General features: G+C 69.5%; 53 protein-coding genes. 21 read left to right on the top strand and 32 right to left on the bottom strand.

Annotation, left to right across the window (positions count from 1 at the left end; genetic code table 11):
• Positions 1-690 precede the first annotated feature (690 nt).
• Both ABB22_RS08955 and ABB22_RS08950 read right to left on the bottom strand, forming a co-directional pair.
• Entirely contained in the window at positions 691-4,116 is a 3,426-nt protein-coding gene (locus ABB22_RS08955; protein WP_055765522.1) for a hybrid sensor histidine kinase/response regulator, read from the bottom strand.
• A 66-nt stretch (positions 4,117-4,182) separates the two neighbouring features.
• Positions 4,183-5,598: a sensor histidine kinase gene (locus ABB22_RS08950; RefSeq protein ID WP_156357984.1), complete on the bottom strand. Its 1,416-nt coding sequence runs from the start codon at positions 5,596-5,598 to the stop codon at positions 4,183-4,185.
• 127 nt (positions 5,599-5,725) lie between these two features.
• Here ABB22_RS08950 and ABB22_RS08945 point away from each other — a divergent pair, with 127 nt between their 5' ends.
• Both ABB22_RS08945 and ABB22_RS08940 read left to right on the top strand, forming a co-directional pair.
• Positions 5,726-7,012: a tetratricopeptide repeat protein gene (locus tag ABB22_RS08945; RefSeq protein ID WP_055765528.1), complete on the top strand. Its 1,287-nt coding sequence runs from the start codon at positions 5,726-5,728 to the stop codon at positions 7,010-7,012.
• A 136-nt stretch (positions 7,013-7,148) separates the two neighbouring features.
• Positions 7,149-9,101: a GGDEF domain-containing protein gene (locus ABB22_RS08940; RefSeq protein WP_055765533.1), complete on the top strand. Its 1,953-nt coding sequence runs from the start codon at positions 7,149-7,151 to the stop codon at positions 9,099-9,101.
• Between the two features lie 70 nt (positions 9,102-9,171).
• Here ABB22_RS08940 and ABB22_RS08935 read toward each other — a convergent pair whose 3' ends face one another.
• The 6 genes from ABB22_RS08935 to ABB22_RS08910 form a co-directional block, all read right to left on the bottom strand.
• Positions 9,172-10,200: an OmpA family protein gene (locus ABB22_RS08935; protein WP_161809359.1), complete on the bottom strand. Its 1,029-nt coding sequence runs from the start codon at positions 10,198-10,200 to the stop codon at positions 9,172-9,174.
• A 10-nt stretch (positions 10,201-10,210) separates the two neighbouring features.
• Positions 10,211-13,627: a hypothetical protein gene (locus tag ABB22_RS18410; protein WP_161809358.1), complete on the bottom strand. Its 3,417-nt coding sequence runs from the start codon at positions 13,625-13,627 to the stop codon at positions 10,211-10,213.
• Entirely contained in the window at positions 13,624-24,987 is an 11,364-nt protein-coding gene (locus ABB22_RS08925; protein ID WP_161809357.1) for an SdrD B-like domain-containing protein, read from the bottom strand. Before ABB22_RS08925 ends, ABB22_RS18410 begins: the two co-directional genes overlap by 4 nt.
• Positions 24,988-25,316: 329 nt before the next feature.
• A complete protein-coding gene (locus ABB22_RS08920; protein ID WP_055765552.1) occupies positions 25,317-26,066 on the bottom strand; it encodes a response regulator transcription factor in 750 nt (249 codons plus the stop codon).
• Between the two features lie 231 nt (positions 26,067-26,297).
• On the bottom strand, positions 26,298-27,050 hold the full coding sequence (locus ABB22_RS08915) for a response regulator transcription factor (protein ID WP_161809356.1): 753 nt from the start codon (positions 27,048-27,050) through the stop codon (positions 26,298-26,300).
• A 192-nt stretch (positions 27,051-27,242) separates the two neighbouring features.
• Positions 27,243-29,387, bottom strand: a complete 2,145-nt coding sequence (locus ABB22_RS08910) for a S46 family peptidase (protein ID WP_055765559.1) — start codon at positions 29,385-29,387, stop codon at positions 27,243-27,245.
• A 258-nt stretch (positions 29,388-29,645) separates the two neighbouring features.
• On the opposite strand from ABB22_RS08910, the gene ABB22_RS08905 reads away from it, so the two are divergent.
• Positions 29,646-30,749 carry a hypothetical protein gene (locus ABB22_RS08905; RefSeq protein WP_152984095.1) on the top strand — a complete coding sequence of 368 codons (1,104 nt, stop codon included), beginning with the start codon at positions 29,646-29,648 and terminating at the stop codon, positions 30,747-30,749.
• Positions 30,750-30,950: 201 nt separating this feature from the next.
• On the opposite strand, the gene ABB22_RS08900 is transcribed toward ABB22_RS08905, so the two are convergent.
• The 4 genes from ABB22_RS08900 to glyQ all read right to left on the bottom strand — a co-directional run bounded on the left by ABB22_RS08900 (position 30,951) and on the right by glyQ (position 39,879).
• Positions 30,951-34,730, bottom strand: a complete 3,780-nt coding sequence (locus ABB22_RS08900; protein WP_082443498.1) for a translocation/assembly module TamB domain-containing protein — start codon at positions 34,728-34,730, stop codon at positions 30,951-30,953.
• Positions 34,731-34,822: 92 nt separating this feature from the next.
• The gene (locus tag ABB22_RS08895) at positions 34,823-36,607 is read right to left on the bottom strand and encodes an autotransporter assembly complex protein TamA (RefSeq protein WP_055765565.1); all 1,785 of its coding nucleotides are present in this window, start codon (positions 36,605-36,607) and stop codon (positions 34,823-34,825) included.
• 141 nt (positions 36,608-36,748) lie between these two features.
• Positions 36,749-38,971 carry a glycine--tRNA ligase subunit beta gene (glyS, locus tag ABB22_RS08890; RefSeq protein ID WP_055765568.1) on the bottom strand — a complete coding sequence of 741 codons (2,223 nt, stop codon included), beginning with the start codon at positions 38,969-38,971 and terminating at the stop codon, positions 36,749-36,751.
• Positions 38,968-39,879 (bottom strand): glycine--tRNA ligase subunit alpha, encoded by a 912-nt coding sequence (glyQ, locus tag ABB22_RS08885; protein ID WP_055765572.1) that lies wholly within the window; start codon positions 39,877-39,879, stop codon positions 38,968-38,970. The genes glyS and glyQ overlap by 4 nt, the downstream gene beginning before the upstream one ends.
• 121 nt (positions 39,880-40,000) lie before the next feature.
• Here glyQ and ABB22_RS08880 point away from each other — a divergent pair, with 121 nt between their 5' ends.
• From ABB22_RS08880 to ABB22_RS08870, 3 genes are all read left to right on the top strand, one after another.
• Positions 40,001-41,773: a GspE/PulE family protein gene (locus tag ABB22_RS08880; RefSeq protein ID WP_152984096.1), complete on the top strand. Its 1,773-nt coding sequence runs from the start codon at positions 40,001-40,003 to the stop codon at positions 41,771-41,773.
• Complete coding sequence (locus tag ABB22_RS08875; protein ID WP_055765578.1) at positions 41,770-42,489, top strand: glutamine amidotransferase; 720 nt, start codon at positions 41,770-41,772, stop codon at positions 42,487-42,489. Before ABB22_RS08880 ends, ABB22_RS08875 begins: the two co-directional genes overlap by 4 nt.
• A gap of 160 nt (positions 42,490-42,649) precedes the next feature.
• Positions 42,650-43,543 carry a BPSS1780 family membrane protein gene (locus ABB22_RS08870; protein WP_055765581.1) on the top strand — a complete coding sequence of 298 codons (894 nt, stop codon included), beginning with the start codon at positions 42,650-42,652 and terminating at the stop codon, positions 43,541-43,543.
• Between the two features lie 21 nt (positions 43,544-43,564).
• Here ABB22_RS08870 and ABB22_RS08865 read toward each other — a convergent pair whose 3' ends face one another.
• The 8 genes from ABB22_RS08865 to ABB22_RS08830 form a co-directional block, all read right to left on the bottom strand.
• The gene (locus tag ABB22_RS08865; protein WP_055765584.1) at positions 43,565-44,554 is read right to left on the bottom strand and encodes a diguanylate cyclase domain-containing protein; all 990 of its coding nucleotides are present in this window, start codon (positions 44,552-44,554) and stop codon (positions 43,565-43,567) included.
• The gene (locus ABB22_RS08860; protein ID WP_055765588.1) at positions 44,551-45,126 is read right to left on the bottom strand and encodes a chemotaxis protein CheB; all 576 of its coding nucleotides are present in this window, start codon (positions 45,124-45,126) and stop codon (positions 44,551-44,553) included. Before ABB22_RS08860 ends, ABB22_RS08865 begins: the two co-directional genes overlap by 4 nt.
• Positions 45,123-45,974 (bottom strand): CheR family methyltransferase, encoded by an 852-nt coding sequence (locus ABB22_RS08855; protein ID WP_055765590.1) that lies wholly within the window; start codon positions 45,972-45,974, stop codon positions 45,123-45,125. The genes ABB22_RS08860 and ABB22_RS08855 overlap by 4 nt, the downstream gene beginning before the upstream one ends.
• Positions 45,959-49,561, bottom strand: a complete 3,603-nt coding sequence (locus ABB22_RS08850; RefSeq protein WP_152984093.1) for a hybrid sensor histidine kinase/response regulator — start codon at positions 49,559-49,561, stop codon at positions 45,959-45,961. The genes ABB22_RS08855 and ABB22_RS08850 overlap by 16 nt, the downstream gene beginning before the upstream one ends.
• A gap of 107 nt (positions 49,562-49,668) precedes the next feature.
• Complete coding sequence (gene tatC / locus ABB22_RS08845; protein ID WP_055765593.1) at positions 49,669-50,415, bottom strand: twin-arginine translocase subunit TatC; 747 nt, start codon at positions 50,413-50,415, stop codon at positions 49,669-49,671.
• The gene (gene tatB / locus ABB22_RS08840) at positions 50,412-50,828 is read right to left on the bottom strand and encodes a Sec-independent protein translocase protein TatB (protein WP_055765597.1); all 417 of its coding nucleotides are present in this window, start codon (positions 50,826-50,828) and stop codon (positions 50,412-50,414) included. Before tatB ends, tatC begins: the two co-directional genes overlap by 4 nt.
• Positions 50,829-50,844: 16 nt before the next feature.
• On the bottom strand, positions 50,845-51,072 hold the full coding sequence (tatA, locus tag ABB22_RS08835; RefSeq protein ID WP_055765600.1) for a Sec-independent protein translocase subunit TatA: 228 nt from the start codon (positions 51,070-51,072) through the stop codon (positions 50,845-50,847).
• A 75-nt stretch (positions 51,073-51,147) separates the two neighbouring features.
• On the bottom strand, positions 51,148-52,044 hold the full coding sequence (locus tag ABB22_RS08830) for a lipid-binding SYLF domain-containing protein (protein ID WP_055765603.1): 897 nt from the start codon (positions 52,042-52,044) through the stop codon (positions 51,148-51,150).
• 361 nt (positions 52,045-52,405) lie between these two features.
• Between ABB22_RS08830 and hemH the strand changes: the two genes are divergently transcribed.
• The 4 genes from hemH to ABB22_RS08810 all read left to right on the top strand — a co-directional run bounded on the left by hemH (position 52,406) and on the right by ABB22_RS08810 (position 57,135).
• Entirely contained in the window at positions 52,406-53,368 is a 963-nt protein-coding gene (gene hemH / locus ABB22_RS08825) for a ferrochelatase (protein ID WP_055765606.1), read from the top strand.
• Positions 53,365-54,213 carry an alpha/beta fold hydrolase gene (locus tag ABB22_RS08820; RefSeq protein ID WP_055765609.1) on the top strand — a complete coding sequence of 283 codons (849 nt, stop codon included), beginning with the start codon at positions 53,365-53,367 and terminating at the stop codon, positions 54,211-54,213. The genes hemH and ABB22_RS08820 overlap by 4 nt, the downstream gene beginning before the upstream one ends.
• Before the next feature lie 220 nt (positions 54,214-54,433).
• Positions 54,434-54,982 carry a hypothetical protein gene (locus tag ABB22_RS08815; RefSeq protein ID WP_152984092.1) on the top strand — a complete coding sequence of 183 codons (549 nt, stop codon included), beginning with the start codon at positions 54,434-54,436 and terminating at the stop codon, positions 54,980-54,982.
• Positions 54,979-57,135, top strand: a complete 2,157-nt coding sequence (locus tag ABB22_RS08810; RefSeq protein ID WP_057505182.1) for a methyl-accepting chemotaxis protein — start codon at positions 54,979-54,981, stop codon at positions 57,133-57,135. Before ABB22_RS08815 ends, ABB22_RS08810 begins: the two co-directional genes overlap by 4 nt.
• A 78-nt stretch (positions 57,136-57,213) precedes the next feature.
• Here the strand turns inward: ABB22_RS08810 and ABB22_RS08805 are convergent, their stop codons facing one another.
• The 3 genes from ABB22_RS08805 to ttcA all read right to left on the bottom strand — a co-directional run bounded on the left by ABB22_RS08805 (position 57,214) and on the right by ttcA (position 59,979).
• Positions 57,214-58,011: a M48 family metallopeptidase gene (locus ABB22_RS08805; RefSeq protein WP_055768901.1), complete on the bottom strand. Its 798-nt coding sequence runs from the start codon at positions 58,009-58,011 to the stop codon at positions 57,214-57,216.
• 53 nt (positions 58,012-58,064) lie between these two features.
• Entirely contained in the window at positions 58,065-58,973 is a 909-nt protein-coding gene (locus ABB22_RS08800) for a recombination-associated protein RdgC (protein WP_055768898.1), read from the bottom strand.
• Between the two features lie 94 nt (positions 58,974-59,067).
• Positions 59,068-59,979 (bottom strand): tRNA 2-thiocytidine(32) synthetase TtcA, encoded by a 912-nt coding sequence (gene ttcA, locus ABB22_RS08795; protein ID WP_055768895.1) that lies wholly within the window; start codon positions 59,977-59,979, stop codon positions 59,068-59,070.
• A gap of 224 nt (positions 59,980-60,203) precedes the next feature.
• On the opposite strand from ttcA, the gene xylB reads away from it, so the two are divergent.
• Positions 60,204-61,700, top strand: a complete 1,497-nt coding sequence (xylB, locus tag ABB22_RS08790; protein WP_055768891.1) for a xylulokinase — start codon at positions 60,204-60,206, stop codon at positions 61,698-61,700.
• A 42-nt stretch (positions 61,701-61,742) separates the two neighbouring features.
• Positions 61,743-63,077 carry a xylose isomerase gene (xylA, locus tag ABB22_RS08785; protein ID WP_055768888.1) on the top strand — a complete coding sequence of 445 codons (1,335 nt, stop codon included), beginning with the start codon at positions 61,743-61,745 and terminating at the stop codon, positions 63,075-63,077.
• Between the two features lie 314 nt (positions 63,078-63,391).
• Here the strand turns inward: xylA and ABB22_RS08780 are convergent, their stop codons facing one another.
• On the bottom strand, positions 63,392-64,450 hold the full coding sequence (locus ABB22_RS08780) for a LacI family DNA-binding transcriptional regulator (RefSeq protein WP_055770262.1): 1,059 nt from the start codon (positions 64,448-64,450) through the stop codon (positions 63,392-63,394).
• 296 nt (positions 64,451-64,746) lie between these two features.
• On the opposite strand from ABB22_RS08780, the gene ABB22_RS08775 reads away from it, so the two are divergent.
• From ABB22_RS08775 to ABB22_RS08760, 4 genes are read left to right on the top strand one after another with little or no spacing between them, the layout of a single operon-like run.
• On the top strand, positions 64,747-66,855 hold the full coding sequence (locus ABB22_RS08775) for an alpha-glucuronidase family glycosyl hydrolase (protein ID WP_055770259.1): 2,109 nt from the start codon (positions 64,747-64,749) through the stop codon (positions 66,853-66,855).
• Positions 66,856-66,902: 47 nt separating this feature from the next.
• Positions 66,903-68,831, top strand: coding sequence for a sialate O-acetylesterase (locus ABB22_RS08770; RefSeq protein ID WP_055770255.1), 1,929 nt, complete (start codon positions 66,903-66,905; stop codon positions 68,829-68,831).
• Positions 68,832-68,850: 19 nt separating this feature from the next.
• Positions 68,851-70,107 carry a D-mannonate dehydratase ManD gene (gene manD, locus ABB22_RS08765; RefSeq protein WP_055768885.1) on the top strand — a complete coding sequence of 419 codons (1,257 nt, stop codon included), beginning with the start codon at positions 68,851-68,853 and terminating at the stop codon, positions 70,105-70,107.
• 3 nt (positions 70,108-70,110) lie between these two features.
• The gene (locus tag ABB22_RS08760) at positions 70,111-71,601 is read left to right on the top strand and encodes a mannitol dehydrogenase family protein (RefSeq protein WP_055768882.1); all 1,491 of its coding nucleotides are present in this window, start codon (positions 70,111-70,113) and stop codon (positions 71,599-71,601) included.
• 71 nt (positions 71,602-71,672) lie between these two features.
• Here the strand turns inward: ABB22_RS08760 and ABB22_RS08755 are convergent, their stop codons facing one another.
• The 4 genes from ABB22_RS08755 to ABB22_RS08740 form a co-directional block, all read right to left on the bottom strand.
• Positions 71,673-72,866 (bottom strand): endo-1,4-beta-xylanase, encoded by a 1,194-nt coding sequence (locus ABB22_RS08755; protein ID WP_055768879.1) that lies wholly within the window; start codon positions 72,864-72,866, stop codon positions 71,673-71,675.
• A 40-nt stretch (positions 72,867-72,906) separates the two neighbouring features.
• A complete protein-coding gene (gene uxaC, locus ABB22_RS08750) occupies positions 72,907-74,331 on the bottom strand; it encodes a glucuronate isomerase (protein WP_055768876.1) in 1,425 nt (474 codons plus the stop codon).
• 68 nt (positions 74,332-74,399) lie between these two features.
• A complete protein-coding gene (locus ABB22_RS08745; RefSeq protein WP_200911367.1) occupies positions 74,400-77,246 on the bottom strand; it encodes a glycosyl hydrolase 115 family protein in 2,847 nt (948 codons plus the stop codon).
• Positions 77,247-77,334: 88 nt separating this feature from the next.
• Positions 77,335-78,606 (bottom strand): MFS transporter, encoded by a 1,272-nt coding sequence (locus ABB22_RS08740; protein ID WP_055770252.1) that lies wholly within the window; start codon positions 78,604-78,606, stop codon positions 77,335-77,337.
• Between the two features lie 466 nt (positions 78,607-79,072).
• Here ABB22_RS08740 and ABB22_RS08735 point away from each other — a divergent pair, with 466 nt between their 5' ends.
• The 5 genes from ABB22_RS08735 (at position 79,073) to ABB22_RS08715 (ending at position 85,635) form a co-directional block, all read left to right on the top strand.
• The gene (locus tag ABB22_RS08735; RefSeq protein WP_055768870.1) at positions 79,073-81,946 is read left to right on the top strand and encodes a TonB-dependent receptor; all 2,874 of its coding nucleotides are present in this window, start codon (positions 79,073-79,075) and stop codon (positions 81,944-81,946) included.
• Positions 81,947-82,033: 87 nt separating this feature from the next.
• Positions 82,034-83,512, top strand: coding sequence for an MFS transporter (locus ABB22_RS18595; protein WP_055768867.1), 1,479 nt, complete (start codon positions 82,034-82,036; stop codon positions 83,510-83,512).
• A 27-nt stretch (positions 83,513-83,539) separates the two neighbouring features.
• Positions 83,540-84,559, top strand: coding sequence for a glycoside hydrolase family 43 protein (locus tag ABB22_RS18590; protein WP_055768865.1), 1,020 nt, complete (start codon positions 83,540-83,542; stop codon positions 84,557-84,559).
• Positions 84,549-85,397: an aldose 1-epimerase gene (locus ABB22_RS08720; protein WP_055768862.1), complete on the top strand. Its 849-nt coding sequence runs from the start codon at positions 84,549-84,551 to the stop codon at positions 85,395-85,397. Before ABB22_RS18590 ends, ABB22_RS08720 begins: the two co-directional genes overlap by 11 nt.
• 31 nt (positions 85,398-85,428) lie before the next feature.
• Positions 85,429-85,635, top strand: coding sequence for a YdcH family protein (locus tag ABB22_RS08715; protein WP_055768860.1), 207 nt, complete (start codon positions 85,429-85,431; stop codon positions 85,633-85,635).
• Positions 85,636-86,041: 406 nt separating this feature from the next.
• Here ABB22_RS08715 and plsB read toward each other — a convergent pair whose 3' ends face one another.
• The 4 genes from plsB to ABB22_RS08695 form a co-directional block, all read right to left on the bottom strand.
• Positions 86,042-88,657: a glycerol-3-phosphate 1-O-acyltransferase PlsB gene (gene plsB, locus ABB22_RS08710; protein ID WP_055768857.1), complete on the bottom strand. Its 2,616-nt coding sequence runs from the start codon at positions 88,655-88,657 to the stop codon at positions 86,042-86,044.
• The gene (locus tag ABB22_RS08705) at positions 88,657-89,490 is read right to left on the bottom strand and encodes a hypothetical protein (RefSeq protein ID WP_200911366.1); all 834 of its coding nucleotides are present in this window, start codon (positions 89,488-89,490) and stop codon (positions 88,657-88,659) included. The genes plsB and ABB22_RS08705 overlap by 1 nt, the downstream gene beginning before the upstream one ends.
• Before the next feature lie 393 nt (positions 89,491-89,883).
• A complete protein-coding gene (gene pyrF, locus ABB22_RS08700; protein WP_055768851.1) occupies positions 89,884-90,603 on the bottom strand; it encodes an orotidine-5'-phosphate decarboxylase in 720 nt (239 codons plus the stop codon).
• The gene (locus ABB22_RS08695; RefSeq protein ID WP_244481336.1) at positions 90,600-91,499 is read right to left on the bottom strand and encodes a 5'-nucleotidase, lipoprotein e(P4) family; all 900 of its coding nucleotides are present in this window, start codon (positions 91,497-91,499) and stop codon (positions 90,600-90,602) included. The genes pyrF and ABB22_RS08695 overlap by 4 nt, the downstream gene beginning before the upstream one ends.
• Positions 91,500-91,642 lie beyond the last annotated feature (143 nt).

The following is a 91,642-nucleotide window of genomic DNA, read 5'->3' as shown; positions in this document are numbered from 1 at the left end:
GCTGGGGCCTTCCCGGCAAAGCCCCGCCGGGCGCTGCCCGGCGCTACAGAAACGCGGCAATCCCTCGCCTTGTAGAGCGGGGCAACGCCCCGCTGGAGCCTTCCCGGCAAAGCCCCGCCGGGCGCTGCCCGGCGCTACAGAAACGCGGCAATCCCTCGCCTTGTAGAGCGGGGCAACGCCCCGCTGGGGCCTTCCCGGCAAAGCCCCGCCGGGCGCTGCCCGGCGCTACAGAAACGCGGCAATCCCTCGCCTTGTAGAGCGGGGCAACGCCCCGCTGGAGCATTCCCGGCAAAGCCCCGCCGGGCGCTGCCCGGCGCTACAGAAGCGCGGCAATCCCTCGCCTTGTAGAGCGGGGCAACGCCCGGCTGGAGCATTCCCGGCAAAGCCCCGCCGGGCGTTGCCCGGCGCTACAGAAGCGCGGCAATCCCTCGCCTTGTAGAGCGGGGCAACGCCCCGCTGGAGCATTCCCGGCAAAGCCCCGCCGGGCGCTGCCCGGCACTACAGAAGCGCGGCAATCCCTCGCCTTGTAGAGCGGGGCAACGCCCCGCTGGAGCATTCCCGGCAAAGCCCCGCCGGGCGCTGCCCGGCGCTACAGAAACGCGGCAATCCCTCGCCCTGTAGAGCGGGGCAACGCCCCGCTGGGGCCTTCCCGGCAACGCCCCGCTGGCGCTCTCCCGGCCAAGCCGCTCGCTACAGCCGCCAGGCGGTGAGGAAGGCGCGCAGCGAGGCCGGCTTCACTGGTTTGGTCAGCACCCGGTAGCCGCGCTCGCGCGCCAGCCGCTTGAGTTCGTCGCGGCCGTCGGCGGTGAGCAGCGCGCCGGGCAGCGGCCGCCCGGCGGCCTCGCGCAGCGCGACCAGCGCATCGAGGCCGTCCATGCGGTCGTGCAGGTGGAAATCGACCAGCATCACGTCCGGCCGTTCGGCGATCTTCTCCAGCGCCATGTCCACGGTGCTGGCGGCGATCACCTGCACTTTCCAGCGGCCGAGCAGGGCGCGCATGCCGTCGAGGATTTCCTGGTCGTTGTCCACGCACAGCACGCGCATGCCGGCCAGCGCCTCGTCGCCGCCGAACGCCGGCATCGCGCGCGCCGGCGGCGCCACCGCCGGCGTCGGCACGCGCGGCAGGGTGATGGAGAACATGCTGCCGCGGCCGGGCTGGCTGCGCGCATCCAGGCCATGGCCGAGCAGGCGCGAGATGCGCTGGCAGATCGACAGGCCCAGGCCCAGGCCCTGCTCGCCCCAGTCGAACGGCTGCTGGTAGCGGTGGAACTCGTTGAAGATCTGCTGCATGTGGTGTTCGGGAATGCCCGGCCCGGTGTCCCATACCTGCAGTTCGACCTGGCCGCCGCGCACGCGCAGCGCCAGCACGATGCGCCCGCTGCGGGTATAGCGCAGCGCGTTGGCCATGAAGTTCTGCAGCACGCGGCGCAGCAGGCGGCGGTCGCTGCGCACCCACGCCGGCCGCGCGAACACGTGCAGGCGCAGGCCGCGCCCTGCGGCCACCGGCGTGTACTGCGCGGCCAGTTCGCGCACCAGCACCGCGGCGTCGAAGTCGGTGACGGTCGGGCGCAGGCCGCCGGCGTCCAGGCGCGACACGTCGAGCAGGCCGTCGAGCAGTTCCTCGGCCGCGCGCAGCGAGGCGTCCACGCGCTCGGCCAGGTGCCGCTGTTCGTCGCCTTCCTGCAGGCCGTCGCGCAGCGCCGAGGCGAACAGGCGCGCGGCGTTGAGCGGCTGCAGCACGTCGTGGCTGATCGCGGCGAGGAAGCGGGTCTTGGACTGCTGCGCCGCTTCGGCCGCCTGCGAGCGCTCGGCCACGCGCTGCTCCAGGGTCTCGTTGGCTTCCAGCAGCGCCTGCTCGGCGCGCTTGAAGTCGGTGATGTCGTTGTAGCTGGTGACGTAGCCGCCGCCGGGCAGCGCCTGGCCGCGCAGCTCGATCACCTTGCCGTCGGCGCCGGTGCGCTCGAACACGTGCGGCGTGCCGGCGCGCATGTGGCCGATGCGGCGGTCGATCTGCACCTCGATGTCGCCCTCGCCCAGCTCGCCGCGCTCGGCGTTGTAGCGGATCAGGTCGGCGACCGGGCGGCCGACGTAGAGCATGCCGTCGGGATAGCCGAACATCTGCTGGTAGCGGCGGTTCCACGCGGTCAGGCGCATGTCCGGATCGACCACGCTGACCCCGGCGCTGATGTTCTCCAGGGTTGTCGACAGGATCTCGCGGTTGAAGCGCAGTTCCTGCCCGGCTTCGTCCAGCACCGCCACCACTTCGCCCAGGTCCATGCCCGAGCCGCGCAGCAGGCTGGTCAGCAGCAGGCGCGCCGACGCGGCGCCGATCGAGGCGGCCAGCAGGCGTTCGGTGAACTGCACCCAGGCGCGGTCGGCGGCGGCGGCCGGCTGCAGTTCGCGCTGCAGCGCCTGCGCCTGCTCGGCGAAGGAACGCCGCGCGCGCACCTCGCCGACCACGCGCGTGGCCAGCGCCAGCAGGTCGCGCACCTTGACGTGCGCCGGCCAGTCGCCGGCCACCGCCGGGCGCCGCGCATACGGCTCCAGGAACGGCGCCACGCGCAGCCGCTCGGCCACGCCCGGGCGCCAGCGCATCGACACCAGCAGCATGGTCGCGGCGTTGAGCAGCAGCGACCAGAACGTGCCGTGGGTGAGCGGATCCCAGCCGCGCAGGCCGAACAGCTGCTCGGGCCGCAGCCAGCCGATGCCGAACGGCCCGTGCTCGACCAGCGCCACGTCCAGCCAGCCGCCATGGCTAAGCGCCGGCAGCAGCAGCGTGTATATCCACACGCCGAAACCCACCGCCATGCCGGCGCCGACGCCGCGGCGGCTGGCGCCGCGCCAGTACAGGCCGCCGATCAGGCCGGGGGCGAACTGCGCCACCGCGGCGAAGGCCATCAGCCCGTAGGTGGCGAGCATGGTGTCGTTGTTGCTGCCGCGGTAGTAGCCATAGGCCACCAGCGCCAGCAGCAGGATCGCCAGGCGGCGGATCCACAGCACCCGCGAGGCGACGTCGGCGGCCTCGCGGTGGTCGCCGCTGCGGCGCAGCAGCAGGGGCATGACCAGGTCGTTGCTGATCATCGTCGCCAGCGCGATCGAGGACACGATCACCATGCCGGTCGCCGCGGAGAAACCGCCGACGTAGGCGACCAGTGCCAGCGCGGTGTTGCCGCCGCTCATCGGCAGTGCCAGCACCAGCGCGTCGTCGGCCACGCGGCCGCTGCCCAGCAGCGCGTTGCCGGCCACCGCGATGGGCACGATCATCAGCGAGATCAGCACCAGGTAGCCGCCGAACAGCCAGCGCGCGCGGCGTACGTCGCTGACGTCGCCGCATTCCACCACCGCCACGTGGAATTGGCGCGGCAGGCAGATCAGCGCCAGGAAACTGAGCAGGGTCTGCGAGACGAAGCCCACCGGCGGCGCGCCTTCGAACAGCGTGCGCGCCGAGGCCACCACCGCGGTGCCGCGGTCGGACAGCCACACATAGGCGAACACGCCCACCGCCACCATCGCCAGCAGCTTGATCATCGATTCCAGCGCGATGGCCAGCATCATGCCGTGGTGGTGCTCGGTGGCGTCCACCTGGCGGGTGCCGAACAGGGTGGCGAACAGCGCCATCAGCAGGGCCACGTACAGCGCCGGATCGGTCAGCACCCCGCCGCCGCCGGCATCGCCGGTGAGCACCTGCAGGCTCATCGCCACCGCCTTGTACTGCAGCGCCAGGTACGGCACCACGCCGATCAGGGCGATCAGCGCCACCAGCGCGGCCAGCCTGCGCGAGCGGCCGTAGCGGGAGGAAATGAAATCGGCGATGGAAACGACGTTCTCGCTGCGCGCGATCAGCGCCAGCCGTTCGATGATGCGCCAGCCGAACAGCAGCAGCAGCAGCGGCCCCAGGTAGATCGGCAGGTAGCCGATGCCGTAGCGCACCGCGGTGCCGACCGCGCCGTAGAAGGTCCACGACGAGCAGTACACCGCCAGCGCAAGGCTGTAGACCACCGGCCGCAGCCAGGGCCGGTCCGGATACATCGGCCGATGGTCGCCCCACCACGCCACGCCGAACAGCAGCGCGGCATAGCCGAGCGAGACCAGCAGCAGGATCCAGCTTGAGACCAAGGACGAGTTTCCGGACGGGCCGTGCCGCAGTGTAGCCGCTGCCGTCGCGACGGCAGCGCGCGCGGATCAGTACGGTATCGTCACGCCGACTTCCGGCTGGCGGGGCGCGTCGGGCAATGGCCGCGCCGGCAGCCACAGGTGGAAGCAGGTGCCGGCGCCGGGCGCGCTGTCCACCACGATCCGGCCGTCGGCGGCCTTGATCAGGTTGGCCGCCACCGCCAACCCCAGGCCGGTTCCCTGGCCGCTGGGCTTGGTGGTGAAGAACGGCTCCAGACAGCGCAGGCGCACCTCCTCGCTCATGCCGTGGCCGCTGTCCCTGACTTCCACGCACAGTTCGTTGCCGGGTTCCCGGCAGGACAGCGCGAGGCGGAACGTGCCGCCGTCGGGCATGGCCTGCTGCGCGTTGGCCGCCAGGCTCAGCAGCACCAGTTCCAGCTGCGCGGGATCGAAGTGGATCTGGCAGCGCACGCCGCCGGTGTCCAGCGCGAACGCCACGCGCGCGTCGAACAGCTGGCGCAGCATCGGCTCCATCGCCGCGACGGTCCGCGCCGCGTCCAGCAGCTGCGGCCGCGCCACGTCCTGGCGGCTGAAGTCCAGCAGGCGGCGGGTGACCGCGCCGGCGCGCCGCGCCGCCGACTCCACGCCCTGCAGGGCGGCCCTCAGCTCGGCCGGATCGTCGCTGCGGCGGCCCTTGCCGGCATAACCCATGATCAGCGCCAGCAGATGGTTGAAGTCGTGCGCGACGCCGCTGGCCAGGCGGCCGACGTTCTCGATCTTCAGCGCGTGCACCAGCTGTTCGCGCGAGCGCTCCTTCTCGTGCATTTCCAGCTGCAGCTCGTCGCGCTTGCGCGCCAGGTCGGTGCCGCGCCGCTGCGCGATGCGCAGGTTGTCGCGCAGCGAGGACAGCGACTGGTCCAGCACGAAGGCCGCCATCGCCGTGCCGAACCCGGCCAGCGCCAGGTCGCGCAATGCCAGTTCCACGCGCATGGGCAGGTAAAAGCCGGCCGCCGCATCCAGCCACGCCCCCAGCGCCAGCAGCCCGCCCAGCCAGCCAGCGGCCAGCCACAGCGCGCGCCGGCCCAGCAGCGCGCCGGCCAGCAGCACCGGCAGCAGTTGCAGCAGCTGCCCCTGCATCTGCGCGCGCAGCCCCCAGTAGCCATAGGCCACCGAGGTCAGCACCAGGTTGGACAGCACGAACGCCGCGACGGACAGATGCAGCCGCCGCCGGCGCAGCAGTTCCAGCGACACCAGGCAGGTCAGCATGCCGCACACGGTCAGCGCCTGCCCCGGCAGGCCGGAGGAGGGCGGGCTCCACAGCAGGGTCAGCAGCTGGTAGCCGGCCACGGCCAGCAGCAGGCGCAGCAGCATCGCCACGGCGCGCGCCTCGGTGGCATCGACCGCGGGCGGCATCCACCGACGGGCGACGGACGCGCCCTGCGGCGGCTCGGCCGCATCCTCGGGTCGGGAAGGTAGGGAGAGCATCGGGTTGGATCCCCGGCACGGCGGGGCGCCGCGCGATACATGGAAGGTCGCCGCTATATTACGGACCATCCGTTGTAGAAGCGCTCCCGCGGTCCTGCGGACGAAGCAATCCCGCCGCTGGAAAGAGATGCGCCTGTTCCCCATTCCCCGATGTCTGCCGCCGTGCCTGCTGCTGGTACTGGGCCTGGCGGGTCCCGCACAGGCCGCCGAGGGCGATGTACGCCTGAAGGAGGAAGTGGCGCGCTGCGTGCCGCTGGTCTACGACGCCCCCCGCGATGCCCTGGCCCTGGCCGATCGCCTGCTGGCCCTGCCGGCGCTGCCGCTGGCGATGAAGATCGACGCGGTGAGCTGTCGCACCTCGGCGCTGCACCAGCTCGGCCGCAATGACGAGAGCCGGCAGGCGATCTCGCAGCTGCAGGCATTGCTGCGCACGCCGGGACTGGCGCTGGGGGAATACGACCAGGTGCAGCGCCGCGTCGCCTTCCTGCTGCTGCGAGACGGCCGCATCGACGAGGGCCTGCGGATCCTGGAAGCCCTGCAGGAGCGCAGCATCGCCACGGGAAACATCGGCGGCCAGATCCTGGCGCTGGGCCACATCGCCCTGGTCCACGCCGAACAGCTGGACGATCCGGAGGGCGCCCTGCACTACCAGCAGCAGGCCCTGACCCTGTCCGGACACCTGCCGCGTCCGCCACGGCCGCAGGACGTCACGCTCAACTACAACCACGGCTGCACGTTGCTGCAGCTCAAGCGCTACGAAGAAGCCGGCAGGGCGTTCGACCGCGCCGAACACATCGCCCGCCGGCTGTCCATGCAGGAGGCGCTGCTGCACAGCATCCGCAGCGACCGCGCGGAGATACTGCGCGCCCGCGGCCATCGCCGGATCGCCCGGTCCGAGCTCCTGGCCGTGCTGCATTGGCAGGAGCGCAACAACCCGTTGAGCCGGGTCACCACGCTGCAGTATCTCGCGCGGATCGCGCTGGACGAGGGCGTGCCGGAACAGGCGCGGGAGCTGGCCGAACAGGCGGCGACGGTGGCCGAGGCCGGCAGGTTCCCGGGCCATCGCGAACGACTGGAACTGCTGGCCGAAATCAGCATCGCCCAGGGCGACGCGGCGAAGGCGCACGGCTATCTGCGACGGGCGCGCCAGTCCGACCGGCCGGGGATGTCGGAGGAAAGCCTTGCCCGTCTTGCGCGGATGCAGGCCCGGGCCGCGCAGGCGCTGGAGCCGGCCCGGGTCAATGCGCTGCAGGAGGCCAACCGCGACCGCCTGCTGCGCGATATCGCGCTTGCCATCACGGCGCTGCTGCTGGTGGGCGTGGCCGGCCTGTACCTGCGCACGCGCCGGCAACAAAAGAGCCTGCGCGGGCTCCTGGCCAGCGCCAGGCCGCTCCTCCGGCACCGGGACGGCTGACGCCGGCGATGCCGCGCGGCGCGATGCGTCGTACGACATGAGGGGAGTGGGGCTATATTAATAGGCATCCGTTGCCGGACGTTCCCGCGCCACCGCCTCCCGGACGGACTCTTTTTCGCCAGGAAACACCTGCGCCATGCTTTCTCCGCTTCGTGTCGTTCGATTCCGCCGCCTGCTGCCCGGCGCGGCGCTTGCCACCGCCCTGGCCGGTCCCGCCAGCGCCCAGGTCGCCGATGCCGATGCACGCCTGATGGAACAGGTGATGCGCTGCCACACGACGGTGCACGGCGCGCCGCGCGATGCCCTGGCCATGGCCGGGAAGCTGCTGGCCATGCCGGCGCTGCCGCCGGTGGTCGAGATCGGCGCGGAAGGCTGCCGCGGCTTCGCCCGGCAGTTGCTGGGCCAGGGCGACGCCAGCCTGGAGTCGGCAGCGAGGCTGCAGGAACTGCTGCGCACCGCGGAGCTCCCGGCGATCGAACGCAACCGCGCGCTGCAGATGGCCGCGACGCTGCTGCAACGCAATGGCCACACCGGGGAAGGCCTGCAACTGCTCGAAACGATGCTGGAACGCGGCGTCGCCGAGAGCGACGTGGGCAGCCAGATCACCGCGCTGACCGGCATCGCCCTGATCCGCGCCGAGCAGATGGACGATCCCGAAGGCGCGCTGCATTACCAGCAGCAGGCGATCGCGCTTTCCGACCACCTGCGCCGGCCGCCGCTGCCGCAGGACGTGATGCTCCACTACAACCACGGTTACACGCTGCTGCGGCTCAAGCGCTACGACGAGGCGGAGCGGGCCTTCGCCCGTACCGAGTCCATCGCCGGCCGCCTGTCCAACCAGGACGTGATACTGCATCGCATCCGCGGGCATCGCGCCGAAGTGCAGCATGCGGCCGGCCGGCTGGACGTGGCCAAGGCGCAGTTCCTCGAACTCCTGCCCTGGCAGGAACACAACGATCCGCTGGGGCTGGTCGTCACCCTGCAGCGGCTGGCGCGCATCGCGCTGGAGCAGCAGCAGCCGGAAGAAGCGCGCAACCTCGGCGAACGCGCCCTGGCGGTGGCCGGGCCCGGCCGCTTCCCCGATGGCATCCGCGACAGCCTCGACCTGCTGGCCGAGATCAGCATGGCGCTGGGCGAGCCGGCGCAGGCGCGCGACTACCTGCGCCAGGCGCGGCAGGTCGACCAGGCGCGGATGAAGGGCGACAACCTAAACCGCCTGGCCAGGCTGCAGGCCAGGGCCGAGCAGGCGCTGGACCCGATCCGCATCAACGCCACCCAGGAGGCCAGCCGCGACCGCCTGCTGCGCAATGCCGCGCTTACCGCCGCGGCGATCCTGCTGCTGGGCGGTGCCGGCCTGTACCTGCGCATGCGCCGGCAGCAACGGCGCCTGCGCGAACTCGGCAGCACCGACGTGCCCACCGGGCTGCCGAACCGGCGCGAGGCCGAACGCCTGCTGGATGAGGCCACGTCAGTATCCCCTGGCGCCGAACGCCACGCGGTGCTGCTGCTGGAAATCGATGGCTTCAAGGCGCTCAACGACCAGCACGGCCATGCCGCGGGCGACGCGCTGCTGCGCGCGGTGGCCGCGGAACTGGTGCGCAACAGCGACCAGCACGACCATGTCGCGCGCTGGGGCGGTGCCACCTTCATGGTGATCCGCGCCAATACCTCGCAGGCCGCCGCGTTCGCGCTGGCCGGGCACCTGTGCCGCTGCATCGAGCGGCTGCAGGTGGACGTCGCTCCAGGCCAGTGCCTCACGCCCGGCATGTCGGCGGGCGTGGCGCCGCATCCGTTGTTTCCGGGAACCCGTGCATCCAATGCCGATACCCTGCGCGTGGCCGGCCGCGCCCTGCAGGTGGCGCGGCGCAGCGGGCTGGGCACCTGGGCGGGGCTGTGGGGCCTGGCCGAAGGCCGCAACGTGGACGTCTACAGCATCCTGCGCGATCCGGAGCATGCCCTGGCGCAGGGCTGGATCGTGATCGGCGGCGGCCGCCCGATGTCCTGGGCGCCCCCGCGCGATGGCGCCACGCCGGCACCGGCGCCGCGCGAGGAAAGCCGGGCCCAGAATCGGGTTTCCCACCTGCCCTGAACCCGGCGCTCGCCGACGACGCGCAAGGGAAACCCGACCCTGGACCCGGTTTTCCCCCACGCGGCGCTGTTCACTTCGCCAGTTCGAAACGCACTTCGACGCGGCGGTTCGGCAGCAGGCACTCCAGCAGCGCCGCACGCGGCTTGACGCCGTCGCACTGCTGTACCTGCCGGGTATCGCCACGGTATTCGTAGCGGATCATGCCCGGGTCGATGCCGCGGCCGATCAGCAGTTCGCGCACGGTCTGCGCACGGCGCTGCGAAAGGCCCTGGTTGTAGTCGAAGCCCTTGCCCTGCATGCGGTCGGCATGGCCGACCAGGGTGACCCCGGCCAGCTCGCGCCGCTCGCCGGCGATGGTGGCCAGCGCACGGTCGATGCTCTCCAGCGAGTAGGTGCGGATGTCCTTGCGGCCGTCGCGGTCGAACTCGAACAGCACGTTCGCGATCAGCGGGCCGGGCGTCGGCGCCGGCGCCAGCACCGGAGCGGCATCGGGTGCCACGCCGCACTGGCGCGCCAGCGCCTCGGCGTCGTTGACCAGGTCCTCGGCGATCTGGATGTACGGCTTGGAGTGGCGCCACTGCTGCTGGTTGAACTCGTTGCCGGCGTGGACCAGTTCGACCTCGCCGCAGGCCACGGCCTGCTGCGCGCAGCTGAAGCCCGGGGTGCCATGGATCGCCTTCAGGCGCTGCCACAGGTCGTCGCGCAGGTACCTGGCGTTGTTGACCAGCGCGGTGTCGGTAGGAATCGGCGAAACGCCGTTCTCCATGTCCACGATCAGCTTCTCCGACTCGGTCAGCGCTTCCTGCGGGAATGCGCTGCGGTCGTTGCGGGTGTATTCGTGGAAGGACACGTCCAGCCAGCACTGCGCCTTGGACAGGTGGTAGTCGCGCACCGGGCGGCCGCCGTCGTTGAGCGCCTTGATGCGGCCCTGCGTGGCTTCATAGCCCTGTAGGTCGGCATGGATGGCCTCGTCGGTGATGCGCTTTTCCTGCGGGTTGAGCCGGGTCTGCTGGGCGCTGGCGATGCCGGCCACGATGGACAGGATGGCGGCGGACAACAGCGCGCGGGACAGGGTGGAACGGGTATGCGGAGATTTCATCGGGTCGTCCTCAGCGGGCCGGGTCGCGGTAGCGGACCGGGTCACGGCGGAAAAGATCTTCATCGAACTTGAAGCGCAGGCGCAGGAACAGGCCCTGCTGGGTGTACTCGTAGCCGTTGAGGTCGCGGTCGCCCTCGAAGCCGGTCCGGTTGTAGCCGGCCGACAACCACAGGTTCTGCCGCAGCAGGCGGCCCACTTCCACGCCATAGGCGTACTGGTTGGCGCCGGACTGGCCGCGGAAAGTGGAGCCGAGCACGCCGATGTCCCAGTTCTCGGTGAGGTCGTAGACGATGCGGCCGGAGAACAGCATCGCGCGGAAGCTGCTGTTGACGCGCGCGCCGTCGCCGTAGGCGAACTGGTCGCGCTGCCACTTGCCGGCCACGCGCCCGGTCAGCCACCACGGCCGCGACGGATGCCAATCGGCATGCGAGGAGACGATGTGGGCGCGGGTGCGCACGTCCTGGCTGGTGCCGTTGACCACCTGGCCGTCGAGCAGGGTCAACCCGCTTTCGTCGCGCTCGAGCTTGTACTCGTAGCGCATCAGCGCGTTGATCCGGTTGCGGTCGGTATCGCGGTAGGCCAGGCCCAACTGGAAGCGGTCCTGCAGGACGTCGCCGCGTTCCTTGTAGTTGGTCGCCAACAGGTAGTTGCGGCCCAGCAGGGTCCAGTCGCGGCTGAGCTTGCGCGCCAGCATGAACTGCAGCAGCGTGGTGTCGAACGCCTCGTTGGCCTCGGTGTGCGCCACGTCCTCGGAAATGCGGTGCTCCACGCGCACCGCGCCGCGCCACAGCGGGTTGGCGCTGTAGTCCAGCGCCAGCGCCAGGCCGGTGCTGTCGCCGGTATCGCCGGCGATCACGTTGACCCGCTCGGCCGAACTGCTCAGGCGCAGGCCTTCGCGGATGTCCCAGTTGTTGCGGATGCCCGAGGCGGCCTGCACGTCGCGGCCGCTGATGGCATCGCGCAGCCGGTACTCGCTGAACGCCTGGGTGTCTCGCAGGTAGCTGCTGTCCACGCCGAACACCAGCGCATCGGCCTGCCGGTCGGTGGTGGTGATGCCGTAGGCGCTGGTCAGGCCGGTCTGCTTTTCGTAGCGCCCGTACAGGCGGCTGCGCTCGAACACCTGGTAGTCCACGCCGGCGGCGACGCGGTTGCGGTCCTCGCCACTGACGCTCTGCTCGACCTCGGCGCCGCCGCTGAACTTCTCGCTGAAGCGGTAGCCCAGGCCGATGCGGGCGCTGTCCGATTCCAGCCTGGTGCCGACCGGCAGGTCGCTGGTGATCGGGCTGCCCGAGGACGAGCCGTTGATGACCATCAGGCCGGTGGCAGGGTCCAGCGCCTGCTGGCCGTAGCCCAGCGCACCGCCGCCCATGCCGGTGGCGAAACCGCCGGTCAGGCCGCCGGCCTGGCCGAACGGCGAACCCATCGACCACGGCGAGGTCACGCCGATGGTCTCGCGGATGCTGCGCAGGCCGAAGTCCAGGGTCAGCCGCTCGGTGGCGCCCACGCGCACGCCGGCGCCGCCGGCATCGCGCTTGCCGCCATCGGGATTGCGGTCTTCGCTGCGCAGGCCCTCGACATACAGCTCCAGGCGCGGGCCCACCGCATAGCCCAGCCGCGCGTTGTACTCGCCGCGGCCGCCGTACAGCGGCGAGGCCGGGTTGTTGAACGCCGGATCGGTGCGCGCGGCGAACAGGCGCGCATCGAACTTGTCGCCGTCATGCGCGAACTCGACGCGCCAGGCGTCGCCCTCGACCTCGCCCACCACGTCCTTCAGGCCCTGCGAGGTGACCTGGTTGAGCGAGCTGGTGTTGACCTCGCTGCGGGTGCGCGCGAACTCGGCGACCAGCATCGTGTTCTCGCCGAAGCGGTAGCCGGCATTGACGCTGCCCATGCGGAACTCGGCATAGGGATTGCGGTCTTCCACCGCCGAGGCTCCCACTTCCAGTCGGTCGCTCAGCTTGAACTGGCCGTCGGCGCCGAACACCCAGAATTTCTCGGTCTGCTGGTCCAGCTCGTAGGTGATGCGCAGCGACACCGGGTTGAGGTCGCTGTCGAAGGACGGCATGAACTGGTTGAGCAGGATGCGCCCGGAGAACGGCTCGAAGCTGTAGTCCACCAGCCGCGCCAACGGCCGCACCGAGACGATGCGGGTGGGCTGGTTGCGGTCGCGCACGATCACTTCCACCCGCTCGCTGCCTTCCAGCACCGTGTTGTTGCGCAGCGCGTACGGGCCGCTGCCCTGGCTGCGGAACTCCTCGATGACCTGGCGCAGCGAATCCTCGATGGCGAAGACATTGCCGCGTGCGCGCTCGCTCTCGAAGTGCCAGCCCAGGCCGGTGGCGGTGCGGTTGTAGGTGCTCAGGCTGCGCTGCGGGATCGGCCCGCTGCCGCCGATGCCGGTGCTGGTGCTGGTGCTGGTGCTGGTGCTGGTGCTGGTGCTGGTGGCCAGCGTATCGCCGGTCTGGAAGTCGCCATACAGCAGGTAGCTGCGCTGGTTGTCGATGCGCACGTACAGGCGCTCGGCCGAGCGCGCGTCGAAGCCGCGCAGCGACGAGTCGCCGTACACCGGGTAGAACTCTTCCGGCTGGATGTCGCGCAGCAGGCGGCCGCGCACGTCCTTGTCCGAGTCGTAGGCGGCGGTGAGCAGGTACTCGCCCTTGATCCGGCCCTTGACGAAGAAGGCGGTGCGCGCGGCGGCATTGGCCTTGCCGTTGTTGAACTGCTTCTCCCAGCGGCGGATGTCGCGGTCGAAGGCATCGTGGTGCTGCACCGGCGAGATCAGCCCGGCATTGGACTTGTTGCGGAAGTTGACCACGCCTTCGATCAGGCCGGTGGCCAGCAGCTCGCGCATTTCCGGCAGGAAGCCGATCACGCCTTCGGCGGTCTGGCCGCCGGCGGTGATGCGCAGCACCACGTCCTGCGGCTCATGCGGGGCCAGCAGGTCGAACTCGGCCACGCCGTCCTGCACCACCAGCTGCACGCCCGGGGTGACCTTGTCCGCGTCGGCGGCGCCGGGACCGAACTCGTCGGTGCGCGAACCGGGCAGGCGGATGCGGCCGCCGCTGTTTTCGATGGTGGCGTAGGACTTGCCGGACAGCGGCCTGCCCTCGCCGTCGAACAGCTGCACGCGCACGTGCACCGGCGTCTGTCCGTCGGCCGGCACGCCGTCGCGGTCGACGTCGACGCGGACCAGGTCCACGCCGCGGTTGAGGCTGTAGTCCAGGTTGCCCGAACGGGCGGCAACCACTTCCGGCGGGGCATCAGCGCTCGCCAGCGAGCGCGGATACAGGGTCGAGGCATCGCCCAGCACCGGGGTGAAGCGGGTGCTGCTGCCCACGTTCTGGGCCAGGGCCGGCGTCGCGGCCGAGGCCAGCGCGCAGGCCAGCAGGCTCAGGCGCGGCATCGCGCGCGCGCAACGGCGGCTCATGGCTGCACCTCCGGCGAGGCCGATGCGGCGGGCGGGTTGGGTCTGGGTTCCACGATCGGTCTCTGGTTGGCCGAGTCCGTGGCCTGCTGCGGCGCACGGGTCGGCTTGCTTTCGAATCGCAACTGCGGCTGGCCTGGCTCGCTCTCCGGCGCGCGCACCTCGCCCTGGGTACGGCGGGCCTTGACCTGCTCCAGCACCGGGTTGGAGCAGCTGCCCTCGACGAAGTCGGCGCGATGCAGCTCGCCATTCTTCAGGTCCAGGAACAGGCTGTCGGCATCGCCCAGGTTGCGGTTGCTGCTGGTGGTCAGGCGCGCGCCGACCGGCAGGGTCGAGGGATCGACCTTCAGCGTGTGGCTGTTCGGCGGCAGGCCGCAGTAGCTGTACTTGCCTTCGGAGTCGGAGACCAGCCAGGTGCCGTCGTTGAAGTACAGGCGCACCCCCGGGATGCCCAGCTCTTCGCGGTCCTGCACGTGGTTGTTGTTGCAGTCCACGAACACCTTGCCCAGCACGCAGGCCTCATCGGTGAACACGCCGCCGGTGACGCGCACGCGGTACTCGGCGCGGTTGGAGGGCGTCGAGCCCGGCAGCGGGTTCAGCCCCACCGGATCGATGCAGCCGCCGGTGATCGAGCAGCCGTGCGCCTGGGCGCGGTTGATGCCGTCGCCCTGCATCGCGCCCACGCCGACGCGGACGCGGTAGGTCAGCGCCAGCTGGCCACCCACCTCGATCCGGCCCAGGTCGAAGGCCAGGCGCGGGCCGGGCCGGCCCAGCGGATCGGCCAACGCGCGGCCACCGCTGCGCGCGGTACCTTCGATGTAGGTGAAGCCGCGCGGCAGCGTGTCGACGATGTTCACCGTCGCCAGCGGGCCGCCCGCCGTCTGCCGTACCGTGATGGTGTACTGCACGGTGTCGCCGATCTCGGCGATTTGGCGGTCGCCGGTCTTGCTGATGACCAGGCCCGGCGCCACCATCGCATCGACCGGGATGTGGTTATGGATGACGCCGGCACCGCCCGAACCCGAGAACAGGGTCAGGTAATAACGCGTGGCATCGCCGATCTCCCCTTCCGGTGCACGGGCATTGGGCTGTACCCGGTAATCGCTGCCCACCGGACCCGGCGGCGACAACGAATCGGGCTGCGGCGGAATCAGCGTCGAAACGAAGCTGTAGCCACCCGGCGGCGTCACCTTCAGCTCGAACTCGCACCGCGCAGGTGCGCCCGGGCCGAAGAAGAACTGGTAGTAGCCATCGCTGCCCACCGTCATCGAGATCGAATCACCCTCGACTTTGTACCCACCGCCGGCGGCGTTGAGGACTGCGGTCAGCGGGTTGTAACCGGCACACACGCCAACCGGGGTCATGGTGACCACCGCACCGCCAACCGGCTCGCGGGTGACGGCGTCGTAGACGACACCCGACGGATCCACCGCCAGGCTCTGCTGCGGCAGATGCTCGCCCGGTGCCAACACGATTTCGAGCTGGCTGGTCAGACCGTCGCTGCTGCGGCAAGTGCTGGTAAGTCCATTGGCGATGGCAGCGGCGGTATCGCACGGCGCATTGCTGTCGCCACCGGTTTCCTGGGTCACCGGCCACGCCCAGATCACACCCGATGCCGGATCGCGGAAACGGATGTTCCATTGTTCGCCGGGAATGACGTCGTCGAAGCGATAGCTGCCGTCGCTGGCGGTGGTGGTGCGCTTTTCCACTGCGCCGGTGCGCGGATCGACCAGTTCGACGATCCAGTGCGGCAGGCGGATATCACCGTCATCGAGGATCTGGGTCTGGCTGCCCCGTTCAAACCACACCGTGCCGGAAACCGACGCCGAGAGCTGCACCGCCGTGGTCTGGCTGCAGGCGCTGTGGCGTCCGCTGCTTTCGCAAACCGGCAGACGATCGGGGTGGTTGAAGAAGTTGTCGCGCTCTTCCGGGGTCGGCGCATGCGCCGGCGTTTCGCCGCCGCCTTCGGCCATCACCACGTTGGATACCGCACCGGTGCTGGCAGCCTCGGCCGAGACCCTCACCTGCACCGTGACATCCGGTGCGCTGGCACCGGGTGCCAGTACACGGCTGCTGGTACAGCTCAGGCGACTGTCACCGGCGGCGCCGGTGCAGTTCCAGCCATCACCACTGGGGGCCGCCGCCAGGGTCAGGCCACCCGGCAGATAGTCGTGCACGACATACTCGCCCTGGGTCGCACGCTGGCCACCATTGCGCACCTGCAACACATAGCCGGCGGCATTGTTGACGGTGAAGCGGGCCTTGTCGGCGCTCTTGCTGACCCTGATGTCCGCCGAATCGCTGATCTCACCGAAGTTGTTGTCGATCGAGCTGCCGCCCTCCCGCAGCACGATGTTGCTGATCGCCGAAGGCAGGGTCGTCCTGTCGGTCGCCTGACCGACGGTCTGGCCGTCGACGGTACCGGCGGTGGTGGCGCCATTGACGGTACCCGGCGGTTGGACCGGCTCGGTCACCGTGTAGGTGCCCGGGCGCAGGCCGTCGAAGCGGTACTTGCCGTCCTTGTCGGTGGTCGCCGTCACGTTGACCGGATTGCCCAGGTCATCGCTACCGGTCAACACCACTTCCACGTCAGGGATGCCGGTCTCCTCCGGATTCACCTGGCCATCGTCGTTGTTGTCGTTGAATACGCGGCCTGAGATCGAGGCGGCACGCAGTTCGCCGAAGTTGTTGTCGGTCGAATGCTGGTTCGCACCCAGCACGATGCCTTCGATCTGCGATGGCACGCTCGTCACCGGGGTCGCGGCGCCACCCGTGCTGCCGGCCACGGTCTGGCCGTTCAACGTATCCGCCGGCTGCGTCGGCTCGGTCACCACATAGGTGCCCGGGGCCAGCTTGTCGAAGCTGTAGCGGCCTTCGGCATCGGTCTGCACTTCCGCCGTCACCGGCTTGCCGGTCACGTCGGTGCCACTCAGGCGCACGGTGATGTTGGCGATGCCTTCCTCGCCCGCGTCCACCACGCCGTTGTTGTTGGCATCCAGCCACACACGACCGGAAATCGAGCTGATGTACGGGATTTCGCCGAAGTTGTTGTCGGTCGAGTGCTGGTTCGCACCCAGCACGATGCCTTCGATCTGCGACGGCACGCTCGTCACCGGAGTCGCGGTGCCACCCGTGCTGCCGGCCACGGTCTGGCCATTCAGCGTATCCGCCGGCTGCGTCGGCTCGGTCACCACATAGGTGCCCGGGGCCAGCTTGTCGAAGCTGTAGCGGCCTTCGGCATCGGTCTGCACTTCCGCCGTCACCGGAGCGCCTGTGCTGTCGGTACCGCTCAGGCGCACGGTGACGCCCGCAATGCCTGCTTCGTCGGCATCGACCACGCCGTTGTTGTTGGAATCCAGCCAAACGCGACCGGAAATCAAACTGTTCTGCGGGATTTCACCAAAATTGTTGTCGGTCGAGTGCTGGTTCGCACCCAGCACGATGCCCTCGATCTGCGACGGCACGCTCGTCACCGGCGTCACGGTGCCACCCGTGCTGCCGGCCACGGTCTGGCCGTTCAGCGTATCCGCCGGCTGCGTCGGCTCGGTCACCACATAAGTGCCCGGGGCCAGCTTGTCGAAGCTGTAGCGGCCTTCGGCATCGGTCTGCACTTCCGCCGTCACCGGCTTGCCGGTCACGTCGGTGCCACTCAGGCGCACGGTGATGTTGGCGATGCCTTCCTCGCCCGCGTCCACCACGCCGTTGTTGTTGGCATCCAGCCACACACGACCGGAAATCGAGCTGATGTACGGGATTTCGCCGAAGTTGTTGTCGGTCGATTCCACGCCCGGTCCCAGCACGATCGTGCTGATCGCCGACGGCGTCGTCTCGCGCGGCGTCGCGGTACCGCCGCTGCTGCCCGGGATGGTCTTGCCGTTGCTGGTTTCCGGCGGCTGGACCGGTTCGGTCACCGTATAGGTGCCCGGACGCAGGCCGTCGAAGCGGTACTTGCCGTCCTTGTCGGTGGTCACCGTCACGTTGACCGGATTGCCCAGGTCATCGCTACCGGTCAGCACCACTTCCACGTCGGGGATGCCGGTTTCGTCCGGATCCACCTGGCCGTCGTCGTTGTTGTCCTTGAACACCCGACCCGAGATCGAGCCGCCACGCAGTTCGCCGAAGTTGTTGTCGGTCGAGTGCTGGTTCGCACCCAGCACGATGCCTTCGATCTGCGACGGCACGCTCGTCACCGGAGTAGCGGTACCACCGGTGCTGCCGGCCACGGTCTGGCCGTTCAGCGTATCCGCCGGCTGCGTCGGCTCGGTCACCACATAGGTGCCCGGGGCCAGCTTGTCGAAGCTGTAGCGGCCTTCGGCATCGGTCTGCACTTCCGCCGTCACAGGCTTGCCGGTCACGTCGGTGCCACTCAGGCGCACGGTGATGTTGGCGATGCCTTCCTCGCCCGCGTCCACCACGCCGTTGTTGTTGGCATCCAGCCACACACGACCGGAAATCGAGCTGATGTACGGGATTTCGCCGAAGTTGTTGTCGGTCGATTCCACGCCCGGTCCCAGCACGATCGTGCTGATCGCCGACGGCGTCGTCTCCCGCGGCGTCGCGGTACCACCGCTGCTGCCCGGGATGGTCTTGCCGTTGCTGGTTTCCGGCGGCTGGACCGGTTCGGTCACCGTATAGGTGCCCGGACGCAGGCCGTCGAAGCGGTACTTGCCGTCCTTGTCGGTGGTCACCGTCACGTTGACCGGATTGCCCAGGTCATCGCTACCGGTCAGCACCACTTCCACGTCGGGGATGCCGGTTTCGTCCGGATCCACCTGGCCGTCGTCGTTGTTGTCCTTGAACACCCGACCCGAGATCGAGCCGCCACGCAGTTCGCCGAAGTTGTTGTTGGTCGAGTGCTGGTTTGCACCCAGCACGATGCCCTCGATCTGCGACGGCACGCTCGTCACCGGAGTAGCGGTACCACCGGTGCTGCCGGCCACGGTCTGGCCGTTCAGCGTATCCGCCGGCTGCGTCGGCTCGGTCACCACATAGGTGCCCGGCGTCAGGTCGGTGAACGAGTAGCGGCCCTGCGCGTCGGTCCGGACCTCCGCCGTCACCGGGGCGCCCGTGCTGTCGGTGCCGCTCAGGCGCACGGTGACGCCCTCGATGCCTGCTTCGCCCGCATCCACCACGCCGTTGTTGTCGCCATCCAGCCACACGCGGCCCGAGATCGAGCTGTTCTGCGGGATCTCACCGAAATTGTTGTCGGTGGAATGCTGGTTGGCAGCCACGTGAATGTTGCTGATGGCCGACGGCGTGGTCGCCACCGGCGTCGCTGTACCGCCGGTAGTGCCGGCCACGGTCTGGCCATTGCGGGTGCCCGCCGGCTGCTCCGGCTCGGTCACGGTGTAGGTGCCCGGCGCCAGGTCGGTGAACGAATAGCGACCCTGCGCGTCGGTGTAGGCCGTGCGCGTGACCGGGTTGTTCGCAATGTCGGTGCCGCTCAGTTCCACCTTGACGTTGGCAATGCCCGGCTCGCTGCCGTTGGCGAGGCCATCGTCGTTCATGTCCATCCACACCTGGCCGGACACCGAGCTGTTGGTCGGGATTTCGGCGAACAGGTTGTCGCTCGAACGGCTGCCCGGCGTGGTCAGCTTGATCGTGGCGATCGCCGATGGCGTGGTGGTGATCGGCGTGGCATTGCCACCCGCGCTGCCGGCGGTGGTGATGCCGTTGATGGTGCCTGTCGGCTGGGTCGGTTCGGTCAGGGTGTAGGTACCCGGGCGCAGGCCCTCGAAACTGAAACTGCCGTCGGGGTTGGTGGTGAGAGCAAGGCTGACCGGGCCGAGATCGTCGGTGCCGGTCAGGACGATGTCCACGCCGCCAATGCCGGTATCACCCGCATTGTTCTGGATGCCGTCGTTGTTGGTATCGAAGAACACGATGCCCGACACCGACACCGGCAGGATCTCACCGAAATTGTTGGCGATGGAGTGCTCGCCGCCGCCCAGCACGATGCCGGACACCGCCGAAGGCGTGACCCCCGGGCTGGTGGAAGTACCGGTGGTGACACCCGCAATCGTGCCGGCCACGGTGCGGCCATTGAGGGTGGTGACGGACGCTCCGCCCACGGTGACCACCGGCTGCGCGACCTGCTCGGTCACCACGTAGGTGCCGGCCAGCAGGTCGTCGAAACGATAGTTGCCGTTGCTGTCGGTCTGCACCGAAGCCACCGTGTTGCCCAAGGCGTCCACGCTGCCGGCAGGCAGACTGACGGTGACGCCGGCAATGCCGGTTTCGCCCGCGTCGATCACGCCATTGTTGTTGGCGTCCAGCCATACGCGGCCGGCAATGGAGCCGGCCAGCTCGCCGAAGTCGTTGCCGGTGGTGGAACCGGCCAGCGGCAGCTTGCCGGTGACCTTCACGTTGGGCGTGGCGCTGGCGGTTCCGTTTTCCTTGCCGTTGGCCAGGCCGGTGGGCTGGGTTTCGACGATCCTGTAATTCCTGCCGACGATGGCCCCATCCCACGCATAGGTACCGTCGGCGGCGGTTTTCTGGGTGTTGCGCGAAGTCCAGACGTTCGGCGCGGTTTCTTCGAAAATCTCGATGGAAACGCCGGCGATGGGCGCGTCATCGGCGGCGACATAGTCGCCGTCGTTGTTGCGGTCCAGATAGACCAGGCCGCTGATGGTGGTCGCCAGCACCTCGCCGAAGTTGAACTCGGTGCCATTGCCCGCCGCCAGCGTGATGCCAACGATGCGGTCGGTGGTGGCGGCGTCGCCGGGCTCGCCGGTCTGCGCGATGCAGGTGGCAGCGCCGCACGCCACGCCATTGATCTTGCCCGGGTTCACCGCTGCCGGCTGGTTGATGTAGGTGCTGCCCGCCGGAGCGGTCGGCAATGCTTCACGCAGCGCGTAGGTCTTGCCCGGGCTCAGGTCGGTGAACTGGTAGGCGCCGCTGGCGCTGGTGGTGGCCGTGACTGCCGCGCCACCATTGAGCACCGGAACGTAGGCCGCGCCGTCCAACACCAGCAGCTCCACGGTCGCGCCGCTGATGTCCAGGTCGGTGCCCACGTTGCGCACCTGGTTGTCGTTCACGTCCACATAGACGTAGCCGGACAAGGTCCTGCCAACGAATTCGGGGAAATCGAACTGCACGCCGTTGGCATTGTTGGCCAGGACGATGCCGCTGATGACGCTGGTGGTGGCGGTGTTGCTGGCCACGCCCTTGTTGGTCACCCCCGTGCTGCCGTCCTTGCGAACGGTGCGCAGGGTATTGGGCTGCGGCATACCGTTGCCGGTGTATTGCGCCGGCACCTGGGTCTGATCCTGGGTAATGGTGTAGCCGGTGCTGCCGGATGGCGGCAGACCAACGAACCGGTAGTCGCCACTGGCATCGCTGGTCGTGGTCAGACTGATCAGGTTGCCGTTGAGGTCGGTGCCGGTCAGGGTCAGGGTGACGCCGGCAATGCCGGTATCGGCCGCATCCACATCGCCGTTGTCGTTCTGGTCGTAGAACACGCGGCCACCGATGCTGGCCGCCGGCTTCACCGTGACCGTCGAACTGCTCTCGTTGTTGCCCGGAACGTTGTCTTCGGCAACCTCGTTGCCCTCAGCGTCGATGCCCGGACTGACCTGGACCACATTGGTGCGGTCGACATCGAACAGCGCCGGTGTCGTACCGTCGTAGATCCCAGGCCTTGGCCGGGCCCACAAAGTCAGCGTCACCACGCCGTCGAGCTTCGGGAACACGCCGAGCAGGTCGCAGGTGATCTCCTGCTGGTGGTTGCGCGCCGTCACGGCGGCCACGCCATTGGAGATGTAGCAGACGTTGCCGGTGCCCGTTGCCGGCACTCTGGCCGACACTGCCAGCGTGGCCGCCAGGCTGGCGTTTGCGCCGCTGGCCACTGCCGTGGGCGCATGCGCGCCGGTGGTCAACCATTCAAAGCCGGCAGGCAGCGTATCGACCAGGCGGATGCGGTCGGTCGGGTTGATGCCCTTGTTGTCCACCACGACCTGGTATTGCACCGGCTGGCCGACGTCCACCGGGTCGGTGCCGATGGTGGTCTTGGTCACCCCCAGGTCGGCGACCGGCATCAACAGGTGCTGCACGCTTTCCAGGTTGTTGCCGGCCTCGGCAGGGTCGTTCGAGCACTTGCCCGCGGTTTCGTAGGTGCCCGTCTCGTCGCCGCAGACATGGGCCCGGTTGCCGAACCAAACCGCGCCCACGCTGGTCGCCGGGCGGTTGTCGGCCACGTTGATGTCGATGATGAAACTCGACGACTCGCCGGCCTCCAGTATGCTGGCGGCATCGCCGAAACGGCAGCTGATGTTCTTGTTGGCGCCCCCGGGCTGGGCGCAGATCGCCGTCTTGCCGGACACCTGGGTAAGGCTTCCCATCGTGAATGCGAAGTTCGCCGGCAGCGGCACCAACTCGTCGATCATCTCCACGCTTTCGGCGCGGGAAGGGCCGTGGTTGGTCACGGTGAACCTGTAGCGCGGCGTCTGTCCGAACTTGAAGGGCGTTCCCAGCGGAATCACGTTGCCCGCCGCATCCACCTGCACCTTGTTCTGCTCAAGGTCGATGCGCGGCACTTCCACGTTGAACTTGACGCTGCTTTCGTTATTGCTCTTGGAATTGTCATCGCCGCAGCTAGTGGACTTCTTGCTGCTGTCATTGGTGCGGTATTCGCACAGGCCGCCGCCCAGCGTCACCTCGGCCTGGTTGACGATGTCGGTATAGAGCGTCGCTCCCTTCGGATGATCCGTCGGGTTCAGAACCGGCTTCTTGAGCCGCACGCGGATGTTGATCGTTTCGGTAACGCCGCTGCCGACAACGCCACCGCTGTTGACGCAACGCACCAGGGTGGTGTTGCCGCTGGGGGTTTTGGTACAGACCATATTGGTCGTCACCGGATCCACGCCCACGATTTCGTAGGCATGTTGGCTCAGGGTAGCCGTGCCGGTGAACAAGGTGTCCTCGACGACGAAGGCGCCCACCGGTACCTCGAACGGCCCGAGATTGCGGGCCTCCAGCTTGAACGCGAACGGCTGGCCGATGGCCGGCTTGACCACGTCCATGCTCTTGACCAGATCCACGTCCAGGCGCGGCTCCAGGTCAACCGCGGCGCTGTCGGAGAGATTTTCGGCCAGCACCGCGTCGGGCGAGGTCAGCGTGACGGTGTTGGTCAACCGGTAGGTGCCATCGCCCTGGGCCACGCCCTGGTTGAGCGGGCGCGAGACGTCCAGTACGACTTCGATCGTCTCGCCCGGCGCGACGTTCTTGAACGTGCACAGCTGCCCGCCATTGCTGCCAGCGGCAATATTCGCCGGGCAGTTGTCGCTGGTAGTGCCCGCCGCCACCTGGCTCAGTGTTCCGCCGGTGGGGCCGCGATAGACCATGATCGGAATCTGCGGCGTGGTATTGCCGTTGCCGTTGCTCAGGATGCCCCGCAGCGGGTCGGTCAGCACCAGGGTCTGGATGGTCTTCTGGGTCGCGTTGCTCGGCGTACTGATCAGGATGCGCCAATACAGGTGGGTGGCGTTCGCGGCCAGGGTCGGCGCGGCGTTCACGTCGTCGAACCATTCGCCGGCAACGGCGCGGTTGCCGGTGATCGAGGATTGCTTGACCAGGGTGATGTTCGCCGAGTCCGCATCGGCGCCGGCCAGCGTGGCCCACAGGCCGCTGCCTGCCGTTTTGCAGGTGTCGTCCGAGGTTTCGCCTGCGTTGCTGATCGGCTGCGGGCCTGCCGATTGCGCCATGCCCAGGGCGTCCAGCGCCGCCTTGCCGGTGCAGGCCGTGTTGCTCAGCTCCACCGGCGCGGAATCGGCGGCCATGCTGGCGATGCTGGTACTGAACTTCACCGACGTGCTCGCGCCCTTGGCCAGCGTCATCTCGTCGGTATTGGTGGTTTCGCAGAGAATGCGGGTGGTGCGATTGGAACTGATGCCGGCCGGCGGCGGCGTGTTCCGCGTTACCGTGCACTGCCAGTCAGTGCCGATCGTCGTCACGCCATTGTTGCCATACGCGGCATCGACTTCCAGCGGGTCCAGGTAGTCCACCACGCGCAACGGATGGGCCGGCGAGGAATAGGTCAGCGCGCTGCTGCTGGCGCTGCTGTTGGTGATGGTAATCGTGTCGGTGATGACCGTACCCGGCGCGGAGGGGCCGGAACCGGGGCTCTTGCTCTTGACCAGCGACAGGTTGGCGAACGGCGGCTGCACGTCGTAGCCGACCGACGCCGCATCGTTGTCCGGGTAGACGTCGTCAAGCCCGGGCGGCGGTGTGACCAGGACCGGGAAATTTCCCTTCGCCGGCGTCGACGGCAGCCGCAGCTTGATCGGGAAATTGCGCGTACCGTTCACGGCGACCGCATCGGTGACCGTACAGGTGACGACCCAGCCGCTGTGGGTGGCGCCACCCACGGGGATCTGCAGACTGCCGTTCGCCGCGGTGCAATTGGCCGGCAGGTCGAGGGCAGGGGTGAAACCGAAAGCCGCCGGAATCACCGTCTGCACCGTGCCGCCCACCCACGCCATCGGGCCATTGTTCCTGTAGGTGATCGTCAGTATCTTGTCGTCGGTGTCGCCCACCGCATGCGGGCCGACCGGGAAGTTGCCCAGGGCCTCGATGTCCGAACCGGGAGTGACGACGTAGTCGACCTTGTCGGTGTTGTTGGTGATATCGCGGTCCAGGTAGGAGTCCGAACCCACCGCGATGCTGACATTGTTGGTGAAACCGCCGGCATAGTCGGCGCCCTGCTTGCCCTTCACCGTGATGGTGCTGCCGCTGAGCGCGGCCTGCGTGATCTTTCCGTTGTAGGTACAGGTCAGCGTCTGCCCTGCCAGGCTGCAGCTCGGCGTGACGCCGGTGAACGATTGGGTGACGTTGGTGAATCCCGTCGGCAGGGTATCGGTGACGATGACGCTGCTGTCCGCCGGCACTTCCGAGCCACCATCGGCAATCTTCGGCTTCAGCACGAATTCCACGGCCTGACCGGCGATCACGGCGCCGGCCGGCAGGCTTTTTTCCTTGGTGACGGTGAGGTCGCCACTGGGCTGGATGGTGCGCGACACCGATTGCGGCGCGCTCGCGGTGCCCTGTGCCGTCAGGTTGAAGCCACCGGTGGTGGTGCCCACCAGTTGCAGCGACAGCACGCCGCTGCTGGCGGTGGTCGTGCTGCAGGTCAGAATGTTCGCAACCCGCGTGCACTCGCTGGGCAGCGTGCCCGCCACTTCGAGCTGGGGCGGCAAGGTGACCGTGATCGTGTTGCCGCCCGCACCCACGCGGGCCCAGGCGATGTCCGCCCGGAACGGCATCTGCAAGCCGATCTTGCCGTTGTCCGGAGCGCCAACCCCGGTCACGCCCACGTCCGCCCAGGCGGCCACCGCCGGCAGCAGCGCCATGACGGCGGCCATGGCCATGCGCATGCCGGGACGCACAAGGCGCCGGCACATCGGAAGTCCGCTTTCATCCACGCGCGCAATGCTCGCGCGATCGGCCTGATCGTGTGATTGGTACACGGGTTTTCCCCTGCCTTGCTGCTGTTGCGCCCCACCCGCCTTCCCAGGAAGGCCGGGCCTTGCGATGTAGTCGATGCCTGCCGGTTCCGACATGCACGGAACGCCCATTCAGGACATCCGGGCGGCATTCTCGACAGGTGGCAGGGCCAAGGCAGTAGCACCCCCTGTCGCTCCCTCACACTTGCTCACACGGCATTCCAGCAATGGTCCGCTGGGCGCTGGGACGCAGGTCAGGCCTGTTCGGGCACCAGCAGGTAACCCATCCCGCGCAATGCACGGATGGGCAGGGCGAGGTGGGTGGCACTGCGGACGCGGGAGCGCAGGCGATGCACCAGCACTTCCAGGCGATGCGGATCGAAATCCCACGGGGTGGGCGTCAGCGCGGCGATCAGCCGCTCGCGGCCTACAGGCGTACCGGGCATCGAGAACAGTTCGCGCAGCAGGGCGCGCTCGGCCGTCGACAAGGCCATCGAATGGCCGTTCGGCGACCACAGCTCCCAGCCACCGGCGCGCAGGCTCCAGGCGTTGCCGGCATCCGGCGCATCGCGGCGTGCGGCAGCAAGGCGGGCAGCCATGCGCCGGTACAGGCTGTGCAGGGCCGCCACCAGCACCGGCAGCTCCAGCGGCTTGGCCAGATAACAGTCGGCTCCCGCGGACAGGCCCTGTGCCATGTCCGCGGCGCTGCCACGCGCGGTGACCAATACGATGCCCATGTCGCCGATGCGGCGCAGATGGCTTGTCGCGCTGAGCCCATCCTCACCGGGCAGGATGACGTCGAGCACGACGATGTCGCAGGAATCCACCGCCAGTTCGCGGTACAGGGTTTCAACGCTGCCGATGCCGCGGGCCGTCGCGCCGTGCTGCACGAGTTCGTCGATCACCAGCGTGCGCCACTCAAGGTCGTCCTCGACCACCCACACGCGCGCGCCCTGCAGCCGGCGCGCCGCTTCCGCCGGCGGCGCTTCCTGTCTCGTTTCCAATGCCGCTCCCCATGCACGCCGGCCACACGATGCGCGGCCTCGACGTACGCGCTCGATTCTCTGCAGCTGCCGGCGAGCCGGCAGTATCAAAAAATCTCCATCGCTCTCCGTGACTCACGGGCGGCGCGCGCCAAATGCAGGAACCGGGGCCGGGGCCCGCCCTCTCCCTCGCATCCGCGCCGGTTGCCGAGCATGGCCGGGGACAAAGCGATGCTGCCCGGTTCCTATGCCTCAGGCAGCGATCTGGTCGGATACCAGCATGTAGCCCATGCCGCGCAGCGCGCGTACCGGCAGCATGGCATCGGTGGCATTGCGCACGCGGGTACGCAGGCGGTGCACCAGCACCTCCAGCCGGTGCGGGTCGAAATCCCAGGGCTGGTCGGTGACCGCGGCGATCAGCCGCTCGCGATCGACCGCCTCGCCGGGAGCGGCGAACAGCTCGCGCAGGAAACCGCGCTCGGCCACGGTCAAGGTCAGCGCCTTGCCGTTCGGTGCATGCAGGTCCCAGCCGTCCGAGCGCAGGCTCCAGGCGGCGACGGCGTCTTCCGTGGCGGCGGCGGCCGGCGTGGACTGCGACATGCGCCGGTGCAGGCTGTGCAGGGCGGCGACCAGCACCGGCAGTTCCAGTGGTTTGGGCAGGTACACGTCGGCGCCGAGCGAGAGCCCATGCGCCATGTCGGCGGTGCCGCTGCGCCCGGTGACGAGCACGATGCCCATGCCATCCATCCGCCGCAGGTGGCCGGTGGCGCTCAGTCCATCCTCGCCCGGCAGGCCGACATCCAGCACGAGGATGTCGCAGCGGTCCACCGCCAGTTCGCGGTAGAGCGCCTCCACGCTGTCGATGCCGCACACGTCGGCGCCGTGGTACTCGAGTTCATCGACCACCATCCCGCGCCATTCGGGGTCATCTTCCACGACCCATATCTTTATGCCGTCCAGCCGGCAGCCCGCCTCGGCCGCCGGCAGTTCCCGATCCATCTCCATCGATGCTTCCCCAAGACCTGTCCCGCCCTGTTCGCCTGGACATTCTAGCCAGTGGCGCCCCACGCCGCTTGGGCATGGAGGCGCCGACCAGCCAGTGCGATGCGTACCGTGACGCATTCGACCAGATCCGCGACGGCCAGCGCATCGGCTGGTTGCATCGGCAACCGTGCGGGCATGCCCGCACGGCAGGCGTCATTCCTGCGGCAGGCCCATTTCCGCCAGCAGCGCCGGCGCCGGGTAGACCTTGGCCAGCAGCCAGCGCAGGTAGCGCATGTCCACGTGCACGGCACGCTTGTAACGCGGGTCGAACCACCAGCTGGCGCTCACCGACTCCCAGTTCGAGTCGAAGTTCAGGCCGATCAGCTCGCCCCTGGCATTGAGCACCGGCGAGCCGGAATTGCCGCCGGTGGTGTCCAGGTTGGTCAGGAAGTTGACCGTCTGCGTCTTCAGCGCAGGATCGGCGGTGCTGCCGAAATCGCCCTTGGCGATGGCCGCCAGCAGCGGCTTCGGCGCGTCGAACGGCACCGTGTCGGTGTTCTTCTCGACGATGCCGGCCACCGTGGTCACCGGCGAGTAGCTGACCGCGTCGCGCGGGTGCAGCGCCTCGACCTTGCCATAGCTGATGCGCAGCGTGCTGTTCGCGTCCGGGTACACGGCACGCCCCTGCTTGGCGCGCCAGGCGAACAGCGCCTGCATGTAGGACGGGCGCAGGCGCAGCTGTTCGCCCTCGCGTTCCTTGCTTTCGCGCTCGGCGCTGAGCTGCGCCATGACCAGTGCCGAAGCCACCGAGACCAGGGCATCGCCCTCGATGAATCCGCCCTTGCGCGCGGACTCGAAGCGCGACAGGCGCTGCGCCTCGTCGCCCAGGCGGGTCTGCCCGTAGATCTCGTCCAGGTGGCGGGCCAGTTCGGCCGGGGTGCGTCCGAACAGGTTGTCGTAATGCGCGTCGCGCTGCGCATCGGGCAGTTGCTGGTAGCGGGTCAACAGCGCGGTGAGGATGGCCTTCTCCACCGCCGGGTCGTAGCGGCGCTGCACCTGCCTGAGCACGCCTTCGATCAGCGCCTGGTCGCGCTGCTGGTAACCGCTCTCGCGTTCGGCGTCGGGCTTGGCCGATTCGATGCGCAGGCGCTCGAGCAGCATCGCCGAACGCAGCAGCTGGGTCTGGCTGGAAATGAGCGTCACCAGGAACTCGCTGGCGCCCACTTCGCGGTCGGCGGCCAGGGAGGCGAACAAGGCATCGATGTCGGCCTTGTACCTGCCATCGGCGGCGGCGAGCATCGCCCGCTCGTCCTGCGCGCGCTGGGCCTTGGCGTCGCTGCGCAGCAGGCCTTCCAGTTCGCCGGCGGCGCGCTTGCGGTTGTTCTTCAGCGACTGCAGCTGCGAGGCGTAGCGGGTACGCGCGTCGGCATCGCCCTTGCCCTGGGCCTCGATCACGTCGATCAGCTGCTGGAACACATCCACACGGCGCGGCAGCACCGTGTCGATCTGGTTGGCGAACTCGGCGGCGGTGCGCAGGCGGTAGGTGATGCCCGGGTAGCCGGCGAGCATCGCATAGTCACCCTCCTTCGGCCCGTCCAGCGACATCTTCAGGTGCGCCGGCGGGTTATAGGGCACGTTGTCCTTGCTGTAGGGCGCCGGCTTGCCGTCCTTGCCGACATAGGCGCGCAGCAGGGTGAAATCGCCGGTGTGGCGCGGCCACATGAAGTTGTCGATCTCGTCGCCGTAATTGCCGATCGCGCGCGGCGGCGCGTAGACCAGGCGGATGTCGGTCAGCTCCAGCTGGCGGATGCGGTAGAAATCGCTGCCGTAGTACATGTTGGCCACCGAGCAGCGCACGCCGCCCTCGGCCTCGCAGTCGGCGACGATGCGCTTGCGCGCGCCTTCCACGGCGTCGTAATAGGCGCGGCCGGTCTTGCCGCGCGCGTCCTTGAGCACGTCGTCGGTGACCTTGTCGAAGCCCACCGTCACCAGCACCCGGTAATCCGGATTGGCCGCGCGCTCGTCATCGCGGCCCTGCGCGATGAAACCGTCGTTGATGGTGTCGTGTTCCTTGCTCGCGTTGTACTGGATCACCCCGTAGGCGACGTGGTGGTTGGTCAGCAGCAGGCCGTCGCCGGAGACGAACGAACCGGTGCCGCCGCCCACCCGCACCACCGCGCTCAGCGGCGGCGCGGTGACGTCGGCCAGCTCCTTCGGGTCACCCTTGAAACCGGCCTCCTTCAGCGTCTTCGCCAGTTCAGGCAGCTGCGTGGGCATCCACATGCCCTCGTTGGCGTTGGCGGCGGCAGCCAGGCTCATGCCCAGCGCCATGGCGGCGGCAAGCGGTGTGCGCTTCATTCGGAACTCCAGCGGATTGCAGAACAGGCGCCGACAGTAGCCGCGCCCCGGTAGGTGGGCAACCGCCAACGGTCACGATGCCGCTATCCTGCGCGGATGCGCCTCCTCCCTGTTTCCCTCGTACTGGCGTGCATGCTGCTCGGAGCCTGTTCCGGCGACGAGCGCACTGCTTCCTCCCCGGTCGCCGCCCCGGCTCTGCGACTGCGGGCCGAACCGTGGCTCCTGCCAGCCGATGCGGTCGCCGCGCAGCCGGACCTGGTGGCCGCACCCGACGGCAGCATGCTGCTGTCATGGCTGTCGCCCGATGCAGGCGGGCACCAACTGCGCTATGCGCGCTTTTCCGCCGGTCATTGGCAGCCGGCGCGGCAGATCGCACGTGGCGACGACTGGTTCGTGAACTGGGCCGACACGCCGCACCTGGCCGCCAGCGCCGACGGTGCGCTGTGGGCGCAATGGCTGCGCAAATCCGGCAACCCGCATGCCTACGACGTGCAACTGGCGCGCTCGGCCGATGGCCGGCAGTGGTCGGCGCCGGTCACCGTGCACGACGACGGCACCGCCACCGAGCACGGCTTCGTCTCGCTGTGGCCGCAGGGCACCGACGGCATCGGCATCGCCTGGCTGGACGGGCGCCATACCGCCGGCGGCGCCGACCACGCCAAACACGGTGGCGGTGCGATGACCCTGCGCAGCGCGCGCTTCGACGCCCTGCTGCGCAGGCACGACGAGCAGGAACTGGACGCGATGACCTGCGACTGCTGCCAGACCGGCGCCAGCGTGGCGGGCAACGCCACGCTGCTTGTATATCGCGGCCGCGATGCGGGCGAGGTCCGCGACATCCATCTTCGCCGCCGCACCACCGGCGGCTGGCAGCCGGCGCAGCGCGTGCATGCCGACAACTGGGTCATGCCGGCCTGCCCGGTGAACGGCCCGGCGGTGGCCGCGCACGGCGACGACGCCTGGGTGGCCTGGTACACCGCACCGCAGGGCGAGCCGCTGCTGCGGGTTGCCCACAGCGGCGATGGCGGCGCCAACTTCGGCACGCCGCGGGAGGTGGACCGTGGCATCGAGGTACAGGGCCGGGTGCAGGTGGCCGCCGATGCCGGCGGCCTCTGGCTGGCGTGGCTGCGCGAGGACGGCCGTTCGCAATCGCTGTGGCTTGCCCGCTACGGCCCCACGCTGGAACACGAATTCGGCCGCCTGCAGGTGGCGACGCTGCTGGGGCGCGGGCGCGGCACCGGCTTCCCGCGCCTGCTCGCCGACCACGGGCGCGCGCGCCTGGTGTGGACCGATGTGGCCGACGGCCAACCGCTGCTGCGTGGCGCGGTCGTCTCGGCGCTGCCGGCCGAGGGTGCCCGGTAGGCCGCGACCGGGTGCGCGACGGGGCATGCCCGCTCCGCAAAAGCATGTCCACGATCCTGCTGCACCCAGCCCATGGCTGCGTGCGGCGGCCCTGCAACACGGCAGCGCGCCTGCAGGAGCGCCAGACCCGGCACGGACCACCGCTCCCGGCGGCGGTGGCAACCTTCCGCTCGCCGGATCGATTCGCCGGCGCCGTGCCCGCTACTTTTCCTTGCGCCAGTTCACCGAACCGCGGTTCTCCACGGTGCTGGATTCCACTTCGATGTCGAAACCGCGGCGCAGCAGGTATTTCAGCGTGAGCACCGAACCGCTGCCGATCAGCGATACGCCGTAGCCGACGTAGAGCTTGGGAGTGATGAACTTGCCCACGCCGAGTACCGCGCCGCCCAGCGCGCGCGACTGGCTGACGCCGGCGTCGTCCAGGCCGAGCTTGGCGCCGACCTGCGCGGCGAGCAGGCCGCTGCCGGCCGACAGCGCCGCCGAGGCGGCGTTGACCTGCTGCGCCTGGTCGCTGCTGGCCATGCTCAGGCTGCGGCCGAGCACGAGGTAGGACAGCGCCTCGGACTGCGACATCGCCGGATCCGACCACACGTCCACGCGCGGCTGCTGCGCGCGGCCGGTGACGACGATGCCGGCGGTGACCTCGCCGATGCCGCGCTGGGCGCGGATGTTGATGCGCGGGTCGGAGACGATGCCGTGGTTCCACAGCAGCTGGCCCTGGGTGATGGTCAGGTCCTGGCCGTAGGCCTTGTAGCGGCCGCTGACCTCCAGCCCGCCGTTGGCGGTCATTTCGCGGCCCGGACGCGCGCGCACCTGCATCTTGCCGGTCAGCGCGCCCTTCAGGCCGAAGCCGCTCATCTTCACCTTGTCGCCGAGGCTGACCGCCAGATCCATGTCCAGCGGCGAGGAGCGCGACTCCTCCGGATCGACCGGATCGAGCACCACCACGTCTTCGGATACCGAGGTACCGCGGTCCAGGCGCTCCAGGTCGATCGCCGCCTCGGGCACGTGCACGCTGCCGCGTAGTTCCATGGCGGTGCCAGCCAGGGTGAAGTCGAGATCGGGATTGGCCACCACGCGCAGTTCGCTGGTGTTGGAGACCAGCACCTTGTCGCCGCCGATGTGCAGCTGCAGCGGCTGCGCGTCGCCGAACCAGGACAGCCCGCCCTGCACCTTCAGCGCGCCTTCGCCGCCGGTCTTCACCTCCGCGGCGATGCGCGCCGAGCCGTCGGGCTGGGCGGTGAAGCTGCCCTTGCCTTCGCTCAGGGTCAGGCCGAGCGCAGGGAACTCGCCGGCGAAATCGCTCAGCTTCGCCTCGCCGCCCAGCGAGGGCTGCGCAAGCGTGCCGCGCAGGCTGACGTGGCCTTCGACCAGTCCCTTGGGCCGCACCAGGTCGGGCGAGAACAGCTCCATCCAGTACAGCCGCGACATGTTCAGGTACAGCTCGCCGTTCAATGCCGCGTTCGGCTCCCAGCCGGTGCGCACCCGGGCATCGACGAAGCCGTCGCCCTGGAAGCCGACGCCGAGGTAGCCGTTGATGCCGCCCGGCTGCATGTCCACGTTGATGGAGAAGTGGTCGTAGCGCATCAGCTCGCCGCGGGCGTTGTCGCCCAGGCGGATGCCGCCCTCAGCCGAAGCGACCTTGAAACTGCCCTCCCAGGCCTTGCCGCGCGGGCGCAGCTGGCCGTCCAGGGTGAGTTCGCCGCGCAGGTACATGCGCCGGCCGGCGTTCGGCGGCAGCCATGGCTGCACCAGCGCCAGCGGCAATGCGTCGCCACGCAGGCGCACGCCTTCGCGCGGCCACTCCGCACCGGCGCACAGCGCACCACCGGTTTCCGAGCCGAGGCAGGTATCGCCGAGGGTGAAGTTGCTGCCCTGCACGGCGAACGCCGCCGGTTGCCGCAGCTGCCACGGCGCGCCCTTGACCGGCGCCACCCGCAGCGTCGCCAGTTCGCCGCGCCACGCCTGCCCGGCCTGGCGCACGCTGCCGGACAGCGCCAGCGCGCCAAGGTCGTTGCGGGCGTCCGCGTCCAGATGCAGGTCCTGCAGGCTGCCGCGCGCGTCGATGCGCAGGCGGTCGAGCAGCATGCCCACCTGCACCGCGCTGGCCTGCACCTGCAGCGCGCCGTCGTCGCCGCGCCACGGCAGGCGGCCGGTGATGCCGACCTGCCCCGCCTTCCAGTCGTCCCATTGCAGGCCGTCGCCGCGCAGGTCGGCGCTGATGTCCGGCTGCGCCGGCGTGCCACGCACCTGCACGCTGCCGGCCAGGCTGCCGCTGGCGCCGGGCAGCAGGTCGGACAGGTGCAGCGGCTGCAGCTTCGCGTCCACGTCCAGGCGGTCGCCGACCTTGCCCTTGGCCTCGATATGGCTGTCGCCCAGCACCAGGCGCACGTCGCCCTCGCCCTGGGTGCCCTGCAGGGCCACCTTGGCGCGCGCATCGACGCTGCGCCCGCGCAGGCGGCCGTGCAGCTGCGGTACGTCGAGGGTGGCTTCCACGCGCAGGTCGTCGGTACCGGCGGGCGGCGGCAGCTGCTTGCCGGTGGAGGCCAGCGTGCCGGACAGGTTGCCTTCCCAGCCCGGCAGGAAATAACCCGGATCGAAGCTGGCCAAGCGGGCGTCCACGTCCCACGACAACACCGGTTCCCACGCCGCCGATCCGGTGAGATCGAGCGAACCGCCCGGCGTCGTCGCCTTGAGCTTCTCGATGCGGGCCTGCTGGTCGCTGCCGCGCACGTCGAAATCGAGGCTGGCGTCCTGCGCCTCGCGGGCGACGTCCGCCTTGCCGATCGCCGCCCAGTTCTTGAGGTTGCCGGCCACGCCCAGGCGCGCCTCCTTCAGGTGCATCGGCACCGGCGCGGTGTGCGGTGCCGCCGGATCGGGTGCGGGCGTCCAGGTCAGCTGGTTGGCCACCACCGCGAAGCGGAAACCGGGATTCTGCGCATCGCTGAAATCGGCGCTGCCCTGCAGGCGCACGCTGCCGCCGAAGGCCTCGGCCACCAAGGGCGAAACAGTCAGCACCTGGTTGTCGATGCCGATATTGGACGGCGCCAGCACCAGTTCCTGGTCGCCCTGGCGCACGCGGCCGCGCAGCTGCGCGTTGCCGCCGCGGCCGCGGGCGGTGAAATCCAGCGCCAGCGGCGCGGGCGCCTGCGCCAGGTACTGCGCGGGCACGAGCTGGCCGAGGTCCAGTTCCTCGCTGCGCGCGGACACGTTCCATACCGGGTCGATGCGGCCGTCCAGCACCAGTCTGGCCTGCAGCGGCTGCGGCGCATGGCCGGCCAGCGCGACCTCCATGTGCGCCAGGTCGCCACGCGCGACCAGCCCCAGGCGCGCGCGCGGCTGGCCCGGCCGCGCCGGCATCAACGCGCGCACGGTGAGGTCGGTGCGGTAATCGCGGCGCGGCAGGTAGTGGCCGTCGATGCGGAAGTCGCCCAGGTTGCTGGCGACCTTGAGCTGGGTGGCGCGGAACTCGCCGTCGGCGGCCTCGATGCCGCCGCGGAGGCGGGCGATGTCGATCGGCGGCGCGTCCTGCTGGACGATGCGCAGGCCATCGATTTCGATGGTGTCGGCCTGCAGCGCCAGCGGCAGCTCGATGGCCGGCAGCACGTCGGGCCAGCGCGGCAGTTCGAACGGCTTGTCTTCCGACGGCCCCAGTTCCAGCTGCGCGTCGCGGATCCGCAACAGGTCCAGGCGCAGCTTGCGCCCCAGCAGCGGACGGATGTCCGGGTCCAGATAGGCCTGCGCGGCGCTGAAGTGGATGTCCTCGTAGCGGAAATCCAGGTCGTGCAGCACCAGCGGCCCGGCCAGCGGACCTTCGGCCTTGCTCCAGGTGAGCGACGAGTTGGCCGGCAACCGCGCCACCACCTGCGCCAGCAGCACGTCGCGCCCGGCCACGGTCTGCAGCAGCCAGTACAGCGCCAGCACGGCCAGCACCACGAGCGCGCCGATGCCGATGCCGCTGCGGATCGCCAGCGTGCGCATCCGCGCCCGGCGCCGCGCGCGCAGTTCGGCGATGCGCGCTTCGCGCTCCTCGGGGGTCATGTCGCCGGAGGCGGCGGGATCGGGGCGGCGGCTCACAGGTCGGCTCCGATGTTCAGGTACAGCTGGAACTGCGAATCGGGGTGGTTCAGGCCATGGGCGATGTCGATGCGCACCGGTCCCACCGGCGATTTCCAGCGCACGCCGAAGCCGACGCCGGTATGCAGGTCGATGGTGTTGTCGAAGGCGCTGCCGGTGTCCACGAACACCGCCGCGCCCCACGGGCCGCCGCCGAAGTAATGCTCGTACTCGGCCGAGCCGACCACCAGGTGCTTGGCGCCGAGCGCGTACTTGTCCGGGGCCGGCGTGCGCGGCCCGACCTCGCGCCAGGCATAGCCGCGGATCGAGCGGTCGCCACCGGCGAAATAGCGCAGGCTCGGCGGCATCGCCACCAGGTCGCTGGTCCAGGTGGTGCCGGCCTGGCCGCGCAGGATCAGGCGGTCGCTGTCGCCGAGCGGCATGTACCAGCGCAGCGTGGCATCGGCCTGGACGAAGCTGGTGTCCGAACCGGCGCCCTCGATGCCGCCGCGCAGCGTGGCATTGCCGCTGAAGCCGCGGCGCGGGAAGGCCTTGTCGTCCACGTCCACGTAGTCGGCGGTCAGCTGCGGATATACCAGCGTCGAGTACTGGTAGACCGCGTTGGTGAACTGGTCGCCGGAACTGTAGCGCCAGCGCTCGCGCAGCGCGTTGACCGAAGCGATGGCGGTCCAGTGCTCGTTGATCTCGCCGCTGCGGCTGGCGATGAGCTTGAAGTTGCGCATGTCGATGTAGCGCGTCTGCTCGTCATAGGCGCTGACGGCGAAGGTGTACCAGCCGTCGAGCCAGCGGAACGCGGGTATCCGGTAGCTGGTGATCAGGCTCTTGCGCTTCTGCGCATAGTCCAGCTGCGTGTTGAGCTTGTGGCCGCGGCTGTTGACGTAGCGCCGTTCCACGCCGCCGCGCACACCCGGCCCGCTTTCACTGCCGTAGCTCAGGCCGGCGGTGTAGACGGTGCGCTTGGCCAGGGTGAGGTTCACGTCCACCGGTACCTCGCCGTCGCCATAGGCATCGTCCGGGTGCGGCTGGATGTCGATGGTGCTGAAGTAGTCCAGCTTGGTCAGCGATTCGCGCAGGCGGTCGAGCTTGCCTTCATGCCAGTAGCTGCCCTCTTCCCAGTACACCAGCGGGTCGAACAGCCCCGGGCGGAAATAGTCCTGGTTGAAGCTGATGCGGCCCATGTTGTAGCGGCGGCCGCTGTCCCAGCTCAGGAAGATGTCGGCCGCGTTCTCGGCGCGGGTGATCTCGACCTTGCGCTGGGTGAAGTCCGAGTCGAAGTAGCCACGCTCGGACAGGCGCCGGGTGACGACGACCTTGCTGGCCTCGTAGGTGCTGTGGTCGAACGGTTCGCCCTCGCGCGGCTCGAAATCCTCCAGGTCCTGCTGCAGGTAGCGGTCACGCGCGGCCGGGCCGGTGATGACCACCTCCGAATGGCGCACCCGCACCGGTTCGCCCTTCTCCACCTGGATCACCACCCGCACCGTATCGCCCTCGCGCGGCGCTTCCACGGTGATGGTCGGGTTGTAGTAGCCGAACGGCTCCAGCGCCTGCCGGGTCTGCCGCTCGGCCTGCGACAGCAGGTACTCCAGGCGCGATTCGCCCTGCACCTTGCCGATGGTGTCGTACAGCGACAGCGAAACCTCGATGTTCTCGATGATGGCCGCATCGTCGCCCTTGTCCAGGCCCTTGATCTGCACCTTTTCGATGGTGCCGCGGGCATGGGCGGAGAAGGCTGCCAGCAGGGCAACGGAAAGGAAGGGGCGCAGGATTCGGGCAGGCAGCATGCGGGCAGCATACCGGGCCGAACGTGACCGGCAAAATCGCGGCATGGCTGGCAAATCCGGCGTGAAACCAGCGTAAAGAGCACAAAAAGAAGGTCCGCCGGGGCGGACCTTCCAGAACGCGACCGCACCGGCCGACAACGATCAGCCGGACAGATGCTCGATGGCGGCGACGCTGCCCAGGCGGTCGCCCAGGGTGCGCAGCAGGGCGAGGCGGTTGCCGCGCAGCGCCGGGTCTTCGGCATTGACCATGACCCCGTCGAAGAACGCGTCGACCTGCGGACGCAGGCGGGCGAGCCGGCCGAGCACGCTGACGTAGTCCTTCTGGGCCAGTGCCGCGCCGGTGTCGTCGATGGCCGCGGCCACCGCTTCGGCCAGTTCGCTCTCGGCCGGTTCGCGCAGCAGCGCCGGATCGATGCTGCCCGGGATGTCGCCCTCGGCCTTGCGCAGGATGTTGCGGATGCGCTTGTTGGCGGCAGCCAGTGCTTCGGCTTCCGGCAGCTGGGCGAAGGTGCCGATGGCGTCGATGCGGCGGTCGAAGTCGTACAGCGAGGCCGGCTTCAGTTCGGCCACGGCGTTGAAGTGGGTGGCCGGTACGCCCTTGTCGGCGTAGTAGCCCTTCAGGCGGTCGATGATGAAGTCGTACAGCTCGGATATCACCGGCACCGTATCCAACACATGCAGATCATGGCCTTGCTGCGCAACAAACCGGCCCAACTGTTCGAGCACGAACGCATTGCCGGTCGATGCGGAGGCATCGGCCAGCAAATTTCCGAAATGCGCCTTGAGCTTCTCCGCATCCTTGGGACTTGCGGACGCAACTGCCAGAAACGCCTGGGATGCCGCAGCGGAAAGCAGGGTTTTCAGGTCCAGATCAAACCCGGATTCGATGACCGTCCGCGCCAGGCCCAGCGCATTGCGCCGCAGCGCGAACGGGTCCTTGTTGCCGGTCGGCTTCAGGCCCGCGGCGAAACCGCCGGCCAGCGTGTCCAGGCGCTCGGCGATCGCCAGCACCTTGCCCAGCGGCGACAGCGCGATGTCGTCGGCCGCGAAGCGCGGCTGGTAAGCCTCGTCGATGGCCAGCGCCACGGCGGGCGACTCGCCGCCGGCCACGGCGTAGTGGCGGCCGGCGATGCCCTGCAGTTCCGGGAACTCGCCCACCATGCGCGACTGCAGGTCGTTCTTGGCCAGCTCGGCGGCACGCCTGGCCTGCACCGGGTCGGCGCCCACCTGCGGCGCGATGACCTGCGCCAGCGCGCTCACGCGCTCCACCTTGTCGGCCACGCTGCCGAGCTTGGCCTGGTAGGTGACGGTCTTCAGTCCGTCGCCCATCGCCGCCAGGCCCTGCTTGAGGTCCTCGTCGAAGAAGAACTTGGCATCGGAGAAGCGCGGGCGGATCACCCGCTCGTAGCCCTTGGAAACCTCGGCCACGTCCTTCGATTCGATGTTGGCGATGCCGATGAACTTTTCGGTCAGCTTGCCCGCGGCATCCAGCACCGGGAAGAACTTCTGGTTGATCTCCATCGTCTCGATCAGCGCTTCCTGCGGCACCGCCAGGAATTCGCGCTCGAAACCGCACAGCACCGCCGACGGCCATTCGACCAGGTTGACCACCTGTTCCAGGTTGTCGTCGGTGATGCGCGCCACGCCGCCGGCCTGCGCGGCGGCGGCGTTGACCTCGTGCACGATGCGCTCGCGGCGCGCGTCGGCGTCGACCAGCACGTTGGCGGCCTTCAGCGATTCGACGTAGTCGGACGGGTGGCTCAGCCACACCTGCTTGTCGGCCATGAAGCGATGGCCGCGGCTGAAACGGTCGGACTTCAGGCCGAGCAGTTCGGCGTCGACCACGTCGTTGCCGTGCAGCAGCACCAGCCAGTGCACCGGCCGGGCGAAGGCGTACTCATGCGCGCCCCAGCGCATCGGCTTGGGGATCGGCATCGCGGCGATGGCCTCGCGCACGATCTCCGGCAGCAGCGTGGCGGTCTTCGCGCCCGGGGTCACCGAACGCAGCACGAAGCGCTCGCCCTTGGCATCGGTGGTGCGCTCCAGCGCGGTCCAGTCGATGCCGGCCTTGGCGGCGAAACCCTGCAGCGCCTTGGTCGGTTCGCCGTTGGCGTCCAGCGCGATGTTCAGGTACGGCCCGAACACCTCCGAGTGCTGCTCGGGCTGTTCGGTTTCCACGCCCGGCAGCAGCACCGCGAGGCGGCGCGGGGTGGACAGCGGCTTGGCGTCGTCGCGCTCGAAGGCGATGCCGCGCCTGGCCAGCCCGTCGATCACGCCATCGAAGAACGCCTGCGCCAGGCCCGGCAGCGCCTTGACCGGCAGCTCTTCCACGCCCAGTTCGATCAGCAGCGGCTGCATGCTCATGCCTGCACCTCCCTGGCGGCCACGGCTTCGAGGCGCTTGGCCTCGTACAGCTTGGCCACGGCCATCGCCAGCGTGCGCACGCGCAGGATGTAGCGCTGGCGCTCGGTCACCGAGATGGCGCGGCGCGCGTCGAGCAGGTTGAACGAGTGCGATGCCTTGCAGACCTGTTCATAGGCCGGCAGCGGCAGGCCGGCTTCCACCAGCTTCTGCGCTTCGGCCTCGCAGGCATCGAAGCGGTGGAACATTTCGGCCACGTCGGCATGCTCGAAGTTGTAGGTGCTCTGCTCCACCTCGTTCTGGTGGTAGACGTCGCCGTAGGTGACCGGGGTGCCGTCCGGGCCGTAGGTCCAGATCAGGTCATAGACGTTGTCGCAGTTCTGCAGGTACATGCACAGCCGCTCCAGGCCGTAGGTGATTTCGCCGAGCACCGGGCGGCATTCCAGGCCGCCGGCCTGCTGGAAGTAGGTGAACTGGGTGACTTCCATGCCGTTGAGCCAGACCTCCCAGCCCAGGCCCCAGGCGCCGAGGGTCGGCGATTCCCAGTTGTCCTCGACGAAGCGCAGGTCGTGCACCAGCGGGTCGATGCCCAGCGCCTTGAGCGAATCCAGGTACAGCTGCTGGATGTTGTCCGGGCTCGGCTTCATCGCCACCTGGTACTGGTAGTAGCGCTGCAGGCGGTTGGGGTTCTCGCCGTAGCGGCCGTCGGTGGGGCGGCGCGAGGGCTGCACGTAGGCGGCATTCCAGCTTTCCGGGCCGATCGAGCGCAGGAAAGTGGCCGGGTGGAAGGTGCCGGCGCCCACTTCCAGGTCCAGCGGCTGGATCAGCACGCAGCCCTGCTTCGCCCAGTAGTCGTTGAGGGTCTGGATCAGGCCCTGGAAAGTGATCGGAACGGTGGGAGTCGCGGACATGCTGCCTGGGCCGTACGGATGGGTGCGCTAGTATAGCGAGCGACCGCGCGGCGGCCGCGCCAGCAAGGAGTTTCAGGTGGAACAGCAGGCCGCGCAGAGCGCTCCGACCCCGCCGCAGCCGGTGGCCATCGCCCCCGGCCGACTGCAGTTTTCCAACATCGCCGCCGCCCTGCTGGGCGACGGCCTGGTGGCCGCGCACGACCAGGAACGCATCCGCTTCTCCGCGCAGGGCGCGCGCAACGCCAGCGAGGTGCACCCGCTGGTGCTGCTGGCCAACCTCAAGCTGGCCGCCGCGGCGCCGGCGTCCGGCGAGCTGGGGCTGGAGCGGCTGACCGAATGGCTGGCCGCCCGCACCGGGATCGGCCACCTGCGCATCGACCCCACCCGGGTGGACGTGGCCAACGCCACCTCCGTGGTCTCGCACGCCTATGCGCGGCGCCACCGCATCCTGCCGCTGGCGATGGACACCGAGCGGGTGCTGGTGGCCACCAGCGAACCGATGGCGCGCGACTGGATACCCGACCTGCAGCACCTGACCCGGCGCCGGGTCGAGATCGTGCTGGTCAACCCGCTGGACCTGCACCGCTATTCGATGGAGTTCTTCGGTGTCACCCGCTCGGTGCGCAATGCCCGCGGCGACGCGCGCGGCGACGGCGGCGGCAGCCTGCCCAGCTTCGAGCAGTTGGTGGAACTGGGCCGCGCCGGCGACGTCAACGCCGACGACCACCACGTGGTCAGCATCGTCGACTGGCTGCTGCAGTACGCCTACGAGCAGCGCGCCAGCGACATCCACCTGGAGCCGCGCCGCGACATGGGCCGGGTGCGGTTCCGCATCGACGGCGTGCTGCACAAGGTGTTCGAGCTTCCACCGACGGTGATGACCGCCGTGGTCAGCCGCATCAAGGTGCTCGGGCGCATGGACCTGGCCGAACGCCGGCGGCCGCAGGACGGCCGCATCAAGACCCGTTCGCCGGGCGGTCGCGAGGTCGAGATGCGCCTGTCGACCATGCCCACCGCGTTCGGCGAGAAGTGCGTGATGCGCATCTTCGACCCGGACGCGGCGTTCAGGAGCATCGAGCAGCTGGGCTTCAGCCCGGAGGAGGCGGCCGGCTGGAACGAACTGGTCGCCCGCCCGCACGGCATCGTGCTGGTCACCGGCCCCACCGGCTCGGGCAAGACCACCACCCTGTACTCCACGCTCAAGCGGCTGGCCACGCCGGACGTGAACGTGTGCACGGTGGAGGACCCGATCGAGATGATCGCGCCGGAGTTCAACCAGATGCAGGTCCAGACCAACATCGACCTGGACTTCGCCAGCGGCGTGCGCACCCTGCTGCGCCAGGATCCGGACATCATCATGATCGGCGAGATCCGTGACCTGGAGACCGCGCACATGGCGGTGCAGGCCTCGCTGACCGGCCACCTGGTGCTGTCCACCCTGCATACCAACGACGCGCCCTCGGCCATCACCCGCCTGCTCGACCTGGGCATCCCGCACTACCTGATCGCCTCCACCGTCAACGGCGTGCTGGCGCAGCGCCTGGTGCGCACCCTGTGCCCGCACTGCAAGCGCGCCGACGTGCTCGACGACGCCGACTGGGCGCCGCTGCGTGATGGCGATGAGGCATTACCTGATGCCATCCACGCCTGTGCGCCGGTCGGCTGCCTGGAGTGCCGGCGCACCGGCTACATGGGCCGGATCGGCCTGTATGAGCTGCTGCCATTGGGTCCGCGGCTGCGCGCACTGATCGCGCGTGACATGGACCTGGCCGGTTTCAGCCGCGCAGCGCGCGCCGGGGGACTACGCACGCTGCGCCGCACCGGGCTTGAAAAGGTGGCGCAGGGGCTGACTACAATCGAGGAAGTCCTGTCGGTCCTGCCCCCAGCGGAATGAAGTCCTCGCCGTTCCTCATCATCGAAACCGGGCAACCGTTCCCGACCCTGCGCCGCTACGGCCGCTTCCCGCACTGGATCCGCGTCGCCGCGGGGCTGGAGGAAGCGCAGACCGTGGTGGTCGATGTCGAGCACGGCGAACGCCTGCCCGATCGCCATGGCTTCGCCGCCACCATCGTCACCGGTTCGGCCGCCTTCGTCACCGACCGCGCCGAGTGGAGCGAGCGCAGCGCCGACTGGCTGCGCGAAGCCGCCCACGGCGGCATGCCGCTGCTGGGCATCTGCTACGGCCACCAGCTGCTGGCGCACGCCCTGGGCGGGCAGGTGGACTACAACCCGGCCGGGCGCGAATCGGGCACCATCCGCCTGGAACTGGACCCCGCCGCCGCCGGCGATCCGCTGTTCGCCGGCCTGCCCACCAGCTTCGCGGCGCAGGCCACCCACCTGCAGACGGTGCTGCGCGCCCCCGACGGCGCCACCGTGCTGGCGCGCTCGGCGCAGGACGGCTGCCATGCCTTCCGCTGGGGCGACAACGCCTGGGGCCTGCAGTTCCACCCTGAGTTCGCCACCCACCACATGCGCGGCTACGTGCGGGCGCGCGCCGACTGCATCGCCCGCCACGGCGGCTGCGCGCGCACCGTGTCGCGCCAGGTCAGCGCCGCGCCGCAGGCCCGCCAGCTGCTGCGCCGCTTCGTGCGCCACGCCCGCGCGATGTAGCGCCGGGCCCTGCCGGGCGCCCCCCGCGCCGGCCGCCTCGCGGCAGCCGGCATTGCGATGGAATGCACGGTCCCGCGGCGCGACTCGCCCGTCACCCGGGTTCCGGCGATAATCCGCCCACGCCGGCAGCCTGCCGGCGCTCCCCCTTCTCGGAACTGCAATGGGCGATATTCGCAAGGTGCCGGCCTCCGCCGGCGCGGAATGGCTGCTGGCCGGCTTCGGCCTGCTCAAGCGCGCGCCGCTGGCGCTGGGTTCGCTGGGCATCCTGTGGGGCGTAGGCACCTCGCTGGTGCTGTCGCTGTCGCTGCTGGTGCCGGCGCTGGGCACGCTGGTGCAGCTCCTGCTGCTGCTGGCCGGGCCGCTGTTCATGGGCGGCCTGCTGTGGGCCGTGCGCGAAGTCGACCAGGACCGCCAGGCGCGTCCTTCGCACCTGCTCGAAGGCGTGCGCGAAGGCCGCGCGCCGCACCTGCTGGTGGCGCTGCTGCCGCAGCTGGTGGCCGCGTTGCTGCTGGGCACGCTGCTGCTGGTGCTGGTCGGCACCGACGGCCTGCAGCGCCTGTCCGAAGTGATGCTGCGGATCAACGAACTGAGCCAGTCCGGCGCGCAGCCTGACCCTGGGCAGATCGAGGCGCTGGTGGCGACGCTGCCGGCCGGCCGCATCCTGCTGTGGCTGCTGCTGATGCTGGCCGCCTTCGCCGCGCTGACCCTGGCGCTGTTCGTGATGCCGCCGCAGGTGATGTTCCAGCGCATCGGCGGCTGGCACGCGCTGCGCCGCAGCCTGCGTTCGAGCCTGCGCAACCTGCCGGCGATGCTGGTGTTCTTCGTGCTGGCCTTCATCGCCATCTTCGCGATCTATTTCGCGGTGATGATCCTGGCGGTGATCGTCGGCCTGGTCGCCGGCCAGACCGTGGCCATGGCGGTGGCGCAGCTGCTGCTGATGGCGGTGCTGATGCCGGTGTTCGCCGGCGCGGTGTACGCAGCCTGGAAGCAGATGCTCGGCCCGGCCGGCGCGGTGCCGCCGCCGGCCGCCGGCGGCCACGTGCTGGAAGCCTGACCGGCTTCCAGCCGCCGCGGTTCAGCGCTCGCGGGCGCGCTTGACCAGGTACATCGCCTGGTCGGCGGCATGCAGCAGCATCCCCACCTCCGCGCCATCGGCCGGATAGGTCGCCAGGCCGATGCTGGCGGCGATGGCCAGACTCACTTCGCCGTCGTCGCCTGCATGGGCCATCGGCGCCTGCAGGCAGAGCCGCACGTCCTCCAGCCGGCGCCTGGCCGCGTCCACGTCCTCCAGGTCCTCCAGCACCAGCGCGAACTCGTCGCCGCCCAGCCGCGCGACGGTGTCGTTCTCGCGCAGCGAACCGCGCAGCCGGCGCGCCAGTTCCATCAGCAGGGCATCGCCCGCGGCATGGCCCCAGGTATCGTTCACGCCCTTGAACCCGTCCACGTCGACGTAGACCAGGGCGAACATGCCCTCGTTGCGCACCGCGCGATGGTGCGCGTTCTCCAGGCGGTCCATGAACAGCGCGCGGTTGGGCAGGCCGGTGAGCATGTCGTGCATGGCCAGGTGGCGCATTTCCTGCTCCATCTGCCGACGCTGCTCGACCTCGAGCTCGAGCTGGCGGTTGCGCTCGGACAGCTCGCGCAGCGCGTCGCGCAGGGCCACCCGGTGCCGGTACAGCTCCAGGAACACCTGCACCTTGGACAGCAGGATGGTCGCGTCCAGCGGCTTGGCCATGTAGTCCACCGCGCCGAAGCCATAGCCCTTCAGCCGGTGCACGTCGTCGGCGTAGGTCGCGGTGACGAAGATGATCGGCGTCTGCCGCGTGCCTTCTTCCTGCGACAGGATCTCCGCCACCTCGAAGCCGTTGATGTCGGGCATGTACACGTCCAGCAGGACCAGGGCGAACTCCGAGTCCAGCGTGGCCTTGAGCGCGTCGTTGCCGGACGCGGCCTCGACCACCTCGACGTCGAGTTTGGCCAGCACCCGGCGGATCACCAGCAGGTTGGCGGGGTTGTCGTCGACCGCCAGGATCTTCGGGCGCTGCAGGGCAGCCGGCTTGGTCATGGGCATAGCGTTTCCAGCAAGGGGGGAATGTCGGCCAGCGGCAGGCAATGGTCGGCGCCGGCCAGTTCGAGCGCGGCCGCGGGCATGATCGGGACCTGCGCCGTACGCGGATCTTCCACGATTACGCGGCCACCGAGCGCGCGTATCCGCCGACAGCCATGCGCGCCGTCGGCGTTGGCGCCGGTGAGCAGCACCGCGAGCAGGCGTTCGCGCCAGGCCTCGGCCGCCGACTCGAACAGCACGTCGATCGAGGGACGCGAGAACGCGACGCGCGGATCGACGCTCAACGCGAAGCGACCGTCGTGTTCGACCAGCAGGTGATAGCCGGACGGCGCCACGTACACCTGCCCGGGCTGCGGCAGCTGCCGCTCCTCTGCCTCGCGCACCGGCAGGCCGCTGCGCCCGGCCAGCAGCTCGCAGAACAGCCGCATGTCCTCCGAACCGCTGTGGCAGACCAGCACCACCGGCACCGGCAGCGGCCGCGACAGGCCGCCGAGCAGCAGGTGCAGCGCCGCCAGCCCGCCAGCCGAACAACCGACCACGACCGCCAGCGGCGACGGTTGCGCGCTCACGTCGCCGCTCCCGTGTTGCGGTACAGGCGCAGCTCGGCATCGAGCGGCGCGAAGTCGCGGGCACTGGGCGCAAAGCGGATCGATTCGCGGTTGCCCAGGCACAGGAAGCCGCCGCGCGAGAGGCTGTCGCGGAACAGGCCGAGCACCCGGTCCTGCAGCGCGTCGGAGAAATAGATCAGCACGTTGCGGCACAGGACCAACTGCGCCTCGCAGAACACCCCGTCGCAGACCAGGTTGTGGTTGGCGAAGGTCACCCGCTCCTTCAGCCGCTCGTCCAGCTTCATGAAGTCGTAGCGGGCGTGGTAGTAGTCCGACAGCGTGTGTCGGCCGCCGGCGGCCAGGTAGTTTTCCGAGTACAGGCGCGCGTCGCGGATCGGGAAGATGCCTTCCTGCGCGCGCGCCAGCGCCTCGTCGCTGAAGTCGGTGGCGTAGATCTGGCAGCGTTCGTACAGGCCGGCTTCCTTGAGCAGGATCGCCAGCGAATAGACCTCCTGCCCGTGCGCGCAGCCGGCCTGCCAGATGTTGATGTGCGGGTAGGACGCCAGCACCGGGAACACCTCGTCGCGCAGCTTCCGGAACACCGCCGGGTTGCGGAACATCTCCGACACCGGCACCGACAGCCGCGCGATCACCTGCGGCACCATCGCGTCGTCGCGCAGCACGCGCGCGGTCAGCTCGCCGACGTGCGCCACGCCCAGCGCCTGCACCAGCTGCAGCACGCGCCGCTTCAGCGAGGACGGCGCGTACCCGCTGAAATCGTAGCCGTGACGCCGCGCCATCGCCTGGACGAAGGCGTCCACCTCGATATCGTCGATGTCCTCGCGGCCGGCGCCTATTTCTGCAGCCATACGCGGATCATCGACAACAGCTTGTCCAGGTCCACCGGCTTGGTCAGGTAATCGTTGGCGCCGGCTTCCAGGCATTTGTCGCGGTCGCCGTGCATGGCCTTGGCGGTCACCGCGATGATCGGCAGCTCGGCCCACTGCGGCTGGCGGCGGATCTCGCGGGTGGTCTCGTAGCCATCCATGCCGGGCATCATGATGTCCATCAGCACCAGCTCGATGTCGCCGTTCTCCTGCAGCTGCTGCAGCGCCTTGTAGCCGTCCTGGGCCAGGACCACGTTCATGCCGCGCGCGCGCAGCGACTTGGACAGCGCGAACAGGTTGCGCATGTCGTCGTCGACCAGCAGCAGCTTGCGCCCGCCCAGCTGGGTGTCGTCCGACGGCGTGGCGTTGGCGCCGCGCGACCCGATGCTGTGCAGGAACAGGCTGACCTCGTCGAGCAGGCGCTCGGGCGAGCGCTTGCCCTTGATCACGATGCTGTCGGTGTACTGGCGCAGCTTCAGGCTTTCCTCGCGGCTGAGCTCCTGCGCCGAATAGATCACCACCGGCGGCACCGCCACCAGGTTGACCGCCCGCTCCAGGAACTCGATGCCGGAAATGCCGCCCAGGTTCAGGTCCAGCACGATGCAGTCGTAGCTGTGGGTGGCGATGCGCTCCAGCGCTTCCTCGCCCGAAGCGACCTGGTCGATCTCGACGTTGTCGGCCTGCAGCAGGCGGGTCAGCGCCAGCCGCGAATCGTCGTCGTCGTCCACCAGCAGCAGCTTGCGCACGATCTTGCCGGCGACCTCCAGCAGGTGGTCGAACGCGGCGATCAGCGCCTTGCGGTCCACCGGCTTGGTCAGGTAACCAACCGCGCCCAGCGCCACGCCCTTGGCGGCTTCGTCGACGGCGGAAATGAAGTGCACCGGGATCGCCGCGGTCACCGGGTCGTGCTTGAGGTGCTGCATCACCGACCAGCCATCCATGCCCGGCAGCATCACGTCGAGCAGGATGCCGGTGGGGCGGTAGCGACGCGCCAGCTCCAGGCCGCTCTCGCCGTCGGCCGCGGCCAGCGCGCGGTGGCCCTTGCGCCGGATCAGGTCGACCAGGATGCGGGCGAACGCGGGATCGTCCTCGATGGTGAGGATGACCGTGTCGCCGGCGGCGATGGCGTGGCGGTCGTCGGGTATCCAGTCGATCAGCGGTGCGGCGACCGTACGCGCCGGCTGCTGCGCCGGCGGCCGTTTCGCCTGCACCGCGTCCGGCACCTCGGCGGCGGCGCCGGACGGCAACGCCAGCAGCGGCAGCACCAGCGCGAAGCTGCTGCCCTTGCCCTGCTCGCTGTCCACCACCAGGTGGCCATCGAGCAGCTGCGCCAGGCGGCGCGCGATGGCCAGGCCCAGTCCGCTGCCGCCGTAATGGCGGCTGGTGCTGGAATCGACCTGCTCGAACGCCTCGAAGATCGAATCCAGGCGCTCGGCGGGAATGCCGATGCCGGTGTCCTGCACCGCCAGCGCCACGTGGGCACGACCGGCCGGTGCGCCGATGCGGCCCAGCAGCGCGTCGTCGGCCATGGACAGGCGCAGGGTGACCTTGCCCTCGCGGGTGAACTTGAAGGCATTGCCGAGCAGGTTGTTGAGGATCTGCTGCAGCTTGGAGCGGTCGGTCACCAGCGCATCGGGCACCTGCGGATCCAGGTCGATGGCGAATTCCAGCCGGCTCTCCACCGCCATGTGGCGGAAGTGGCGCGTCACCTCGCGGGTGATCGATTCCACCTTCACTTCTTCGCGGTGGATGTCCATCTTGCCCGCCTCGATCTTGGACAGGTCGAGGATGTCGTTGATCAGGCGCAGCAGGTTGGAGCCGGAATCGTGGATCACCGCCGCCGCTTCCACCTCCTCGGCGTCGAGATGGCCGCTTTCGTTCTCGGCCAGCTCCTTGGACAGGATCAGCAGGCTGTTGAGCGGGGTGCGCAGCTCGTGCGACATGTTGGCCAGGAAATCGGTCTTGTACTGGCTGGCGCGCGCCAGTTCCTGCGCCTTGAACTCGGTGTCGCGCTGCAGCACCTGCAGCACGTCCTTCTGCTCGTTGAGCACCTCGGTCTTCTGCCGCAGCTCCTCGTTGGAGGCCTGCAGTTCCTCGGCCTGCACCCGCAGTTCCTCCTCCGAGGCGGACAGGCGCTGGGCCTGCTCCTCCAGTTCGACCGTCTTGCCCTGCAGTTCCTCGTTGGTGGCGCGCAGCTCCTCTTCCTGCGCCTGCAGCGCCACCTGGGAGCGCTGCAGCTCCTCGGCCTGGGCCTGGGTGCGCTCCAGCAGCAGCTGGGTCTCCTCGGCGCGGCGGATGTTGTCCAGGCCCAGCGCTACGGTCGGCAGCACGGCGTCGATGAAGGCTTCCTGGGTCGGGGTGAAATGCTGGAACGCGCCGAATTCGAACACGCCCAGCAGGCGTTCCTTCAGCAGCAGCGGCACCGCGACCAGGTGCCGCGGCGGCGCCTCGCCCAGCGCCGAATGGATGCCGAAGAACTCGTCGGGCACCTGCTGCACGCCGATGCGCTTGCGCTCCAGCGCGGCCTGTCCGATCAGGCCGTCGCCCAGGCCGTAGCGCAGGCCCAGGTGCTTGCGCCGCTGGAACCCGTAGCTGCCCTGCAGGCGCAGTTCGCCGGCCTCCTCGTCCCACAGGAACAGCACGCCGATGCCGGCGCCGATGCGCGGCGCGATCTCCGACACCAGTGCCTGCGCGTAGTCGCCGGGCGTCTGCGCCGGCTGCAGCGCGGCGCCCACCTCGCCCACGCTGAGCTTGATCCAGTTGGCCTCGCGCGAGGTCAGCGAATTGCGCCGGAACACTTCCAGCGCGCGGGCGATCGCGCCGATCTCGTCGCCGCGCTCCAGGCCGTTGATGTCCACGTCGAGGTCGCCGTCGGCCAGGCGCGTCATCTTCCCGGTGAGGCGGTTGATCGGCGAGACCACCAGCCGCGAGAGCATCCACAGCGTGCCGACGATGATCAGCAGTCCGGCCACCAGCAGGAACAGCGAGATGCCATGCGCGCGCGCGATCCACTGGCTCATCGCGCCGCGCTCGTCGAGCAGGGTGTTGACCTCGATGTCGTAGATCTCGGCCAGGGTCGCCGCCAGCGCGTCGCCCTGGCCGGTGCTGACCGCATGGAACTGCCGCCGGGCGGCCGCCAGGGTGTCGCCGCCTTCCTGCGAAGCCGCATCGGGCACCAGGCCGGCCTGCACCTGCGCGTCCCAGCTGACGGCCTGCACCGAGGCGCGGCGGACGCGCTCGTTCTGGATGTCGGTGCCGGCCTTCAGCGCCTCGGCCAATGCCTGGTCGCGATGCTCGCGCTGCGCGCGCAGGGTCTGCAGGGCCTGCTCACCCTCGCCCAGCAGGTAGTCGCGGATCGCCACCTGCTGCAGGCGCACCGCCTGGATGGCTTCCTCGACGTGACGTATCACCTCGATCTGGCGGCCTTCGCGCCTGCGCGCGTCGTCGTCCTGCCCGGAGGTGCGGTAGCTGACCACGCTGGTAGCCAGGAAACACAGGAACACCAGCCCGAATGCCGCCAGCATCTTGCCCAGCAGGGGCACGTTGTTGATCCAGTTCCTGTCGCTCACTCGGCTCCCCCCCGGATGCAGCCTCGCCACCCCCCGGTGGCGCTTCGGATTTCAGTGGACATCAAAGGTAATCCGGATCCGCCGGCGTACCCCATTCATGATGCCTGTCAGGACGTGACGTTCCTTTCACGGTCGCGCGGCAGCAGCCAGCGCGCGGCGTGGATGCCCAGTTCGTAAAGCACGCACATCGGGATGGCCAGCATCAGCTGCGAGACCACGTCCGGCGGGGTCAGCACCGCCGCCAGTACGAAGATGCCGACGATGGCGTAGCCGCGCCCCTCGCGCAGCTGCTGCGGCGTCACCCAGCCCAGCAGCACCAGGATCACCATCGCCACCGGCAGCTCGAAGCTGGCGCCGAAGGCGAAGAAGATCGCCAGCACGAAGTCCAGGTAGGCGTTGGCGTCCGGAGTGATCGCGATGACATCCGGGCGGAAGGTGGTCAGGAAATGGAAGACCGCCGGCAACACCAGGAAGTAGGCGAACGCGCAGCCGATATAGAACAGCGCCACGGCCGACCCCAGCAGCGGCAGGGCCAGGCGCTTCTCGCGCGCGTACAGGCCCGGCGCCACGAACGCCCAGGCCTGGTACAGCAGCCAGGGCACGGCGATGAACACGGCGGTGAAGAAGGTCAGTTTGAGCGGGGCGAAGAACGCGCCGGCCGGGTTGGTCGCGATCATCGTCTGCCCGGCGGGCAGCTGCGAGATCAACGGCGTTGCCAGGTGGCTGTAGAGCGTGCGCGCGAACGGCAGCAGGGCCAACAGCACCAGGCCCAGCCCCAGCAGCCCGCGCACCAGGCGCGCGCGCAGCTCGATCAGGTGCTCGATCAGCGGGCTCTCGTTGAAGCCGTCGCTCATGGCGTGCGCTCCCGCTGTTCAGGAACCGCCGCTGCCTGCTCCTGGACCGCATCGGCGGCAGCGGCCGGCAGGGCTTCCGGCGCCGCTTCGGCATCGGTGGCCGGCGGCGCGGTCGTGGCGGGCGCATCGACCTCGCGGCGCAGCGCATCGACCTCGCCCTGCAGCTGCGTGGCGCCGTCCTGCAGCTCGCGCTCGGTCTGCTGCACCGACTGGCGCACGCTGCGCAGGTTGCGCTGCAGCTCTTCGGCCTGCAGCTCGCGCTCGAGCTCCTGCTTGACCGAATCCCATTGGTTGCGGGCGCGGCGTACCCACAGCCCGGCAAAGCGCGCCGCCTTGGGCAGCCGTTCCGGGCCCAGCACCACCAGCGCCACCACCGCGATCAGCAGCAGTTCGCCGAAGCCGATATCGAACACGCCTGGAGCCCGTGGGTCAGCGCGTTTCGCGGTCGCGCTCGGCCTGCGTGTCGCGGCTGGGTTCGCGCTCGCGCGACTCGTCGCTCAGGCGCGCCGGCGGCGTGTCGTCCTCGCGCATGCCTTTCTTGAATTCCTTGACCGCGCTGCCCAGATCCTTGGCGCCGCTCGTCAGCCGCTTGGTGCCGAACACCAGCACGACGATGACCAGCACGATCAACCAATGCCAGATGCTGAAACTGCCCATGATCCGCTCGCGTTATTCGGTGTGGAGGCCGACGAGCATAGCGCACCCGGCCCCGACGGATGCCCGTGCCGAAGGTCAGTTGTTGCCGTCCAGCGACTCGGTGCGGATCTCGCCTTCGGATACCGGCTGGAACCCCTGCTGCGGCACGGGCTCGGCGGTGGCCGGCTGCAGCGGCTGGGTGGTGGCCTCGGCGCCCTGCTGCGGGCTGCCGGACACGGTGACCGCCTGCGCGCGGGGCGCCGACGAGGCAACCGGCGCGGCGCTGCCCTGGGTGCCGCGCTTCTCGCGTGCGGAGTAGGTGGATTCCTCCAGGCGGTCGCGGAAGGCGACCACGTCGCTGGACGGCGCCGCATTCAGGCGGCCTTCGAGGATCATGCGCGGCGTGGTGCCCTGGCCGTAGGCGTCGAGGTTGGCGGCATCGTCGATGGACAGCACCGCGCCATCCAGCGCCACGCCGGCGAACAGGCCGCGCGCGCGCGACCACGACCAGATTTCGGCCTTGAGCTGGCCATCGGTGGCGGCGGCGGCGCTGCGCCCGACCGGACCGGCGGCCACGCCGGCGTCGGCGCCCAGGGTGAACTTGCCGTTGACGATGTTGTCCAGGCTGCGGTTGTTGCGGAACACCAGGATCACGTCGGAGGACTGCACGCCGGCCTGGAAGCCGATGCTGCCGCCGGTGAGCTTGACGAACACCGGGTTGGACCAGCTGCCGTCCGCGGTCTTGACCGACATCAGGCCATGCCCGCGACGGCCGCCGATCACCAGGCCGGCCTTGATCGTGTCGGGGATGACGATGATCGCGCGGCCCTCGTCGAGCAGCTTGTCGGGGATGGCCTGCTCGGGAATTTCCTGGATTTCGCTCAGCACGCGCACGGCATTGCGGGCGCGCTGGTCCTCCTGCGGCCCGGCCACGGCATTGGCGGACAACAGGCTGGCGGACAGCAGCAGGGCAAGGTACGGCAGGCGGCGCATGGCGGACTCCACAGGTCGGTGCACGGAAAGATACGGCAAGGCACCGAGATTGGAAGCGGGGCGATGAACAGGCGAGGAACGAAAGAAGGGCGACGGCCCGCCTCGATTCGCCAGGCCTCCCTGATTCGTCCGCCGCACAATTCCTTCCACGCGGGTGCTTGCCGACCGCCCCTCGACCTCGACCTCGACAGAGCATGTCCGGCCACATCTCCGGCCTGTGCCTTCGTTTGCTGGAATGCATGGGCGGGCGCGCCCGCATGGCGACGACGGCCCGATCCCGGCTTCGGCTCCCTCCGCCGCCCCTCCTCCTTCCCTGCCGCCGCCCCTCCACTCGATCCTGCACTTCAGCCACAATGAGCGCATGTCCGACGCCCCCACTACCGCGCTGCTCGCGGTCAATCTAGGCACGCCCGAGACACCCACCGCCCCTGCGGTACGTCGCTATCTGGCCGAGTTCCTCAGCGACCCGCGCGTGGTCTCGATCCCGCCCCTGCTGTGGAAGCCGCTGCTGCACGGCCTGATCCTGCCGCTGCGCGGCGGCCGCTCGGCGCAAAAATACGCGCAGGTCTGGCTGCCGGAGGGCTCGCCGCTGGCGGTCCACACCCGCCGCCTGGTCGCGAACATCGCCCGCGAACTGCCGCACTGGCAGGTGCGCGAGGCCATGCGCTACGGCCGGCCGGCGTTGCTGCCGGCACTGGACGCGCTGGCCGCCGAAGGCGCCGAGCGCATCGTGGTGCTGCCGCTGTACCCGCAGTATTCGACCACCACCACCGCCTCGGTCGAGGACATGGTGCGGCAATGGCAGGCCCGTCACCGCGACGTGGACGTGCACACCATCCGCGACTACGCCGACGACCCGCGGTGGGTGGCGGCGGTGGCGGATTCGATCCGCGATTACTGGCGCAGGCACGGCCGCGGCGACCGGCTGGTGTTCTCCTTCCACGGCATCCCGCAGCGGCTGGCCGACGCCGGCGACCCGTATCCGCAGCGCTGCGAGGCCAGCGCGCGCGCGATCGCCGCGGCGCTGGAACTGGGCGACGGCGACTGGCAGCTGGCCTACCAGTCGCGCTTCGGCCGCGAACGCTGGCTGCAGCCCTATGCCGAGCCCACGCTGTGGGCGCTGGCCGAGGCCGGCACTAAGACGCTCGACGTGGTCTGCCCCGGCTTCGCCACCGACTGCCTGGAAACCCTGGAGGAAGTGGCGATGGGTTTCGCCGCCACCGTCGCCGAACGGGGCGCCAGCATGCGCTACATCCCCTGCCTGAACGACGCGCCGGCCCACGCCCGCGCGCTGGCCGCGCTGGCCGCCACGCAGGGCGCATGACCACGCCGTTCGAACTGGATGCCGGCGGCCTGCATGTCGCCGGGCTCCGCACCGGCACCCGCGGCGGATTGCCGGTGTTGGCGCTGCACGGCTGGCTCGACAACGCGGCCAGCTTCGTCCCGCTGGCGGCGCAGCTGCCGGAGCTGGACTGGGCGCTGGCCGACCTGCCCGGACACGGCCTGAGCGACCACCTGCCCGCCGACGCGGCCTACACCACGCCGCAGGCGATCGTGCAGGTGCTGGCGATCATGGATGCGCTGGGCTGGGAGCGCTGCGTGCTGCTGGGCCATTCGATGGGCGCGGCCATCGCCAGCCTGGTGGCTGCGGTGGCGCCGCAGCGGGCGCAGGCGCTGGTCGCCATCGAAGCGCTCGGCGGGCTCGCCGCCCCGGCGGGAGAGACCGTCGACCGGCTGCGCGCGCACGTGGCGGCGCTGGCCGCGCTCGGCGACAAACAACTGCGCGTGTTCGCCGACCTGGCCGCGCCGGTGCGCGCGCGCATGCTGGCCAATCAGCTGGACGAAGCCTCCGCGCGGCGGCTGGTCGAGCGCGGTGTGCGGCCGGTCGAGGGCGGCTGGAGCTGGCGCAGCGATCCGCGGCTGATGCTGCCCACCGCCGTGCGCATGACCGAGGACCAGGTGCGCGACGTGCTCGCGGCCATCCAATGCCCGGCGCAGGTGATCTACGCCACGCCAGCACAGGCGTATTTTCCCGAACCCGGACGCAGCCAGCGCGCGGCCCTGCTGCGCCATGGCCGCCTGCACATCCTGCCCGGCCATCACCACCTGCACATGGACCAGCCCGAAGCGGTGGCGGCGCTGATCCGGGATTTCCTGCTGTCCCTGTAATGCGGCCCGGGCCGCCCGGGAAAATCCCGGCCGGCCTCCAGCGGTGCGGGTGTCGGCGTTGTCCTGGCGCTGCGCCGGCGGTTTCCCGCAGCTAAAGAACCGGCGCGAACGGCCGATAGCGCCTGGAGCAAAACGTCCATTGCCGTGAGGCACGACCTCTCCCGAAGGCCGCACCCGACCCGCGCATGTCCGTGGCTTTCCCTTTCCCCTTGGCGTCGCCGTGTCCGCTCCCCGCTCCGCTCCCACCCCCGGCAAAGCCCGTCTGCTGACAGGCGGCCTGCTGCTTGCCTTCTGGCTGGGCTGGGCGGCCATGGCGCTGGCCCATCTGCAGCCCCCGTCCTGGCGGGCAGGCGACCTGGCCGACGCCGAACGTTCACTGGCGCACCTGCTTGGCCGGCTTCCCGCTGGAAGCGAGCAGGCACCGCTGGCCATCCGCCTCGCGCCCGGCTGCGCCTGCAGCCCCGAGGGCGACGGGGACCCTGCCTGGCGGACGCTGGCCGCCGCAATGCAGGCCGCCGATGGCCAAGCCATCGCGACGGAAGTGGAAGACGGAACGCACGAGGTGTTGATCCTCGCCACCGGCCATCGTCTGGTCTACGCCGGTCCCCTGGTGCCCGACCCCGCTCTCTGCGGCAACGGCCCGCCCGCTACCCGGCTGCGGCAATGGCTGCCGCAGCTGCTCGCCCGCACCCGCACCGCCCTCGTCGGCGCCTCCTGCGCCTGCACATCGCCCCGACGTCTCTCCTCTCCCAGGTTGCCCCTCCGATGACCGATTCCCCCCATTCTTCCCGGGCCAGCGTCTATGCCCGCGGCCTGGCCATCAAGGCCGACCGGTTGTTCCTCTCCTTCGCCCTGCTGCTGGGCGCAGGTTCGCTGGGGCTGGCGTTCTGGTACGGGCAATGGCTGCCGTTCCTCGCCGTGGCGGTGCCGGGGCTGGCGCTGATGGCCGTGCAGCTGCGCCTGGCCGGGGGCACCCGCCTGGCCAGCGTGACGGTGGCACTGGTGCTGATGGCGCTGGTGGCGGTGATGATCCAGCAGTCGCACGGCCTGGTCGAAATGCATTTCGGCGTGTTCGTGGTGCTGGCGCTGCTGCTGTACTACCGCGACTGGCTGCCGGTGGTGGCCGCCGCCGCCGGCATCGCCGTGCACCACCTGGCCTTCTACTGGCTGCAGAGCCGCGGCCTGCCGATACGCGCCTTCGCGCCCGACAGCGGTTTCGGCATCGTGCTGGTACATGCCGCTTACGTGGTGCTGGAAACCGGCTTCATCTGCGTCATGGCCATCGAACTCCGGCGCCAGGTCGATTCGCTCGGCCACGGCCCGCGGCGGCTGGCCGAGCTGGCCCGCGGCGTGGCCGAAAGCCGGCCGGTACCGGAGGAAATGGCGCGCATGCGGTTCCCGCGCGGTTCGCTGGCCGAGGCGCTGGTGTTGATGAGCGACCAGATATACAGCCGGCAGGCCGGCGAACAGCGGCTGGCACGGGAGAACGCAGGCATCCGCACCGCGCTGGACGAAGTGACCACCAGCGTGATGATCGCCGACGCCGACCTCAACATCCTCCATGCCAACCGGCCACTGCTCGACCTGCTGGGCCGGGCCGAGCAGGACATCCGCCGCGACCTGCCGAACTTCGACATGAAGACGCTGGTCGGCAGCAACATCGACATCTTCCACAGGCACCCGGCGCACCAGCGCCGGCTGCTGGGCGGGCTGCGCGGCACCCATCGCGCGCAGATCACCATCGGCAACCATGTGATGCGCCAGATCATCAACCCGATCACCGACGGCGACGGCCATCGCATCGGCTACGTCGTGGAATGGGCCGACCGCACCGCCGAACTGGAAGTGGAACGGGAAGTCAGCCGGCTGGTGGAGTCCGCCATCGCCGGGGACCTGTCCGCGCGCATCGGACTGGAAGGCAAGGATGGCTTCCTGCACCAGTTGTCGGTGCAGTTGAACAACCTGCTGGACGCCATCGCCGGCAGTGTCGACCAGGTCTCCAGGGTGATGCGCACGCTTTCGCAGGGCGATCTTGACGCACGCATGGAAGGCGATTTCCGCGGCGTGTTCGCGCAGATGCGCGACGACGCCAATGCCACGGTCGACCAGTTGACCTCGATCGTCGGCCGCATCCAGGGCGCCTCGTCGGCGATCAGCAGCGCCGCCGGCGAAATCGCGTCGGGCAACAACGACCTGTCGCGCCGCACCGAGCAGCAGGCCGCCAACCTGGAAGAGACCGCCGCCTCGATGGAGGAACTGACCTCCACCGTGCGCCAGAACGCCGAACACGCCCGCCAGGCCAACCAGCTGGCGCAGGGCGCGGCCGGCGTCGCCTCGCAGGGCGGTCAGGTCGTGGGCCTGGTGGTCACCACCATGGCCGACATCGAGGCTTCGTCGAAGAAGATCGCCGACATCATCAGCGTCATCGACGGCATCGCCTTCCAGACCAACATCCTGGCCTTGAACGCGGCGGTGGAAGCCGCGCGCGCCGGCGAGCAGGGCCGCGGCTTTGCCGTGGTCGCCAGCGAGGTGCGTACGCTGGCGCAGCGCTCGGCCGGTGCCGCCAAGGAGATCAAGGAACTGATCGAAACCTCGGTCGACAAGGTGTCCGAGGGCTCGCAGCTGGTGCACCAGGCCGGCACCACCATGGGCGAGATCGTCACTTCGGTGCAGCGCGTGACCGACATCATGGCCGAGATCTCCGCCGCCTCGCAGGAGCAGAGCGCCGGCATCGAGCAGGTCAACCAGACCGTCGCCCGGATGGACGAGACCACCCAGCAGAACGCCGCCCTGGTGGAGGAAGCCACCGCCGCCGCGCATTCGATGGAACAGCAGGCACAGGCCCTGGCCAAAGCGGTTTCCCTGTTCCATCACTCGGCCGGTACCGGCCATGCGGGGATCGCGTCGCGGCGCACCGCCTGAATCGCAAAGCCGCCATGGCCGCCGCCCCCATCAAGCGGGCGGGGCCGCCGGGTGGCCGGCGGTCCCGCGGCGCAGGCACTATGCCGGTACCTGCACCTGCAGCATCTGCCGCAGTGTCGCCTTGAGCATGCGCCCTTCCTCGCGCAGGTAATCGCGCTCCTGCCGCCAATGCGGGAAGCGCGCTTCCACCTCGGCCCAGAAAGCCGGCGAATGGTTGGCCTGCAGCAGATGGCACAGTTCGTGGACCAGCACGTACTCGAACGCCGAAGGACGCGCCAGCGCCAGCGCCAGGTCCAGTGCCATCGAACCGTCCGGTGCCAGCGAACCCCACTGCGAGGACATCACCTTCAGCCGCAGCCGCGCCGGCGCGCGCGACAGCCCCGGCAGATAGGCCGGCAGCCAGCGCCCGACGTCGGCACGCATCTGCGCCTCGTAGAACTCGCGCAGCACGCGGCGCAGCGAGGCGTCGCCGGCCCGTGCCGGCAACTGGATGCAGGCGCCTTCGGCGTCCACCTCGATGCGGGTGAAACGCCCCTCCTGCCAGCGCACCGGCAGCAGCGCACCGCGCAGCGGCAGCACGCCGGTCTCGCGCAGCGCCAGCGGCGGCGCCATGAGTCCGTCGCCGTCGAAGCGCGCCAACTGCTGCTGCAGCCATTGCCGGTTGGCCTGCAGGAAACGCTCGCCGGACGCCAGGCTGGCGCGCAGCGGCATCGTCAGCCGCGCGCCGCGCTCGTCCACGCTGAGCTTGAGCCGGCGCGCGCGCGGATCGCGCACGCGCAGCACCTCGATCTCGGCATCGTCCAGGCGCAGCCGCACCGTGTCGCGCTGGATGGCGGGCGCGACGGGTGCGATCAGGCGGCGGAACAGGTTGGCCATGCGCCCAGCATAGTCCCTGCCCGGTCAGGCCACCGGGTAGGTGGATTCCCGGTTCAGCTGTCGGCCTTGCTCAGCTTGAACGCCTGTTCCAGCAGCAGGAACAGGCGGCGGATCTCGCCGCTCTGCAGGGCGAAGCGCGCGTCGAGTTCGGCGCGGCGGCCTTCCTCGTCGATGTGCTCGAGCTGGTCCAGCGCGCCGTCGAGGAACTTGAGCTTGCGCACGATCAGGTCGTCGCCGAGCACGAAAGACAGGTTGTCCTCGAAGATCAGCGCCAGCTTGGTGACCTGCTTGCCGGCATCAAGATGCTTGTCGATCTCGTCGCAGCGCAGTTCCTGGTGCTGGCACTTGACCACCGCGCCGCCTTCGGCCGGGTCCTTCATCTCGCACTCTTCGCCCAGGCTCAGGCCTTCGGGCAACGGCTCACCGGCGATCCATGCCGTCAGGATGGCGCGCGGCGCGACTTCGGCGTTCAGCGGCATTGCCGGGAAGCTGCCGAGCATGCCGCGGATGTCGCTCATCACGTTCTCGCCGGTCTTGCGGCTGGAACTGTCGACCGCGACGTAACCGTGCTGCAGGTCGAGGAAGGCGTCGGTGCGCGAGCTCTTGACGAAGGCGCGCGGCAGCAGTTCATGCAGCAGGTCGTCCTTCAGCCGCTTGCGCTCGCGGCCGCCGGGCTTGCGCCCTTCCTTCTCTTCGATCTCTTCGAGCTTCCGCGCCAGCAGGTCGTTGACCACCGCGCCGGGCAGGATCTTCTCCTCGCCGCCGACGGTGAGCCACAGCGCGTCGCCGATGCGGTGCGAGAACTGCTCCTTCTCCTCGCGCCCGAACGGCGAGATGAAGCCGCGCGAGGTCATTTCCAGCGCGCCGACCGGCTTGAGCACCACGTGCGGCAGCAGGGTGTCGACCTCGGAGAAATCGACGGAGGTGGGGAAGCGGAACAGGGTGAGATTCTTGAAAAACATGGATGTCCTGCGAAATGCGTGATCGGGGGGAGGAATCCTCCCGCCCGGAGAGGGCGCCGCGACGCGGCGCATGGATCATGGCGACTGCGCCGCCTCAGTCTTCTTCCTGCGGAAGAGCGGCCTGCGTGTCGCCGCCGGCCAGCCAGGCATGCGCATCGGGCAGCGGCGCGTCGTCGCGGCGGCCCAGCGCCAGGAAGTCGAACAGGTTCGGATCGGCCATCTGCGAGGGACGGATGTCGCCCATGGCGCGCGAGATCTGCTCGATGCGGCCGGGATGGTCCTTTTCCCACTGTTTCATCATCAACCCGACCTGCCTGCGCTGCAGGTTTTCCTGGCTGCCGCACAGGTTGCAGGGGATGATCGGGAACCGGCGCGCCGCCGCGTAGTCGACGATGTCGCTCTCGCGCACATAGGCCAGCGGACGGATCACCACGTGCCTGCCGTCATCGCTGCGCAGCTTGGGCGGCATGCCGGAGATCTTGGCGTGGTGGAACAGGTTCATGAAGAACGTGGCCACCATGTCGTCGCGGTGGTGGCCCAGCGCGATCTTGGTGAAGCCGTTCTCCTCGGCGTAGCTGTACAGCGAGCCGCGGCGCATGCGCGAGCACAGCGAACACATGGTCTTGCCTTCCGGGATCACCCGGCTGACCACCGAATAGGTGTCCTGCTCGATGACGTGGTACGGCACGCCTAGTCCGGCCAGGTATTCCGGCAGCACGTGTTCGGGGAAGCCGGGCTGCTTCTGGTCCAGGTTCACCGCCACCAGCTCGAACGGCACCGGCGCCTTCTTCTGCAGCTGCAGCAGGATGTCCAGCAGGGTGTAGCTGTCCTTGCCGCCGGACAGGCAGACCATGACCTTGTCGCCGGCCTCGATCATGCCGAAGTCGGCGATGGCCTGGCCGACCTGGCGGCGCAGGCGCTTGGCGAGCTTGTGGTGTTCGCGCTCGGCCGCGCGGGGATCACGGGCGCGCGGAGCGGGATCGGGAAGGGGGATGACGGCATTCATGGACCGGGCATTGTAGCGACTGCGCCACCCGCATCGGCCCTGCCCGGCGCGTTGCGCATTGCAACAACGCGTGGCCGGTACTGCTGCTAGAGTTCAAGGCCCCACGACACGGATCACCGCGGCATGGAATCAATCGTCTCTTCCCCGGAGGCTTTTTTTTGGCGCGCTTTTGGTAGCGCTAACATTTTTCTGCTGGAAGCGGTTCCGCTTCAGGAGTGCCAGCCATGAGCGGACTGTTCGTCGGGCTGGATGTCGGCACCCAGAGCGTCAAGCTGGTCGCCTACGATCCGGACACGTGCGCGGTGGTGGCCAGCCATGGCCAGCCGCTGGAACTGATCGCCGGCGATGACGGCAGCCGCGAACAGCACGCGCAATGGTGGATCGACGCCATCCGCGCCTGCTTCGCCCGGCTGGAGCCGGCGCAGCGTGCGCAGGTGGCGGCCATCGGCGTCTCCGGCCAGCAGCACGGCTTCGTGCCGGTGGATGCCGCCGGGCGGGTGCTGGCGCCGGTCAAGCTGTGGTGCGACACCAGCACCCAGGCCGAGTGCGACGAGATCATGGCTGCGCTCGGCGGCGCTGCCGGCGCCATCGCCCGGGCCGGCAATCCGATCCTGGCCGGCTACACCGCCTCCAAGCTGCCGTGGACGCGCAAGCACCGCCCGCAGGCCTATGCCGCGCTGGCGCATATCCTGCTGCCGCACGACTACGTGAACTTCTGGCTGACCGGGGAGTATTTCTGCGAGCACGGCGATGCCTCGGGCACCGGCTGGCTGGACGTGCGCAGCCGGCGATGGTCGCCGGAACTGCTGCACGCCACCGATCCGCACCGCGACCTCTCCGCCTGCCTGCCGCCACTGGTGGAGACCGGGACGCTGTTCGCCGTCGCCCCCGCCATCGCCGCGGAACTGGGTATTCCCGCCGCGACGCAGGTGTCGGTCGGCGGCGGCGACAACATGATGGCCGCCTTCGGCACCGGCGCGGTCGTGCCCGGGCGGCTGGCGATGAGCCTGGGCACCTCGGGCACGCTGTTCGCCTACTCCGATACCCCGGTGGTCGATCCGGAAGGCGCCTGGGCCGCGTTCTGCTCGTCCTCCGGCGGCTGGCTGCCGCTGATCTGCACCATGAACTGCACCGTGGCCACCGAATCGGTGGCGCGCCTGTTCGGCTTCAGCGCCCGCGAGGGCGATGCGCGCATCGCCGCCAGTGCGCCCGGCGCCGGCGGATTGACCCTGCTGCCGTTCCTCAACGGCGAGCGCACGCCGGACCTGCCGCATGGCAAGGGCGTGATGACCGGGCTGGATCCGGGCAACGCCGACCCGGCCAATTTCTACCGTGCGGCGATGGAGGGGGCCACCTACAGCCTGAAATACGGCTTCGACGCCTTCATCCGCGCCGGCATGGCCTTCGACAGCATCGTGCTGACCGGCGGCGGCGCCAACAGCCCGGCCTGGCGGCAGATGGTCGCCGATGTGTTCGGCCTGCACGTGGAAGTGCCGCGGCAGACCGAAGGCGCCGCGTTCGGCGCCGCGCTGCAGGCGTTGTGGTCGCTGCAGCGGGCGCAGGGCGGATCGGCCATGCCGGCGCAGCTGGTGGCCGCGCACGTGGCGGTCGATCCGGCACGCGCCGCCGCGCCGGACCCGCAGCGGGTCGAAGCCTACCGCGCGCCCTACCGCCGCTTCCTCGAACACCTGGACGCCGTGCGGCCGCTGTACGCCGCCTGACGTTTCTCCACTTCTCCCCTCCATGCCAGACAGGAGCAATACATGAGCATCCACCCCTTCATCGGCGCCACCGAGTACTTCCCCGGCATCGGCCGGATCCAGTTCGAAGGCCGCGATTCGGACAACCCGCTCGCGTTCAAGGTCTACGACGCCGACAAGGTGATCGGCGGCAGGACCATGGCCGAGCACCTGCGCTTCGCCACCTGCTACTGGCACACCTTCGGCAATGCCGGCCACGATCCGTTCGGCCCCGGCACGCGGCGTTTCCCGTGGGACAAGGGCGATGCCATGACCACCGCCGAAGCCAAGGTCGATGCCGCGTTCGAGTTCTTCACCAAGCTGGGCACGCCGTACTGGTGCTTCCATGACGTGGACCTGGCACCCGACGCCGACGACATCGGCCAGTACCAGAAGAACCTCAGGCACATGGTGGCCCTGGCCAAGGAGCGCCAGCAGGCCACCGGCATCAAGCTGCTGTGGGGCACGGCCAACCTGTTCTCGCACCCGCGCTACATGAACGGCGCGGCCACCAACCCGGATTTCGCGGTGGTCGCCCGCGCCGCGGTGCAGGTCAAGGCGGCGCTGGAAGCCACGGTCGAGCTGGGCGGCGAGCACTACGTGTTCTGGGGCGGCCGCGAAGGCTATGCCTGCCTGCACAACACCGACATGAAGCGCGAGCTGTGCAACTTCGCGCGCTTCCTGGGCGCCGCGCGCGATTACGGCCGCAGCATCGGCCTGAAGGGCAATTTCCTGATCGAACCCAAGCCGATGGAGCCGATGAAGCACCAGTACGACTTCGACAGCGCCACGGTCGCCGGCTTCCTGCGCGAGCACGGGCTGGACAAGGATTTCAAGCTCAACATCGAAGCCAACCACGCCACGTTGTCCGGCCACACCTTCGAGCACGACCTGCAGGTGGCCTCCGACCACGGCCTGCTCGGCAGCATCGACGCCAACCGCGGCAACGCGCAGAACGGCTGGGACACCGACCAGTTCCCGACCGACCTGTACGACACGGTCGGCGCGATGCTGGTAGTGCTGCGCCAGGGCGGCCTGGAGGGCGGCCTGAACTTCGATGCCAAGCCGCGGCGCGAATCCACCGACCTGCAGGACCTGTTCATCGCCCACATCGGCGGCATGGATGCGTTCGCGCGCGGCCTGGAGGTGGCGCATGCGCTGCTGAATGATTCGCCGTGGGAACGGTGGCGCCGCGAGCGCTACGCCAGCTTTGACAGCGGCACCGGCAAGGACTTCGCCGACGGCAAGCTGGGCCTGGCCGAGCTCGCCGCAATGGCCGCCACCCTCGGCGAACCGAAGCAGGCCAGCGGCCGCCAGGAGGCCTATGAGAACCTGTTGAACCAATACCTGCTGCGCTGACGGCATGAGGTGGGCCGGCGCCATCCGCCGGCCCACCGTCTTCCGTGGAAGGGGCTCGGGTCCGCATCCGCGTACCGCTCCAGCGCCAGGGCAACCGTCACGCGTTCGCGCGCGATGCCGCCCCGGCGGGGTCCATGCGCCGGAGGACCAGGGCTCCTTCCACGGAGGATGGGAAACGGCCGGCGCGACCGGCGGAAACAACACGCGACCGGCGGCACGGGCGCGCATGACGGGGAAACGACTGCATGGCCGGCATCACCACATCTGCGGCAGCCGTGATCGGGGCCGGCACCGGAGGCCGGGCGCCGCGGCACTCAGCTTCCGCGGCGCGGCGCGGCCACCGAATCGCGCTTGACCAGCACGTGCTGCACCACCTGGTCGATCAGCACGTGCTCGCGCTCCTTGTTGCGGATGCTGCGCAGCAGGTGGTCCAGGGCGGCATCGGCCATCGCCTCCAGCGGCTGCCGCACCGTGGTCAGTTCCGGCCAGACCCGGGTCGCGGCCGAGGTATCGTCGAAGCCGACCACCGACAGGTCGCCGGGCACATCCAGCCCGCGCCGGTGCGCCACCGAGACGGCGGCCGCGGCCATGTCGTCGTTGCTGGCGAAGATCGCGGTGGGCGGATTGCGCCGCGTCAGCAGCTTCTCGGCCGGCTCCAGCGCCGAACGGTAGGTGTAGTAGCCCTGCTGCACCAGCGCGTGGTCCGGGGCGATGCCGGCAGCGGCCAGCGCCGCCTGGTAGCCCTCGAAGCGGCGCTGGCTGGCGACCTGGTTGGGATGACCCTTGATGTAGCCGATGCGGGTATGGCCCAGCGAGATCAGGTACTCGGTCATCTCGCGCGCCGCACGGAAGTCGTCGATGTGCACGCAGGAGATGTCCTCGCGGAAACGCTCGGCGGCGATCGCCACCACCGGGATGCCGGCGCGCACCAGTTCGGACACCACCGCCTTGGATTCGCCCAGCGGCGGCGGCAGGATGACCCCGGCCACGCTGCGCGCCAGTGCGCGCGCGGAGCGGCGCTCGCCCTCGGCATCGAGTTCGTCCCAGGAATCGATCACCAGCTGCACCGCCGCGCGCGCGGCGCCGTGCAGCACGCCTACCAGCAGGTCGCTCAGGTACGCGCCGCTGGGATTGGTATAGATCAGCGCTACCCGCGTGCTCTGCGCGGCGGCCAGCGTGCTGGCGGCCAGGTTCGGCGTGTAGCCCAGCTTGTCCACCGCGCGCAGCACGCGCTCGCGGGTGGCGTCGCGGACATTGGCGTTGCCGTTGATCACCCGCGAGACGGTCATCGGCGAGACCTTGGCCAGCGCCGCCACCTCGCCGATGGTGGTCGCGTGGCCCTTGCGGCGGATCGATTTCCTGACCTTCTCCAAGGTGTGTCCCTTCGTGTGGCCGGCGGACACGGGGGCCGCGATGCGCGGTTCCCTGCGCAGATCCCAGGCCAGGCGCCATGGAAACGCGTATCCGGTGCGGACGTGATCCAACTGCACACCATGGTAGCGACAAGCCGCGCGGCGGGCGACCGCTCCGCACCGGCACGGACCCTTCCGCATCCGCCTTGCCCGAACCGAGGAAACTCCCGATGAGCCTGCCATCCGGCCCGCATCCGCCATCCCGCAACGGCCGCCTGCGCCGCTTCATCGGCGCCTGCGCCCTGCTGCTCCTGGGGATGCAGGCCCTGCCCCTGCACGCCGAGGACGGCTACGACCTGTGGCTGCGCTACCGGCCGCTGCCGGCGGCCGACGCGCGGGCCTGGCAGGCGGCTGCCTCTCAACTGGTCGCTGCCGACGCCACGCCGACCCAGGCCGCGGCGCTCGCCGAGCTGAACCGTGGGCTGGAAGGACTGCTCGGCACCGCGCCGGCGCGGGTGTCCACGGTGCGGCGCGACGGCGCCCTCGTCCTCGGCACGCCCGCCTCCTCGCCGCTGGTGGCCGGGCTGCGGCTCGACGCCGCGACGCTGGGCCGCGAGGGCTACCTGATCCGCAGCGTGCGCATCGACGGGCATGCGGCCACGGTGATCGCCGGCAACGACGACATCGGCGTGCTGTACGGCGTGTTCGCCTTCCTGCGCCGGATGCTGGAAGGCCGGGCGTCCACCGGGATCGACCTGCGCGATGCCCCGCGCGTGCAGCTGCGGCTGCTCGACCACTGGGACAACCTGGACCGCAGCGTCGAGCGCGGCTATGCCGGCCAGTCGCTCTGGGACTGGCACAAGCTGCCCGGCCATCTGGACCCGCGCTATACCGACTACGCCCGCGCCAACGCCTCTCTGGGCATCAACGGCACGGTGCTCAACAACGTCAACGCCAAGGCGCTGAGCCTGACCGCGCCGTGGCTGGAAAAGGCCGCCGCGCTGGCGGACGTGATGCGCCCCTACGGCATCCGCGTGTACCTGAGCGCACGCTTTTCCGCTCCGATCGAGATCGGCGGGCTGGACACCGCCGACCCGCTCGATCCCGCCGTGCGCCGGTGGTGGCGCGACAAGGCCGACGAGATCTACCGGCTGATCCCCGATTTCGGCGGTTTCCTGGTCAAGGCCAATTCCGAGGGCCAGCCCGGCCCGCAGGACTATGGCCGCAGCCACGCCGACGGCGCCAACCTGCTGGCCGCGGCGGTAGCGCCGCACGGCGGCATCGTGATGTGGCGCGCCTTCGTCTACTCGCACGAACAACCCGACGACCGCGCCAAACAGGCCTACAGCGAATTCGTACCGCTGGACGGCAGCTTCGCCCGCAACGTGATCGTGCAGGTCAAGAACGGCGCGATCGACTTCCAGCCACGCGAGCCGTTCCATCCGCTGTTCGGCGCGATGCCGAAGACGCCGCTGATGATGGAATTCCAGCTCACCAAGGAATACCTGGGCTTCGCCACCCACCTGGCCTACCTGGGCACGCTGTACGAGGAAACCCTGCGGGCGGACACGCACGTGCAGGGCGAGGGCTCGACCGTGCTCCGGGTGGTCGACGGCTCGCTGCACGGCCATGGCCTGACCGGCATGGCCGGGGTGGCCAACATCGGCAGCGACCGCAACTGGAGCGGCTCGATCTTCGACCAGGCCAACTGGTACGCCTTCGGCCGGCTGGCCTGGAACCCCGCGCAATCGGCGCGCGATATCGCCGCCGAGTGGGTACGCATGACTTTCACCGCCGACCCGCGCTTCGTGGCGCCGGTGGTGGACATGATGATGGCCTCACACGAGGCGGTGGTGGACTACATGACCCCGCTCGGCCTGCATCACCTGATGGCGCGTGGCCACCACTACGGCCCGGCGCCGTGGGACGCCGGCAGCGAACGCGCCGACTGGGACCCGGTCTACTACCACCGCGCCGACGCGCGCGGCATCGGCTTCGACCGCACCGCGACCGGCAGCAATGCGGTGGCGCAGTACGCCGCGCCGCTGGCGGCCGGGTTCGGCGACGTGCACCGCGTTCCGGAAAAGTACCTGCTGTGGTTCCACCACGTGCCGTGGGATTTCCGCCTGGCCTCCGGCGACACGTTGTGGAACGAACTGGCGCACCGCTACACGCGCGGCGTGGACGAGGTGAGGGCCATGCGCGCGACCTGGGCCGGGCTGTCCGCCCATGTCGATGCCGAGCGCCACCGCCAGGTCGCCAATTTCCTCGCCATCCAGCAGCGCGAAGCGCAGTGGTGGCGCGATGCCAGCCTCGCCTACTGGCAGAGCCTGAACCGGTTGCCGCTGCCGGCCGGCGAGGTACCGCCGCCGCATCCGCTGTCCTGGTACCAGTCGCTGTCGTTTCCGTTCGCCCCGGGGCATTGACCGTGAATCCGAACCTCTCGCGCAGCGTGTCGCGCTGCTTCAACGCCATGCTGCTCGCGCTGGCCGGCAACGCCTTCAGCGCACGGGCCGCCGACCCGCCACTGCTGCACCCGCTGTTCCAGGATCACGCGGTGGTGCAGCGCGACCGGCCGATCCCGGTGTGGGGCCAGGCCGCGCCCGGCGCGCAGGTGCAGGTCGAACTCGCCGGCAGGCGCGTGGAAACGCAAGCCGGCGACGATGGCCGCTGGCAGGCGCGGCTGCCGGCGCTCGAGGCCGGCGGTCCGCATGAACTGATCGCCCGCAGCGGCGGCCAGACCCGGCGCGTGGCCGATGTGCTGGTCGGCGATGTGTGGCTGTGCAGCGGCCAGTCGAACATGGAGCTGCAGGTGCATCGCAGCCTGAACGCGCGCGCGGAGATCGCCGGCGCCGACAACGACCGCATCCGCCTGCTCAAGGTGCCGCAGGCCGGCATGCCAGCGCCGCACCGCGATTTCGCCGGACCGGTGCGCTGGCAGCCGGCCACGCCCGCGAACGTGCCGGATTTCTCCGCGGCCTGCTACTACTTCGCGCGCGAGCTGCAGAAGGACGTGGACGTGCCGATGGGCCTGATCAACGCCTCGCTCGGCGGCTCGCGCATAGAAGCCTGGTTGAGCGCCGGGGCACTGCGCGGCGCCGGCGATTACGGCGACGCGCTCGACGTGCTGGCGCAGTACGCGCACGCGCCGCAGGCGGCCAGTGCGCGCTGGGGCGAACTGTGGGACGCGTGGTGGAACGCGCAGCCCGGCGTGGCCGCCGGCGACCGGCCGTGGCTGCCGCAAGCCGCCGCCGCGGGCTGGCGCGCCGCGCCACCGCAGCTGGGCAACTACCAGGCCTGGGGCGTCCCCGGGCTGGAACACTTCACCGGCATGCTCTGGTACCGGGCGAAGCTGAGGCTGAGCGCGGCGCAGGCCGCGCAGGGCGCCACGCTGGCGCTGGGCAATGTCGACGAGATCGACCAGACCTGGGTCAACGGCCGCGGCGTCGGCAGCAGCTATGGCGGCGACGCCCGCGCCTATCCCCTGCCGGCCGGCCTGCTGCGCGAAGGCGACAACCTGATCGTGGTCAACGCGCTCAACACCTACCTCGACGGCGGTCTGGTCGGGCCGAAGGACACCCGCGCCCTGCTGCTGGCCGACGGCACCCGCATCGCGCTCGACGATGCCGGCTGGGAATACCGCACCGTGCCGCCGGGCATGGCCACACCGCCGCTGGCGCCCTGGTTGTCGGCCTCGGGCAAGACCACGCTGTACAACGGCATGGTCGCGCCGCTGGGCCAATACGCGCTGCGCGGCGCGCTGTGGTACCAGGGCGAATCCAATACCGGCGAGGCGGCGGCCTATCCCGGCCTGTTGCGCGCCTACCGCAGCGACCTGCGCGCGCAGTTCGGCGCCGGCCTGCCGCTGCTGGTGGTGCAGCTGGCCAACTATGGCGCGGCACCGACGCGACCGCAGGAAAGCGGTTCGGCGCAGCTGCGCCAGGCGCAGCGCATGGTCGCCGCCGAGGACGCGCGCAGCGGCCTGGCGGTGGCCATCGACATCGGCGAGCGCGGCGACATCCATCCGGCCAACAAGCAGGAACTGGGCCGGCGCCTGGCGCGCGCGGCGCGGCATGTGGTCTATGGCGAACGCCTGCCGGCCTCCGGCCCGGTGCCGCTGGCCGCACGCCGCGAAGGCGATGCGGTGGCGGTGCGCTTCGGCGACATCGGCGACGGCCTGGTCGCCTATGGCGGCGATGGCCCGCTCGGCTTCGAACTGTGCGGCGACGCTACCGGCTCGTGCCGCTACGCCGACGCGCGCATCCGCGGCGACGAGGTACTGCTGCGCGCCGACGTCTCCGCTGCCACCCGCGTGCGCTACGGCTGGGCCGACAGCCCGGTCGTGACCCTGTACGACGGTGCCGGCCTGCCCGCCGGTCCGTTCGAAATCCGCATCCCGTGACCCCTGCCCCCGAGCGCCCATGAACGCCCAGACCCGCGAAACCAGCCACTACGGCTCGAACAACGACCGCCGGATCGTCGATGCGAAAGTCATCGTCGCCTGCCCCGGCCGCAACTTCGTCACCCTGAAGATCACCACCCGTTCCGGCGTGTACGGGCTGGGCGACGCCACCCTCAACGGCCGCGAGCTGGCCGTGGCCGCGTACCTGCAGGAGCACGTCGTGCCCAACCTGATCGGCCGCGACGCCGGCCGCATCGAGGACCTGTGGCAGTTCCTGTACCGCGGCGCGTACTGGCGGCGCGGCCCGGTGACGATGAGCGCGATCGCCGCGGTGGACGTGGCGCTGTGGGACATCCTCGGCAAGATGTCCGGCCTGCCGCTGTACCAGCTGCTCGGCGGGCGCTCGCGCGAAGGCGCGCTGGTCTACGCGCACGCCCACGGCAGCGACATCGCCGAGGCCAGCGACGATGTCGGCCGCCATATCGAACAGGGCTTCCTCGCCGTGCGCGCGCAGTGCGGCGTGCCCGGGGTGAAGAAGGCCTACGGCGCCGTCGCGGCGGGCAAGGCCTACGAGCCGGCCGAAAGCGAGCTGCCGGCCGAGACCGTGTGGAACACGCCGCGCTACCTGGACGTGGTGCCGAAGCTGTTCGAGCGCCTGCGCAAGGACCACGGCGACGACGTCGAGCTGCTGCACGACGTGCACCATCGGCTCTCGCCGATCGAGGCCGCGCGGCTGGCAAGGAGCGTCGAGCCGTACCGGCTGTTCTGGCTGGAGGACGCGACCCCGGCCGAAAACCAGAAATCGTTCGAACTGATCCGCCAGCACTCGGTCACCGCGCTGGCGGTCGGCGAAGTGTTCAACTCGATCTGGGACTGCAAGCACCTGATCGAGAACCAGCTGATCGACTACATCCGCACTACCCTCGTGCACGGCGGCGGCATCACCCACATCCGCCGCCTGGCCGACTTCGCCGCCCTGCACCAGGTGCGCACCGGCTTCCACGGCGCCACCGACCTGTCGCCGGTGACGATGGGCGCGGCGCTGCACTTCGACACCTGGGCGCCGAACTTCGGCATCCAGGAATACATGCTCCATGTCGAGCTGACCAACGAGGTGTTCCCGCACGACTACGTCTTCCGCGACGGCCGCCTGCATGTCGGCGACACGCCGGGGCATGGCGTGGACATCGACGAGAAACTGGCCGCGAAGTACCCGTACTCGCCGAAGCAGCTGCCGATCGCGCGCCTGGAAGACGGCGCGATGTGGGACTGGTGACCGATGGACGCCACCGCTCCCGTTTCCCCTCCGCTGCGCCCGCGCCTGCGCGGCGCCTGCCTCGATGCGCTGCCGCCCGCCGTCGCGCGCCCGTCCTACGACCCGTCCCGCACCCGGACAGGCATCGTCCACTTCGGTCCGGGTGCTTTCCATCGCGCGCACCAGGCGGTCTACATCGACGCGCTGCTGGCCGATGCGCCGGACTGGGCCATCAGCGCCGTCTCCCTGCACAGCAGCGGCGTACGCGATGCCCTGCGCCCGCAGGACGGGCTCTACACCCTGGCGCTGCTGGACGAGCGGCCATCGCTGCGGGTGATCGGCGCGATCCGCGAGGTCCTGTGCGCGCGCGATGAAGCCGACGTGGTTCTCTCGCGCCTGTCCGACCCGGCGGTGCGGCTGGTGACCCTGACCATCACCGAGAAAGGCTATTGCCTGGCCGGCGGCGAACTGGACATGGCGCATCCGGATATCGTCCACGACCTGGCGCGGCCCGACGCGCCGGTCAGCGCGATCGGCTACCTGGTGGCGGGACTGCGCGCGCGGCGATTGCAGGGAATGCCACCCTACACCGTGCTCAGCTGCGACAACCTGCCCGACAATGGCGGCAAGCTGCGCCGCGCATGCGTGGCTTATGCGTGCCGTCTCGATCCCGCGCTGGCCGAATGGATCGACGCCCGGGCGACGTTCCCGCGCTCGATGGTCGACAGCATCACCCCGGCCAGCGACGAGGCGCTGCGCGAGCGCGTGGCCGACGCACTCGGATGTGTCGATGCCTGGCCGGTACAACGCGAGCCGTATGCACAGTGGGTGGTGGAGGACGCGTTCTGCGCCGGCCGCCCGGACTGGGAACGGGTGGGCGTGACGATGAGCGCCGACATCGCCGGCTACGACCGCGCCAAGCTGCGCCTGCTCAATGCGCCGCATTCGGCGCTGGCCTACCTGGGACTGCTGCTCGGCCTGGAAAGCGTGGCCGAGGCGATGCGCCATCCCGCCCTGGGGCCGTTCGTGGAACGGCTGTTGCGCGTCCACATCGCTCCGAACCTGGCGCTGCCGCGGGGGCTGGACGCCGACGCCTACATCGGCGCGATCCTCGCCCGCTTCGCCAATCCGGCGGTCCGGCACCGGCTGGCGCAGATCGCCCAGGACGGTTCGCAGAAGATCCCGGTACGCCTGCTCGACACCATCGGCGAGGCGCTGGACAGGGAGCACCCGATCGATGCGCTGTGCCTGCCGGTAGCCGCGTGGTTGCAGTTCGTGCGGCGCGAGACCGGCAACGGCGCGGCCCTCGCCGACCCGTTGGCCGTCGCACTGGCCGAAGCCGGGCACGCCGCCAGCGGCGACGCCGCGCAGGACGTGGCCCGCTTCCTGCGCATCGACGCCGTGTTCGGCCCGCTGGCGGCCGACGCACGCTTCGTCCAGGCCTTGCGCCGCGCCTATGCGCGCCTGGGCGATGGCGGCGCGTCGGCGGTCGGCCTCGCCCTGGGCGGACACTGACCCCGCGCAGGGCGCCCACCTTGCTGGCTGCCGCGGCGGCAAGCAGGGCGGGCGGTCGGCGGGTCGCCGCGTCAGCGGTCCGGCGCGGCCTGCGCCGGTATCGCCAGCACCGCCTCGAAGGCCGGCTTGGGCTGCGCATTGCGGTCGAACAGCAGCGGATAGTTGGTGCGTCCCCTCACCGGGAAATCGTTCTTCCAGGACGCTCCGTCATGCACGTTCCAGAACGTCACCCGGCTGATCGCCGCACGCTTGCGGTGGAACAGCGCGAACAGGTCGGCGTAGCGCCGCGCCAGCCTGTCCTGCATGTCCGCCGGCAGGCCCTGCGGCCACGGATCGAGCCGCTGCCGCTGGACCGGATCGTCGGGCAGCTGCAGGTGCTCGTCGGCGCGCATGCCGTCGGCGACCGGCGGATGCGGCAGCACGTCGATGTCCAGTTCGGTGATCATGACCTTGACCCCGAGTGCGGCGAAGGCGTCGATGCTCTGCTCGATCTCCGCGATCGACGGGCTGTCGATGCCCCAGTGGCCCTGCATGCCGATGCCGTCGATGCGCAGCCCGTCGGCCTGCAGCATTTTCACCATGCGCACGATGCCTTCGCGCCGCAGCGGGTTCTCGGTGCCGTAATCGTTGTAGTACAGCTCGGTGTCGGGGGCATAGCGGGCGGCGAAGCGGAACGCCTCGCGCACCAGGCGGTCGCCGTCGCCGACGTTGCGCAGCCACGGACTGTCGCGGTAATTGCCGTCGTCGCCGATGACCTCGTTGGCCACGTCCCAGCCCTGCACCTTGCCGGCGTAGCGGCCGGCGACGTGCTCGATGTAGTCGCGCAGGCGTTCGATCTGCGCGTCGGCGCCATGCGCCCGGCCCTGCCCGTCGACGAACAGCCATGGCGGGGTCTGCACGTGCCACAACAGCGTGTGGCCGACGACGAACATGCCGTGCGCGCGGCCGAACGCGACGACCGCATCGCCCGGCGCGAAGTCGTACTCGCCCGGCCGCGGCAGCACGCGCTCGGGCTTGAGCTCGTTCTCGGCGGTGATGGTGTCGAACTGGCGCAGCACCAGCGCCTGCGAGGAGGCATCGCGCCCGTCGGCCACGGCCTGGTTGATCGCCGCGCCGACCAGGAAATCGTCGCGGTAGGCGGCCTTCAACGTGGTCGGCGGCGTGGTTGGCTGCGCGGCAGTTTGCGCGGCAGGCGTACAGCCCAGCACGGTGGCCAGCGTGGCCGCCAGCACGGCGTGGCTTAGCAGGGGGAGTCGTCGGTTCATGGTGTGGCTCCTTGGAAAGCGGGGGCGGCGTGGAGGGGGCTCACAGCTTGTAGGCCTGTTTCGGCAAGCGGTAGGCCAGGTCCACGGCCAGTTCGGCCGCCTCGTCCTCGTCCAGCCGATGCTCGGCCACCAGGCGGGCCAGGAACGCGCAGTCCACGCGCCGGGCCACGTCGTGGCGCGCCGGGATCGACAGGAAGGCGCGCGTGTCGTCGTTGAAGCCGACCGTGTTGTAGAAGCCGGCGGTGCTCAGGGTCTGCTCGCGGAACCGCCACATGCCTTCGGGCGCATCGTGGAACCACCAGGCCGGGCCGAGGTACAGGCACGGATAGTGGCCGGCCATCGGCCCGAGCTCGCGCGAATAGGTGCTCTCGTCGAGGGTGAACAGGATCAGCCTGAAATCCGCCTCGTTGCCGAAACGGTCCAGCAGCGGCTTCAACCCGCGCACGTATTCGCTGACCAGCGGCAGGTCGGCGCCGATGTTGCGGCCATGGCGCCGGAACAGCGTCGGGTTGTGGTTGCGATGGCAGCCCGGGTGCAACTGCATCACCAGGCCATCGTCCAGGCTCATCGCCGCCATCTCGGTCAGCATCTGGCCGCGGAACAGCGCCGCTTCCCCGGCGCTGAACCGCCCGCTCACGATCCTGCCGAACAGTTCGCGCGCCTGCGCGGCGGACAGGTCGGCGGTCATCGCGCTTTCGTGGCCGTGGTCGGTCGAGGTCGCACCCATCGCCTTGAAGAAACCGCGGCGGTTGCGATGCGCGCGCAGATAGCCCTCCCAGCTGTGCACGTCCTCGCCGGTGATGTCGCCGAAGCGCTCCAGCGCCCCGGCGAATTCCTCGTGCTCCGGATCCACCACCGCGTCGGGGCGATAGGCGGTGAGCACGCGGCCGTTCCAGCCGCTGTCGGCGATGGCCTGGTGGTGTTCGAGCGTGTCCAGCGGTCCTTCCGTGGTGGCGATGACCTCGATGTTGAAACGCTCGAACAGGGCGCGGGGACGGAACGCATCGCCCTGCAGCGCGGCGGTGATGGTGTCGTAGTAGTGGTCGGCGGTGCCCGCGTCCAGGCGCACGCGCAGGCCGAACACCTCATGGAAGACATGGTTCAGCCACAGCGACGACGGCGTGCCGCGGAACAGGTGGAAACGCTCGGCGAACACGCGCCAGGCCTGGCGCGGATCGACCGGCGCACGGCGGCCGTCGGCACGCGGAATGCCCAGCGCATCCAGCGGCACGCCCTGGCTGTAGAGCATGCGAAACACATAGTGGTCGGGCACCAGCAGCAGTTCGGTGGCGTTGGCGAACGGCGCGTTGCCGGCGAACCAGGCCGGGTCGGTATGCCCATGCGGGCTGACGATCGGCAGCCCGGCGACCTGCGCGTACAGGCGGCGGGCGATGGCGCGCTGGGTCGGGTCGGACGGGAACAGCCGGTTCTCGTCCAGGGAAAGCGTCTTGCCGGGATTGCTCATGTGGGAATGTCGCTCGGGTCGGAGTCCGTGCCTTCCGTTCCGCACGCGGCGCGGAAGGCGGGGTTGGGTCAACGGCGCACGCTTTCCGGCGGCCCCAGGTAGCTGTCGCGCGCCTGCCCGCGCACGACCACGACGCGCTGGAACACCACGCCCGGGTCGATGCGCCACAGCTTCAGCACCTGCGCGCCGGCCCGGCCCGGGTGGCGCGAGACGACGACGTGCACGCTGTCGGCGACCGCCCTGCTCCAGGCGGAGAAATCCGCATGGCCCGGCGTGGGGTCGAGCCTGATCGCCACTTCCTGCGGCGCTTCGTCGCCCAGCGAGACGGCGAAGCGCAGGCCGTCGCCACCGCGGAAATCGAGCGTCGGCGATACCGTCACGCGCACCTCCACCGGACCGTCTTCCCGCAGCCACAGCGGATACTCCAGGTGCGGCGCAGCGCCGCCCGGCGAACTGGCCGGTGCCGTCGCCGGCAACGCGGTCACTCCGGACAGCGTGCGTCCCAGGTTCGGGATCTCCACCCAGCGCACGTCGTCGCCGTCCATCCGGCGCGCCGTGTGCGCGGCTTCGATCGCGACGACGCCATCGCTTTCGATGAAGCCCCGCGCCCGCCGCGCATCCGCACGCTCGATGGGGACCTCGACATGGACCTCGGTGCCGTCGCTGCCGCGCAGGGACAGCCCGCCGGCATGCGCATCGGCCGGCAATGCGTTCCAGTCCACCTCCACGCGCAGGCGCACGGTATCGCCCACCTCACCGCTTGCGGGCGAAACCCGCAGCCACGGCTGCGACGGCCGTGCCTCGAAGCGGAAGGGCGCCGCGCCACGGTTGAACACCTCCACCTCGCGCGCGGTCGCGCCCACCGGGCCCAGCGCCGGCAGGCGCGCGCCATCGGCGACCTGCGGCCAGACGCGCGCGTCGCCCTCGACCGCCACGCCCATCACGCCGCGCGCCGGCACGTCCACCCGCGACAGCGCCGGCAGCACGTTGCGCTCGGGTTGCTGCCAGTGCGTATAGCCGATGCGCGGCTGCGCCATCATGTGGATCCATTTGCCGCCGGCGATGTCCTGTTCGTACACCCGCGCCAGTTCCGCGTCGCGGGCGAACAGGCGCTCGGCCTCGTCCGCCCAGGCATTGGCCGAGGCGCGGCCCTGCAGGGCGTGCATCCGGTTGCGGGCGACGGCGACATACAGCGCGTTGAGGTTGGCGCTGGCCAGGATCGGGTACTCGACCAGCTGGTAGTACGCATCGCGATGCGCCGCGCCCAGCGCCGCGCCGATGCGCCGTGCCTGCCCGGCCAGCGCTTCCCATCCGGCCATCACCCGCTCGGCTTCGTGGTAGTCGACCAGGCTGTAGGTCTCCGGCGCCAGCAGTTCCGGCTTGCGGCGCGCGTTGTACTGCGTGTAGCGGGTCAGCAGTTCGCCGATCTCCGCCGCCTGCGCGGCACCGAACTGCGCGGCGGCCCATTGCGCCGGATAGGCCTGCAGCTGCGGCAACTGCAGCGCATCCGGGTTCCACGCGTAGTCGAGGAAGAAGCTGATCGGCAGCTCCATCGGCTTGAGATCGCCGACATTGACGATCCACAGCCGGTCCGCACCCAGCGCGTGCGCCAGGCCCATCTGCTCCCACACCCGTTCGATCTGGGTGGTGTTGATCCACTTGTAGTTGCGCGGCCCACCCACGTAATCGAAGTGGTAGTACACCCCGTAACCGCCAGCGCGGCTGTCGCCGGCCCGGGGCAGGCGGCGGATGTTGCCCCAGTTGTCGTCGGCGAACAGCAGGGTCACGTCGTCGGGCACGTCCATGCCCTGGTCGAAGTAGTCCTGCACTTCCTTGTACAGCGCCCACACCTGCGGCGTCCGCTCGGCGGGCTTGCCGGTGACCCCGGCGATGATCCGGCGCTGGTCGGCGACGATGCGCTCCAGCAGCGGGATGGCGGTGGCCTCGCCCATGGCCTCGTCGCCGTCGCCGCGCATGCCCAGGGTGACCACGCTCTCGTGGCCATCCATGCGCGCGATGCCCTCGCGCCAGAAGCGGCGCAGCGCGTCGGCGTTCTTCGTGTAGTCCCACGGCCCGTTGCCGTGGCGCTCCCACTCCACGTGCGCGCGCATCATCGGTTCGTGGTGGGTGGTCCCGATCACCACGCCGTACTCATCGGCCAGTTGCGGGTTGAGCGGGTCGTCGTCGTGGAAGGCGCGGCCCCACATCGCCGGCCACAGGTAGTTGCCCTTCAGGCGCAGGACCAGCTCGAATACATGTTCGTAGAAGGCGTGGTTCGGCCCGCCGAACTTCGCCTTCATCCAGCCGCCCAGGGCCGGATCCTCGTCGTTGAGGAAGATGCCGCGGTAGCGCACCACCGGCGCATCGGCGAAACGGCCGGGTGCGGCGTACAGGGCGGCGTGGCGCGGCACGGGTACGTCGGCCCACCAGTACCACGGCGATACGCCCAGCCGCCGCGACAGCTCGTAGATGCCGAAGATGGTGCCGCGCCTGTCCGCGCCGGCGACCAGCAGCGCGCGGTCGATCCCGGGTTCGGGATGCTCCACCACCTGCAGCAGGTAGCCTTCCCAGCGCCCGGCCACGCCGGCGGTATCGATGCCGCGCTCGCGCACGATGCGGTCCACGCGCGGGCTGTGGCCGAGCGTGCCGGCGATGATCGCGGTGCGCGGCGCGGCCCCGTCCAGGGACAGCGTTGCCGGGGTGCCGGCGACCTTCGACAGGTCGCCCTGCAGGTCGCGCACGGCGCGCAGCACGCCGGGGAAGTCGCCCGCATCGGCGACGATGGCGACCGGGCGGCCGCCTTCGATCAGGGCCATCGCGCCCGGCACCGGATCGGCACAGACCGCCGCGGCCTGCGCGCACTCGTCTGCCTGTGCGCGCTGTGCGAGCAGCGCCAGCAGGGCGACGGCAAACATGCGCGACGCCTTCATTGCGTTGCCTCGCGGGCCATGCGTCGATGTTCGCGGCGCGGCACCGGCGCCGGATCCGCAGGGATGTTTCTGGTCATGGACTGCCTCCCGTTCCGTCCAGTGTCGCCGGCCGCATCCGCGGCGCCAGCAGGTGTACCACCAGCAGCGCCAATCCATAAGCGGCGCCGGCGATGAGGAAGATGCGCGCATAGCTGCCGGTGGCCTGCAGCTGCGAGCCGGCGAACAGCGACATGCCGATGCCGCCGACCGCACCGGCGAAGCCGCCGATGCCGACCACCGAGGCCACCGCCTGGCGCGGAAACAGATCCGACGGCAGGGTGAACACGTTCGCCGACCAGCCCTGGTGGCCGGCCATCGCCAGGCCGATCAGCGCCACCGCCAGCCACAGGTTGTGGACCTGGGTGACCAGCACGATCGGCGCCACGCACAGCGCGCAGGCCAGCATCGCGCCCTTGCGCGCGCGGTTCAGCGCCCAGCCGCGCGCGAGCAGGCGCCCGGCCAGCCAGCCGCCGGCGACACTGCCGGCGTCGGCCATCAGGTACACGACGATCATCGGCAGGCCCAGCGTCGCCAGCGACAGGCCGTATTCCGAGGCGAGGAACTTGCCCAGCCAGAACAGGAACAGCCACCACACCGGGTCGGTGATGAACTTGGCCGCGACGAAAGCCCAGGCCTGGCGATGGCGCAGCAGCCGCAGCCATGGCACCTCCACCGTGGGCTCGGGCGGATCGCTGCGGATGTGCGCCAGTTCGGCGGGCGACAGCTTCGGCTGCGCCTCCGGGGTGCGGTACCACAGCAGCCAGACCGCCAGCCAGACCGCGCTGAGGATGCCGGTGAACAGGAACGCGGCACGCCAGCCCAGCGTGGCGGCGACCACCGGCACCAGCAGCGGCGCCAGCACCGCGCCGATGTTGGAGCCGGCGTTGAACACGCCCACCGCCAGCGCGCGTTCGCGCCGCGGGAACCATTCGGCGACGGTCTTGATCGCCGCCGGGAAGTTGCCGGCCTCACCCAGGCCCAGCGCGAAGCGCGCCAGGGCGAAACCGAGCACGCCCACCGCCAGCGAGTGCGCCATCGCCGCCAGGCTCCACACGCTGATCGCGACCGCATAGCCGATGCGCGTGCCGAAGCGGTCGACGATCGCGCCGGCGCACAGCAGGCCGATCGCGTAGGCGGCCTGGAACGCGCTGACGATGTAGCCGTACTGCTGCTCGCTCCAGCCGATCTCGCCCTGCAGGAACGGCGCCAGCACGCCCAGCACCTGGCGGTCGAGATAGTTGATGGTGGTCGCTGCCAGCAGCATCGCGCAGACGCGCCAGCGGTAACGCCCGAGCCGAGCCGCCATGTCGATTTCCCGGCTCACGCCCGCCTCCACGGCCGCATGGCCCGCACGTGCCTGGCCCGGCCGGCGCGTGGCATGGCCCACCGATCCGCGCGCCTCGACTTCCCGACCTTCCAATGCATCACTCCTCTCCCGGTGCATGCAGAATGGATCCAGATTGATAGCGCTACCATTAACACATCCCCGCAGCGATGTCCCTCCGCTGCGCCCGATCGGGCCGGACGCCACGGGCGTACCGGCAGGATGTTTGGAATTCGGCCCTCCGCTGCCAGGCGCGGATTCCAGGCGCCGATCCGGCCATGCTGCTTTGCAGCGTGTTTCGCGCATGATGGTAGCGCTACCATCCAATCACTCCTGGTTGTTCCAAGACTGCAACGCATCACTTCATGCTGTAACGCAGAGCCCTGCCAAGCCATTACGCGCAGGACGCAAAAACACACATCATCTGAATTCGGGAAGGGGAATTACGGTGAACAGGAAACTCGTCAAGACCACGCTGTCCAACGCACTTGGGCTGGCCCTGCTGGGCGCGGCCAGCGGCCCGTTGTGGGCGCAGCAGGCCGAGCCACAGAACAACGACACGCAGGCGCGGCCGGCTCCGGAGCAGCGCACTGCGACCGAGCTGGATACCATCACGGTGACCGGCTACCGCCACAGCGTCCAGCTCTCCACCGACGCCAAGCGCGACGCCACCGGCTTCACCGATTCGATCTTCGCCGAGGACATCGGCAAGTTCCCCGATACCAACATCGCCGAATCGCTCAGCCGCATCCCGGGCATCCAGATCAACCGCGACGTCAACGGCGAAGGCATGAAGATCGCCATCCGCGGCCTGGGCGAGAACTTCACCAAGACCACGATCAACGGCAATACGGTCGCCACCGCGTCGATCGGCCTGGACCAGCAGAACCAGAACCGCGAAACCGACCTGACCCTGTTCCCGACCGAGTTCTTCAACACGCTGACCGTCTACAAGTCGCCCAAGGCCAGCCTGCCGGAAGGCGGCGCCGCCGGCCTGGTGGACATGCGCAACGCGCACGCCTTCGACAACCCGGGCAAGCACCTCACCTATTCGCTGCAAGGCACCCACAACACCGTCTCCGGCGGCGTGGCGCCGCAGGGCTCGCTCATCGGCAGCTGGACCAACGATGCGGGCACGTTCGGCGTGCTTGCCGGCGTGTCCTCGGTCAAGGGCAAGATGGGCGTGAAAGGCTGGGAAGACGGCATCAGCGACCACTGGACCACGCCGGCGCTGACCGCCGCGCAGGGCGGCGGCAGCGGCACCGCGGTCTCGAACCGCTGGGGCATCTGGCCGGTGGTGCCCAACAACGCGGCGATGATCAGCGCCGGCCTGACCCCGGGCCAGACCATCGACAAGAACTGGCTGCTGGCGCACAACCCGGGCCTGAGCATCGCCCAGATCGACGATGCACTGATCCCGGCGCTGGGACGCCCGCTGTACATGTCCGGCGACCGCGACCGCGATTCGTTCCTCGGCTCGGCCGAATGGCGGCCGAGCGACAGCGTGCACGTCTGGGTGGACACCCTGTACACGAAGGCGCACCGCGCGGTGAACCGCCTCGACCTGGACCTGCTGGGACGCAACTTCGGTTCGCCCACCGGCATGATTCCGCTGGACATGAAGGTCGACGGCAACGGCGTGGTCACCGACGCTACCTTCGCCGGCGCGCAGGTATTCCTGCAGGCCCGCCCCTACACCGAGGACGTGGACTACTGGCAGGTGAACCCGGGCGCCACCTTCTGGTTCGGCGACGAGGGCAACATCAAGCTCGACGTGAACGCCGGCGTCAGCCGCAGCTGGCTGCGCCGCGTGATGCCGACCATCATGGTCAACTCGCCCTACTTCACCGGCAAGTACGCCAACCACAACGGCTTCCCGGTCATCACCTCGGACCTGGACTTCAACGATCCGGGCCTGGGCTGGACCTGGAACGACCTGCGCCTGCAGAACGAAAAGCGCCTGACCAAGACCTCGAACCTGCGCGCCGACCTGCAGTTCGGCGACGACCGCAACAACGTCAGGGTCGGCGTGTCCACCGACAGCAACCTGCGCCGCATCCAGGCCTTCGACGGCCAGGCGGCGTGGAAGCCCTACGCGCAGGGCCAGGTCACCAATGCCGACCTGGCGAAGTACCTGATCAGCGGCCCGGGCGGCTTCATCGGCGTCGATTACGCCGCCTTCTTCAAGGCCACCGACTTCGCCAAGTACAGCGCCGCCGCACCGGAAGTCAACGCAGGCAACCTCAGCCAGTCCACCGGCAGCTTCGACGAGACCAACAAGGCGGCCTATGCGGAGTTCAACATGGCCAGCGACGTCTGGGGCCGGGAACTGCGCATCAACGCCGGCGTGCGTTACGCCTCCACCGACCAGACCATCAGCGGCCCGGTCACCCTCGGCGGCATGCGCCAGTGGCAGGACCTGAAGAGCGACTACAGCGAGTGGCTGCCGTCGTTCAGCGCCGCCTGGGACGTGGCCGACAACGTGGTGCTGCGCATGTCCGGCAGCAAGACGATGAGCCGCCCCAACCCCGGCGCGATGCTGCCGGCGACCACCCTCAGCGGCTCCGGCGTGGATACCGGCCGCCAGGGCAATCCCAAGCTCAACCCGTACATCTCGACCAACTTCGACCTGGGCGGCGAGTGGTACACCGGCGAAGAGGGCTTCGTCGGCCTGACCTTCTTCAACAAGCGGGTCGAGGGCTATACCTTCGAGGGCACCACCCGCAAGACGCTGGCGGAGATGGGCATTCCCTACGATTCGCTGAGCGATGGCCAGAAGGCGCAGGTGGGCGGCAACTACGACACGCTGCTGGTCACCGTCTCCCAGCAGGTCAACGCCGATGCGGCGCTGAACGTGCGCGGCTGGGAAACGATCTGGGTGCAGCCGCTGAACTTCGTGTTCGATGGCCTGGGCTTCATGGCCAACTACACCAAGCTCAACCTGAGCACCGCCGGCCGCGACGCCCATGCGCTGACCGGCAGCCTCTACGGCGTCTCGCCGAAGATGTGGAACACCACCGCGTACTGGGAGAACGACGTGGCGATGCTGCGCCTGTCGTACAACTGGGCGCAGGGTTCGATCCAGTCGGCGCCGAGCACCAGCAGCATCCTCGGGGCACAGGAGTACGGCAAGGACCGCGGCCAGCTCGACCTGTCCGCCAGCTACACGCTGAAGAACCTGCCGACCAGTCCGCAGGTCACGCTCAGCGTGAGCAACCTGCAGAACAAGCCCATGGTCCGCTACTTCGGCTACGACAACGTCGGCTACAGCTACTACGATCCGGGCCGCACCATCACGTTCGGCATCCGTGGTTCATTCTGACGCAGCGGCAGACCTCCGCGGCCCGTCCGGCTCCATGCCGGGCGGGCCGCGGTCCATTACGCATTCAACGCAAGCGGAGAGCAGGGCATGAGTTCGAACGATGCGGTGCTGTCGGTCCGGGAAAAGCTCGGCTACAGCCTGGGCGACCTGGCCGCCAACCTGATCTTCCAGACGCTGGTCACCTTCCTGGCGTTCTTCTACACCGACGTCTACCGCATCCCCGCCTCCAGCGCGGCCACCATCATCTTCGTCGCCGGCCTGCTCGGCGCCTTCGTGTTCACGCCCACGGTGGCGCTGCTGGCCGACCGCACCCACAGCCGCTGGGGCAAGTTCCGTCCCTGGATCCTGTGGACGGCGGTGCCGTTCGGCGTGCTTTCGCTGTTGGCCTTCAGTACCCCGGACCTCGGCACGCAGGGCAAGATCTCCTACGCGGCGGCTACCTACATCCTGCTGGTGCTGGTCTATGCCGCCAACAACCTGCCCTATTCGGCGCTGAGCGGCGTGCTCACCGGCAGCATGGCCCAGCGCAACAGCCTGTCGGCCTACCGTTTCGTAGCGGTGATGATCGCCCAGCTGATCGTGCAGTCGCTGCTGCTGCCGCTGGTGCTGATCCTCGGCGACGGCGACCGCGTGCGCGGTTTCCACAACGCGATGCTGTTGTTCGCCGGGGTCGGCACGCTGTTCTTCCTGATCACCTTCTTCACCACCCGCGAGCGGGTACTGCCGGCGCCGGAGCAGAAATCCAGCATCCGCCAGGACCTGGCCGATCTGGCGCGCAACCGGCCCTGGATGGTGATCCTGCTGCTGACCGTGCTGGTGTTCACCACCCTGGCGCTCAAGGGCGGCATGTACATCTACTACTTCCAGTACTACCTCCATGCCGATGCGCTGGCCGGATTCCTCGACGACATCGGCTTCAACCGCCTGATCGCCGGATTGAACGCGCTGCTGTCCAGCGTCGGCCTGACCGGGTTCCGCTGGCCGGAGGACGCGCCGACCTCGGCCTTCAGCCTGTTCAACGCCGGTGGCATCGTCTTCATGATCGTCGGCATCGGCTTCTCCAAGCGCCTGGCCGACCGCTTCGGCAAGCGCGACGTGTTCGCCGCCGCGCTGTTCGTCTCCACGCTGTTCATGCTGGCCTTCTACACGTTCCCGCCGGACCGGATCGGGCTGGTGTTCGGCGCGCAGATCCTGCATGGGTTCTTCTACGGCATCACCATCCCGCTGCTGTGGGCGATGGTCGCTGACGTGGCCGACTACTCGGAGTGGAAGAACCACCGGCGCGCCACCGCCATCGTCTTCTCCGCCATCCTGTGCGGCCTGAAGCTGGGCCTGAGCGTGGGCGGTGCACTGGTCGCCGGCATCCTCGCCCACTACGGCTACGACGCGGCGCAGACGCTGCAGTCGACCGGCGCCATCGCCGGCATCCGCCTGTCCATCAGCCTGTACTGCTCGCTGCCCTTCCTGGTCGGCGTGGCGCTGCTGTTCTTCTACGAAATCAACAAGCCGCTGGAGACGCGGATCGAACGCGAGCTCGCCGCACGCCGCGCCGCGCCGTCCGCCTGAGCCCGTCCCCCCGCACAAGGAACATCCATGGCAGACCTTGAATACACCGAGGCCGAGCTGTCGGCGTTGGCCGCAAAAGCCATTTCCCAACCGCTGGTCACCCACATCCACACCGCCGACCCGTCGGCGCATGTGTTCGACGGCAGGCTTTTCCTCTATCCGTCCCACGACATCGACGGCGGCACGGCCTTCGATGACGAAGGCGGCCATTTCCGGATGCAGGACTACCACGTGTTCCGCCAGGACTCGCCGGAATCGCCGGCGGTCGACTGCGGCGTGGCCCTGCATGTGGACGACGTACCGTGGGCTGCCGGGCAGATGTGGGCGCCGGACGCGGCGACGCACGACGGCCGGTACTACCTGTATTTCCCGGCCAAGCGCGCCGACGGCATCTTCCAGATCGGCGTCGCCGTTGGCGAGCGCCCGGAGGGTCCGTTCCGGGCCGAGCCCGAGCCCATCGCCGGCACCTATTCGATCGATCCGGCGGTATTCGCCGATGCCGATGGCGGGCACTACCTCTACTTCGGCGGCATCTGGGGCGGGCAGATGCAGAAGTACCGCGACAACCGCTACGACCCGGCGCACGAGGAACCGGCCGCCGACGAACCCGCGCTCGGGCCGCGCGTGGCGCGCCTGACGGCGGACATGAAGCGGCTCGCCGAGCCGACGCGCGAAGTGCTTATCGTGGACGAGGACGGCAATCCACTGCTGGCCGGCGATCACGAGCGCCGCTATTTCGAAGGTCCGTGGCTGCACGTCCACCAGGGCCGCTACTACCTGTCCTATTCCACCGGCGACACCCACCTGCTGTGCTACGCCATCGGCGACAACCCCTACGGGCCGTTCGTGTACCAGGGCGTCATCCTGACCCCGGTGATCGGCTGGACCACGCACCATTCCATCATCGAGTTCGACGGCCGCTGGTGGCTGTACTACCACGACGCCATCCTGTCCGGCGGCGTGACCCATCTGCGCAACATCAAGGTCACCGAACTGCACCACGACGCCGACGGCAGGATCGCTACCCTGCACCCCTATGGCGGATGAGCCGGCGGCGGACGCTGCGCTTCGGCCATTGGCACCGGGCCGGCTGATCCGGCTCGGCGGACCGGCGTTGAGCGTGGACGTCGCGCCGGAAGCCGGCGGGCGCATCGCGCAGATCCATTACCAGGGCGTGCCCTGGCTGGTCGGCCACGACGAAACCCCGGCCGCGATCTGCTGGGGCTGCTACCCGATGCTGCCGTGGGCCGGGCGCATCCGCGATGGCCGCTTCCGCTTCGATGGCCGCAACCATCGGCTGCCGTCCAATCTTGGCGCCCACGCCATCCATGGTGTCGGTTTCGTGCTGCCGTGGCAGGTCCGGAGGCAATCGATGGCCGCCATCGAACTGGTACTGCCTTTGCCCGAGGACGAGCGCTGGCCCTTCGGCGGCGTTGCCACCCAACGCATCGCCATCAGCAGGCATGGCTTGCGCCTGCACCTGTCGGTTGAAGCCGGCCCGCAACCGATGCCGCTGCCCGTCATCGGCTGGCATCCCTGGTTCCACAAGCCTGATGCGCTGGATTTCGCGCCGGACGCCTGTTTCCCGCGCGACGGCGCGGGGATCGCGATACCGCCTCCAGGCGCGGTGCCATGCGGCCCGTGGGACGACTGCTTCCTCAACCACCGGCCGGTGCTGCTGCATCGCCGGCAACAGACCCTGCGGCTGCGCTCGGGCTGTACACACTGGGTGGTATTCGACGAGCCGGCGCACGCCACCTGCGTCGAGCCGCAGACCGCGCCACCGGATGCGTTCAACCTGTATCCGGACCGTCGCCTGGCGCCCGGCGCCACGATCTCGGCAGGGTTCCGGCTGCGTTGGTCATGCGCGCCCGCCGCGCGATGACGCGCGCCTGCGCGGCTTGTATGCTGCGGCGATGCAATCGCCCCCGGCCCCCGAAGAAATCGCCCAGCGCCTTGTCGCGCTCAAGGCCGAACATCGCAGCCTGGACGAACGCATAGCGAAACTGGCGGCCAACCCGGACGACGACCTGGAAGCCAAGCGCCTGAAGAAGCGCAAGCTGCAGCTCAAGGACTGCATCGCGCAACTGGAAAGCATGCTGATCCCCGACGAGCCGGCCTGAATTCCGACGCCGGCGCGGGCACGTGCCCGGTACGTGTTCCCGATCCATCCGGCGGCCGTGACCTGCAGATGCCCCATGCAGGCTGGCTGGAAAGCATCCGCGGGCAGGCCCGCTTCCGCAAAGCCGGTGTCCCTGTTCTCAGGCCATGTAGTGGTCGATGGCCCGGCTCGCTTCCAGCAACAATGCGCCGCATTGCCGCCGCTAGGCCTGGATAGCGGCGGTCTTCCTTCCGGTTCCCAGCAACGCCCTCACTTCATCCGAAGGTTCGGGCAATGTGGAAATGCTGCGCGGCTTCGCGCGCACGACATGTACCGCCGCCAGCGAGCAGACAATCGCCACCGCCGCGAAAAGGCCGCTCCGCCACATCGCCGCCTCCCCTTCCTTCGTTGCGTCGCGGCGGGCTCTTTCAGCCAGCCGCCGGCTCCTCCGGCTTCACCGCTTCCGGGCTCACGCGCTCGATGGTGTGGCGCAATTCGCGGCCGAGGATGAACTTGGCGTCCTTGGCCCAGGCGTCGAGGCGCTCGTCGAACAGCAGCTTGCTGTTCTCGTCCGGCCAGACCAGGCGCAGTTCGCGCATCTTCTGGATGAAGCCGCGGAACAGGGTCTTGTCGAAGAACTCCGGCGCGGCCGGGGCGTAGAGCAGGCTCAGGCGCTGTGCGGCCTGCTGGCACAGGCTTTCCAGTTCGGCCGCGCCGAGCACGCCGGGGCTGTTCTTCACCAGCACCGAGATGGCGATGTAGTAGCGCTCGAACGCCTGCTGCAGCGAATGGCCGATGGCACGCAGGCGGAACACCTCGTCGGTCTGGCCGGTGCTGCGCGCGAGCATGCCGCCCTCGTCCTCGCCCACCTGCTGCAACAGGCCTTCGCGCACGAACACGTTGATGGTCTGCTCGATGCGCGCGGCGAACTCGTCCTCGCTCCACGGCAGGAACAGCTCCTGCTGCAGGAACGGGTACAGCCCGCGACCCAGTCGCAGCAGGCCGGCGCGGCTCATGCGGCGGTTGTTCTGGAAGCAGCACGCCACCCACGAGGACGCGGTGAACAGGTGCAGCACGTTGTTGCGGAAATAGCTCAGCAGCACCGCGGTGTCGCCGCTGACGCTGAGCACGTCGCCCAGCGGGTGCTTGACGCGGGTGAGGACGTTGATCTCCTCGGCGTGGGCGATGATGCGCTCGGGCGAGTGCGGGGTGACCGTCACCCGGTCCGAGTACGGCATCTCGACCAGCAGCTTCTTGCACAGCTCGATCTGCGCGATCAGGTCGGCCTCGCCCATCGCATGCTTGGGCGTGGACAGCAGCGCCAGCGCCAGCAGGTTGATCGGGTTGACGTCGGCGGCGGCATTGACATGCACGTTGATGTTCTGCGCCAGCGCGTCGACCGTCTTCATCAGCCACGTCGGCTTCTCGTCCTCGGGCACCGGCTGGCCGTCCCACTCGGGCGCATGCTCGGCCAGGACGTCGTTCAACGCGATCGGCTCGCCGAAGTTCACCACCACCTGGCCGTAGTTCTGCTTGAGCACCTTGGGGATGCCCCACAGCAGCGCCCAGATCGATTCCTTTTCCTTCGGCCGGCCGGACAGTTCGTCCAGGTAGCTGTTGCCCTCCATCAGCTTCTCGTAGCCGATGTAGATGGGCTGGAACAGCACCGGCTTGCGCGGCTGGCGCAGGAACGCGCGCAGGGTCATCGAGATCACGCCGCCCTTGGGCTGCAGCAGGCGGCCGGTACGCGAGCGCCCGCCTTCGACGAAGTACTCGATGGAATAGCCACCGGAGACCAGCTGCGCCATGTATTCGGAGAACACCGCCGAGTACAGCGGATTGCCGCGGAAGCTGCGCCGCGCAAAGAACGCGCCGCCCTTGCGCAGCAGGGTGCCGACCACCGGCAGGTTGAGGTTGATGCCGGCGAAGATGTGCGGCGGCACGATGCCGCGGTCGTACAGCAGGTAGCTCAGCAGCAGGTAGTCCATGTGGCTGCGGTGGCTGGGCACATAGACGACTTCGTGCCCAGGCGCGGCTTCCTTGAACTTGTCCAGGTGGTGGACCAGCACGCCGGCGTAGATGCGGTTCCAGACGTGGCTGAGCAGGAAGCTGGCCGAGCGCACCACCGGGGTGGAATAGTCGGCGGCGATCTCCCAGGCGTAGGCCTGGGCCTTCTTCCAGGCGTCGGTCGGCTTGGAGTTGTCGCGCTTGGCCTGTGCGGCGATGGCCTCGCGCACCGTATCGGCTTCCAGCACCTTGTCCACCAGCAGGCGGCGGGTGGAAAGATCCGGGCCGATGATCGATTCGCGGATGCGGCGGAAGTGCGCGCGCAGCACGCGCTGCAGCTTGCGCACCGTGCGCTCCGGCTCCAGTCCTTCCTCCACCGTCTCGCGCAGCGAAATCGGCGCGGCGAAGCGCACGATGCTGTCGCGGCCGTTGAGCAGCACCGCCAGCAGGCGGCGGAAGCGGCCGACCAGCGCCCAGTTCTCCGAGAACAGCACGGCGAACCAGCCGCTCTGCTTGTCCGGGGCGCGGCCGACGAAGATCGACACCGGCACCAGCTGCACGTCCAGCGCCGGGTTGGCGCGGTGCGCCTGCAGCAGCCGGGCCAGCGAATCGGAATGGGTGCGGGCGCCGCGCTGTTCGGGGATCAGCGCGTTGTTGCTCGAGCGCCGCGACAGCGCCACATAGGCGCGCTTGCGACCGGTCGGATCGCCGGGCAGCGGCACCAGCGGCGACGGCAGGCCGGCGTCGCGGCACGCCTTGTCCAGGATCAGCGCGTTGGACAGGCCGTAGTCTTCCAGCACGTAGACCACCGGCTGCGCCGGGTCGTGCTGCAGTTGTTCCGGTTCGATCTTCAGGCCCAGCCACGGCTCGATCAGCCGGCCGAGCAGGCGCGACCACAGTGGGCGACGGCCCTGGCGCACGGGCGGACGGCCGGCCGGAGCCGGAGGCAGGGGGGCGGCGGCCGGGGCGCTGGCCTCGCCCGACGGCAGGAGTTCGCCCTGTTCGGGCCGGGAGTTCTGTTTCGACATCGGCGACATTATGGCTTAGCCGCCGCAGCCGGGCTGTTCCCGGTGTCGGTGCCGGCGCCGTCCGGGGAAGCCTGGCCCTCCTCGGGCGCCGGCGCGGCAGCGCGCGCGGCCGCCAGCGCCGCGTCCGCTTCGGCCAGGGTGCGGGCCAGGTACCAGCGTCCCTGGCGGCGCGCCAGCACCACCTGCAGGTCGATCTCCTGGCCGGCCAAGGGATATTGCACATGGACGACAGCGCGATCGCCTTCCTGGCTGGCCAGCCCGGTGCGCAGCTGCGCGATGCTGTCGTCCAGCGACAACCCGTAGCCGGCCAGCACCTGCTTGGCGGCCGCGGCGAACGGCGACAAGCGCTGCAGGCTGCCGGTCATGCCCGCTTCCTGCAGGGCAGCGTCGCTGTCCAGCCCGGTGGCGCGCGCGGCGGCGGTCAGGGTGGCGATGGTCGAGCGCGCCAGCTTGGAATCGGAAAGCGGCGCGGCCTGCGCCCAGGCGCTGAGCGCCTTGACCAGCTGCACGTAGTGGGCGCGCTCGTCGTCGCTGTAGTCGCCCTGGTGGCTGATGTACTGCTCGCCGAACAGGCCCAGCGAGTGCGCGGCCTGGCGCACGCCGGCGGTCTGCCCGGCGATCTGCGCCCTGAACGCCCGCTGCAGCCGGGTTTCCGCATCGGGCGCCGACAGCGAGGCCAGCAGCGCCGGCAGCTTGTCGTGCAGGGGCAGTTCGTCCAGCGGCCAGCGGCTGTGGCCCTGGGCCCAGGCCGTCTCCAGTTCCGCGTATTCCTCGGGCGGCACCGCCGCGCGGGCATAGCCGGCCAGGTCGTTGTCGTGCAGGTGCTGGACCAGCTGGCGCACGGCCGCGGCCGGTTCCGTGGCGGCCCCTGGCAGGGGCTCCTGCGACCGCCGGCAGCCGCTGCCGAACACGGTCGCGGCGCACAGGGACAGGAACAGCAGATGCGAAAGATGCGTACGGCTGCGAGATGAACGGCGTGGCATGGCGTCGTTGGTCCTCCCCCGGGGCCGTCGCATCTTGCGGCCTGTCCGGTGACAGCGGCAAGCGGGGGCGGGAAGGGCTTCCCGGTTGCAGGCATAAAAAAAGAGGCCGCCCCGTTGCCGGTGGCGAACCTCCTCAAACCGGCTGGGCCGGGGACATGTGACACATCGCCGGCATGGCCGGGACGGGCACAGCCTACGCGCCCACTTCAGTTAATGCAACACTTCATGAATCAATGCGTAAGTAATTGATTTTCAATTGAAGAAATCTGCAATCTCGCGCTGCATGGCCTGCGCGGCTGCGCGCGGGTCGGATGCCAGGCGGATCGGGCGGCCAACGACGATGGCGTCGGCGCCATCATCGAATGCCTGCGCCACGCCGACCGTGCGCTGCTGGTCGTCGCCGACCGGGCCGCCGGGACGGATGCCCGGGCAGACGATGGAAAAACCGGCGCCGGTGGCGGCGCGGATCGGCGCGGCCTCCTGGCCGGACGCGATCACGCCGTCGATGCCGGCGCGCTGCGCGGCCAGCGCGCGCTCGACCACCACTTCCACCGGCTCGCGGTCGATGCCCATCTGCGCCAGGTCCGGGCGGCCCATCGAGGTCAACACGGTCACCGCCAGCAGGCGCATGTCCGAGGTGTTGGCCGCGGCGGCGGCTTCCATCATCGCCGGGTGCCAGCCATGGATCGTGCAGTAGCTCACCGGCCACTGCGACAGGCGGCGGATGACGCCGGCGATGGTGGCGGGAATATCGAAGAACTTGAGATCGACGAACACGCGCTTGTCGCGCCTGGCCAGTTCGTCGAGTACCGCGAAGTACTCGCCCGAGGCCAGCAGCTCCATGCCGATCTTGTAGAACGACACGGCGTCACCGAGCCGCTCCACCCAGTCGATGGCCTCCGCGCGCCCCGGCACGTCGAGCGCGAAGATCAGGCGCTCGTCGGTGCGCAGCGGCAGCGGGCCGCGGCTCATTGGGCGACGTCCAGCGCGGCGCGCTTGGCGGCGCGGCGCTCGGATTCGGGCAGCGACCAGGCATTGTTGAACTGCGCCGGCTCCCAGCCGCCATAGGTCGGGTTGGACAGCATCCACCAGCGCTGGCCGAACCAGTCCTGGTGGGCCTGCAGCAGCGCATCGCGGCCGGCCTGGGTGTTGGCGCTGATCGCGCCGAAATCGCTGAGCTGGTCGCCGAACTGCATCAGCACGCGGTACTTCTGCGCCACCAGCTGGCGGCGGCAGGCCTTCTCGCTGCCTTCCTGCTCGCAGCCGGGCACGTACTTGTCCAGGCCCAGGTAGACATCGTCGCCGGCCACCGGGAAGCCGAGCCGGCGCAGGTTGGCCAGGGTGACATCCTTCATGTGCTCGGTGCGGTTGGTGATGTAGATCATGGTCACGCCCTTGGCCGCGGCGGCCTTGGCGAATTCCACCGCGCCCGGCACCGCGCCGGCCTTGCCTTCGGCCACCCAGGCATCCCAGGTGGCGTCGTCGTAGCTGCCGCCATTGCGCACCAGCCGCGCCTGGTAGGGCGAGTTGTCCAGCACGGTCTCGTCCACGTCCACCACCACCGCCGGCTTCAACGCGGCCGACTGGTGGCTGCCGCCTTCCTCGGGCAGCAGCGCGGTCCACGAGCGGTCGGCCAGCGCGCGGTCCAGCTGCGCGGCGGCGGCACGCCAGGTCTGCAGGGAGTTGGCGCGATATTCCTGCGAGCGCTGTATCCACAGCACCGCGTTGAGGTTGTCGTTGGCGCCGTCGGCGACAACCGCGGCAGGCGCCGGGGCGACCGGGGCCGATACGGCGGGTTCGCCGTGGACCAGGGGCCGGGACGTGCTGCAGGCGGCCAGCGACAGCAGCGCGCTGGGCGCCTGCAGCACGGTCCCTGATACACATCTCACGCTGCCGACGACAACCCTAGTGTAGATCTCGGTGGTCGATGCGTCTGCGACAAAAAAGTAACCATCATATGTAATCACAGTGCTCAGAGTAGCAGATTTACAATGACAAGTACTGTGTATGA

Source organism: Stenotrophomonas nitritireducens, assembly GCF_001431425.1.
GTDB classification, from domain to species: domain Bacteria; phylum Pseudomonadota; class Gammaproteobacteria; order Xanthomonadales; family Xanthomonadaceae; genus Stenotrophomonas; species Stenotrophomonas nitritireducens.
Note: the sequence above shows the minus strand (reverse complement) of the source record. Positions and strands in the feature narration are given on the sequence as shown.

Excerpts from the sequence above, each read along its gene's own strand:
- ABB22_RS08915 (WP_161809356.1), bottom strand. The coding sequence starts at position 27,050 with ATGGAGATGGATCGGGAACTGCCGGCGGCCGAGGCGGGCTGCCGGCTG.
- pyrF (WP_055768851.1), bottom strand. The coding sequence starts at position 90,603 with ATGAGCCGCGGCCCGCTGCCGCTGCGCACCGACGAGCGCCTGATCTTC.
- ABB22_RS08775 (WP_055770259.1), top strand. The coding sequence starts at position 64,747 with ATGCAGGCCCTGCCCCTGCACGCCGAGGACGGCTACGACCTGTGGCTG.
- ABB22_RS08820 (WP_055765609.1), top strand. The coding sequence starts at position 53,365 with ATGACCACGCCGTTCGAACTGGATGCCGGCGGCCTGCATGTCGCCGGG.
- ABB22_RS08740 (WP_055770252.1), bottom strand. The coding sequence starts at position 78,606 with ATGGCGGCTCGGCTCGGGCGTTACCGCTGGCGCGTCTGCGCGATGCTG.
- xylB (WP_055768891.1), top strand. The coding sequence starts at position 60,204 with ATGAGCGGACTGTTCGTCGGGCTGGATGTCGGCACCCAGAGCGTCAAG.
- ABB22_RS08875 (WP_055765578.1), top strand. The coding sequence starts at position 41,770 with ATGAAGTCCTCGCCGTTCCTCATCATCGAAACCGGGCAACCGTTCCCG.
- ABB22_RS08755 (WP_055768879.1), bottom strand. The coding sequence starts at position 72,866 with ATGAACCGACGACTCCCCCTGCTAAGCCACGCCGTGCTGGCGGCCACG.
- tatA (WP_055765600.1), bottom strand. The coding sequence starts at position 51,072 with ATGGGCAGTTTCAGCATCTGGCATTGGTTGATCGTGCTGGTCATCGTC.
- ABB22_RS08745 (WP_200911367.1), bottom strand. The coding sequence starts at position 77,246 with ATGTTTGCCGTCGCCCTGCTGGCGCTGCTCGCACAGCGCGCACAGGCA.
- ABB22_RS08855 (WP_055765590.1), bottom strand. The coding sequence starts at position 45,974 with ATGGCTGCAGAAATAGGCGCCGGCCGCGAGGACATCGACGATATCGAG.
- ttcA (WP_055768895.1), bottom strand. The coding sequence starts at position 59,979 with ATGAATGCCGTCATCCCCCTTCCCGATCCCGCTCCGCGCGCCCGTGAT.
- ABB22_RS18595 (WP_055768867.1), top strand. The coding sequence starts at position 82,034 with ATGAGTTCGAACGATGCGGTGCTGTCGGTCCGGGAAAAGCTCGGCTAC.
- ABB22_RS08715 (WP_055768860.1), top strand. The coding sequence starts at position 85,429 with ATGCAATCGCCCCCGGCCCCCGAAGAAATCGCCCAGCGCCTTGTCGCG.
- ABB22_RS08940 (WP_055765533.1), top strand. The coding sequence starts at position 7,149 with ATGCTTTCTCCGCTTCGTGTCGTTCGATTCCGCCGCCTGCTGCCCGGC.
- ABB22_RS08760 (WP_055768882.1), top strand. The coding sequence starts at position 70,111 with ATGGACGCCACCGCTCCCGTTTCCCCTCCGCTGCGCCCGCGCCTGCGC.
- plsB (WP_055768857.1), bottom strand. The coding sequence starts at position 88,657 with ATGTCGCCGATGTCGAAACAGAACTCCCGGCCCGAACAGGGCGAACTC.
- glyQ (WP_055765572.1), bottom strand. The coding sequence starts at position 39,879 with ATGTCCGCGACTCCCACCGTTCCGATCACTTTCCAGGGCCTGATCCAG.
- ABB22_RS08900 (WP_082443498.1), bottom strand. The coding sequence starts at position 34,730 with ATGCGCACGCTGGCGATCCGCAGCGGCATCGGCATCGGCGCGCTCGTG.
- ABB22_RS08935 (WP_161809359.1), bottom strand. The coding sequence starts at position 10,200 with ATGAAATCTCCGCATACCCGTTCCACCCTGTCCCGCGCGCTGTTGTCC.
- ABB22_RS08865 (WP_055765584.1), bottom strand. The coding sequence starts at position 44,554 with ATGACCAAGCCGGCTGCCCTGCAGCGCCCGAAGATCCTGGCGGTCGAC.
- hemH (WP_055765606.1), top strand. The coding sequence starts at position 52,406 with ATGTCCGACGCCCCCACTACCGCGCTGCTCGCGGTCAATCTAGGCACG.
- ABB22_RS18590 (WP_055768865.1), top strand. The coding sequence starts at position 83,540 with ATGGCAGACCTTGAATACACCGAGGCCGAGCTGTCGGCGTTGGCCGCA.
- ABB22_RS08910 (WP_055765559.1), bottom strand. The coding sequence starts at position 29,387 with ATGAAGCGCACACCGCTTGCCGCCGCCATGGCGCTGGGCATGAGCCTG.
- ABB22_RS08830 (WP_055765603.1), bottom strand. The coding sequence starts at position 52,044 with ATGCGCCGCCTGCCGTACCTTGCCCTGCTGCTGTCCGCCAGCCTGTTG.
- ABB22_RS08895 (WP_055765565.1), bottom strand. The coding sequence starts at position 36,607 with ATGCTGCCTGCCCGAATCCTGCGCCCCTTCCTTTCCGTTGCCCTGCTG.
- ABB22_RS08950 (WP_156357984.1), bottom strand. The coding sequence starts at position 5,598 with ATGCTCTCCCTACCTTCCCGACCCGAGGATGCGGCCGAGCCGCCGCAG.
- ABB22_RS18410 (WP_161809358.1), bottom strand. The coding sequence starts at position 13,627 with ATGAGCCGCCGTTGCGCGCGCGCGATGCCGCGCCTGAGCCTGCTGGCC.
- xylA (WP_055768888.1), top strand. The coding sequence starts at position 61,743 with ATGAGCATCCACCCCTTCATCGGCGCCACCGAGTACTTCCCCGGCATC.
- ABB22_RS08945 (WP_055765528.1), top strand. The coding sequence starts at position 5,726 with ATGCGCCTGTTCCCCATTCCCCGATGTCTGCCGCCGTGCCTGCTGCTG.
- manD (WP_055768885.1), top strand. The coding sequence starts at position 68,851 with ATGAACGCCCAGACCCGCGAAACCAGCCACTACGGCTCGAACAACGAC.
- tatC (WP_055765593.1), bottom strand. The coding sequence starts at position 50,415 with ATGAGCGACGGCTTCAACGAGAGCCCGCTGATCGAGCACCTGATCGAG.
- ABB22_RS08770 (WP_055770255.1), top strand. The coding sequence starts at position 66,903 with ATGCTGCTCGCGCTGGCCGGCAACGCCTTCAGCGCACGGGCCGCCGAC.
- ABB22_RS08805 (WP_055768901.1), bottom strand. The coding sequence starts at position 58,011 with ATGGCCAACCTGTTCCGCCGCCTGATCGCACCCGTCGCGCCCGCCATC.
- ABB22_RS08810 (WP_057505182.1), top strand. The coding sequence starts at position 54,979 with ATGACCGATTCCCCCCATTCTTCCCGGGCCAGCGTCTATGCCCGCGGC.
- ABB22_RS08870 (WP_055765581.1), top strand. The coding sequence starts at position 42,650 with ATGGGCGATATTCGCAAGGTGCCGGCCTCCGCCGGCGCGGAATGGCTG.
- glyS (WP_055765568.1), bottom strand. The coding sequence starts at position 38,971 with ATGAGCATGCAGCCGCTGCTGATCGAACTGGGCGTGGAAGAGCTGCCG.
- ABB22_RS08720 (WP_055768862.1), top strand. The coding sequence starts at position 84,549 with ATGGCGGATGAGCCGGCGGCGGACGCTGCGCTTCGGCCATTGGCACCG.
- ABB22_RS08925 (WP_161809357.1), bottom strand. The coding sequence starts at position 24,987 with ATGGCCATGGCCGCCGTCATGGCGCTGCTGCCGGCGGTGGCCGCCTGG.
- uxaC (WP_055768876.1), bottom strand. The coding sequence starts at position 74,331 with ATGAGCAATCCCGGCAAGACGCTTTCCCTGGACGAGAACCGGCTGTTC.
- ABB22_RS08800 (WP_055768898.1), bottom strand. The coding sequence starts at position 58,973 with ATGTTTTTCAAGAATCTCACCCTGTTCCGCTTCCCCACCTCCGTCGAT.